General features: G+C 68.0%; 117 protein-coding genes, 5 tRNA genes and 4 pseudogenes (1 of these 126 cut by a window edge). 60 read left to right on the top strand and 66 right to left on the bottom strand.

Annotation, left to right across the window (positions count from 1 at the left end):
• Positions 1–175 precede the first annotated feature (175 nt).
• The 3 genes from A5696_RS25275 to A5696_RS28985 all read right to left on the bottom strand — a co-directional run bounded on the left by A5696_RS25275 (position 176) and on the right by A5696_RS28985 (position 1,632).
• Positions 176–550 (bottom strand): limonene-1,2-epoxide hydrolase family protein, encoded by a 375-nt coding sequence (locus A5696_RS25275; protein WP_067883731.1) that lies wholly within the window; start codon positions 548–550, stop codon positions 176–178.
• A 61-nt stretch (positions 551–611) separates the two neighbouring features.
• Positions 612–1,487 carry a methylmalonyl Co-A mutase-associated GTPase MeaB gene (gene meaB, locus A5696_RS25270; protein ID WP_067883704.1) on the bottom strand — a complete coding sequence of 292 codons (876 nt, stop codon included), beginning with the start codon at positions 1,485–1,487 and terminating at the stop codon, positions 612–614.
• Positions 1,488–1,494: 7 nt separating this feature from the next.
• Positions 1,495–1,632: a hypothetical protein gene (locus A5696_RS28985; RefSeq protein ID WP_304442260.1), complete on the bottom strand. Its 138-nt coding sequence runs from the start codon at positions 1,630–1,632 to the stop codon at positions 1,495–1,497.
• A 141-nt stretch (positions 1,633–1,773) separates the two neighbouring features.
• Here A5696_RS28985 and A5696_RS25265 point away from each other — a divergent pair, with 141 nt between their 5' ends.
• Positions 1,774–2,643 carry a proline iminopeptidase-family hydrolase gene (locus tag A5696_RS25265; protein WP_369803393.1) on the top strand — a complete coding sequence of 290 codons (870 nt, stop codon included), beginning with the start codon at positions 1,774–1,776 and terminating at the stop codon, positions 2,641–2,643.
• 16 nt (positions 2,644–2,659) lie between these two features.
• Here A5696_RS25265 and A5696_RS25260 read toward each other — a convergent pair whose 3' ends face one another.
• From A5696_RS25260 to A5696_RS25245, 4 genes are read right to left on the bottom strand one after another with little or no spacing between them, the layout of a single operon-like run.
• On the bottom strand, positions 2,660–3,427 hold the full coding sequence (locus A5696_RS25260) for an enoyl-CoA hydratase/isomerase family protein (RefSeq protein ID WP_067883703.1): 768 nt from the start codon (positions 3,425–3,427) through the stop codon (positions 2,660–2,662).
• On the bottom strand, positions 3,428–4,525 hold the full coding sequence (locus A5696_RS25255; protein WP_067883702.1) for an acyl-CoA dehydrogenase family protein: 1,098 nt from the start codon (positions 4,523–4,525) through the stop codon (positions 3,428–3,430). It abuts the gene before it with no gap.
• On the bottom strand, positions 4,512–5,417 hold the full coding sequence (locus A5696_RS25250; RefSeq protein ID WP_067883701.1) for an acyl-CoA dehydrogenase family protein: 906 nt from the start codon (positions 5,415–5,417) through the stop codon (positions 4,512–4,514). Before A5696_RS25250 ends, A5696_RS25255 begins: the two co-directional genes overlap by 14 nt.
• Positions 5,395–6,798 (bottom strand): class I adenylate-forming enzyme family protein, encoded by a 1,404-nt coding sequence (locus A5696_RS25245; RefSeq protein ID WP_067883700.1) that lies wholly within the window; start codon positions 6,796–6,798, stop codon positions 5,395–5,397. Before A5696_RS25245 ends, A5696_RS25250 begins: the two co-directional genes overlap by 23 nt.
• 104 nt (positions 6,799–6,902) lie before the next feature.
• Here A5696_RS25245 and A5696_RS25240 point away from each other — a divergent pair, with 104 nt between their 5' ends.
• Complete coding sequence (locus A5696_RS25240) at positions 6,903–7,244, top strand: 2Fe-2S iron-sulfur cluster-binding protein (RefSeq protein WP_067883729.1); 342 nt, start codon at positions 6,903–6,905, stop codon at positions 7,242–7,244.
• Between the two features lie 19 nt (positions 7,245–7,263).
• On the top strand, positions 7,264–7,578 hold the full coding sequence (locus tag A5696_RS25235) for a DUF4286 family protein (protein ID WP_067883728.1): 315 nt from the start codon (positions 7,264–7,266) through the stop codon (positions 7,576–7,578).
• Here the strand turns inward: A5696_RS25235 and A5696_RS25230 are convergent.
• A complete protein-coding gene (locus tag A5696_RS25230; RefSeq protein ID WP_369803392.1) occupies positions 7,575–8,345 on the bottom strand; it encodes an LLM class flavin-dependent oxidoreductase in 771 nt (256 codons plus the stop codon). The two genes, A5696_RS25235 and A5696_RS25230, sit on opposite strands and share 4 nt — an antisense overlap.
• Before the next feature lie 8 nt (positions 8,346–8,353).
• Complete coding sequence (locus tag A5696_RS25225; RefSeq protein WP_067883699.1) at positions 8,354–9,247, bottom strand: SDR family oxidoreductase; 894 nt, start codon at positions 9,245–9,247, stop codon at positions 8,354–8,356.
• Between the two features lie 166 nt (positions 9,248–9,413).
• Between A5696_RS25225 and A5696_RS25220 the strand changes: the two genes are divergently transcribed.
• Positions 9,414–10,328, top strand: coding sequence for a LysR family transcriptional regulator (locus A5696_RS25220; protein ID WP_156738581.1), 915 nt, complete (start codon positions 9,414–9,416; stop codon positions 10,326–10,328).
• On the opposite strand, the gene A5696_RS25215 is transcribed toward A5696_RS25220, so the two are convergent.
• The 6 genes from A5696_RS25215 to A5696_RS25190 form a co-directional block, all read right to left on the bottom strand.
• A complete protein-coding gene (locus A5696_RS25215; RefSeq protein WP_082969134.1) occupies positions 10,314–11,351 on the bottom strand; it encodes a CaiB/BaiF CoA-transferase family protein in 1,038 nt (345 codons plus the stop codon). The genes A5696_RS25220 and A5696_RS25215 overlap by 15 nt on opposite strands.
• Positions 11,348–12,304 (bottom strand): LLM class F420-dependent oxidoreductase, encoded by a 957-nt coding sequence (locus A5696_RS25210; RefSeq protein WP_067883697.1) that lies wholly within the window; start codon positions 12,302–12,304, stop codon positions 11,348–11,350. The genes A5696_RS25215 and A5696_RS25210 overlap by 4 nt, the downstream gene beginning before the upstream one ends.
• Positions 12,289–12,720, bottom strand: coding sequence for a cobalamin-dependent protein (locus tag A5696_RS25205; RefSeq protein WP_067883696.1), 432 nt, complete (start codon positions 12,718–12,720; stop codon positions 12,289–12,291). The genes A5696_RS25210 and A5696_RS25205 overlap by 16 nt, the downstream gene beginning before the upstream one ends.
• A complete protein-coding gene (locus A5696_RS25200) occupies positions 12,721–14,298 on the bottom strand; it encodes a methylmalonyl-CoA mutase family protein (RefSeq protein WP_067883695.1) in 1,578 nt (525 codons plus the stop codon). It lies immediately after the preceding gene.
• Between the two features lie 74 nt (positions 14,299–14,372).
• Positions 14,373–15,182 (bottom strand): methyltransferase domain-containing protein, encoded by an 810-nt coding sequence (locus A5696_RS25195; protein ID WP_067883694.1) that lies wholly within the window; start codon positions 15,180–15,182, stop codon positions 14,373–14,375.
• Positions 15,183–15,243: 61 nt separating this feature from the next.
• Positions 15,244–15,936, bottom strand: coding sequence for a M15 family metallopeptidase (locus A5696_RS25190; protein WP_067883693.1), 693 nt, complete (start codon positions 15,934–15,936; stop codon positions 15,244–15,246).
• A 317-nt stretch (positions 15,937–16,253) separates the two neighbouring features.
• Between A5696_RS25190 and A5696_RS25185 the strand changes: the two genes are divergently transcribed.
• Positions 16,254–16,706 carry a tautomerase family protein gene (locus tag A5696_RS25185; RefSeq protein WP_067883725.1) on the top strand — a complete coding sequence of 151 codons (453 nt, stop codon included), beginning with the start codon at positions 16,254–16,256 and terminating at the stop codon, positions 16,704–16,706.
• Positions 16,707–16,800: 94 nt separating this feature from the next.
• Complete coding sequence (locus A5696_RS25180; RefSeq protein ID WP_067883692.1) at positions 16,801–18,495, top strand: PE-PPE domain-containing protein; 1,695 nt, start codon at positions 16,801–16,803, stop codon at positions 18,493–18,495.
• A 12-nt stretch (positions 18,496–18,507) separates the two neighbouring features.
• On the opposite strand, the gene A5696_RS25175 is transcribed toward A5696_RS25180, so the two are convergent.
• The 3 genes from A5696_RS25175 to A5696_RS25165 form a co-directional block, all read right to left on the bottom strand.
• A tRNA-Phe gene (locus A5696_RS25175) sits at positions 18,508–18,581 on the bottom strand.
• A 25-nt stretch (positions 18,582–18,606) separates the two neighbouring features.
• Positions 18,607–18,683 (bottom strand) — tRNA-Asp (locus A5696_RS25170).
• 31 nt (positions 18,684–18,714) lie between these two features.
• Positions 18,715–18,787 (bottom strand) — tRNA-Glu (locus A5696_RS25165).
• A 135-nt stretch (positions 18,788–18,922) separates the two neighbouring features.
• Between A5696_RS25165 and A5696_RS25160 the strand changes: the two genes are divergently transcribed.
• Positions 18,923–18,995: transfer RNA gene (locus tag A5696_RS25160), tRNA-Lys, on the top strand.
• A 151-nt stretch (positions 18,996–19,146) separates the two neighbouring features.
• A complete protein-coding gene (locus tag A5696_RS25155) occupies positions 19,147–19,956 on the top strand; it encodes a TIGR04255 family protein (RefSeq protein WP_067883691.1) in 810 nt (269 codons plus the stop codon).
• Here the strand turns inward: A5696_RS25155 and A5696_RS25150 are convergent.
• Positions 19,946–20,854 (bottom strand): class I SAM-dependent methyltransferase, encoded by a 909-nt coding sequence (locus A5696_RS25150; protein ID WP_067883690.1) that lies wholly within the window; start codon positions 20,852–20,854, stop codon positions 19,946–19,948. The genes A5696_RS25155 and A5696_RS25150 overlap by 11 nt on opposite strands.
• A gap of 88 nt (positions 20,855–20,942) precedes the next feature.
• Here A5696_RS25150 and A5696_RS25145 point away from each other — a divergent pair, with 88 nt between their 5' ends.
• From A5696_RS25145 to A5696_RS27430, 3 genes are read left to right on the top strand one after another with little or no spacing between them, the layout of a single operon-like run.
• On the top strand, positions 20,943–21,443 hold the full coding sequence (locus A5696_RS25145) for a nucleoside deaminase (RefSeq protein ID WP_067883689.1): 501 nt from the start codon (positions 20,943–20,945) through the stop codon (positions 21,441–21,443).
• 36 nt (positions 21,444–21,479) lie between these two features.
• Positions 21,480–21,890 (top strand): metalloregulator ArsR/SmtB family transcription factor, encoded by a 411-nt coding sequence (locus A5696_RS25140; RefSeq protein WP_067883688.1) that lies wholly within the window; start codon positions 21,480–21,482, stop codon positions 21,888–21,890.
• Positions 21,891–21,932: 42 nt separating this feature from the next.
• Positions 21,933–22,136 (top strand): zinc transporter Slc39a7, encoded by a 204-nt coding sequence (locus A5696_RS27430; protein WP_082969133.1) that lies wholly within the window; start codon positions 21,933–21,935, stop codon positions 22,134–22,136.
• 16 nt (positions 22,137–22,152) lie between these two features.
• Here A5696_RS27430 and A5696_RS25135 read toward each other — a convergent pair whose 3' ends face one another.
• On the bottom strand, positions 22,153–23,163 hold the full coding sequence (locus tag A5696_RS25135; protein WP_082969132.1) for an oxygenase MpaB family protein: 1,011 nt from the start codon (positions 23,161–23,163) through the stop codon (positions 22,153–22,155).
• 67 nt (positions 23,164–23,230) lie between these two features.
• On the opposite strand from A5696_RS25135, the gene A5696_RS25130 reads away from it, so the two are divergent.
• The 5 genes from A5696_RS25130 to phoU all read left to right on the top strand — a co-directional run bounded on the left by A5696_RS25130 (position 23,231) and on the right by phoU (position 29,089).
• Positions 23,231–23,845: a TetR/AcrR family transcriptional regulator gene (locus A5696_RS25130; RefSeq protein ID WP_067883687.1), complete on the top strand. Its 615-nt coding sequence runs from the start codon at positions 23,231–23,233 to the stop codon at positions 23,843–23,845.
• Positions 23,846–24,010: 165 nt separating this feature from the next.
• On the top strand, positions 24,011–25,027 hold the full coding sequence (locus tag A5696_RS25125) for an acyl-ACP desaturase (protein ID WP_067883686.1): 1,017 nt from the start codon (positions 24,011–24,013) through the stop codon (positions 25,025–25,027).
• An 18-nt stretch (positions 25,028–25,045) separates the two neighbouring features.
• Complete coding sequence (gene dusB / locus A5696_RS25120; protein WP_067883685.1) at positions 25,046–26,179, top strand: tRNA dihydrouridine synthase DusB; 1,134 nt, start codon at positions 25,046–25,048, stop codon at positions 26,177–26,179.
• Positions 26,180–26,337: 158 nt separating this feature from the next.
• Complete coding sequence (locus tag A5696_RS25115; protein WP_067883684.1) at positions 26,338–28,374, top strand: LCP family protein; 2,037 nt, start codon at positions 26,338–26,340, stop codon at positions 28,372–28,374.
• Between the two features lie 58 nt (positions 28,375–28,432).
• A complete protein-coding gene (gene phoU, locus A5696_RS25110) occupies positions 28,433–29,089 on the top strand; it encodes a phosphate signaling complex protein PhoU (protein WP_067883683.1) in 657 nt (218 codons plus the stop codon).
• Between the two features lie 30 nt (positions 29,090–29,119).
• Here the strand turns inward: phoU and pstB are convergent, their stop codons facing one another.
• From pstB to A5696_RS25080, 6 genes are all read right to left on the bottom strand, one after another.
• Entirely contained in the window at positions 29,120–29,896 is a 777-nt protein-coding gene (gene pstB, locus A5696_RS25105) for a phosphate ABC transporter ATP-binding protein PstB (RefSeq protein ID WP_067883682.1), read from the bottom strand.
• A gap of 11 nt (positions 29,897–29,907) precedes the next feature.
• Entirely contained in the window at positions 29,908–30,834 is a 927-nt protein-coding gene (gene pstA / locus A5696_RS25100) for a phosphate ABC transporter permease PstA (RefSeq protein WP_067883681.1), read from the bottom strand.
• Positions 30,831–31,883 carry a phosphate ABC transporter permease subunit PstC gene (gene pstC / locus A5696_RS25095; RefSeq protein WP_067883680.1) on the bottom strand — a complete coding sequence of 351 codons (1,053 nt, stop codon included), beginning with the start codon at positions 31,881–31,883 and terminating at the stop codon, positions 30,831–30,833. The genes pstA and pstC overlap by 4 nt, the downstream gene beginning before the upstream one ends.
• A 44-nt stretch (positions 31,884–31,927) precedes the next feature.
• Positions 31,928–33,052 (bottom strand): phosphate ABC transporter substrate-binding protein PstS, encoded by a 1,125-nt coding sequence (gene pstS, locus A5696_RS25090; protein ID WP_067883679.1) that lies wholly within the window; start codon positions 33,050–33,052, stop codon positions 31,928–31,930.
• A 152-nt stretch (positions 33,053–33,204) separates the two neighbouring features.
• On the bottom strand, positions 33,205–34,128 hold the full coding sequence (mshD, locus tag A5696_RS25085; protein WP_067883678.1) for a mycothiol synthase: 924 nt from the start codon (positions 34,126–34,128) through the stop codon (positions 33,205–33,207).
• Positions 34,125–34,901 carry a response regulator transcription factor gene (locus A5696_RS25080; protein WP_067883677.1) on the bottom strand — a complete coding sequence of 259 codons (777 nt, stop codon included), beginning with the start codon at positions 34,899–34,901 and terminating at the stop codon, positions 34,125–34,127. The genes mshD and A5696_RS25080 overlap by 4 nt, the downstream gene beginning before the upstream one ends.
• 176 nt (positions 34,902–35,077) lie before the next feature.
• Between A5696_RS25080 and lmeA the strand changes: the two genes are divergently transcribed.
• From lmeA to A5696_RS25050, 7 genes are all read left to right on the top strand, one after another.
• Positions 35,078–35,890: a mannan chain length control protein LmeA gene (gene lmeA, locus A5696_RS25075; protein WP_067883676.1), complete on the top strand. Its 813-nt coding sequence runs from the start codon at positions 35,078–35,080 to the stop codon at positions 35,888–35,890.
• Positions 35,887–36,315, top strand: a complete 429-nt coding sequence (locus A5696_RS25070; RefSeq protein ID WP_067883675.1) for a thioredoxin family protein — start codon at positions 35,887–35,889, stop codon at positions 36,313–36,315. Before lmeA ends, A5696_RS25070 begins: the two co-directional genes overlap by 4 nt.
• A gap of 28 nt (positions 36,316–36,343) precedes the next feature.
• Positions 36,344–36,433, top strand: coding sequence for an Ms5788A family Cys-rich leader peptide (locus tag A5696_RS29280; RefSeq protein WP_369803391.1), 90 nt, complete (start codon positions 36,344–36,346; stop codon positions 36,431–36,433).
• A gap of 104 nt (positions 36,434–36,537) precedes the next feature.
• Positions 36,538–37,002, top strand: a complete 465-nt coding sequence (locus tag A5696_RS25065; protein WP_067883674.1) for a DUF4395 domain-containing protein — start codon at positions 36,538–36,540, stop codon at positions 37,000–37,002.
• A gap of 34 nt (positions 37,003–37,036) precedes the next feature.
• Entirely contained in the window at positions 37,037–37,870 is an 834-nt protein-coding gene (locus tag A5696_RS25060; RefSeq protein WP_067883673.1) for a sulfurtransferase, read from the top strand.
• A gap of 1 nt (position 37,871) precedes the next feature.
• Positions 37,872–38,174, top strand: a complete 303-nt coding sequence (locus A5696_RS25055; protein WP_067883672.1) for a DUF1416 domain-containing protein — start codon at positions 37,872–37,874, stop codon at positions 38,172–38,174.
• Between the two features lie 143 nt (positions 38,175–38,317).
• Positions 38,318–38,980 carry an FABP family protein gene (locus A5696_RS25050; protein ID WP_067883671.1) on the top strand — a complete coding sequence of 221 codons (663 nt, stop codon included), beginning with the start codon at positions 38,318–38,320 and terminating at the stop codon, positions 38,978–38,980.
• Between the two features lie 249 nt (positions 38,981–39,229).
• On the opposite strand, the gene A5696_RS25045 is transcribed toward A5696_RS25050, so the two are convergent.
• Positions 39,230–40,096 carry an aminodeoxychorismate lyase gene (locus tag A5696_RS25045; RefSeq protein ID WP_067883723.1) on the bottom strand — a complete coding sequence of 289 codons (867 nt, stop codon included), beginning with the start codon at positions 40,094–40,096 and terminating at the stop codon, positions 39,230–39,232.
• A gap of 56 nt (positions 40,097–40,152) precedes the next feature.
• Here A5696_RS25045 and A5696_RS25040 point away from each other — a divergent pair, with 56 nt between their 5' ends.
• Positions 40,153–41,250: a folate-binding protein YgfZ gene (locus A5696_RS25040; protein ID WP_067883670.1), complete on the top strand. Its 1,098-nt coding sequence runs from the start codon at positions 40,153–40,155 to the stop codon at positions 41,248–41,250.
• Positions 41,251–41,397: 147 nt separating this feature from the next.
• Positions 41,398–41,592, top strand: a complete 195-nt coding sequence (locus tag A5696_RS25035; RefSeq protein ID WP_067883669.1) for a DUF3073 domain-containing protein — start codon at positions 41,398–41,400, stop codon at positions 41,590–41,592.
• Between the two features lie 143 nt (positions 41,593–41,735).
• Here the strand turns inward: A5696_RS25035 and purM are convergent, their stop codons facing one another.
• The 3 genes from purM to A5696_RS25020 form a co-directional block, all read right to left on the bottom strand.
• Positions 41,736–42,830 (bottom strand): phosphoribosylformylglycinamidine cyclo-ligase, encoded by a 1,095-nt coding sequence (gene purM / locus A5696_RS25030; protein ID WP_067883668.1) that lies wholly within the window; start codon positions 42,828–42,830, stop codon positions 41,736–41,738.
• Between the two features lie 95 nt (positions 42,831–42,925).
• Positions 42,926–44,461: an amidophosphoribosyltransferase gene (purF, locus tag A5696_RS25025; protein ID WP_067883667.1), complete on the bottom strand. Its 1,536-nt coding sequence runs from the start codon at positions 44,459–44,461 to the stop codon at positions 42,926–42,928.
• A 126-nt stretch (positions 44,462–44,587) separates the two neighbouring features.
• Positions 44,588–44,989: a sterol carrier family protein gene (locus A5696_RS25020; RefSeq protein ID WP_067883722.1), complete on the bottom strand. Its 402-nt coding sequence runs from the start codon at positions 44,987–44,989 to the stop codon at positions 44,588–44,590.
• 269 nt (positions 44,990–45,258) lie between these two features.
• Between A5696_RS25020 and A5696_RS25015 the strand changes: the two genes are divergently transcribed.
• Entirely contained in the window at positions 45,259–46,857 is a 1,599-nt protein-coding gene (locus A5696_RS25015; protein ID WP_067883721.1) for a stealth family protein, read from the top strand.
• Here A5696_RS25015 and A5696_RS25010 read toward each other — a convergent pair.
• From A5696_RS25010 to A5696_RS24995, 4 genes are all read right to left on the bottom strand, one after another.
• Positions 46,802–47,755 (bottom strand): phosphodiesterase, encoded by a 954-nt coding sequence (locus tag A5696_RS25010; RefSeq protein ID WP_067883666.1) that lies wholly within the window; start codon positions 47,753–47,755, stop codon positions 46,802–46,804. The two genes, A5696_RS25015 and A5696_RS25010, sit on opposite strands and share 56 nt — an antisense overlap.
• 82 nt (positions 47,756–47,837) lie before the next feature.
• Positions 47,838–48,449, bottom strand: a complete 612-nt coding sequence (locus A5696_RS25005; RefSeq protein WP_067883665.1) for a CPBP family intramembrane glutamic endopeptidase — start codon at positions 48,447–48,449, stop codon at positions 47,838–47,840.
• Complete coding sequence (gene purL, locus A5696_RS25000) at positions 48,446–50,740, bottom strand: phosphoribosylformylglycinamidine synthase subunit PurL (protein ID WP_067883664.1); 2,295 nt, start codon at positions 50,738–50,740, stop codon at positions 48,446–48,448. The genes A5696_RS25005 and purL overlap by 4 nt, the downstream gene beginning before the upstream one ends.
• An 18-nt stretch (positions 50,741–50,758) precedes the next feature.
• Positions 50,759–51,550, bottom strand: a complete 792-nt coding sequence (locus A5696_RS24995; RefSeq protein WP_067883720.1) for a helix-turn-helix domain-containing protein — start codon at positions 51,548–51,550, stop codon at positions 50,759–50,761.
• A gap of 124 nt (positions 51,551–51,674) precedes the next feature.
• Between A5696_RS24995 and A5696_RS24990 the strand changes: the two genes are divergently transcribed.
• Complete coding sequence (locus A5696_RS24990) at positions 51,675–52,070, top strand: nuclear transport factor 2 family protein (protein ID WP_067883663.1); 396 nt, start codon at positions 51,675–51,677, stop codon at positions 52,068–52,070.
• 8 nt (positions 52,071–52,078) lie between these two features.
• Here A5696_RS24990 and A5696_RS24985 read toward each other — a convergent pair whose 3' ends face one another.
• Both A5696_RS24985 and A5696_RS24980 read right to left on the bottom strand, forming a co-directional pair.
• On the bottom strand, positions 52,079–52,426 hold the full coding sequence (locus A5696_RS24985) for a VOC family protein (RefSeq protein ID WP_067883662.1): 348 nt from the start codon (positions 52,424–52,426) through the stop codon (positions 52,079–52,081).
• Positions 52,427–52,440: 14 nt separating this feature from the next.
• Entirely contained in the window at positions 52,441–53,697 is a 1,257-nt protein-coding gene (locus tag A5696_RS24980; RefSeq protein WP_067883719.1) for a M18 family aminopeptidase, read from the bottom strand.
• 10 nt (positions 53,698–53,707) lie between these two features.
• Between A5696_RS24980 and A5696_RS24975 the strand changes: the two genes are divergently transcribed.
• Complete coding sequence (locus A5696_RS24975; protein WP_197517078.1) at positions 53,708–54,763, top strand: Dyp-type peroxidase; 1,056 nt, start codon at positions 53,708–53,710, stop codon at positions 54,761–54,763.
• Complete coding sequence (locus tag A5696_RS24970; RefSeq protein WP_067883660.1) at positions 54,760–55,557, top strand: family 1 encapsulin nanocompartment shell protein; 798 nt, start codon at positions 54,760–54,762, stop codon at positions 55,555–55,557. The genes A5696_RS24975 and A5696_RS24970 overlap by 4 nt, the downstream gene beginning before the upstream one ends.
• Before the next feature lie 12 nt (positions 55,558–55,569).
• Here A5696_RS24970 and A5696_RS24965 read toward each other — a convergent pair whose 3' ends face one another.
• Positions 55,570–56,469, bottom strand: a complete 900-nt coding sequence (locus A5696_RS24965) for a LysR family transcriptional regulator (RefSeq protein WP_067883659.1) — start codon at positions 56,467–56,469, stop codon at positions 55,570–55,572.
• 159 nt (positions 56,470–56,628) lie between these two features.
• Between A5696_RS24965 and A5696_RS24960 the strand changes: the two genes are divergently transcribed.
• Entirely contained in the window at positions 56,629–57,369 is a 741-nt protein-coding gene (locus A5696_RS24960) for an SDR family NAD(P)-dependent oxidoreductase (protein ID WP_067883658.1), read from the top strand.
• Positions 57,370–57,378: 9 nt separating this feature from the next.
• On the opposite strand, the gene A5696_RS24955 is transcribed toward A5696_RS24960, so the two are convergent.
• Positions 57,379–59,082, bottom strand: coding sequence for an MOSC and FAD-binding oxidoreductase domain-containing protein (locus A5696_RS24955; protein ID WP_067883657.1), 1,704 nt, complete (start codon positions 59,080–59,082; stop codon positions 57,379–57,381).
• A gap of 30 nt (positions 59,083–59,112) precedes the next feature.
• A complete protein-coding gene (locus tag A5696_RS24950; RefSeq protein WP_231964584.1) occupies positions 59,113–60,063 on the bottom strand; it encodes an SDR family oxidoreductase in 951 nt (316 codons plus the stop codon).
• Between A5696_RS24950 and A5696_RS24945 the strand changes: the two genes are divergently transcribed.
• The 8 genes from A5696_RS24945 (at position 60,022) to A5696_RS24910 (ending at position 67,105) form a co-directional block, all read left to right on the top strand.
• A complete protein-coding gene (locus A5696_RS24945; RefSeq protein ID WP_067883655.1) occupies positions 60,022–60,894 on the top strand; it encodes an alpha/beta fold hydrolase in 873 nt (290 codons plus the stop codon). The genes A5696_RS24950 and A5696_RS24945 overlap by 42 nt on opposite strands.
• 74 nt (positions 60,895–60,968) lie before the next feature.
• A complete protein-coding gene (locus tag A5696_RS24940) occupies positions 60,969–61,661 on the top strand; it encodes a TetR/AcrR family transcriptional regulator (protein WP_067883654.1) in 693 nt (230 codons plus the stop codon).
• Positions 61,654–62,310 carry a TetR/AcrR family transcriptional regulator gene (locus A5696_RS24935; RefSeq protein WP_067883718.1) on the top strand — a complete coding sequence of 219 codons (657 nt, stop codon included), beginning with the start codon at positions 61,654–61,656 and terminating at the stop codon, positions 62,308–62,310. Before A5696_RS24940 ends, A5696_RS24935 begins: the two co-directional genes overlap by 8 nt.
• A gap of 164 nt (positions 62,311–62,474) precedes the next feature.
• Positions 62,475–63,521 (top strand): zinc-binding dehydrogenase, encoded by a 1,047-nt coding sequence (locus A5696_RS24930; protein WP_067883653.1) that lies wholly within the window; start codon positions 62,475–62,477, stop codon positions 63,519–63,521.
• A 55-nt stretch (positions 63,522–63,576) separates the two neighbouring features.
• Positions 63,577–64,464 carry a DUF427 domain-containing protein gene (locus A5696_RS24925; protein ID WP_067883652.1) on the top strand — a complete coding sequence of 296 codons (888 nt, stop codon included), beginning with the start codon at positions 63,577–63,579 and terminating at the stop codon, positions 64,462–64,464.
• Between the two features lie 2 nt (positions 64,465–64,466).
• On the top strand, positions 64,467–65,153 hold the full coding sequence (locus A5696_RS24920; RefSeq protein WP_067883651.1) for a haloacid dehalogenase type II: 687 nt from the start codon (positions 64,467–64,469) through the stop codon (positions 65,151–65,153).
• Positions 65,154–65,179: 26 nt separating this feature from the next.
• Complete coding sequence (locus A5696_RS24915; protein ID WP_067883650.1) at positions 65,180–66,634, top strand: NAD(P)/FAD-dependent oxidoreductase; 1,455 nt, start codon at positions 65,180–65,182, stop codon at positions 66,632–66,634.
• 3 nt (positions 66,635–66,637) lie between these two features.
• Complete coding sequence (locus A5696_RS24910; RefSeq protein ID WP_067883649.1) at positions 66,638–67,105, top strand: cupin domain-containing protein; 468 nt, start codon at positions 66,638–66,640, stop codon at positions 67,103–67,105.
• Here the strand turns inward: A5696_RS24910 and A5696_RS24905 are convergent.
• Complete coding sequence (locus tag A5696_RS24905) at positions 67,099–67,497, bottom strand: VOC family protein (protein ID WP_067883648.1); 399 nt, start codon at positions 67,495–67,497, stop codon at positions 67,099–67,101. The two genes, A5696_RS24910 and A5696_RS24905, sit on opposite strands and share 7 nt — an antisense overlap.
• A gap of 104 nt (positions 67,498–67,601) precedes the next feature.
• The gene (locus A5696_RS24900) at positions 67,602–67,847 is read right to left on the bottom strand and encodes a hypothetical protein (protein ID WP_067883647.1); all 246 of its coding nucleotides are present in this window, start codon (positions 67,845–67,847) and stop codon (positions 67,602–67,604) included.
• Between the two features lie 299 nt (positions 67,848–68,146).
• On the opposite strand from A5696_RS24900, the gene A5696_RS24895 reads away from it, so the two are divergent.
• Entirely contained in the window at positions 68,147–68,617 is a 471-nt protein-coding gene (locus A5696_RS24895) for a hypothetical protein (protein ID WP_067883646.1), read from the top strand.
• A 157-nt stretch (positions 68,618–68,774) separates the two neighbouring features.
• A pseudogene (locus A5696_RS24890) lies at positions 68,775–69,210 on the top strand (hypothetical protein); the annotation flags it as partial.
• Positions 69,211–69,248: 38 nt separating this feature from the next.
• Here the strand turns inward: A5696_RS24890 and purQ are convergent.
• The 3 genes and pseudogenes from purQ to A5696_RS24875 all read right to left on the bottom strand — a co-directional run bounded on the left by purQ (position 69,249) and on the right by A5696_RS24875 (position 70,940).
• Complete coding sequence (gene purQ, locus A5696_RS24885) at positions 69,249–69,923, bottom strand: phosphoribosylformylglycinamidine synthase subunit PurQ (protein WP_067883645.1); 675 nt, start codon at positions 69,921–69,923, stop codon at positions 69,249–69,251.
• Positions 69,920–70,159: a phosphoribosylformylglycinamidine synthase subunit PurS gene (purS, locus tag A5696_RS24880; protein WP_067883644.1), complete on the bottom strand. Its 240-nt coding sequence runs from the start codon at positions 70,157–70,159 to the stop codon at positions 69,920–69,922. The genes purQ and purS overlap by 4 nt, the downstream gene beginning before the upstream one ends.
• Positions 70,160–70,207: 48 nt before the next feature.
• Positions 70,208–70,940 (bottom strand): annotated as a pseudogene (locus A5696_RS24875) (ATPase).
• On the opposite strand from A5696_RS24875, the gene A5696_RS24870 reads away from it, so the two are divergent.
• Complete coding sequence (locus tag A5696_RS24870; RefSeq protein WP_067883642.1) at positions 70,917–71,555, top strand: MBL fold metallo-hydrolase; 639 nt, start codon at positions 70,917–70,919, stop codon at positions 71,553–71,555. The pseudogene A5696_RS24875 and the gene A5696_RS24870 sit on opposite strands and share 24 nt — an antisense overlap.
• Positions 71,556–71,619: 64 nt before the next feature.
• Here A5696_RS24870 and A5696_RS24865 read toward each other — a convergent pair whose 3' ends face one another.
• Positions 71,620–73,296 carry an FAD-binding dehydrogenase gene (locus A5696_RS24865; RefSeq protein ID WP_067883641.1) on the bottom strand — a complete coding sequence of 559 codons (1,677 nt, stop codon included), beginning with the start codon at positions 73,294–73,296 and terminating at the stop codon, positions 71,620–71,622.
• 48 nt (positions 73,297–73,344) lie between these two features.
• Positions 73,345–74,049, bottom strand: coding sequence for a DUF2334 domain-containing protein (locus tag A5696_RS24860; RefSeq protein ID WP_067883640.1), 705 nt, complete (start codon positions 74,047–74,049; stop codon positions 73,345–73,347).
• 196 nt (positions 74,050–74,245) lie between these two features.
• On the opposite strand from A5696_RS24860, the gene A5696_RS24855 reads away from it, so the two are divergent.
• Entirely contained in the window at positions 74,246–75,862 is a 1,617-nt protein-coding gene (locus tag A5696_RS24855; RefSeq protein WP_067883639.1) for a DHA2 family efflux MFS transporter permease subunit, read from the top strand.
• Positions 75,863–75,868: 6 nt separating this feature from the next.
• Here the strand turns inward: A5696_RS24855 and A5696_RS24850 are convergent, their stop codons facing one another.
• Positions 75,869–76,432 carry a TetR/AcrR family transcriptional regulator gene (locus A5696_RS24850; RefSeq protein WP_067883638.1) on the bottom strand — a complete coding sequence of 188 codons (564 nt, stop codon included), beginning with the start codon at positions 76,430–76,432 and terminating at the stop codon, positions 75,869–75,871.
• Between the two features lie 91 nt (positions 76,433–76,523).
• On the opposite strand from A5696_RS24850, the gene A5696_RS24845 reads away from it, so the two are divergent.
• Positions 76,524–76,979 (top strand): DoxX family protein, encoded by a 456-nt coding sequence (locus tag A5696_RS24845; protein WP_067883637.1) that lies wholly within the window; start codon positions 76,524–76,526, stop codon positions 76,977–76,979.
• On the opposite strand, the gene A5696_RS24840 is transcribed toward A5696_RS24845, so the two are convergent.
• Both A5696_RS24840 and A5696_RS24835 read right to left on the bottom strand, forming a co-directional pair.
• Positions 76,908–79,070 carry a S9 family peptidase gene (locus A5696_RS24840; protein ID WP_067883636.1) on the bottom strand — a complete coding sequence of 721 codons (2,163 nt, stop codon included), beginning with the start codon at positions 79,068–79,070 and terminating at the stop codon, positions 76,908–76,910. The genes A5696_RS24845 and A5696_RS24840 overlap by 72 nt on opposite strands.
• Entirely contained in the window at positions 79,067–79,960 is an 894-nt protein-coding gene (locus A5696_RS24835) for a phosphoribosylaminoimidazolesuccinocarboxamide synthase (RefSeq protein WP_067883635.1), read from the bottom strand. The genes A5696_RS24840 and A5696_RS24835 overlap by 4 nt, the downstream gene beginning before the upstream one ends.
• A 50-nt stretch (positions 79,961–80,010) precedes the next feature.
• On the opposite strand from A5696_RS24835, the gene A5696_RS24830 reads away from it, so the two are divergent.
• Positions 80,011–80,631, top strand: coding sequence for a hypothetical protein (locus A5696_RS24830; protein WP_067883717.1), 621 nt, complete (start codon positions 80,011–80,013; stop codon positions 80,629–80,631).
• A 26-nt stretch (positions 80,632–80,657) separates the two neighbouring features.
• Here the strand turns inward: A5696_RS24830 and A5696_RS24825 are convergent, their stop codons facing one another.
• The 3 genes from A5696_RS24825 to purB are packed head-to-tail and all read right to left on the bottom strand — an operon-like array spanning position 80,658 to position 84,306.
• Positions 80,658–81,647 carry a tellurite resistance/C4-dicarboxylate transporter family protein gene (locus A5696_RS24825; RefSeq protein WP_067883634.1) on the bottom strand — a complete coding sequence of 330 codons (990 nt, stop codon included), beginning with the start codon at positions 81,645–81,647 and terminating at the stop codon, positions 80,658–80,660.
• Positions 81,644–82,891, bottom strand: a complete 1,248-nt coding sequence (locus A5696_RS24820; RefSeq protein ID WP_067883633.1) for a cytochrome P450 — start codon at positions 82,889–82,891, stop codon at positions 81,644–81,646. The genes A5696_RS24825 and A5696_RS24820 overlap by 4 nt, the downstream gene beginning before the upstream one ends.
• On the bottom strand, positions 82,888–84,306 hold the full coding sequence (gene purB, locus A5696_RS24815) for an adenylosuccinate lyase (protein WP_067883632.1): 1,419 nt from the start codon (positions 84,304–84,306) through the stop codon (positions 82,888–82,890). Before purB ends, A5696_RS24820 begins: the two co-directional genes overlap by 4 nt.
• A 104-nt stretch (positions 84,307–84,410) precedes the next feature.
• On the opposite strand from purB, the pseudogene A5696_RS24810 reads away from it, so the two are divergent.
• Positions 84,411–85,194: pseudogene (locus tag A5696_RS24810) on the top strand (DUF429 domain-containing protein).
• On the opposite strand, the gene A5696_RS24805 reads toward A5696_RS24810, so the two are convergent.
• The gene (locus A5696_RS24805) at positions 85,142–85,765 is read right to left on the bottom strand and encodes a TetR/AcrR family transcriptional regulator (protein ID WP_067883631.1); all 624 of its coding nucleotides are present in this window, start codon (positions 85,763–85,765) and stop codon (positions 85,142–85,144) included. The pseudogene A5696_RS24810 and the gene A5696_RS24805 sit on opposite strands and share 53 nt — an antisense overlap.
• A 61-nt stretch (positions 85,766–85,826) precedes the next feature.
• On the opposite strand from A5696_RS24805, the gene A5696_RS24800 reads away from it, so the two are divergent.
• Both A5696_RS24800 and A5696_RS24795 read left to right on the top strand, forming a co-directional pair.
• The gene (locus A5696_RS24800) at positions 85,827–86,744 is read left to right on the top strand and encodes an alpha/beta hydrolase-fold protein (protein WP_067883630.1); all 918 of its coding nucleotides are present in this window, start codon (positions 85,827–85,829) and stop codon (positions 86,742–86,744) included.
• Between the two features lie 70 nt (positions 86,745–86,814).
• A complete protein-coding gene (locus A5696_RS24795; protein ID WP_067883715.1) occupies positions 86,815–88,401 on the top strand; it encodes a gamma-glutamyltransferase family protein in 1,587 nt (528 codons plus the stop codon).
• Between the two features lie 6 nt (positions 88,402–88,407).
• Here the strand turns inward: A5696_RS24795 and A5696_RS24790 are convergent, their stop codons facing one another.
• From A5696_RS24790 to purD, 3 genes are all read right to left on the bottom strand, one after another.
• On the bottom strand, positions 88,408–89,730 hold the full coding sequence (locus tag A5696_RS24790) for a S9 family peptidase (RefSeq protein ID WP_067883629.1): 1,323 nt from the start codon (positions 89,728–89,730) through the stop codon (positions 88,408–88,410).
• Complete coding sequence (locus A5696_RS24785; RefSeq protein ID WP_197517074.1) at positions 89,727–90,470, bottom strand: TetR/AcrR family transcriptional regulator; 744 nt, start codon at positions 90,468–90,470, stop codon at positions 89,727–89,729. Before A5696_RS24785 ends, A5696_RS24790 begins: the two co-directional genes overlap by 4 nt.
• A 111-nt stretch (positions 90,471–90,581) precedes the next feature.
• On the bottom strand, positions 90,582–91,850 hold the full coding sequence (purD, locus tag A5696_RS24780; protein ID WP_067883627.1) for a phosphoribosylamine--glycine ligase: 1,269 nt from the start codon (positions 91,848–91,850) through the stop codon (positions 90,582–90,584).
• A 99-nt stretch (positions 91,851–91,949) separates the two neighbouring features.
• Here purD and A5696_RS24775 point away from each other — a divergent pair, with 99 nt between their 5' ends.
• The gene (locus tag A5696_RS24775; RefSeq protein WP_067883626.1) at positions 91,950–92,261 is read left to right on the top strand and encodes an aldo/keto reductase; all 312 of its coding nucleotides are present in this window, start codon (positions 91,950–91,952) and stop codon (positions 92,259–92,261) included.
• A 9-nt stretch (positions 92,262–92,270) separates the two neighbouring features.
• Here A5696_RS24775 and A5696_RS24770 read toward each other — a convergent pair whose 3' ends face one another.
• The 4 genes from A5696_RS24770 to A5696_RS24755 are packed head-to-tail and all read right to left on the bottom strand — an operon-like array spanning position 92,271 to position 95,792.
• Complete coding sequence (locus tag A5696_RS24770; RefSeq protein WP_067883625.1) at positions 92,271–92,705, bottom strand: carboxymuconolactone decarboxylase family protein; 435 nt, start codon at positions 92,703–92,705, stop codon at positions 92,271–92,273.
• Positions 92,705–93,562, bottom strand: coding sequence for an NAD(P)-dependent oxidoreductase (locus A5696_RS24765; RefSeq protein ID WP_067883624.1), 858 nt, complete (start codon positions 93,560–93,562; stop codon positions 92,705–92,707). Before A5696_RS24765 ends, A5696_RS24770 begins: the two co-directional genes overlap by 1 nt.
• Complete coding sequence (locus A5696_RS24760) at positions 93,559–94,308, bottom strand: SDR family oxidoreductase (protein WP_067883623.1); 750 nt, start codon at positions 94,306–94,308, stop codon at positions 93,559–93,561. Before A5696_RS24760 ends, A5696_RS24765 begins: the two co-directional genes overlap by 4 nt.
• A gap of 14 nt (positions 94,309–94,322) precedes the next feature.
• On the bottom strand, positions 94,323–95,792 hold the full coding sequence (locus A5696_RS24755; protein ID WP_067883622.1) for an aldehyde dehydrogenase: 1,470 nt from the start codon (positions 95,790–95,792) through the stop codon (positions 94,323–94,325).
• Positions 95,793–96,004: 212 nt separating this feature from the next.
• On the opposite strand from A5696_RS24755, the gene A5696_RS24750 reads away from it, so the two are divergent.
• The 9 genes from A5696_RS24750 to A5696_RS24710 all read left to right on the top strand — a co-directional run bounded on the left by A5696_RS24750 (position 96,005) and on the right by A5696_RS24710 (position 104,533).
• Positions 96,005–96,631, top strand: coding sequence for a TetR/AcrR family transcriptional regulator (locus A5696_RS24750; RefSeq protein WP_067883621.1), 627 nt, complete (start codon positions 96,005–96,007; stop codon positions 96,629–96,631).
• On the top strand, positions 96,632–97,849 hold the full coding sequence (locus A5696_RS24745; RefSeq protein WP_067883620.1) for a cytochrome P450: 1,218 nt from the start codon (positions 96,632–96,634) through the stop codon (positions 97,847–97,849).
• Positions 97,850–98,677: an SDR family oxidoreductase gene (locus A5696_RS24740; protein ID WP_067883619.1), complete on the top strand. Its 828-nt coding sequence runs from the start codon at positions 97,850–97,852 to the stop codon at positions 98,675–98,677.
• On the top strand, positions 98,674–100,029 hold the full coding sequence (locus tag A5696_RS24735; RefSeq protein ID WP_067883618.1) for a cytochrome P450: 1,356 nt from the start codon (positions 98,674–98,676) through the stop codon (positions 100,027–100,029). Before A5696_RS24740 ends, A5696_RS24735 begins: the two co-directional genes overlap by 4 nt.
• A gap of 8 nt (positions 100,030–100,037) precedes the next feature.
• The gene (locus A5696_RS24730; RefSeq protein WP_067883617.1) at positions 100,038–100,244 is read left to right on the top strand and encodes a ferredoxin; all 207 of its coding nucleotides are present in this window, start codon (positions 100,038–100,040) and stop codon (positions 100,242–100,244) included.
• 3 nt (positions 100,245–100,247) lie between these two features.
• Complete coding sequence (locus tag A5696_RS24725) at positions 100,248–100,802, top strand: hypothetical protein (protein WP_067883616.1); 555 nt, start codon at positions 100,248–100,250, stop codon at positions 100,800–100,802.
• 151 nt (positions 100,803–100,953) lie between these two features.
• Positions 100,954–102,081 (top strand): NDMA-dependent alcohol dehydrogenase, encoded by a 1,128-nt coding sequence (locus A5696_RS24720; RefSeq protein ID WP_067883615.1) that lies wholly within the window; start codon positions 100,954–100,956, stop codon positions 102,079–102,081.
• Between the two features lie 12 nt (positions 102,082–102,093).
• Positions 102,094–104,091, top strand: coding sequence for an FAD-dependent oxidoreductase (locus A5696_RS24715; protein ID WP_067883614.1), 1,998 nt, complete (start codon positions 102,094–102,096; stop codon positions 104,089–104,091).
• Between the two features lie 13 nt (positions 104,092–104,104).
• A complete protein-coding gene (locus tag A5696_RS24710; protein ID WP_067883613.1) occupies positions 104,105–104,533 on the top strand; it encodes a ketosteroid isomerase family protein in 429 nt (142 codons plus the stop codon).
• Positions 104,534–104,539: 6 nt separating this feature from the next.
• Here the strand turns inward: A5696_RS24710 and A5696_RS24705 are convergent, their stop codons facing one another.
• Both A5696_RS24705 and A5696_RS24700 read right to left on the bottom strand, forming a co-directional pair.
• On the bottom strand, positions 104,540–105,970 hold the full coding sequence (locus tag A5696_RS24705; RefSeq protein ID WP_067883612.1) for a hypothetical protein: 1,431 nt from the start codon (positions 105,968–105,970) through the stop codon (positions 104,540–104,542).
• Positions 105,971–106,080: 110 nt separating this feature from the next.
• On the bottom strand, positions 106,081–106,728 hold the full coding sequence (locus A5696_RS24700; protein WP_067883611.1) for a dihydrofolate reductase family protein: 648 nt from the start codon (positions 106,726–106,728) through the stop codon (positions 106,081–106,083).
• Between the two features lie 97 nt (positions 106,729–106,825).
• Here A5696_RS24700 and A5696_RS24695 point away from each other — a divergent pair, with 97 nt between their 5' ends.
• Entirely contained in the window at positions 106,826–107,230 is a 405-nt protein-coding gene (locus tag A5696_RS24695) for an HIT family protein (protein WP_067883714.1), read from the top strand.
• Here A5696_RS24695 and A5696_RS24690 read toward each other — a convergent pair.
• Both A5696_RS24690 and phoP read right to left on the bottom strand, forming a co-directional pair.
• Positions 107,202–108,660: pseudogene (locus tag A5696_RS24690) on the bottom strand (sensor histidine kinase). The gene A5696_RS24695 and the pseudogene A5696_RS24690 overlap by 29 nt on opposite strands.
• 23 nt (positions 108,661–108,683) lie before the next feature.
• Entirely contained in the window at positions 108,684–109,403 is a 720-nt protein-coding gene (gene phoP / locus A5696_RS24685) for a two-component system response regulator PhoP (protein WP_067883609.1), read from the bottom strand.
• A 157-nt stretch (positions 109,404–109,560) separates the two neighbouring features.
• On the opposite strand from phoP, the gene A5696_RS24680 reads away from it, so the two are divergent.
• Both A5696_RS24680 and A5696_RS24675 read left to right on the top strand, forming a co-directional pair.
• Positions 109,561–110,289: a hypothetical protein gene (locus tag A5696_RS24680; protein WP_067883608.1), complete on the top strand. Its 729-nt coding sequence runs from the start codon at positions 109,561–109,563 to the stop codon at positions 110,287–110,289.
• Between the two features lie 28 nt (positions 110,290–110,317).
• Positions 110,318–110,389 (top strand) — tRNA-Thr (locus A5696_RS24675).
• 628 nt (positions 110,390–111,017) lie between these two features.
• Here the strand turns inward: A5696_RS24675 and A5696_RS24665 are convergent.
• Together A5696_RS24665 and A5696_RS27425 are read right to left on the bottom strand one after the other, a co-directional pair.
• A complete protein-coding gene (locus A5696_RS24665) occupies positions 111,018–111,671 on the bottom strand; it encodes a site-specific integrase (protein ID WP_255382935.1) in 654 nt (217 codons plus the stop codon).
• Positions 111,672–111,973: 302 nt separating this feature from the next.
• Positions 111,974–112,802 carry the 3' portion of a potassium channel family protein gene (locus tag A5696_RS27425; protein ID WP_082969128.1) on the bottom strand. Its footprint extends 149 nt past the window's final position, so only the last 829 of its 978 coding nucleotides appear in the window; the start codon falls outside the window, past its right edge — the gene reads right to left on this strand; it ends in the stop codon at positions 111,974–111,976.

The following is a 112,802-nucleotide window of genomic DNA, read 5'->3' as shown; positions in this document are numbered from 1 at the left end:
GACAACCGACTCGCCGAACAAGGCTGGACCACCCGCACCAACGCCCGCGGCGAAACCGAATGGATCCCGCCCCCGCACCTGGACCGCGGGCAGCCACGCACCAACAGCTACCACCACCCCGAACGATTCCTCCGCGACGCGGACGACGACGAACCCGATTGAGCCGGGTCCGTTTTCAGCCGAACGCTCTGGTGATGGCTCCCATGTCGAAGTAGTCACGCCACGCGACGATGCGGTCGTTGTGCACCTCGAAAACCCCCATCACGGGCAACGGCACGGCTTCGCCGTCCTTGCGGCGCATCACGTCGGTTCGCTCGTTCATCACCAGCGGCCCGTCGCTGATCTGCCGGTGCACGTTGAAGTCGATCCCGTCGAATGCGGCGAGAAAGCCCGCGATGAAATCCCTTATCGCTTGCCGACCTTGCACGGGCTGCATCGGGATGTTGTGGTAGACGGCATCTTCGGTGAAGTAACCGGCTAGCTCGTCAGGATCGGGTGATGCCCACCGTTTGCAGAATTCGGTTACCAGCTCATCGGCCGAACGTGTCATGTATTCATGCAACACAGCGCTATGCGGCAAATCAAGACCTTAAGGCCGTGGCGGTCTTGAGTTATTCCGGGTCAGGCGTGGGTGACAACAGCTTTGCGGCCGCCGAGTAGGGATCGTCGCGCCCGTCGGCCACCGCCTCGGCGAGCTTGTCGAGCTCCGGCCGGGTCCGCAGCAGCGTTTGCGCCAGCGACAGCATCTGCGCGCGGGCCCGCGCCACCCGGCGCTCCCGGCTGTCGGTGCGATGGTGATCGTCGATCGCGGCCACCAGATCGGCGATGCCCTCGCCGCGGGCGGCGACGAGACTGACTATCGGGGCTCTCGTTTCGGCGCGCAGGTCGCGCACCGTCTGTTCGGCGCCCTCCCGGTCGGCCTTGTTGACGGCCACGATGTCGGCGACTTCGAGCACGCCGGCCTTCGCGGCCTGCACCGCGTCGCCCGCCCCGGGGTTGAGGACGACGATGGTGGGGTCGGCGACGGCGGCGATCTCGATCTCCGACTGGCCCACTCCGACTGTCTCCAGCAGCACCACGTCGTATCCGATGGCGCCCAGTAGCCGGATGGCCGCCGGAACCGCGGCCGCCAGGCCCCCGACGTGACCGCGGGTGGCCACCGACCGGATCAGGACGTCGGAGTCGTTGATGTGGGCCGTCATTCGGATGCGATCGCCCAGCAGCGCGCCGCCGCTGAACGGCGACGACGGGTCCACTGCCAGCACCGCCACCCTGGAGCCGCGCTCGCGGTAGGCGCCGACCAGGGCACCGACCGTCGTCGACTTGCCCGCACCCGGCGGCCCGGTGATGCCGACAACTCGAACCGCCGACGGTCCGATGCTCGCCAGCACCTCGTCGCGGCGTTCGCCTTCCACCAGGCTGAGCAGCCGGCCCGCCGCGCGCGGAGACCCGTTGCGCGCACCCGCGATCAGGTCGGCGATGGTCATGTGCGCATTATGGCGCGGCGACCTCGATGACCGTCGCCGAACCCATTCCACCGCCGGCGCACATCGCCGCGACGCCTAATCCCCCACCGCGGCGGGCGGTGCCGATCGGGGTGCGCAGGGCGGACACGATGACGGCTTCAGGCACGGGTCTTCTCCGGGTTCGGGCAGCGCATACTGATGAGAACACTATTCTCTCATTGCGAGAGTGGGAGTTGCAAGGAGCAGGAGCCGTTCGAACCCGCGCGTCACCGGCGCGGGATGGCCACATATTTGCGATGGTGGGGGGATGACCCACGGCATGGTCTCGGTCCCAGGCGGAAAGGTCTGGTTCAAGCGGGCCGGCGGCGGCCCCGGTCTTCCGCTGCTCGTCGTCCATGGCGGCCCGGGTCTTCCGCACAACTACTTGAGTTCGCTCGAACGGTTGGCCGACGAGCGGGAGGTGGTGTTCTGGGATCAGCTCGGCTGCGGAAAGTCGAGACGGCCGTCCAACACCGCGCTTTGGACGATGGAACGCTCGGTCGCCGAGATGGACGCGGTGGTGAAGGCGCTGGAACTCAACCGCTTTCACATCTTCGGCAACTCATGGGGTGGGATGCTCGCGCAGCAGTACGTGCTCGACGTGGCCTCGGGCGCGGTCAGCCTGACGATCTCGAACAGCATCGCGTCGATACCCGAGTTCTCGAACATGGTGGCGCGCTTGAAGTCCGAGCTGGACCCGGCGACGCAATCGGCCATCGACCGCCACGAAGCGGCGGGCACGACCTATTCGGCCGAATACCAGGCCGCCATCCGGACCTGGAACGAGACCTACCTGTGCCGGGTGCGTCCCTGGCCCAGGGAACTCGAGGAAGCGTTCAGGAACATGGGCACGGATGTCTTCGAGACCATGTTCGGCCCGAGCGACTTTCACATCGTCGGCAACATCCGCGACTGGGACGTGTTCGACCGGTTGGGCGAGATCGCCTTGCCGACGCTGGTTGTCACGGGGCGGTACGACGAGTGCGTGCCCGAGCACGCCTGGGAGATGCACCAACGCATCCCCGGGTCACGGTTCGAGTTGTTCGAGTCGAGCGCTCACATGCCCTTCATCGAGGAGCCGGACAAGTTCGATTCGGTGATGCGCGAGTTCCTACGGCACCACGACTCGCGAGCGTAGCTCGCGGCATCAGCGATCAGTTCTTGCCGGCATTCAGCTTGGCGACGATCGTCCGGAAGTCCTCCGTCGTGAACGACTGGTGCTCGGCGGACAGCGCATAATCCAGGCTTGCGAGAACCGCGCGCTCCAAATGGATGTTGAGCACCCGTTTGGTGCTCTCGACCGCCTGCTGGGGCAGCTCCAAAATCTTTTCGGCGCAGGCGATCGCCTCCGCGACGGGGTCGGCCGCCACGTGATTGGCCAGTCCGAGTTCGACGGCGCGCTGCGCGCTGATGCGGGTGCCGGTCAGCGCGTACTCCTTGGCGAGCAGCAGGCTGATGTGCAGCGGCCAGGTCAGCGGTCCGCCGTCGGCGGCCACCAACCCCACCTGCACGTGCGGGTCGGCGAGGAAGGCGTTCTCGGCGATGTACACGATGTCGCTCAGCGCCACCAGGCTGCAGCCCAGCCCGACGGCCGGCCCGTTGACGGCCGCCACCACGGGAATCCGGCAGCGCGCCATCCCCAGCACGATCTCGCGGCCGTCCCGGATGGTCTTGGCGCGCAGATCGGCGTCCTGGGACAACTCGGCGAGGTAGGCGAAGTCGCCGCCGGCCGAAAACGCCTTGCCTGCCCCGGTGATCACCGCGGCGCGGGCCGCGGGATCGTCGGTCAACCGCTGCCATAACCGCGCGAGGCCGACGTGCAGGCTGTCGTTGACCGCGTTGAGGTCGTCGGGGCGGTTCAGGGTGATGATTCGCAATGGGCCGTCGGCGCGGACGTCGATTTCGGCCGGCATGTCGTACATTCAGACTCCCAATCCCAAGATTCGCGACGCGATGATGTTTTTTTGTATCTGTGAGGTCCCGCCCATCACGCTCTGCGCGCGGCTGTACAGGTAGGCGCTGAGCAGGTCGGGGTCACGGGTCCCGGCCACCGCCAGCGCGGCGTGACCGACGGACTGCTCGACCCACGTCATCAGCAGCTTGTCCAGCGACCCCTCGGGGCCGTGCGAGACCCCGTCCAACTGCTCGGACAGCCGTCGCCGGACATGATGCGTCAGCATCTCCGACTCGACTGCCGCCCACGCGAGCTCCTCGGATATGGGGCCTCCAGAATCGCTGTTACGCGCGAACAGGTTTCGGACCAGCTTGCCGTAGCGGGCCGCGTAGCCCAGCGTGGAGGGTTCGCGTTCGTGGCCGACGACCGTCATGGCCACCGCCCAGCCCTCACCGGGCGCCCCGACCATCCGGTCCGCGGGCACGGTGGCGCCGTCGAAGAACACCTGGCCGAACTCGTTGGTGACCCCGTTAATCATGCGTAACGGCCGCTGTTGCACGCCAGGCTGTTTCATGTTGAGCACGAACGCCGACAGGCCCCGGTGGCGCTTGGCCCCCGGGTCGGTGCGGGCCAGCAGGAGACACCAGTCGGCGACGTCGGAGTAGCTGGTCCAAATCTTGTGCCCGTGCACCACATAGGTGTCGCCCTCGAGGGTGGCCGTGGTGGTAAGCGACGCCAGGTCCGAGCCGGCGCCCGGCTCGCTGAAACCCTGGCACCACCGCTCGGTGCCGTTGATGATGCCGGGCAGGAACCGCTTGCGCAGCTCGTCGCTGCCATGGCGACCAATCCCGTACACCAGGTAGCCCACGCTGGGGCGCGGCGGAGCGCCGGCCCGGACCAGCTCCTCGTCGACGATGACGTCGTACACGGGCGCCAACTCCTGGCCGCCGTAGTCGCGCGGCCACGACAGACCGAAGAAGCCGTTGTCGTACAGGTCCCGATGCCAGTCGGCCATGCGCTGCCAGTATTCGTCTCCGGAGCCGGCATATTGCTTGGCGTGCAACGCAAGCCAGGAACGAAGGCGTTCCCGGAAGGCGGCCTCGTCGGCCGAGTCACGAAAGTCCAAAGTCGATCTCCTTCAGCGTCACGGGCCAGAGTTCGGTTGATGTCAGCGCCCGGCGCAGGTAGACGTGGACCAGGCAGTCCCAGGTGTTGCCGATGCCGCCGTGGACCTGTACGGCGGTCTCGCACACCGTGCGGGCGGCGCGCGCGCAGTACACCTTCGCAATCTGTGCGGCCCGGATGGCTTCGGCGGGCGCGAGTTCGTCGACTCCCCATGCGGCGTGACGCAACACGCTGACCGAACCCTCGATCAGCGCAAGGCTTTCGGCCAGCAAGTGCGCGATCGCCTGATATGAACCGATCGTTTTGCCGTACTGTTCGCGGATCTTCGCGTAGTCGCAGGCGACCGCGTGCGCGCCACGGGCGATGCCCACAAGGTCCGCGGTGGTAGTGACCAGCGCGAGGGCCAGCCATCGCGCTGCGACGTCGGGGTTCACCTCGCCGAGCGTGGCCGGCGCTCCCGCCAGCTCCGCCTCGGCTCGCGTCAGGTCGGCGCCGGTGCGCGCCGCCGCCACGCCCGCCGCCAGAACGCCGGTGCCACAGAGCGACAAGGCCCGTCGCGCGCCGCGCGCGTCGATCGCCCGGTCGTCGACCGCGACGGTCGCTCCCGCGCTGTCGGCGCCGACGTGCCGGGTGAGGTCATCGGCCAGCACCGGCCCGAGGAACGGCGCGTCGACCAGCCGGCGCCCGAATTCTTCGGCGACGACGGCCACCTCGACGCCGGAGGCACCGTCGGAGCGCAGCGCCCGCCAGCCGGTCGTCTGAATCTGCTTGTCCAGCCTGCTGATTCGGCCCTCGTCGTCGAGATCCTGCACCGCCCCGAGCCCGAGGTCGTCCGCCAGCTTGGCGGCGGCGTCACGAAGCTGCCGCTGTTCAGACGTCAGACGTACATCCATAGGTCTCCTTCAACGCTCGGCGCAGCACCTTGCCCGAGGACAGGCGCGGTATATCGTCCACGAACACAACGCGGCTCAGGCGTTTGTACGAAGCTAGCCTCTCGTCCACCAGGCCGGTCAGCTCGGCCGCTCGCACCGGACCGTCGGCTGCCACGGCGGCCACGATCGCCTCACCGTTGACGCCGTCGGGAACGCCGAACACCGCACAGTCTTTGACGGCCGGATGGCTGTGCAGCACGGTCTCGATCTCGGCCGGTGCGACCTGGAAACCGCGCACCTTGATCATCTCTTTGAGCCGGTCGGTGATGTGCAGCCAACCGTCGCTGTCGAGCGCGCCGACGTCACCCGTCCGGTACCACCCGTCGCGCATGGCCTCGGCGGTTGCGGCGGCCGGCAGGTATCCCGCCATCAGCGACAGCGAGCGGGCCTGGATCTCCCCCACCTCCCCCGCGCCGACGGGCCGGCCGGTTTCCGGCGAGACCACCCGCACGTCGACCCCGGGCACGGGGCGCCCGACCGAGTCGAGCCGGGCCCCCTGCACCGGATTGCACGCGATCACAGGCAGTTCCGTGGCTCCGTAGGCCGGCACCCAACCGACGCCGGTCCGGCGGGTCACGGCCTCGGCGACGCTGGGACTCACCGGCGTCGCCCCCCACATGATGAAGCGCAGCGACGACAGGTCGTAGGACTCGAGGGCGGGATGCGACGCGATCGCCAGCGCGATCGGCGCGACCGCCATTTCGACTGTGACGCGGTCTTTTTCGATGCATCGCAGCATCTGGTCGATGTCGAATCGCGGATGCAGCCGCATCCGGGCGCCGGTCCGCAACGCGGTGAGGATGTTGAGCAGCCCGAGTATGTGTGACGGCGGCGTGGCGACTTGAATCCGATCGTGCCGGGTCAGCTGCAGGGCCGCGCGCCAGTGGTCCACGGCCTCGTGCAAAGCGGCGTGGGTGTGCCGCACCGCCTTCGGGAGACCGGTGGTGCCGGAACTGAAGGCGAGCACCGCGTCGGCGCGAGGCGGCAGCGAACCGGAGACCGGCTCCCCGGCCGGGATCGGTTCGTCGAGGCTCAGCATGGGCAGCAGGCCGGCCAGCACCGGATGGTCGCCGACCGCATGCTCCGGATCGGTGAGCCCCAGCGCGTGGTCGACCTCGTCGCGCTTCCACGCGGGGCTGAGCAGGACGGCCGTGGCGCCGAGCCGCCAGATCGCCAGCAGGACGGCCACGAACTCCGGCCGGTTGGACGCCATGACCGCGACCCGGCGACCGGCGGTGACACCGTCCTTGGTCAAGGTTGCGGCCAACCCGTCGGCCATCGCGTCGAGCTGGGACAGGCTGAACCGCCGTTCCTCGAACACGAGCGCCGGCGGCTCGGTCACGTCCGTTCCTTCCAGCAGTCCACCACGTCTGAGAAGACCCTATCGCTCTGTGAGAATAGTATTCTCTATAGTGAAGAATGCAAATGCGAGAGGGGGCGGTCGAGGTGACGGTCACCATGATCATCGAGGAGACTCCACGGGTGGCAGATCCCGCATCCACGGACGGCGCCGAGGTCGGCACGGTGACGATCCACCTCGACCGCAAGAAGGTGACGGTGCCACGGGTTCCCGGCGAGACGCTGTTGGAGAGCGCGCGACGGGCCGGCCTCGAACCGCCCTTCAGTTGCGAGGCCGGCAACTGCGGCACGTGCATGGCCCGGCTCGAGGAAGGCCACGCGACCATGCGGGTCAACGACGCTCTCGACGAGGACGAAGTGGCCGAGGGCTACATTTTGACGTGCCAGGGCGTGCCCGATACGGATTCGGTCACGGTGCGCTACGAGTAGCTACGGAGAGGTGGCCGCGATGGCTAAGGGCATCATGCTTGTGGAGAGTCGGCCCAGTTCGCCCGAGCGCGAGCAGGAGTACAACACCTGGTACGACGAAGTACACATCCCCGAACTGCTGGCGCTCGACGGAATCGTCGCGGCACGCCGGCTGCGGCCGGTAGACGGGCAGGGCCCGTATGTCGCCATCTACGAGCTCGAGGGCGACGACCTGCAGGCCATCCTGGACAACATGATCGCCAACGCCGGCCAGCTGCACATGTCCGATGCTCTGCTGCTGGATCCCGCGCCCGTCCCGCGACTGCTCGAAACGACCATCGAGTGCGGCGGCTAGCGGCCGGGCAGCGCAGCGAGCGCAGGAGCTAACCGCTCGAGTTGCTCTATGCCAGAGCCGAACTCGATTCCGATCGGCGGCAGGAGCGTGACGTGGTCGGCGCCGGCGGTCAGCTGCTCATGCACTTGAGCGGCAATGGCCGCCGAGTCGATCGGGTCGCCGACTACGGACACGCCGACGACCAGGAGCTTGTCCGGCCCCAACGTCCGCCGGGCCTGTGTGGTGAACTGTGCGGGCAGCATGGCCGGCAGCGCCCCGTCGGCGATATCACCCGCCAGCGCAAGCATTTTCGGGCCGTTGGCGGCGATGATCTTCGGGTAGGGTGCGTCGGGCGCCGACGGCCAGGTAGGGCTGTCCATCCGGTTCACGTAGTCGCGCATGGTGGCCAACGGGCTGCCGAAATCCCGGCCGACGCTGGCCGCCTGTTCCGGGTAGCCGACGCCGAGGCCCAGCACGAACCGGCCCGGGTAGGCCTGAGCCAGTTGCGCGGCCGCGGCATGCATGGTCTGCGCCGGGCGGGCCCAGATGTTCGCGATGCAGGTGCCGAACGCCATCCTCTCGGTGGCGGACAGCAGCATGCCCAGTTGCACCAGGGCGTCCTTGCCGATGACCTCATTAGTCCAGACGGCGCGGTATCCGGCGTCTTCCAGCCGGCCGGCGGCCGCACGCTGCAGATCGGCGTGCGGGTTGTCGGTGAAGGAGACCGGGAGGCATACGCCAACCGGTCCCAACGCCGCGCGGGCGGCGTCGACCACGGGGTTAGCCACGGCGCCGCTCACTCGCCGAAGTAATGGCCGGCATCGAGATCCTCCAGCAGACCGGGCCATTCGGGCTTCCAGTCCAGCAGTTCTTGCGTCAACGCGCTCGACGTCGGGTTGTCCAGCGATGCGAAGAGTGCGAGAAAGCCGAAATGGCCGGCTTCTTCGGCGGGGATGCTGACGGCCGGGACATCCAGGTGGCGGGCGATGACGCCGGCGATCTCGCGGAACGGCACTCCCTGGTCGGCAACCCCGTGCAATCGCGTTCCCGCGGGAGCGTTTTCGAGGGCCAGCCGGTACAGGCGGGCGGCGTCGAGCGTGTGCAACCCGGGCCAGCGGTTGGAGCCGTCGCCGATGTACGCCGACTTGCCGCTGTCGCGGGCGGTCTTGATCAGGTGGTGGGCGAAGCCATGGTGGTCCAGGTTGCTGTGCACCAACGGCGAGAGCCGGATGACCGAGGAACGCACCCCGCGCTCGGCCATGGCGATCACCGCGTTCTCCGAGTCGATCCGGGGTCCTGCGGGCAATGTGTCGCGTTCGGTCGCCAGGCGCCCCGGCGCGGTAAAGGAGAGCAAGAGAGTTCCCGAGGTGCTCACGAACGGCTTGTCGGTGCCGACGAGCGCCTCACCCATGGCCTCGACGGCGCAGAGATCGGCCTGGGCGGCGCCCGCGAAGTCATCCCAGGCGTGCTTGAAGGCGAGGTGAATGACGCCGTCTGCCGACGCCGCGGCTTGCCGCAGGCCATCGAGGTCGTCGAGATCGCCCCGGTGCACGCTGACGCCCTTCGCCGCCAACGCGGCGGCGGACTCGTCGGAGCGGGCCAGGCCGGCGACATGATGCCCGGCTTCCAGGAGTTCGTCGACGACGGCCGAACCGATGTGTCCGGTCGCGCCGGTCACGAAGACATGCATGGATGGTCCCTTCGATTGCGTTGACATTCGCGACACCAAGTCAACGACCGGGCCGGGCCGGGCGTCCAAGACCTATTCCGGATGGCGCGATACGGAATAAGCATCACCGCACGTCAATTGGGCAATCGCGGCATTGGACGGGATGCCCGACGGTTACACTGTCGGCATGACCGCGCCGGCATCGCCAATGATCGATCTGGACCTGCGGCTGGTCGGATATTTCGTGGTGGTGGCCGAGCATCGGCACTTCGGCCGCGCCGCGAGCGCGCTGCGCGTCGCGCAGCCGTCGTTGAGTCGCCAGATCCGGCGACTCGAGCAACAGCTGGGTGTTCGGCTGTTGGATCGCACGCCACAAGGCACCCGCCTCACGGAGGCCGGAGAGGTGTTTCTGCCCCGAGCCAGGGCCCTGCTGCGCAGCGCCGCGCAGGCCGCCGCCCAGGCCCGGGCCGCAGGGCAGCCCAGCCGCATCACGATCGGCTACACGACCGGGATGATCGTCACTCCGGCGGTGCGCGAGCTGCGCCGCGAGCACCCGGACGCCGAAGTGCAAGTGTCGCACCTGCATTGGGGCCAGGCCCTCGATGCATTGCTCGGGCATCGGGTGGACGCGGTGGTGACCCGGCTGCCGTTTCCCACCGACGGACTGCACGTGACCATCCTCTACGACGAGCCCCGGATGCTCGCGCTGTCAGTCGACCACCGCCTGGCCGGCCGGGATTTTGTGACTCTCGACGACATCGCCGATGACCCGATGCCGCGGGTCCGCGATTCCGACCCGGCGTGGAGTGCCTTCTGGCGCATCGATCCCCGCCCGGACGGGCGCCGAGCGCCCGATGGGCCGTTCATCGACGCGCTCGAGGACAAGTTCGAAGTCATCGCCTCCGGGCAGGCGGTAGCCATCACGGCCGGCTTCCACGGCAACGCGTTGCGGCCTGACATCACCACGGTCCCGTTGAAGGGCGTCGAGCCCTGCCATGTCGTTCTGGCGACGCGCGCCGGCGACCGTGGCCGTCTCGTTTCGGCTTTTCGCAAACTCGCCGAGGCCCACCTCACCGGGCCGCCCGCTTCAGCCGTCGGCTAGTTCCGGCGGGGGCCGGTAGTCGGGCTCGTAGCCCGACACGCGGATCGGGCTGCCGACCAGGCGGAAATCACCCGCGGTCACAACCACTTCCGGTGTCGCCTTCAGCGCCTCGGGCAGCGTCCTGACGGCCGCGGCCGGAACGCCCAGGGGGCGCAGTCGCCGTTCCCAGCCGGCGGCGGTGTCGGTCGCCAGCATCGCCGTGACGACCGCCAGGACCTCGTCGCGGCGGGCAACCCGTTCGGCCATGGTTTCGAATCCGCCGATGCCCGCCTCGGCGGCGAACGACTTCCAAAAACCGTCGTGCGTGATGAACAGCGCCAGATACCCTTCCGCGGTGGGAAAGAGCTGTGCCGGAACGTAATACGAGTGGGCCCCGTTGGGCCGGCGCTGTGGCTCGACGCCGTTGTTGAGGTAGGCCGACGCGTGGTAGTTGAGCTGCGAGAGCATCACGTCGCGCAGCGACACGTCCACCTGGCCGCCCGTGCCGGAGACTATCTTGGCCAACAGCCCCAGTGCGGCGCACATTCCGGTGGAATTGTCGGCCGATGAATAGCCGGGCAGTGTCGGTGGGCCGTCCGGGTCGCCGGTCAGGGCGGCGGTGCCGACTCCCGCCTGTACCACATAGTCGAAAGCCGGATCGTCGCCGCCGTACAGGCCGAACCCGGTGATCGCGACGCAGACGATGCGCTCGTTGTGCCGTCGTAGCTCGTCGTAGGTGAGGCCGAGCCGCCGGATGGCCGACGGCTTCAGGTTCACCAGCAGCGCGTGCGATTCGGCGACCAGCTCACCCAGCTTTCGCTGTCCCGCTTCGGAATTCAGGTCCAACGTGACGCTGGACTTGTTGCGGTTGAGGCTGGCGAAGTAGCTGGCGCCGACGCCGCGGGAGATCTCCCCGCCGCGCGGCTCGATCTTGGTGACTTCGGCGCCGAGGTCGGCCAGCAGCATGGTCGCGTACGGACCGGCCAGCATGGTGCCGACCTCGAGGATGCGTATTCCCGCCAGTGGGCCGGCGTCGGCCGTCAACGCAACTCCCTTGCGAGCGAGGCGATCATGTCCCGGGTGCGGCGCTTGGAGGCGACGAGTTCGTCCCGGTTGTCGCCGATCGGCAGCAGCCGGACCGACAGGTCGGTCACGCCGGCGTCGGCGAATCGTCGCATCCGGGCCAGGATGGCGTTCTCGTCACCGGCCGCGCACAGATCGCCGACGTCGCGGGCATCGCCGCGTTCGAGCAGACGCTGATAGTTGGGCGACACCTCGGCCTCGCCGAGGATGCGGTTGGCCCGCTGCTTGGCCTCGTCGACTTGTGCAGGCGCACAGAGGCATACGGGGATGCCCGCGACGATCCGCGGCGCGGGACGGCCGGCATCCGCGGCGGCCTTGGTGATCTTCGGCGCGATGTGATCACCGATCGCGCGCTCGTCGGCCATCCACAACACGGTGCCGTCGGCGAGTTCACCGGCAAGCTGCAGCATCACCGGGCCCAGCGCGGCGACCAGCACCGGCATCGGGCTGTCGGCGCCGATCGCCAACGGGTTGTGCACCGTGAACGAATCGTTCTCCACGTCAACCGGTCCCGGCCCGGCGATGGCGGCGCCCAGCACCTGCAGGTAGTCGCGGGTGTAGGCGGCCGGCTTCTCATAGGGCAAACCGAGCATGTCGCGGATGATCCAGTGGTGCGACGGTCCGACGCCCAGCGCCAACCGCCCGCCGGCCACCGCGTGCGTCGAGAGCGCTTGGCGGGCAAGGGCAACAGGATGCTGGGCCTGAAGCGGCACCACCGCGGTGCCGAGCTCGATGCGCGAGCTGTGAGCGGCCATCAGCGAGACCATGGTCAGGCAGTCGAAGTCGTCGGGGACCTGCGGCATCCATGCGGTGTCCAGACCCGCGGCCTCGGCCCATTCGATGTCAGACACCAGCTTGTGCACCTTGCGGGCCATGTCGCCACGCTCGGCGCCGATCATCACTCCGACGCGCACTGTTCCTCTTTTTCCGCAACGGGTTCGGGGGTGCCGGTCAGTGCGCGGATCTCGCGCACGAGTGCGTCGAGCGGTGTGCCGGTGGGGAACACCGCGGCGGCGCCGGCGGACAGCAGCTTGGGCACGTCGGCGTGCGGAATGGTGCCGCCGACGACGACGGCGATGTCGGCGGCGTCGGCAGCGCGCAACGCCTCGATGGTCCGCGCGGTGAGCGTCAGGTGCGCACCGGACAGGATGCTCAGCCCGACGACGGCCACGTCCTCCTGGACGGCGATCGAGGCGATGTCTTCGATGCGCTGCCGGATGCCGGTGTAGATCACCTCGAAGCCGGCGTCGCGCAGGGTGCGCGCGACGATCTTGGCGCCGCGATCATGACCGTCCAGGCCCGGCTTGGCCACCAGGATCCGCACCGCCATCTAGAACACCACCGGTTGCTGGAATTCGCCCCACACCCGTTTGAGCGCGGAAACCATCTCACCGACGGTGCAGTACGCATTGGCACAGTCGATCAGCTTGTGCATCAGGTTGTCAGTTCCTGCGGCGGCCCGCGACAACTCCGCGAGCGTGGATCGCACTGCGCTCGAATCCCTTTCGGCCTTCACCTTGGCGAGCCGCTTGAGCTGCAGGTCGCGGCCCTCGGCGTCGAGTTCGTAGCTGACCACGTCGGGTTCCGGTTCGTCGGTCACGAAGCGGTTGACCCCGACGACGGGGCGGGTGCCCGCCTCGATGTCCTGATGCACCCGGAAGGCCTCGTCGGCGATCAGGCCCTGCAGGTACCCGTCCTCGATCGCGCTGACCATGCCGCCGTGGCGTTCGAGGTCGTCCATGATCTCGACGATGCGGGCCTCGGTGGCGTCGGTGAGCGCCTCGACGAAGTAGGAGCCCCCGAGCGGGTCGGCGACGCTGGCGACACCGGTTTCGTAGGCCAGGATCTGCTGGGTGCGCAGCGCCAGCGTGGTGGACTCCTCGGTGGGCAGCGCGAACGGTTCGTCCCAGGCCGCGGTGAACATCGACTGGACGCCGCCGAGCACCGCCGCCATCGCCTCGTAGGCGACCCGAACCAGGTTGTTCTGCGCCTGGGGGGCATACAGGGAGGCGCCGCCGCACACGCAGCCGAAGCGGAACATCGACGCCTTGTCCGTCACCGCCCCGTAGCGTTCCCGCACGATCGTCGCCCAACGGCGCCGTCCCGCACGGTATTTGGCGACCTCCTCGAAGAAGTCGCCGTGGGTGTAGAAGAAGAACGAGATCTGCGGCGCGAACTGGTCTATGGTCATCCGGCCGCGTTCGACCACGGTGTCGCAATAGGTGACGCCGTCGGCCAGGGTGAACGCCATCTCTTGCACGGCGTTGGCCCCGGCGTCGCGGAAGTGCGCCCCGGCCACCGAGATCGCGTTGAACCTGGGCACCTCGGCCGCGCAGAACTCGATGGTGTCGGCGATGAGCCGCAGCGACGGTTCCGGCGGCCAGATCCAGGTCCCGCGCGAGGCGTATTCCTTGAGGATGTCGTTCTGGATGGTCCCGGTGAGCTTCGCCCGCGGTATCCCTTTCTTCTCGGCGGCGGCGACGTAGAACGCCAGCAGGATCGCCGCCGTCCCGTTGATCGTCATGCTCGTGCTGAGCTTGTCCAGTGGGATGCCGTCGAACAAGATCTCGAAGTCGGCCAGGGTGTCCACCGCGACGCCGACCCGGCCGACCTCCTCGCCGAAGTCCGGATCGTCGGAGTCATATCCGCACTGGGTGGGCAGGTCGAGCGCCACTGACAGCCCCGTCCCGCCCTGGTCCAGCAGGTATCGATACCGGCGGTTGGATTCCTCGGCGGTGCCGAAACCGGAGTACTGCCGGAAGGTCCACAACTTGCCCCGATACCCGGACGCGAAGTTTCCCCGGGTGAAGGGGAACTCCCCGGGCGGCGGTGGTTCCGCGGTTCTGTCCGCCGGCCCGTACACGGGCCGCAGCGGGATGCCCGACGGTGTCTGAGCAGCGTTATCCATCGATGAATAACGTACTTGCAAAAAAAGAGAATGCCAATACCACTTGCCTGAGCTGGGAAAACGGCGTTGTCGCCCTACGCTCGGCAGAGAATTTCGCCGTGGGGCATGGACAGCCAGCCGTCCCGGGCCGCCGCCCACGCCCGCCACGCCGCCGCAACCTCCTCGAGCTGGTCAGGAGTGGCCAGCCCCAGGGTCAGCAGGTCGCGGGCCACATTCGAATGCAGGATCCGGTCGGCCCACATGCCGCCCCACCAGTCGCGGGTTTCGGGCGTCGCGTAGCACCAGACGCTGCCCGTCGGCGTGACGTCGTCGAACCCGGCCGCCAGCGCCCACGACAGCAACCGCCGGCCGGCATCCGGTTCGCCGCCGTTGGCGCGGTGCACCTTGCCGTAGAGATCGAGCCATAGGTCCAGCCCGGGGATCCGCGGAAACCAGATGAAGCCGGCGTAGTCGGCGTCGCGGGCCGCGACGATTCCGCCGGGCCGGCACACGCGGCGCATCTCGCCCAGCGCCCGGACCGGATCGGCCACGTGCTGCAGAACCTGGTGCGCGTGGACGACATCGAAGGTGTCATCGGGAAACTCGAGCCGGTGCACGTCGGCGGTCGCGAACGCGACGTTGGCCAGGTTGCGGCGCTCGATCTCGGCGCGGGCCACCTCGAGGACGTCGGTGGATTGGTCGACGGCCAGCACCGTTCCCGGCGCCACCCGCTCGGCGAGGTCGGCGGTGATCGTGCCGGGGCCGCAGCCGATGTCGAGCACCGACAACCCCGGCTTCAGGTGCGGCAGCAGGTAGGCCGCGGAGTCCTGCGCCGTGCGCCGCTGGTGGCTGCGCAGCACCGACTCGTGGTGCCCGTGCGTGTACTTGGCCGGCGGTGCGTTCATGACCCGAAGCTTAACCGGCTGACTCATGATATGAAACCGCTGTCTCGAAATATGAGAACAGCTAGTCCACCGGGACGTTGAGGATCGGTCGGTCGACGCCCGCACCCGGGCCGTCGAAATGCCACCACTCCCCCGAATACGGCGACAGCCCGCCGTACTTCATGGCGTCCCGCAGCCGTGCGCGGTTCGCCTGCGCGTCGACGCCGACGCCCTGCGTCGCGTATGCCGTTGCGCGCGAGGAGAAATCGTCGAAGTCGGTGCCCATGTCGGCCAGGCACAGCCCGTCGACTTGCCGCTCCGCCGAGCACTGCTCCTGCACGCTGGTGAACGTCACGTCCACCGAGCGCCCGGACTCGTGACTGTGCGCATACGGGCCGGGCCGGGCCACCCAGGCGGGATTCGGAACCGCGTTGAACAACGCGACCTGCACGTCGTGCGGCCGGTAGCAGTCCCAGAAGACCAGCACGTGGCCCTGGGGCCGCAGCGCCGTCGCGGCCGTCGCCAGCCCGGGAGCCATCGACTGATGGACCAGGCATCGGGCGTCGGAGGGATACAGCTGCGTGTGGGTGAAGTTGTTGGTCGTCGCGTAGCGCAGGTTGATGACGGCGTCGGGGACTACGGTGCGGACGTCGACGAATCCTGCCGCGCGCGCCGCGTCGCTGACCGGCGGCACGTCGGGACCGGCCTGCGCGGTGGCGGCGCCGACGAGCGCTCCGGTGAGCAGGAGCGGAGACAACAGCCGGAGGCGACGCATTCGATCATTGTCGCGGTGCGCCGGGTGGGATCACACGAGCCACACCAGCCACGGCAACAGTTTCTATGACTTGTTCCGTAAAGCGGTATCACCGGCGCTACCCCTTTGTGGAGCGGTGACGACGCCATTGATGGACCGCGAGGCGTCATCTATCGTCCGAGTAGCCGATCGACTAGCCACTGGCCGGCGGCCCGAAGGAGCGACCACGATGCCGGTCTCGGAGTGGACGTCGTGCACCACGCGATCAATTCGGTTCCGCCGCGGTCGATGTGGGCGATCCCAATATGTCGCTGCAATTCCGGAACGAGGGTTTTGCCATGCCGATGATTGACTTGACGTTCGTGCGCGGCTCGCTGGCCGAAGAAGTGTTGAGCCGGCTGGCCGACGAGTTGGTGACCGTGCTCCTGCGCGCCGAACGCGCCCCGGACACAACGTTTTTGCGTGACAACACGTGGGTGTACCTGCATCCGATCGAGGCGGGCGAGCTCTCGGTGGGTGGCCGCGGCCCGGGCGCGCCGCGGTTCAGGGTCGACCTGACGGTCTTCCAGGGAGCGCTCGACCGGCACCGCAAAGAACGGCTCGTCGCCGACGTGCAGGACGCGGTGTGCGGCGCGGCGGGAATCGAGCCGCAGGGCTCCCGCGCGTTTCACGTGTGGACGCTGATCCATGAGATCCCCGAGGGCGACTGGGCCGGTGGCGGGAGGATCATCTACTACCAGCAGGTGAAAGGGATTGTGGCCGAGGATATGCCCGACGAACGTCTCGCCTGAAGGAGCGGTCGGCCGAAGGGGCCGCCCACCCACGGTAGATCGCATTATGCTGGCCGGGAGCAGGTGGGCATGCTCGTCGTGAGGGGGAGACCGGATGCAGTACGTGCTAGCGCAGCCCCGGGTGATGGTGACCGCGGCCGCGGATGTGGCCGCGATCGGATCGGCGATCGACGAGGCCGGTGCGGCCGCGGCGGGCAGGACGACCGGTGTGGCGGCGGCCGCCGCCGACGAGATATCCGCCGCGGTCGCCAATCTGTTCAGCGCATACGGCCAACAGTGCCGGGCGCTGATCGGGCGGGCGGCGGCGCTGCACGGCGAATTCGCCCAAGCGCTGGCGGCGGCCGGCAACGCCTACGCCAACACCGAGGCCGCCGGCGTGGCCGCGCTCGCCGCGAACGGCGGTTCCACGACCGCGGCCCTGCAGAGCGCGGCGGACCCGCCCGTCACCTTCGTCCTGGGCGGCAGCGGAATGCCGTTCCCTCCGCCGGACTTCGTGACCAACGTCGTCAGCAAGTATGTCGCCCCCAATTTCCCCGTGGGCCTCGTCCAAGCCCTGTTCATGCCGGCGGGAGAGTATCCGGACAGCGGCATCAAGGACCTGATGCAGAACATTTCGATAGCCCGCGGCGTCACGGCCCTGAACAACGCAATACAACAGCAACTTACGGCCGGAAATACCATCAACGTCCTGGGCTACTCGCAGGGCGCCAACATCGCCGCGCTGGAAATGCAGTTGCTGGACCCCGCCGGCACGCCCAGCAATCTACCGATAAACTTTGTGCTGCTTGGCAATTCGATGAACCCCAACGGCGGCTGGGACGCGCGCTTTCCTGGTCTGAGCCTGCCGACGCTGGGCTTTTCGACCCTCGGCCCGATGCCGACCAACGACTTCCTGACCAAGGTCTACACAATCGAGTACGACGGCTGGGCCGACTTCCCGCAATACCCGATCGACGTCTTCTCCGACTTGAATGCGCTCGCGGGCATGGTGACTGTGCACACGAGCTACGACACCCTCAGTTCCAGCCAGATCAATTCGGCGGTCACATTGCCGACGCAGGGTGCCACCCAGACCACCTTCTACATGATTCCCAACCCGAACCTGCCGCTGTTGGATCCGGTGCGCTTCATCCCGTACGTCGGGAACCCGATCGCGGATTTGGTGCAACCGGTTTTGACGCCCCTGGTCAACTGGGGCTACGGCAACCCGGACTTCGGCTGGTCCACCGGGCCGGCCAACGTGACGACCCCGTTCGGATTCCTGCCGCCGCTCAGCGACACCACCGCCCTGGGGCCCGCGCTGGTCAGCGGGATGCACCAGGGAATCGGCGCCGCGATCGCCGACTTCTCCGCCGAGGGACCCCCGCAGTTGCCGTCGCTGCAGGGCGTAACCGGGGCGCTGACGTCACTGACGTCGAGGCCGGGGACACTGGCGCTGCCCGCGGGGCCTCCAACGGTGACAGACCTCCTCATGGGCTTGGAGGCGGCCAACACCCAGATCGTCGGCACCGGGACGACGGCGTTCTCGACCGCCTACTCGACACTGCTACCGACGGCAGATATCACGACGGCCGCCCTGGTCTCCCTGCCGTCGTACGACGTCAACCTGTTCCTGAACGGGATCACCCAGATGGTCAACGGCCAGCCCCTCGGCGGGCTGATCAACGCGTTCGGCTACCCCGTCGCCGCCGACGTCGGGTTGCTCCCGATGCTGGGCGGTTTGGAAGTCGCGGTCCTCGGGGAGGCGGGTTATTCGATCCTGACGGGCGCGCCGTACGGGAGTTTCTGATCGTTCTGGTAGTGGCCAGGGGCGGGATCGAACCGCCGACCTTCCGCTTTTCAGGCGGACGCTCGTACCGACTGAGCTACCTGGCCGGAAGGCATGACTGCCTCGCCGTGCTGGCGACCCTGACGGGACTCGAACCCGCGACCTCCGCCGTGACAGGGCGGCGCGCTAACCAACTGCGCCACAGGGCCTCGCTATCGCTCCGCGTCATTGCGTCGCGCGTACCCCCAACGGGATTCGAACCCGTGCTACCGCCGTGAAAGGGCGGCGTCCTAGGCCACTAGACGATGGGGGCCAGAACCGAATCACTTCGGGGGCACTCGCAACGCAGTTACCGTTGGGAGCCACGTCAGCTTAGGTCACCGCAGGCCCAATCCTCAAACGAGCGCCGGTCGGGCGGTGTTCCGAACGCAGTATCCTGAACCTTCGCGCCCCTATAGCTCAGTTGGTAGAGCTACGGACTTTTAATCCGCAGGTCCTAGGTTCGAGTCCTAGTGGGGGCACCGAAGATGGCCCTGAAAATGGACGTTACCTCCCGAAACGGCGTCGGCACGGCCGCACCGTCGGCCGGAGTCGCCCTGCCCGACCCGGTGCGTTCCGCGCGCCGGCCATCGCACGGTGTGGCCCTCGTTCGGCCGCGGAACGGCTTGGCTTATGCTTCGGACTGTGAGTGTCGATGCGGCCTACCCCAACGCGCCCGTAGCCCTGGTAACCATGGAAATCCGTCACCCGGCAACGGATTCCCTGACCGATGCCTCGGCCAGCGAGCTCAGACGCCTGCTCGCGGACCTGCTGCCCATCGAACGCCAGGCTCAGGACGTGGCGTGGGCGATGGGCGCCGGCGGCAGTCCGCAACCGACCGCTGAGCGCTTCGTGCGTTACGTCAACCGGGATAACACCGTTGCCGCCTCGATGAAGACACAAGCGGTGGTCGTCGAGACCACCGCGTACACCAACTTCGAGTCGCTGGTCGACTTGGTGATGCGGGTCATCGACGCCCGCTCGCAGTTTTCGCCCATCGTCGGGGTGGAGCGCCTCGGCCTGCGCTACGTCCTCGAGATCCGGGTGCCCCAGGGCGTGGACGGCCGTATCGAATGGGCCAACTGGATCGCCGAGCCGTTGCTCGGCCCGCAACGCATCGCCCCCGCCGGCCTGACCCTGACCGAATGGCAGGGCGCCGCGGTCTACCGCGAGGCGAACCCCGGCAAGTCGATGATCGTGCGCTACGGCCCGGGCGTGGGCCAGGCGCTGGACGCCAGCTACCACCTGCGCCGGACGATGCCGGCCGCACAGGGACCGTTCTTCCTGATGGACATCGACAGCTTCTGGACTCCCCTCGGATCCATCCCCGAATACGACCGGAACGCGGTGCTGGCGACTTTCCAGGACCTCTACGACCCGGCCCGCACCGTGTTTCAGGAGATGCTCACCAACCGCCTGAAGGACGATCTGCTCAGCCGGTAAGCCCGGCGAACACAGCGCTGCTGTAGGTCACGTCGGCGAAGGCTTGGGCGATGTCGTCGTCGGGATAGACGAAGCCGTTGGCCGCGTGCAACTCCTTGACGGTTTGCGACGACGTCCGCCAGCCCCGCTTGTTCAGATAGTCGAGGATGTGGCTGCGCCGGCCGTGATAGACGAGGTCGTTCAAGTCGATCTCGAACCCGAGTTCGCTCATCCGGTCATGGTGTGCGCGCCAGCGCTCGTCGGCGAAAACCGCGGTGTCGGGCACGAATTCGAAGGCCAGGCGGCTGCCCGGGGCGCTCAGCGCGGTGATGTGGTCGAACAGGGCGTCCTGGGCTTCGTCGGGCAGATAGACCAATAGGCCCTCGGCACTCCACGCCGCCGGCGCGTCCGCATCGAAGCCCGCCTCCTGCAGGGCGGCGGCCCAGTCGTCGCGCAGGTCGATGGCGACGGTGCGCCGCTCGGCGGTCGGCTCCGCGCCCAGGTCGCGCAGCGTCTCCGTCTTGAACTCGATCACCTCCGGCATGTCGACCTCGTAGACGACGGTGCCCGCGGGCCATGGCAGGCGGTACGCGCGCGCGTCAAGTCCCGACGCGAGGATGACCGCCTGGCTGACGCCACCGCGTGCCGCGTCGAGAAAGAACCGGTCGTAAAACCTGGTGCGGCAAGCCATCCCGCGCGCCATCCGGCGCGGGTCGAACTCGGATTCGCCGCCGGCCGGAATCTGGCCGTTCACCAACCGGACGTAGACGTCGATGCCCACCGCACGCACCAACGGGGCCGCGTAGGGATCCTCGATCAACTTTTCCTCGCTGGACAGCGCCCGCTGCGCGGCGACCATGGTGGCCGTCGCTCCGACACTGGTCGCCAAATCCCAACGATCACGATCGGTGCGCGCCATGGTGGTCCCTCATCCCGAGCCGAAAATATAGACTGTCTAGTTACTAGCACAGCGCGAGCTGCCGGCCCGCGGCGCTACCCTCCGAGCTGTGACCGACTTCGCCCAGCGCACGATCGAATTGGCCCGCCAAAACGTCGCCGCGGGCGGTCGCCCGTTCGCGACGGTGATCGTCAGGGACGGCGACGTCCTCGTCGAGAGCGCCAACCAGGTGGCCCAGACGAACGATCCGACGGCACACGCGGAAATCCTGGCCATCCGCGAGGCGTGCCGGAAACTGGGCACCGAGCACCTGGTCGACAGCACCATCTATGTGCTGGCCCACCCGTGCCCGATGTGCCTGGGCTCGCTGTACTACTGCTCTCCCAGGGAAGTCGTCTTCCTCACCACCCGGGAGTCCTACGAGCAGTACTACCTCGATGACCGCAAGTACTTTGAGGTTTCCACGTTCTACGACGAATTCGCCAAGCCCTGGGACCGCCGTCGTCTCCCGATGCGCTACGAGCCCCACCAGGCGGCCGTAGAGCTGTACCGGCTGTGGAACGAACGCAACGGCGGCCGGCGCGCATCGACCGTCGTACCCCCGGGTTGACTCAGCGGCATCGCCGCGCAGGGCTACTATTTGCGTATGCATGCAGATAATGGCGAAAGCCGCTTGCCCGACGACCAGGCAGGTCTCGTCGTCGAGGTTTTCCGGATGCTGGCCGACGCCACCCGCGTGCAAGTGCTCTGGTCGCTGAGGCATCGCGAGATGTCGGTCAACGAACTCGCCGAACACGTGGGAAAGCCTGCGCCGTCGGTTTCCCAGCACCTGGCAAAGCTGCGGATGGCACGACTGGTGCGCACGCGCCGGGACGGAACCAGCATCTTCTACAGCCTGGAGAACGACCACGTCCGGCAGCTGGTCATCGACGCGGTCTGCAACGCCGAGCACGCCGGCCCCGGGGTTCCCCGTCATCACCGCGGCGAGAGCGATTTGAGGATGGCCGCCGGGTCGGGGTCGGGCAGGGGCGCGCGATCCCGTCGCGGTCAAGCCTGATCACTTGGAGCACAACACATTTCACGTCGAAAAGGTGACACGATGACCGATCAGCACAGCCATGCGGCACCACACGCGCACGAACACCACCACGGCGACAGGGCCCACTCACACGCGCACACCACCCACGAGCACGACCATCTCAGGCACGAGCACCCGCATGCCCATGACGACGGAACCGAGCACACGCACCAGCACGTGCACCAGTCCGACCTCGAGGGCGCGCACAATCACGCCCACGGTTAGGGTGCTCCGCGCGGCCTCAGCGCACCTGCGGGCAATAGTGTTTCGGATTGTCGCGCTCGTCCAGCGGCGGCAGGTTGCGCGCAGGCGTTTGCACCAGCGGTGCGTCCGACGGGATCCGGCCGGCGACGCGGTCCCAACCGGCGCGTGCTCGGGGATGTTTACGGTATCGCCTTGGCACGCAAGCGAAGACGCCACGGACGAGGTCGCCGAAACGCCGGTGCAGCCACTCGTCGCGACGCGACCACGTGTAACCCATCAGGTCGCGCACCGGCGGATCGTAGAGACCGACGGTGAGCCACACAAAGAAGGGGGCCAGCAGCCTGCGCTGGGCGGCCCACAGCGGGTCCGGAAGCCATTGGGCGAAAGGCGGTTTGGGCAGCTCGGTCAGGTCGAGGACCGCGCGGGCAGCCCAGTTGTCCTCTAAGACGTTGCGGCACATGTGGTCCCAGTACACCTTGAAGTCCTCCCAGGACGCCGGCACCGGTCGCATGCTCATGCCGTACATGCGATACCACTCGACGTGCTCGTCGAAGAGCCGGCGCCGCTGCGCCTCGGTCAGACCCCCGCAAAACCGCTCGGCCACATGGATGGTGCCGACGAAGAAGGTGGCGTGGGCCCAGTAGAAGACGTCGGGATTCAGCGCGTGGTAGCGCCGGCCCTGTTCGTCGACGCCCTTGATGTCGGTGTGGTACTCGCGCACCTCGGCGCCGGTGACCGGGGCGCGCTCGCCGTCGAACACGACGCCGCCGATCGGGTACAGCGAGCGCAGCAGACGGGGCCACCGCTCCCGGAAGAAGGTGGAGTGGTCGATGACCGCCGCACCCAGTTGCGGATGCATGTTCTGCATGGACCCCGCCCACGGACCTTGCAACATGCCGCGCCAGTCCCCGAAGTAGCGCCAAGTCAGGGATTCGGGGCCGAGCGGTATCGGCGGAGCCTCGTAGCCCAGCGGCGACACCGGGCAGCCGTCGGCCAGGCCGTCGGAGCCGCTGGTCAGCGAGCGGGGTGCGGACGTATGTTGGGTCACTATTGGATTCCTGTAAGTTTCGACAAGTTTGACTACACGTGTTGTCAATTTAGAGCTTAGGAGCGATGTGCAGACCGGTCAACGACGGGGCCGTTGGACCGGCGTCCCCCTAGAGAGCCGACACGCCCTCCGTCGCGACAATCTCATCACCGCCGGCGTGCAGTTGCTCGGCAGCGATCGCGGTCCCGCGCTAACCGTGCGTGCGGTGTGCCGCAAGGCCGCGCTCACCGAACGCTACTTCTACGAAAGCTTCTCTGACCGTGACGAATTCGTGCGCGCCGTCTACGACGATGTCTGCACGAAAGCGATGAACACCCTCACCTCGGCGAAGACGCCGCGCGAGGCCGTCGAACAATTCGTCGAGCTGATGGTCGACGACCCCGTGCGCGGTCGGGTGCTGCTGCTGGCGCCCGCGGTGGAGCCGATATTGACCCAGTCCGGCGCAGAGTGGATGCCCAACTTCATCGATCTGCTGCAGCGCAAGCTGTCCCGGATCGGCGATTCGGTGCTGCAGAAAATGATCGCCACCAGCCTGGTCGGCGGCCTGACGAGCCTGTTCACCGCCTACCTCAACGGCCAGCTCGGGGCCAGCCGCAAGCAGTTCATCGACTACTGCGTCAACATGCTGTTCGCGGCGGCGGCGCCGTATGTGACCCCGGCCGAGCAAGCGAAATTCGAGTAGCGGTGCCCGGCCGCACCGCGCCGGCCAGCCCTGAGAAGCGGGGTTTCACACACCGGCGGTTTCACCTGACAAAAGGCGACGGCGCGCGGGCTGGAGAAACTTGATGCTACCGGCGGGCACAGATATATTGACTGCAACCCGTAGACACAGATAACTGGAGGGACTATGTCAGCCCAGCTGACCGACCGACAGCTGCTGCACGAGCTGGAGCCGGTGGTCGAGAAGTACCTCAATCGGCATCTGAGCGTGCACAAGCCCTGGAACCCGCACGACTACATCCCGTGGTCGGACGGCAAGAACTATTACGCTCTCGGCGGGCAGGACTGGCACCCCGAGCAGAGCAAACTTTCCGACGTCGCCCAGGTGGCGATGGTGCAGAACCTCGTCACCGAGGACAACCTGCCGTCGTACCACCGCGAGATCGCGATGAACATGGGCATGGACGGGGCCTGGGGGCAGTGGGTCAACCGCTGGACCGCCGAGGAGAACCGGCACGGCATCGCGCTGCGCGACTACCTGGTGGTGACCCGCGCGGTCGATCCGGTCGAACTGGAAAAGCTGCGCATCGAGGTGGTCAACCGGGGCTTCAGCCCGGGCCAGAACCACCAGGGTGAGTACTTCGCGGACACCCTTTGTCACTCCGTCCTCTACGTCAGCTTCCAGGAACTGGCCACCCGGATTTCGCACCGCAACACCGGCAAGGCCTGTAACGACCCCGTCGCCGAGCAGCTGATGGCGAAGATCTCGGCCGACGAGAACCTGCACATGATCTTCTACCGCGATGTCAGCGAGGCCGCGTTCGATCTCGTCCCCAACCAGGCGATGCAGGCGTTACACCTGATTCTCAGCCACTTCCAGATGCCCGGCTTCCAGGTGCCCGAGTTCAGGCGCAAAGCCGTGGTCATCGCAATGGGCGGCGTCTACGACCCGCGCATCCACCTCGACGAGGTCGTCATGCCGGTGCTGAAGAAATGGCGCATCTTCGAGCGCAACGACTTCACCGGAGAGGCAGCAAAGCTGCGCGATGAGCTCGGCGTGCTGGTCAAGGAGCTCGAGGCGTCCTGCGACAGGTTCGAGGTGTCCAAGCAGCGTCAACTGGACCGGGAAGCACGCACCGGCAAGAGGACCACCGCCTACGAGTTGCACAAGACCGCGGGCAAGCTGGCGATGAGCCGCCGGTAGTCCGGCTCGGGACACCAAGTGCGCATCGGTCCGATCACGCTCGCCAGCCCCGTCGTGCTGGCCCCGATGGCCGGCGTGACCAACGTCGCGTTCCGCACGCTGTGCCGTGAGATCGAGGAGGCCAGGGCGGGAACCGTCAGCGGCCTCTACGTCTGCGAGATGGTGACCGCGCGGGCGCTCGTCGAGCGGCATCCGGTCACCATGCACATGACGACGTTCGCGCCCGACGAGTCGCCGCGCTCGTTGCAGCTCTACACCGTCGACCCGGCGACGACCTACGCGGCCGCCAGGATGATCGCGGACGAGAACCTGGCCGACCACATCGACATGAACTTCGGCTGCCCGGTGCCCAAGGTCACCAAGCGCGGCGGCGGGGCGGCGCTGCCGTTCAAGCGGCGGCTGTTCGGCCAGATCGTCGCCGCGGCCGTGCGGGCCACCGAGGGCACCGGAATACCGGTGACCGTCAAGTTCCGCATCGGCATCGACGACGAACACCACACGCACCTGGACGCCGGCCGCATCGCGGAGGCCGAGGGGGCCGCCGCGGTCGCGCTGCACGCCCGCACGGCGGCGCAGCGTTATTCCGGCACCGCCGACTGGGAACAGATTGCGCGGCTCAAGCAGCGGGTGGGGACGATCCCGGTGCTCGGCAACGGCGACATCTACGACGCCAGCGACGCGCTGGCGATGATGGCCAGCACCGGATGCGACGGCGTGGTCATCGGCCGCGGCTGCCTGGGCCGGCCGTGGCTGTTCGCCGAGCTGTCGGCCGCCTTCACCGGCAGGCCGGCGCCGACCCCGCCCACGCTGGGGCAGGTCGCCGACATCGTGCGCCGGCACGGCCGGCTGCTGGCCGCGCATTTCGGCGAGGACAAGGGCATGCGCGACATCCGCAAGCACATTGCCTGGTATCTGCACGGCTTTCCCGCCGGATCCGAACTGCGCCGCGCGCTGGCGATGGTCAGGACCCTGGATGAACTCGACGCGCTGCTCGACCGGTTGGACCGGGCGGTGCCGTTCCCCGACGCCGCGACCGGCCCCCGCGGCCGGCAGGGCTCGCCGGCCCGCGTGGCCCTTCCCGAAGGCTGGCTGACCGACCCGGACGACTGCACAGTGCCGGCCGGAGCGGACGTCATGCATTCGGGCGGCTGAGCCTTAACACTCTCGAAATCGCATCGACGCGGATAACTCAGTACGATGTGGACCTTGCTGCATTGCGCTTCGGTGGGGGACCGTTCGGTGCCGCTGCAGGAGCGCCTCGAGATTGCGCAAGAGCACCTGTAACGCCGAGCTTCGGAGGCCGATAGGACATGAGTGATGGCGGCACTGACGCCACTCTTGACCATCGGCGCACCCCGCAGGCCATGCCCGGCTCCGCCCCGTGGGAACGGTTCGCCGAGCCGCCGGCCCGTCGCGGCGTTCACCGGTGGCAGGCCGAACCGGCCGTGATCGAGCCCGCCATCGCCGAGGCCGAGCAGGCCGGTTGCCACGCCGACGGCGGCCTCACCGTCGCCGATTTGATCGCCAAGGTGGGGGCCCCGACCGCCGCCCGGCCCAGCCACCATCGCGCCGCAGCAGACGAAGAGCCGCCGGACTCGGTACCGGGCCTGCCGGTCGAGTTGCAGGACACGCAGGTGATCCCGGCCTATTCGCTCGACGCCACCGCGGAGCTGCCCGACCTCGAAGCCGCCAACTATCCGAACGACGACGAATTCGACGCCGCTGAACCCGCGGCGCCGACGCGCGCGCCCAAGACGCGCGAGCCCAGGCCGAGGCCCCGCCGGCGGCCGATACTCCTCGCCGCGCGCTCGGCGGCGGCGTTTTCCGCCGTGCTGGCGCTGGTCCTGACCGGTGGCGCGTGGCAATGGAGCGCGTCGAAGAACAACCGCCTCAACATCGTCAGCGCGCTCGACCCGAACTCGAGCGACATCCGAGATCCCGGCGGGCAGTACGGCGACGAAGACTTCCTGATCGTCGGCATCGACTCGCGCGCCGGGGAAAACGCGGACATGGGCGCCGGCACCACCGACGACGCCGATGGCGCGCGATCGGACACGGTCATGCTGGTCAACATCCCGGCGAACCGTAAGCGCGTCGTCGCGGTGTCGTTCCCCCGCGACCTGGCGATCACCCCGATCCAATGCGAGGCCTACAACCCCGACACCGGCAAGTACGGGCCCATCTACGACGAGAAGAAGGGGACCTGGGGCCCTAAGACGGTCTACACCGAGACCAAGCTGAACTCCGCTTACGCGTTCGGCGGCCCGAAGTGTCTGGTCAAGGAGATCCAGAAGCTGTCCGGCCTGAGCATCAACCGGTTCATCGCGGTCGACTTCGCCGGCTTCGCCAAAATGGTCGACGCCCTCGGCGGCGTCGAAGTCTGCAGCCGCACCCCGCTGCACGACTACGAACTGGGTACGGTCCTCGACCACGCGGGACGCCAGGTCCTCGACGGCGCAACCGCGCTGAACTATGTGCGGGCCCGCCAGGTGACAACCGAGACCAACGGTGACTACGGCCGCATCAAACGCCAGCAGTTGTTCTTGTCGTCGCTGTTGCGATCGCTGATCTCCGAGGACACGTTGCTCGACCTCAACAAGCTCAACAACGTCGTCAACATGTTCATCAGCCTGACCACCGTCGACAACGTCAAGACCAAAGACCTGGTGCAGCTGGGTCAGTCGTTGCAGGGCATGGCGGCCGGGCACATGACGTTCGTCACCGTGCCGACCGGCGTCACCGACCAGAACGGCGATGAGCCGCCGCGGATGGCGGACATGCGGGCGCTCTTCGACGCCATCATCAACGACGATCCGCTGCCCGAGGAAAACGACCAAAACGCCAAACCGTTGGGCGGGACGTCGGCAACCTCGACGCCGACGAAGGCGCCCACCACCAAGAAAACGCCGACGCCGACGCCCGAGGCCCAGCACCAACAGGTGACGACCACGTCGCCGCAAGAGGTCACGGTGCGGGTGTCCAACGCGACGACGCAGAGCGGCCTGGCGGCCACCGCGACCAAACAGCTGAAGAACAACGGCTTCAATGTGATGACGCCCGACGACTACCCGAGTTCGGTGAACACGACGACGGTCTTGTTCTCGCCCGGCAATGAACAGGCCGCCGCCACGGTGGCGTCCTCGTTCGCCAACGCGAAGGTCCAGCGGGTCTCGGGCTACGGGCAGGTCATTCAGGTGGTGCTGGGCCCGGACTTCAACTCCGTCGCCACTCCCGCGCCCACGGGCTCGTCGATCAGCATGCAGATCGAACGCGGTTCGGGCAACGCGCCGACACAGCTGCCCGACGACCTGACGGTGACCAACGCGGCCGACACCACCTGCGAGTAAAGAATTTTGGCGGGACGGCAGCACCCGTTTCCTGCGTCGAGAACGTAGGCTGGGCAGCATGCGGACGGCCTACCATGAGCAGCTCTCGGAGTTGTCCGAGCGCCTCGGCGAAATGTGCGGGCTGGCGGGGATCGCGATGGAGCGGGCAACCCAAGCCCTGCTGCAGGCCGATCTGGTGCTGGCCGAACAAGTGATTTCCGACCACGAAAAGATAGCGGCGCTCAGCGCGCAGGCCGAGGAAAGCGCCTTCGTGCTGCTGGCCCTGCAGGCGCCGGTCGCCGGCGACCTGCGGTCCATCGTCAGCGCCATCCAGATGGTGGCCGACATCGACCGGATGGGTGCGCTTGCGCTGCACGTCGCCAAAATCGCCCGCCGACGGCATCCCCAGCATGCGCTGCCCGAGGAAGTGAACGGGTATTTCGCCGAAATGGGCAGGGTCGCAGTCGAATTGGGCAACAGCGCGCAAGAGGTGGTGCTGTCCCGCGACCCGGAGAAGGCCGCCCAGATCGCCGAAGAAGACGACGCCATGGACGATTTGCACCGGCATTTGTTCTCGGTCCTGATGGACCGCGAATGGAAGAACGGCGTAGCGTGCGCCGTCGACGTGACCCTGCTGGGCCGGTTCTACGAGCGCTTCGCCGACCACGCCGTCGAAGTCGCGCGGCGCGTCATCTTCCAGGCGACCGGCGTCCTGCCCGAGGAAGACAAGCGGTAGGCCGCCCCGGCCTGCCGCCGACCGGCCGGGCTAGCCGAAGCGGCCCGAGATGTAGTCCTCGGTCGCCTTCTCGGTCGGGTTGGAGAAGATCTTCTCGGTGTCGTCGATCTCGATCAGCCGGCCGGGTTTTCCCGTCGCTTCCAGGTTGAAGAACGCCGTATGATCGCTCACCCGGGCGGCCTGCTGCATGTTGTGGGTGACGATGACGATGGTGTACTGCTGCTTCAGCTCGCTGATCAGGTCTTCGATCGCCAGCGTCGAGATCGGATCCAGCGCGGAGCAGGGCTCGTCCATCAGCAACACGTCGGGTTGCACGGCGATCGCCCGCGCGATGCACAACCGCTGCTGCTGCCCCCCGGACAGTCCACCGCCGGGCTTGTCCAGGCGATCCTTGACCTCATTCCAGAGATTCGCGCCGCGCAGTGAGTGCTCCGCCGTCTCGTCGAGCATCTTGCGGTTGCGCACCCCCTGCAGCTTCAGGCCGGCGACCACGTTGTCACGAATCGACATGGTGGGGAACGGGTTCGGCCGCTGGAACACCATGCCGATCGAGCGGCGCACCCCGACCGGGTCGACCCCCGGGGCGTAGATGTCCTGATCGTCGAGCAGCACGCTGCCCTCGACCCGGCCACCCGGGATCACCTCGTGCATCCGGTTGAGCGTGCGCAGCACGGTCGTCTTGCCGCAGCCCGACGAACCGATGAACGCGGTCACGCTGCGGGGCAGGATCGACATCGTCACATCGGCGACCGCTTTGAACGACCCGTAGTAGATGTTGACGGATTTGAGGTCCAACCGCTTGGCCACTGATCTCCTGACTACGCCTTCTTGGGGGCCTTCTTGGGGGCATACCTTCTCGCGATCACCCTGGCCCCGACATTGATGACCGCGATCACCAGGATGAGGGTTAACGCCGCACCCCACAACCGATCCGTGGGCGCCGGGCTGATGCCCGCCCCCGCCGCTGTCTGGTTATACATCATGCCGGGCAGCGACCCCATGAACCCGCGGAAAACGTTGAAGTTCATCGACTGTGCATAACCGACCAGGATCAGCAGCGGCGCCGTCTCGCCCATCACCCTTGCCACCGCCAGCATGATCCCGGTGACGATGCCGGACAGCCCCGTGGGAATGACCACGCTGGCGATCGTCTTCCACTTCGGGATCCCCAGCGCGTAGCTGGCCTCACGGAGGTCGATCGGAACGATTCGCAGCATCTCCTCGGTGGCGCGCACGATCACCGGAACCATCAGGATGACGAGGGCCAACGACACCGCGAACCCCGACCGGGGCAGCCCAAGCGTCGCCACCCACAGCGAGTAGACGAACAACGCCGCCACGACCGAGGGCACCCCCGACAGGATGTCCACCATGAACGACGCGAGCCTGCCCAGGGGGGTGCCGCCGCCGTACTCGACGAGGTAGATCGCCACCAGGATGCCGATCGGGACCGAGATGACGGCGCATACCAGGCCCAACAGCACCGTGCCGACGATCGCGTGGTAGGCGCCGCCGCCCGCCACGAACGTCGTCATGCCCGCCTGGGAATGCGTCCACCACGCGGTGGAGGTGATCACCTTGAACCCCTTGGCAACAACCGAGTAGAGCACCAGCAGCAGCGGTGTCACCGCGATCGCCACCGACAACGTCACCAGCGCGGTCGCCAGGTTGTTCGCCAGCCGACGACGCCGGCCGAGCTCCGAGAAGCCCCGCGTCTTGAGCGGACGGTCCAACATCGAGGTCATCGGCCGGCCCGTCCGCTGCGTGCGCCGACGCCCCTGGTGGCGCCGCGCGCCAGGGCGTCGACGAGGAAGGTGAGCAGGAACAGGACCAGTCCCGCCGCGATATAGGCGCCCGCCTTGTACCGGTCGTCGAGTTCCGAGGCGGTGGCCGCGATCTTGGTCGCGAAGGTCGAGCCACCGTCGAACAGCGACCAACCGAACGCGGCCTGGGTGCCCCGCAGGATGATCAGCAGCGCGACCGTCTCGCCCAACGCACGACCCAGGCCCAGCATCGCGCCGCTGACGTACCCGGACAGACCGAACGGCAGCACGGTCGTCTTGATCACCTCCCAGCGCGTGGCGCCCAGGGCCAGCGCGGCCTCGATCTCTTCGTGCGGGGTTTGGACGAACACCTCGCGGGTGACGGCGGTGATGATCGGCAGGATCATCACCGCCAACACGATCCCGCCGGTGAAGACGGTGCCGCCCCCGGCGATCGACGCGTTGCCCGTGGCGAACAGGAAGCACCAGCCCAGGGTGTGATTCAGCCAGGTGGCGACCGGCCGCAGTTGCGGCGCCAGCACGTGCAGGCCCCACACGCCGTAGACGATCGAGGGAACCGCGGCCAGCAGGTCGACGGCGTAGGCCAGCGGTGCCGCGACCCGCCGTGGCGCGTACTGCGTGACGAACAGGGCGACGCCCAGGGCGATCGGCATGGCCAGCACCAGCGCGAACAGCGACACGAACACGGTGACCTGGAGCAGTTCGAAGATTCCGAAGTGCAGGGCCGAGCTGTCGGTGGTGACCCAGTTGCCGCCATAGCTGAAGAAGTTCTCTTGGTTGCGCTTCAGGGCCGGGATCGCGCGCAGCAGAAGGAAGCCGCCGATCGCGGCGATCAGGACGATGATCAGGACCCCGGAACCCCGCGCCAGCCAGCGGAAAAGCCTGTCGCCCGGGCGTGGCTGGGCGCGCCCCCACGGGCTGATCGGCACGACGGGCGACTCGGGAAAGGGCGCAGCGACGACCGCACCCGACCCCGCAGCGGATGGGTCTGGCCCTGAAGACACCGTCACGTCGGTCCCGCCACAGTTCTGCTGCCGCTCTGTGCGCCGACCGGTTACTGCATGGCGTTGATCGCGGTAACCAGTCGCTCCTTGACTTTATCGGGCAGCGGCACATAACCGGCGGACGCCAGACCGGCCTGCCCGCTGGTGGCGGCCACACCCAGGAACGACTTCACCGCCGCCGCCGTGTCCGTGTCGTAGCCCTTGGAGCACACGATCTCGTAGCTGGCCAGCACCAACGGGTAAGTATCCGGCCGCTGGGCGGCGTACATCGGGTCCAGATCGAGGACCAGATCGTTGCCGTCGGCCACGAAGCTGGCCGCCTGGATGGCCTTGCCGGCCGTGTCGTTGGTCAGCGGAACCACCCCATTTCCCGTGTCGATCAGGGCGTACGGCACACCGGCCTGGTCGGCGAACCCTTTCTCGACATAGCCGATCGCGCCCGCGGTGGTCCGCACGGCCTGAATCACGCCCGCGGACTTCGCGGCCCCCTCGCCGACGCCGCCCTGGAATTCCGTGCCCACCCCCCGGGTCCAGCTCTGGGGCGCCGCGGCCGTCAAGTACTTCTGGACGTTGTCGGTCGTTCCCGACGAATCGGCCCGGTAGATCGGCACGATCTTGGTGTCGGGGAGCGCCACGCCCGGATTGAGCGCAGCCAGGATCGGGTCGTTCCAGGTGACGATCCTGCCGCTGAACACCTTGGCCAGCGCGTCGCTGCTGAGGACCAACCGCGGCACGCCGGGCAGGTTGTAGACCAGCGCGACCGGACCGAAGACCAGTGGCAGGTCCCACGCCGGGTTGCCGTCGCAGCGTTTGGCGGCCGGGCCGATCTGGTCGGCGACGAGCGGCGAGTCGGATCCCGCGAAGTCGACGTGACCCGCGATGAACTGCTCGCGCCCGGCGCCCGACCCGGTCGGGTTGTACGCCACGGTCTTGCCCGGACAGGTTTGCCCCCACACCTGGTTGAACGACGACATCGCGTTTTGCTGGGCGGTCGAGCCCTCCGCCGTCAGCGCGTTCTTGCCGGCGCAGGCCGCCGTGCCGGCCAAACCGGAGATCGTGGCCGTCGGCGCGCCGCGGCGGTTGTCGTCACTGCCGCATGCGGTCGCCGCGGTGCCGCAGACCGCCAGGGCCAGCGCCACGACCGTCAGCGCCCCGGCCTTTCCGTCGAGCCTCACCGATCTCGCTTTCTGACGCACTCCCCCCGACGCATGCGGGCGCTGCCGGCGGTCTTCCCAGGGGAAGGTAGCCAAGCCGCCGCGAAAGTATTCGTCGGTGCAACCCACAGAAGCCGGTGGAAATGAATGCCGGGTGAACAATCGGCCGGCGGTCAGGCGGCGGGCAACCCGTAGGCGGTGTCCACGCTGTAGGTGCTGAAACCCAGGCCCTGGTAGGTCCGCAGCGCGGCGGCATTGTCGGACTCGACGTAAAGCATCACGGTGGGTTCGGCCGAATCGGCCAGCCGGCGTGCCAGCGACTGAATTCCGATGGCGGTCAACGTGTGCCCGAGCCTGCGGCCCTGGGCCGACGGGTCGACCCCCAGGACGTAGACCTCGCCGAGGCCCGGCTGATCGGGGTGCACCTTGGTCCAGTGGAAACCCAGTAGCCTGCCCGCCTGCTCGCTGTCGGGGGCGCCGAACGCCAGGAAAAGTCCCGCCGGGTCGAACCAGGGTTCGCTGCGCCGTTCCGCCAGATCGGCATCGGTCCACCCGCCCTGTTCGGGGTGCTCGGCGAACGCCGCGTTGTTGACGCGCAGCAGCTCCGCGTCATCGGCGGTCCCGCGGTAGGTGCGAACCTGCACCCCGACAAGGGGCGGCACCGGGTCGAGCGCGTCACGCAGCGACCGTCGCATCTGGACGAGTTCGCGCGCCGGGACCAGACCGAGCGCCGAGGCGGTCGCCCGGGCCGGCTCGAGGGTGCCGTGCGCCCAGAATTGGTTGCGGCCCGCGGTTTTGGCCATCGCCGCGCGTGCCATGGCGGCGCCGATCCCGCGCCGGCGGGCCTCGGGGTGCACCACGAATTCCGCCATGCCGGCGCCGCCGTCCCGCGGCGGGCTGAGATTCAGGTAACCCGCTATCGTGCCCGGTTCGGCCCCGGCGACCAGCAGATGTTCGGTGCGGTCGTGACCGAGTTCGCGCAGCACCTGCTCGCCGACGGGTGCCACCGCATCGAATTCGGTTGCGGCCGAGACAAGTTCGCGCACGCCCCGCTGCTCGGCGCCGGTCAGATCAGAACGCCAGGTCGGCGAGGTCACTGACTGCGCAGCGGGTCGCCCAGCGATTCCTCCAGATTCGCGGAATCGGGCTCCGCATCTCCGGCGGCTTCGTCGTCGGCGGGGCCCGCGATCGGAGCGCGGCCGCGGGCCGGCCGGACGGCCTTGTAACCGACGTTGCGCACGGTGCCGATCAACGCCTCGTATTCGGGGCCGAGCTTGGCCCGCAGCCGACGGACGTGCACGTCGACCGTGCGGGTGCCGCCGAAGAAGTCGTAGCCCCACACCTCGTGCAGCAACTGCGCCCGGGTGAACACCCGGCCGGCGTGCTGGGCGAGGTACTTGAGCAGCTCGAACTCCTTGTAGGTGAGGTCGAGCGGGCGACCCCGCAGCCTGGCGGTGTAGGTGCCCTCGTCGATGACCAGCTCACCCAGGCTGACCTTGCCCGCGCTTTCCTGGTCGGCCAGGCCGCCGCGGCGGCCGACCACCAACCGGAGCCGGGCGTCGATCTCGGCGGGCCCGGTGCTGGGCAGCAGGATCTCGTCGAGTCCCCAATCGGCGCTGACCGCCACCAGCCCGCCTTCGCTCACCACGGCCAGGACGGGCACCGACCGGCCCGCCGTGCTCAACAGCCGGCACAAGCCGCGCGCCGACGACAGGTCGGTGCGCGCGTCGACGAGCACCGCATCGGCGGTCCCGGCCTCCAGCAATGAGGATGGTTCTGGCGGCGCCGTCCGGACGGTGTGGGGAAGCAGCGACAACGACGGCAGCACCGGGTCGGGATGCAGCTCCGACGTCAGCAGTAATAGCTCCAACTAGCCCCTCCAGCTCGGGGGGAAGGCGTCTCCCAAATTCGTAACGCAACGACGCGTTAGTTGCCAGGTCATCTAACGATAACGTGCCACCTGCCATTTCGGCGTGGGGTATCGGCCAGTGTGAGCCCCGCCACCGGACGGTCGGCGGCGCGGCGGCCACGGCGTTACGGGACAATGTGCGGATGCGCAAGGTGCTGATCGGTGCGGCGGTGGCGGCGATCGCCGTGGCCGTACCGGTCGTCGGCGCCGTCGGCGTCGACTACGGGGCCAGCATCTACGCCGAATACCGCCTGTCAACCACGGTGCGCAAGGTGGCCAATCTGGGGTCCGACCCGTTCGTCGCCATCGTGGCGTTCCCCTTCATCCCCCAGGCGCTGCGCCACCACTACAACCAGGTGGAGATCAAGGCCAACGCCGTCGATCACGCGATGGTGGGCACGGCCACCCTCGAGGCCACGATGTATTCGGTCGACCTGACCCACGCGTCCTGGCTGATCGGACCCGACGCCAAGCTCCCGGTGGGCAGGCTGGAGAGCCGCATCATCATCGACTCGACGCACCTGGGCCGCTACCTGGGCATCAGCGACCTGATGGTCGAGGCACCGCCCAGGGAAACCAACACGGCCACCGGCGGCGTCACCGCGTCGGGCATCTCCGACAGCCACGGACTGGTGTTCAGCGGCACGCCCCACTCGGCCGGCTTCGAGCACCGGGTCAGCATCTCCATGGACCTTTCCATCGCGCCTGACGACCCGGCGACGCTGGTGATCACGCCCACGGGTGTCCTGACCGGGCCCGACACCGCCGATCAAACCGTCCCGGACGACAAGCGCGATGCGGTGCTGCGCGCGTTCGGGACCAGGCTGCCCAATCAGCGGCTGCCGTTCGGGGTGGCGCCGACCTCCGAGGGCGCGCGCGGCTCCGACGTCATCATCGAAGGCGTCACCCGGGAAGTAACCGTCACCCTGGAAGGGTTCAAGCAGTCATGATGACCGTCCTCATCGCGACCGTCGCCGCCCTGTTGGTGGCGACCGTCGCAGGCTGGTGGCTGACAAGCAGGTCCGGAAGGATCCGCGAAGTTGCTCCCGACCCGGACGCGCGGCCAGCCGGCGCCGACCTGGCGCTCTCTCGCAGCGGGCCGACCATCGTGCATTTCAGCGCCCCATGGTGCGGGCCCTGCGATCGGGTGCGCCGGGTGGTCGGTCAGGTGTGCGCGGACATGGGCACCCCGGGATCTCCCATCGCCCACCTCGAGGTCGACCTGGACGCCGACCCGGGGACGGCACGGCGGTTTTCGGTGCTGTCGCTGCCCACCACGTTGATCTTCGACGTCGAGGGGCGACAGCGGTACCGGGCGTCGGGCGTGCCCAAGGCCGCCGAGCTGCGCTCGGTCCTGCAGCCTCTGTTGGCTTGAGCGCTACGTCATTGGGTAAGCTGACCGCGTGTCAACCCGCCTCGAGCCCACGCTCACCAAGCGCCGCGCAGTCGATCTGTGCCGCATCGCGGGTTGTTGTTGTCGCTGTAGCTGCTGAATAGCCGCGCTCTGCGCGCATTCGGAGCAACTTCGGAGCCTTGCTCGGGCCCCCAAGGCGTGCCTGAATCCCTTCCGCGCAGCCAGATTTCTAGGAGTAGTACCGTGCCGAGCAGCAACACCGCCCTCCTGCCCGACCGCGTCGACGTGCGCGGACCCAGGTTCGCCGCCTGGGTCACGTCCGCGGTCCTGGTGCTCACGCTTGCCGTATCCGCCGCCAGCCCGGCGGCGGCCGCAGTGATCCTCGGCGCGCAAGCCGTGATCTTCGCCGTCGGCGCCATCGGCGGTCCCCGCCGCCACCCCTACGGGCGGGTGTTCGCCCGCGCCGTGGCGCCGCGGCTGGGACCCGTCAAGGAGCGCGAACCGGTGGCGCCGCTGAAGTTCGCCCAGCTCGTCGGACTGATCTTCGCGGTCGCCGGCGTCGCGGGATTCGCTGCCGGGGCCTTTGTGGTCGGCGTCGTCGCCACCGCGGCCGCGCTGGTGGCGGCCTTCCTGAACGCCGCCTTCGGCATCTGCCTGGGTTGCCAGCTCTACCCGTTGGTCGCACGCTTCCGACCGACTCCCGCATAACTTCCCTCAGAAGCAATCGAAAGGAACACCCAACATGGCACGCTCCGACGTCCTGGTCTCCGCGGACTGGGCCGAGAGCAATCTCGATGCCGCGAACGTCGTCTTCGTCGAAGTGGACGAGGACGCCAGCGCTTACGACACCGGCCACATCGCCGGCGCGGTCAAGCTCGACTGGCGCACCGATCTGCAGGACCCCGTCAAGCGCGACTTCGTCGACGCGCAGCAATTCTCCAAGCTGCTGTCCGACCGCGGCATCTCCAACGACGACACCGTGGTCCTCTACGGCGGCAACAACAACTGGTTCGCCGCGTACGCCTACTGGTATTTCAAGCTGTACGGTCACGCCGACGTCAAGCTGCTCGACGGCGGCCGCAAGAAGTGGGAGCTGGACGGGCGCCCGTTGTCCACCGACACCGTCAACCGGCCGGCCACCTCCTACACCGCGGCCCCGCCGGACAACAGCATCCGCGCCTTCCGCGACGAGGTCATCGCCGCGATCAACGTCAAGAACCTGGTCGACGTGCGCTCCCCCGACGAGTTCTCGGGCAAGATCCTCGCGCCGGCGCATCTGCCGCAGGAGCAAAGCCAGCGGCCCGGGCACGTCCCGGGCGCGATCAACGTTCCGTGGAGCAGGGCCGCGAACGAGGACGGCACCTTCAAGTCGGACGAGGAGCTGGCCAAGCTGTACGCCGACGCCGGCTTGGACGGCACGAAGGAGACCATCGCGTACTGCCGGATCGGGGAACGCTCGTCGCACACCTGGTTCGTGCTGCGGGAATTACTCGGCCACCGAAACGTCAAGAACTACGACGGCAGTTGGACGGAATACGGCTCCCTGGTGGGTGCCCCGATCGAGTTGGGAAGCTGATATGTGCTCTGGACCGAAGCAAGGACTGACGTTGCCCGCCAGCGTCGATCTGGAGAAGGAAACGGTGATCACGGGCCGGGTCGTGGACGGCGCCGGCCAGGCGGTGGGTGGCGCGTTCGTCCGCCTGCTGGACTCCTCGGACGAGTTCACGGCCGAGGTGGTCGCGTCGGCCACCGGTGACTTCCGGTTCTTTGCCGCACCCGGGTCCTGGACGCTGCGCGCGCTGTCCCCGATCGGCAACGGCGACGCCGTGGTGGCGCCGTCCGGTGCGGGCATTCACGAGGTCGACGTCAAGATCGCCTGACGCACCGGCCGGTCTCGGGCCGACCGCGGGACGAATAGACTCGTCCCCGTGGTGCTGTTTTTCGAGATCATGCTGGTCGTCGCGGTCGTGGTCATCTCATGGTTCGCGCTGTACACCCTCTACCGGCTCATCACTGACGAGTCGTGACGTCCGACGAGGGCCCGGTCGGTCCCGCCGCTTCCGGTGACCGCGCCGTGGCGGCCGCCGCCGAACGCGCCAAAGTGACCGCCTCCCGCAACATCCCGTCTTTCGACGATTTGCCGGTGCCCGCCGACACCGCGAACCTGCGCGAAGGAGCCAACCTCAACGACGCGCTGCTGGCCCTGCTGCCGCTCGTCGGGGTGTGGCGTGGCGAGGGCGAGGGCCGCGGGCCCGACGGCGACTACCGGTTCGGCCAGCAGATCGTGGTCTCGCACGACGGTGGCGACTATCTGAATTGGGAAGCTCGGTCCTGGCGGCTCGACGAGACCGGAGGGTACCGCGAACCCGGCCTCCGCGAGACAGGCTTCTGGCGCTTCGTCAGCGATCCCGACGACGATCCCACCGAGTCGCAGGCCATCGAATTGTTGCTGGCCCATTCGGCCGGCTACATCGAGCTGTTCTACGGGCGGCCCCGGACGCAGTCGTCGTGGGAGCTGGTGACCGATGCCCTGGCCCGCAGCCGGTCGGGCCTGCTGGTCGGCGGCGCCAAGCGGCTCTACGGGATCGTCGAGGGCGGCGATCTGGCCTACGTCGAGGAGCGGGTCGACGCCGACGGCGGCCTGGTGCCCCATCTTTCGGCGCGGCTGTCACGATTCGCGGGATAGCGGCCCGCCCAGGGGCCCCTGACATGGAGCGGCCCCCGAGCGAATGTCCGGTTGGACAGACCGGAACTCGGGGGCCGGGTGGCTACGTGGGATTCGCCAGCGCGTTGAACGCCGGCTCTTCCGAGCCAGTGCAGCTAGCGCGTAGCCACCTCACATGTCCATGAAGCTATCAATTTCGCGGACCACCTCCTTCCTTGTGTACCGCCGACCGTACCGGCTGATTCGCGAGCCGACAACAGAATTCAGCGCTCAGCGATCGCTGACGATCGCGGCGTCGACCAGTTCGGCGAATTCGGTGGTGATCGGCGATCGGAGCAGTCGGCGGCCGTCGAGCGTGTGCACGCGGGCCGCCAGCGTCATGCTCGAGATCAGCCAAATCCCTTGGGCCGCCTGCAGATCGGCGACCCGTAGCGCACGATAGTCGCAGTCGTAGCCCTTGGCCCGGGCCACCTCGAAGAGGGCCTGCTGCGTGGTGCCGCGCAGGATCGGGTACCACGGCGGCGGTGTCAACAGGCACGGGTTGCCGTCGGCGCCGGTATCGCTGGCGATCACCACCGTCGAGCGCGGGCCTTCCAGGATGTGGCCGTCGGAGCTGACGAAGATGACGTCGCCGGCGCCCTGCCGGGCGGCGTGCCGCAGGGCGGCCATGTTGACCGCGTACGAGAGCGTCTTGGCGCCGGCCAGCAGCCACGGCATGGTGTCGGCGGCGTCGGCCGGCAGCCCGCGATCGAGGGTGATCGCCGACAGCCCGTCGCGGCGAACCGCGGCCACCCGTTCGGGGACGGGGTTGACCATCACGTAGGCGGTCGGCCCCGAACCGCTCTCGCGGCCGCGGCTGCAGATCAGGCGCATCGCGCCCTCGTCGGCGGTGTCCGCGGCCCACCGGCGCGTCGCCTCCCCGATGGCGTGCCGCCAGCTGGGCAGATCGGGCGCGGGTAGGTCCATCAGCTTGGCCGAGTGGGTCAGCCGCTGCAGATGCGACTCCACCAGGCAGGCCCTGCCGTCGCGGACCAGCAGCGTCTCGAAGATGCCGTCGCCGCGGACGGCGGCGAGGTCGTCGGCGTGCAGCAGTGGCGTGTCGGGCTGGTGGGTCGCGCCGTCCAGCGTGACGATCACACCCTTCTCGGCCATGGACGGTAAGCCTAGCCGCGGCCCGTCCGTAGAGTTGAGGCGTGACCCGCGCAGTACCCGCACCCGATCCCGGACCCGACGCCGGGGCGATCTGGCATTACGGCGATCCGCTGGGCGAGCAGCGTGCGGCCGAGACCGAGGCGGTGGTGGTCGACCGCTCGCACCGCGCGGTGCTCACCCTGACCGGTAAGGACCGGCAGACCTGGCTGCACAGCATCTCCACCCAACACGTGAGCGAACTGCCGCAGGGCGCCAGCACGCAAAACCTCAGCCTCGACGGCCAGGGCCGCGTCGAGGACCACTGGATCCAGACCGAGTTGGGCGGCACCACCTACCTCGACACCGAGCGCTGGCGGGGCGAACCGCTGCTGGACTACCTGCGCAAGATGGTCTTCTGGTCCGAGGTCACCCCGGCCGCCGCCGACATGGCGGTGCTGTCGCTGCTGGGTCCGCGGTTGGCCGACCCGGCGGTGCTCGCCGCGCTCGGCCTGGACGCCCTGCCCGCCGAGGCGACCGCGATCCCGGTCCCCGGCGGCGGCTTTGCGCGCCGGATGCCCGCCACCCCCGCGGCCCAGGTCGAACTGGACCTGGTGGTGCCCCGGGGCGAGTCGGCGGCCTGGCGCGACCGCCTGACCCGGGCCGGCCTGCGCCCGGCCGGAGTGTGGGCCTATGAAGCCAACCGGGTGGCGGCGCTGCGCCCGCGACTCGGCGTCGACACCGACGAGCGCACGATCCCGCACGAGGTGGGTTGGATCGGTGGCCCAGGCGAGGGGGCCGTCCACCTGGACAAGGGCTGTTATCGCGGGCAGGAGACCGTCGCGCGGGTGCACAACCTGGGCAAGCCGCCGCGGATGCTGGTGTTGCTGCACCTCGACGGCTCGGTGGAGCGGTCCTCGACCGGTGATGCGGTGCTCGCCGCCGGTCGTGCGGTCGGGCGCCTCGGAACCGTCGTCGAGCATGTGGACCTCGGGCCGGTGGCCCTGGCACTGGTCAAGCGCGGACTCCCGGCGGACACCCCGTTGACGACGGGTCCCGAGGCCGCGGTCGCCGCGGTGATCGACACCGATTTCCTGCCCGCCACCGAACACGTCGGCGCGGGGCGGTTGGCCGTTGAACGGTTGCGGGGCGGTGCGAGATAATCGTCGATGAAGTCCGCCACAGCGGGCAGGGGTCGCCGACACCCGGCCATGCGGCACGGTAAACTGTCGGCAGGACAATAACGACACCAAGAGATCGGAGCCGCCTACTCGTTAGGCCGCTCCGTTATTGCGCGAGGGGGTCCCCCCATGGGCCGCGGCCGGGCGAAGGCAAAGCAGACCAAGGTTGCTCGAGAACTCAAATACAGTTCCCCGCAGACCGACTTCCAGCGGCTTCAGCGCGAGCTGTCAGGAACGGGCGCCGACGAATCCAGCGACCTGGACGACTCGGACGGTCCAGGCCCAGACAATTCTTGGGACGAAAACGACGACTGGCGTCGCTAGGTCTCAAACCACTGTGCCGATGCGCTGAGCATCGGCACAGTGTTCGTTTCGGGCCGATGCGCTGAGCATCGGCACAGTGTTCGTTTCGGGGTTCGTTTCGGACCGATGCGCCCAGCATCGAAGCAGTGGTTCGTTGCGGGCCGTCAGAACCTCGGGTGTTGCCCGACCAGTGTGGCCCGCGGGCCGTCTTTCTCGCCTTTGCCGACGGTACCCAGCACCCAGCAGTCCAGGTGTCGCGCGGTGAGAATGGCCCGGGCGCGGTCGGTGTCCTCGGGCGCGACGACGGCGATCATGCCGACGCCCATGTTGAACGTCTTCTCCATCTCCTCCCGCGTCACCCGGCCGCGCTGGGCGATCATGGCGAAGACCGGCGCGGGCGTCCAGGTGCCGCGGTCGACCTCGGCGACCAGCCCGGGCGGGATCACACGTTGCAGGTTGCCGGCCAGCCCACCACCGGTGACGTGGCAGAACGTCCGGACATCGGTCTCGGCGGCCAGCGCCAGGCAGTCCTTGGCGTAGATGCGGGTGGGTTCCAACAGCTCTTCGCCCAGGGTGCGGCCGAACTCCTCCACGTAACCGGCCAGGTTCATCCGGTCGATCTCGAGCAGCACCGTCCGGGCCAGCGAATATCCGTTGGAATGCAGACCCGACGAGCCCATGGCGATGATGACGTCGCCGGGCTTGACGCGATCGGAGCCCAGCACGTTGTCGGCCTCGACGACGCCGACTCCGGTGGCCGAGATGTCGTAGTGGTCCGGCTCCATCAGACCGGGGTGCTCGGCGGTTTCGCCGCCCAGCAGCGCGCAGCCGGCGCGCACGCACCCCTCGGCGATGCCGCCGACGATCGCGCTCAGCCGTTCGGGCACCGTCCGTCCGACGGCGATGTAGTCCTGCAGGAACAGCGGCTCGGCACCGCACACGACGAGGTCGTCGACCACCATCGCGACCAGGTCGAGGCCGACGGTGTCGTGCTTGTCCATCGCCTGAGCGACCGCCAGCTTGGTACCGACCCCGTCCGTGGACGCCGCCAGCACCGGCTCGCGGTAGCCGCCGCGCAAGGCGAACAGTCCGGCGAATCCGCCCAGACCCCCGCGCACCTCGGGTCTGGTCGCCTTGGTCGCCAGCGGCTTGAACAAGGCCACCGCGCGGTCACCGGCTTCAATGTCCACCCCGGCCGACGCGTAGGTGATGCCCTGGCTGCCCGGGTTGCGTCCGGGGCTTTTTCCGGGATCCGTCATCGCGATAAAGGCTACCGGGCGGCGCACTACGCCGGTATCGAAGCCGGTATCGAAGCCGGTATCAAACGTCTTTGAAGCAACGCGAACCCATCGGGTCAGCGCACGACGGGCACTTCGTCGGGCGTCAGGTCGTCGAGCGCGGCTCCGCGCGCGGCGTTGGCGAGCATGTGCTCGATGACGTTCTTGCCCAGCGCGCTTTCGCCGGGCAGCTCGATCGGGTACTTGCCGTCGAAGCAGGCCGTGCACAGCCGCGACGCGGGCTGCTCGGAGGCCGCGACCAGACCGCGCAGCGACACGTAGCCGAGCGTGTCGGCCCCGATGGCATGCCGCACCGCCTCGAGCATCTCCTCTTTGTCCTCGACGGCGTTGGCGATCAACTCGGCCGGCGACGGGAAGTCGATGCCGTAGAAGCACGGCCACTTCACCGGCGGCGAGGCGATGCGCACGTGCACCTCGAGGGCGCCCGCTTCGCGCAGCATCCGCAACAGGGCCCGCTGCGTGTTTCCGCGCACGATCGAATCGTCCACGACGATCAGCCGCTTGCCGCGGATCACCTCTTTGAGCGGGTTGAGCTTCAGCCGGATGCCGAGCTGGCGGATGGTCTGCGACGGCTGGATGAAGGTGCGCCCCACGTAGGCGTTCTTCATCAGGCCCTGCCCGTAGGGGATGCCGGACTCCTGCGCGTATCCGACGGCGGCCGGGGTACCCGATTCGGGCACGCCGATCACCAGGTCGGCTTCGACGGGGCTTTCGCGCGCCAGCCGCCGACCGATCTCGACCCGGGTGGCGTGCACCGACCGGCCCGCGATCGTGCTGTCCGGCCGCGCCAGATAGACGTATTCGAAGACGCAGCCCTTGGGCTCGGGGTTGGCGAAACGCGTCGAGCGCACGCCGTCGGCATCGATGGCGAGCAGCTCGCCCGGTTCGATGTCGCGCACGAACGAGGCGCCGACGATGTCGAGCGCCGCGGTTTCGGAGGCCACCACCCAGCCACGATCGAGCCGTCCCAGGCAGAGCGGCCGCACCCCGTAGGGGTCGCGGCAGGCATACAGCGTGTTTTCGTCCATGAACGTCAGGCAGAACGCCCCGCGCACGGTCGGCAGCAGTTCCAGCGCCGCCTGCTCCAGCGTGGAATCGGCCGCGCCGTGGGCCAGCAGGGCGCCGAGAATGTCGGAGTCGGTGGTCGCCGGGGCCGGGCATCGGGTGCCGATCAGGCCGGCGTCGCGGGCGCGGGCGGCAAGTTCGGCGGTGTTGACCAGATTCCCGTTGTGCCCCAACGCGACTCCGGTGCCGGCCGCGGTGTTGCGGAACACCGGCTGCGCGTTTTCCCATGTCGTGTCGCCGGTGGTGGAATAGCGGCAATGGCCGATCGCGACGTGGCCCTGCATCGCGGCCAGCGTTTGCTCGTCGAAAACCTGGCTGACCAGGCCGAGGTCCTTGAAGACCAGCACCTGGGATCCGTCGGCGACGGCGATACCCGCGGCTTCCTGCCCACGATGCTGCAACGCGTACAGGCCGTAATAGGTGAGCTTGGCGACTTCCTCGCCGGGGGCCCACACCCCGAATACGCCGCACTCTTCGCGGGGGGAATTCAGGTCCTGCTCGGGTGCTTCGGCTCCAGCGACGGTCACGGTTCGGCGGCTCCCTGGGGAACGATTGGTGACGTAACGGAGTCTACGGGCACAACGGCCGCCGCGACGAATCCGTCGGGCGTGTTGGGCGGCGAAAAATCCAACGAATAACTCTAAACCTGCAGTTCAGACTTCTATTTCGCCCACATCGAACAGGGGCAGCCAGTGGCCGATCTCACCCGCTCGGGAGCCCGACAGGGTCAGCGCGCCGGTGCGCTTCGCCTCGTCGAGCGGCACCAAGCCCGTCGCCAGCAGCAACCAGGTGCGCGGATCGGCCTCCACGACGTTGGGCGGTGTGCCGCGGGTGTGCCGCGGTCCGGCGATGCACTGCACGGCGGCGAAAGGCGGGACCCGGACCTCGACGCTGGATCCGGGCGCCACCGTCGCGAGGGTGCGCGCCGTGAGCCGGACCGCGGCTGCCAGGGCGTCCCGGCCGGGCGCCGGGCGGGATCCGTCGCGCAACCAGTCCAGCACGGCCAGCACCGCCTGGCAGGTCAGGGCGGGGTCGGCGCTTCGGCTTTCAGCCATGCCCCAGGGTCTCAGAAGCACGTCGTCCACGGGACACGGCCACCGCCGAACGCCGGCGACGCCGCGGCTGAACCCGGTGTGACGGGGTTGCAACGATGAGGTTGCCCTCAGATGTCCGAAAAATCGCTAAATGGGCCACCTTGCAACCACTGTCGACGCACCGGCACCATGGACTGATAACCCCGTCGGCCAAGGGCCCTCAGCCATGTCCCCGCTTCGACGTCGAACTCCTACCGTTCCCGTGACGACTGTGAAAGGCGGTGTTTCAGATGGCGAAGATCGTTGCGACCAATGGCAGCCGGTCGGCCGGTCGGTCGCTCGATCCCATCGTCGTCACCCGGCGCGGGAAGATCGCACGCCTGGAAACCAACCTGACCCCGCATGAAGCGCAGATCGAGGACCTGGTCTTCGTTCGAAAGGTGCTCAATCGCGCCGATATTCCGTTTCTGCTCATCCGAAGCCACAAGAACCGGCCGATTCTGGCAATCAACATCGAACTGCGCGAGGCGACCCAACGCGCCCTGGTCGCAGCATGCGCCACCGAACCCATGTATGCCAAAACAACTGACGAGAAGGGGCATTCGCCTGTCCTCCTGGCCAACGGCCGATTGTCGGAGCTGCCGGATCCGCGGATCGTGCGGCTGTACCGGCGGCGGATCGCACCGGGGGGCCTGCGGTACGGCCCGGCCTTCGGCGTGGAGCTCCAGTTCTGGGTTTTCGACGACACCGTGATCCGGTGCCCGGTGGAAAACTCGCTTACCCGAAAACTTCTGCCCTCCAGCGAAATTCAGCCAGCCACCGTCAAACTCTATGGCTACAAGTGGTCGACAATCGCGGGAATGTTCGCTCCGCATGCCAGCGACGTGACGTTCGACATCGACATGGTTTTCTCCTGGGTCGAGGGCAGCGACCCCGACTTCCGGACGCAACGAGCCAAGCAGATGTCGCGGTACGCGGTGGGTGAAGGGGATGACGCCGAAGCGCGCATCCGGCAGATCGACGAGTTGAGGTACGCGCTGCGGTCGGTGAACATGTTCGCGCCGTGGATACGCCGAATCTTCATCGCGACCGATTCCCGACCACCGGCTTGGCTGGCCGAGCACCCGAAGATCACCATCGTGCGGGCCGAGGAGCACTTCTCGGATCCGGCAGCCCTGCCCACCTACAGCTCGCATGCGGTGGAAAGCCAGCTGCACAACATCCCCGAGCTCAGCGAGCATTTCCTGTATTCCAATGACGACATGTTCTTCGGCCGGCCGCTCAAGGCCACGATGTTCTTCTCCCCCGGCGGGATAACCAGGTTCATCGAGGCGAAGACCCGCATCGGGCTGGGTCGCAACGATCCGGCGCGCAGCGGGTTCGAGAACGCCGCCCGGGTGAACCGGCAGCTGATCCTCGAACGGTTCGGGCAGGTCATCACCCGGCATCTCGAGCACACCGCTGTCCCGTTGCGCAAAAGCGTGCTGCAGGAGATGGAACGCGAGTTCCCGGACGACTTTGCACGCACCCAGGCGAGCCAATTCCGTTCCAGCACGGATATCTCGGTGACGAACTCCTTCTACCACTACTACGCGCTGATGACCGGGCGCGCCGTCCAGCAGGAGAAGGCCAAGGTGCTGTACGTCAACACCACCACCCGGGAGGGTCTCGAGCTACTTCCCGTGCTGCGAAAAAGACGGGGTTACGACTTCTTCTGCCTGAACGACAGCAGCTTCCCGGACGTTTCGCCGGCCGAGCGCGCGGCGCGTGTCACCAGCTTCCTCGAGCGCTACTTCCCCATCCCCGCGCCCTGGGAGAAGGTGACGGCGGACCTCAGCCGCCCGGCCTTCGCCGAGCCGATGGTGTCAACACCATTGGAGGGTGGCTGAACAGCGAATCCCGTTGTGAAGGCTCAATGAACAGGCCGATTTCGGCCAGCTTCTGACGCGCCTCCACGGGGGACACGAAGGTGCCGACGGTCTCGCCGCCGCCGAGTGGGATCACCGAGTGCACAACGGTGTCCTGATAAACGTGCACCAGGTTGCACGCCTGAGCTCCGTTCCTGCCTCGCGTTCCCCCGGCGGCCACCATCAGGTCCTGCGTGTAGCACGTGGCGGACGCCACCGACACCGGGATGCCGACGAAGGTCGCGTTGGTCGAGTAGTGCAGGTGCCCGGCGAGGATCGCGCGGACGTCGCTGCCCTTCAGAACCCGCGCGAGCGAGGCCTGGTCGCGCAGTTCGACCGTGACCGCCAGGTCCAGCACGCTCGGGATCGGCGGGTGATGCATGGCCAGGATGGTGCCGTTCGGCGATGGCTCCGCCAATTCTTCTGCCAGCCAACCCAATTGGGATTCGCTGAGTTCACCGTAGTGGTGGCCCGGGACCGAGGTGTCCAACGAGATGATCCGGAGGCCGTCGATGGCGCGCACCCGGTCGAGCGGGGCCATGGACGGCGCTTCGTCCAGAAGCACACTGCGCAGGGCGGCTCGGTTGTCGTGGTTGCCCATCACCCAGACGAGCTCGGCGCCCAGCTGGGCCGCAAACGGCTCGACGACGGCGCGAAGCTTTTGGTAGGCCTGCAGCTCGCCGGCGTCCGCCAGATCGCCGGTAAAGACGATCGCATCGGGACGCACCCCAGAGCCTTTCAGCTGCTCGAGCAACTCGCTTAGCTTGCCGTCGGCGTCGACCGCCCCGTAGAGCGACCCGTCGGAAATGAGATGGGTGTCGCTGATGTGGAGAAGAACGTAATCCGGCCGCGGGTGCTCCGCGGCCCTAAGTCTGTGCACCTGAGGTGCCAACCCTCTCGTAGATCGGTTCAAACAAAACCTCGCCAATTGTAGCCGGGTCACCAGGCGCAACCGGCATTCATTAGGCCGCACGTCGCACGGCCAGCGCGGCGATCGCGCCGGCCTCGTTGATCGCCAGGTGCGCCAGCATCGGCGCCGCGAGGCTGCCCGAGCGGTCGGCCAGCCAGCCGAACACCCAGCCGGCGAGGCCGGTGACCAGCACCGTCGCCGCGACCGGCTGACCCGTCGCCCGCGCGTCCGGGATGTGGGAGAGGCCAAAAGCCGCGGCCTGCAACAGGCTTCCACCGGTTCGGCCGAACGCGCGGGTACCGGCGGTGGCCAGGGCGGCGCGAAAGGTGGCCTCCTCGGCCCAGACTGTGCCGGCGGGGATTCGCACCAGCAACCACTCCGGCACCGACGCCGGCGGCTCACCAACGGCCATCGCCGCCCGGACCATCGGCGCCGCGGTCGTCGCGGCGATCGCACCCGGAATGGCCGCCCCGGCCGCCGACCCCAGCCGTGCGCCCGCCCACAATCGCGGCGGGCGCAGTCCCAGCGGTGCGCGGGTCGCCGCCACCAGCAGCGCGCCCACACCCGCCTGCAGCGTGACGCGCCGCGTGGGCGGCAGCCGCGGACTGACGAAGCTCCAGCCCACCACGGCCGCTGCCAACAGCAGCGCCCGCAGCCGCCTCATCCAAAGAAGCGGGGCAGCACCGATTCTGAGGTCTCGCGCAGCTCCGCCAGGGTCACCGTGAACAGACCCTGCACCTCGACCGTGTCCGAGGCCTGATCGACGACACCGATGCGGACCGCCGGCAGCCCGCGCGCCTCGCACATCGCACGGAACCGGCTCTCCTCGGTACGAGGCACCCCGACCAGCACCCGGCCCGCCGACTCCGAAAACAACATCACAAACGGATCCGAACCCTCGGGAAGCACTATGCGGCAACCGGTTTCGCCCGCCAGCGCGGATTCCACGACGGCCTGGGCCAGGCCGCCCTCGGACAGGTCGTGCGCGGCGGACACCAGCCCGTCGCGCGATGCCGAGGCCAGCACGTCGGCCAGCAGCTTCTCGCGCGCCAGGTCGACCTTCGGCGGCAGCCCCCCCAGGTGGTCGGCGGTCACCTGCGCCCAGACGGAACCGTCGAACTCGTCGCGCGTGTCGCCCAGCAGCATGAGAGTCTCGCCCGGTTCGGTACCCAGGCCGGTCGGGATGCGCCGGGCGACGTTGTCCAACACGCCGAGCACGCCGACCACGGGCGTGGGCAGGATCGCCGCCGAACCGGTCTGGTTGTAGAAGCTCACGTTGCCGCCGGTCACCGGAATGCCAAGGGCCACACAGCCATCGGCCAGGCCGCGCACCGCCTGCGAGAACTGCCACATCACCCCGGGGTCCTCGGGCGAGCCGAAGTTGAGGCAGTTGGTGACCGCGACGGGGCTGGCGCCGGTGACGGCGACGTTGCGGTAGGCCTCGGCCAGCGCGAGCTGAGCCCCGGCGTACGGATCCAGCAGTGTGTAGCGACCCGACGCGTCCGTCGACACGGCGATGCCGCGGCCGGTCGACTCGTCAACGCGCAGCACGCCGCCGTCAGCGTGCTCGGCCAGCACGGTGTTGCCGCGCACATAGCGGTCGTACTGCTCGGTGATGAACGCGCGGCTGCACAGGTGCGGGCTGCCCAGCAGCGCAAGCAAAGTCGCGCGCAGCTCGTCGCCGGTGGACGGACGCGGCAGGCTCGTCGACCGGTCGGCGTTCAGGGCGTCCTGTGATGCGGGGCGCACAACCGGCCGCTGGTACACCGGCCCCTCGTGGGCCACGGTGCGCGGCGGCACGTCGACGACCGTCTCGCCGTGCCAGGTGATCCGCAACCGGTCGCCGTCGGTGACCTCGCCGATGACGGTGGCCAGCACCTCCCATTTGCGGCACACCGCCATGAAGGCGTCGACGTTCTCCGGCGCCACCACCGCGCACATGCGTTCCTGCGACTCGCTGCACAGCACCTCGGCCGGCGTCATCTCCTTGGCCCGCAGCTTCACCGCATCCAGCCGGATCGCCATCCCGCCGTCCCCGGCCGACGCCAATTCCGAAGTGGCGCAAGCTAATCCTGCCCCGCCGAGGTCCTGGATGCCGATCACCAGGCCGCCCGCGTACAGCTCCAGGCAGCACTCGATGAGCACCTTTTCCATGAAGGGGTCGCCCACCTGGACCGAGGGCAGCTTCTTGCGGGATCCGGTGGTGTCGAACGTGTCCGACGCCAGCACCGACACCCCGCCGATGCCGTCGAGCCCCGTCCGCGCGCCGAACAGGATGATCTGGTTGCCGGTGCCCGAGGCGAACGCCAGATGCAGGTCCTCCTGCCGCAGCACGCCGACGCACATCGCGTTGACCAACGGATTGCCGGCGTAGCAAGCGTCGAAGACGGTCTCGCCGCCGATGTTGGGCAGTCCCAGCGAGTTGCCGTAGCCGCCGATGCCGCGCACCACGCCGTCGACCACGCGGCGGGTGTCCGGGGCGTCGGCGGCGCCGAACCGGAGCTGGTCCATGACGGCGACCGGTCGCGCGCCCATGGCCATGATGTCGCGCACGATGCCGCCCACGCCGGTCGCCGCGCCCTGGTACGGCTCGACGTAGGAGGGGTGGTTGTGCGACTCCACCTTGAAGGTGACCGCCCAGCCGTCGCCGATGTCGACGACGCCGGCGTTCTCTCCGATCCCGGCGAGCATCCCGGCGCGCATCTCGTCGGTCGTGGTCTCACCGAAGTAGCGCAGGTGCACCTTCGAGGACTTGTAGGAGCAGTGCTCGCTCCACATCACCGAGTACATCGCCAGCTCGGTGTCGGTGGGCCTGCGGCCCAGGATCTCGCGGATGCGCTGGTACTCGTCGTCCTTCAGGCCCAGCTCGTGAAACGGTTGCGGCTGGTCGGGCGTGGTCGCGGCCTGGTCGACGGTGTCAATCTGGGTCCGCGCCCCTGTTCCGGAGACAGTCACCCGAACAGTGTAAGAGCGCTACCTGCCCTGCAGCAGGGCGGCGCTCGCGGCGTCGGCCGGATAGAACAGCTCGACGGCCAGTTCGGCGAGCGTGACGTCGAGCGGGGTCCCGAACGTCGTCAGTGTGGTGAACATGGACAGCGGTTGCCGACCGCCGACGTCCAGCACGAAGGGGACGAGCAGCGCGTCGGCGTTGTCCGGCGGCGCGCTTCGCGCTTTGGCGGCGCCCGCGACTCCGGGGTACCGGCGCACCTCGTCCTCGAGCGCCTGCAGCCCCGGGTCACCGGTGAGTGCGATCGTGCGCCGGAGTTGGTGCAGCAGGTAGCCCGCCCATTCGGGAAAGTTCAGGGTCCGCCCGGCGAGGCCGTCGGGGTGCAGCGACAGCCGGTAGACGTTGGCCGGCGGGCCGAGCAGCTCCGCGGGCAGCCCGGCGGTGAGCGCGGAGGCCGCCGCGTTGGTGCCCACGATGTTCCAGCAGCGATCGATCACGATGCCGGGGTAGGGGTCGTGGGCGTCGAGGAGGCGCTGCACCGCGTCACGGGCCGGGGAGAGCGCGGCGTCTTCGAGCGGGCGCGCCTGATAGCGGGGCGCGAAGCCGGCCGCGAGCAGCAGCGTGTTGCGCTCGCGCAGTGGAACATCGAGACCCTCGGCCAGGGCCAGCACCATCTCCGGGCTGGGGCGCGAGCGGCCCGTCTCGATGAAGCTCAGGTGGCGCGCCGACACGCCCACCGACAACGACAGGTCGAGTTGGCTCACCCGTCGCCGCTCGCGCCATTCGCGCAACAGGGCGCCCACCGCCGCATGGCTCACCAAGCCACGGTAACCACGCCGCCGTACGCGTGGCGATGACCTCGGAGGTAATTGTGCCGCTGCAACCGCCGCGACACGCTGGGCACGAAGCGCTCGATCGAAGCGCCCGACCCGAGGAGAAACGATGACCGACATCCAATCCGCCCCGAAATTCAGCGCCGAGGTGTTCGCGGCGTACTGGGCCGCGCCCACCATGTCGCGCGGCTTCGACGTCCTGGCCGACGACATCGTCGGCTACTGGCCCGGCGACGCCGAGCCGGTCCGCGGCATCGCGCCCTACACGGCGAAGATCGGCGAATTGCTGGACGCCGCACCGGATTTGACGCTGGAGGTCATCGACAGCGCCACCGTTCCCGGCGCCGCCGCGGGCGAGGAACTGGTGTTCCTGCACTACGTCGGCCGCGGCACCGGGCCCGACGGGCCGTTCCAGATCCGGGGGATCGACCGGGTTCGCACCCGCGACGGGATCGTCGTGGAAAACGTGATCCGCTACGACCCGCCGATCCTCCAGCGGGGCTGACCGGCGAGCTACTGACCCACCACGCAGAAGACGTTGCCCTCGGGGTCGGCCAGCACCACCCAGCGGAAGTTGTCGCCGAACTGGTGCCGGCCGACCTCGCTGGCCCCGGCCGCCGTCAGCCGGGCCACCTCGCCGTCGACGTCGGCGGCGCTGAAGTCGAGGTGCACGCGGTTTTTCCCGGGCGTCGGGTCGGGCACCTTCTGGAATCCGAGCTTGGGTCCCTCCGACAGCGTCACCGCCGTGAACTCGTCGGCGAGCAACTCCTGCGTCGAGCCGCCGAACTGCGCGGCCCACCAGCCCGCCAGCGTCGCCGGGTCGCTGCAGTCGATAGTGACCATTTCGATGTTGAGCGTCATGCCCGGATCGTAGGTCAGGGGGGTGACAGAAACGCTTGCAGCGCCGCCGAATAGGCGCCGACGTCGTGCGCGCCCATCAGCTCGCGCGCGGAGTGCATCGCCAGCTGCGGTGCGCCGACATCGACGGTCGGGATGCCCGTGCGGGCCGACGCCAGCGGCCCGATCGTCGAACCGCACGGCAGGTCGGCGCGGTGCTCGTAGCGTTGCAGCGGCACCCCGGCCTGCCGGCACGCCAGCTCGAACGCGGCGGCGGTGCGCCCGTCGGTGGCGTACCGCAGGTTGGGATGCACCTTGAGCACCGGGCCGGCGTTGACCTCGATCGGATGACCCGGCTCGTGCCGGTCCGGATAGTTGGGGTGGGTGGCGTGGGCCATGTCGGCCGAGGCCAGCAGCGACGCCGGCAGCCGGCGCAGGTAATCCTCCCTCGTGCCGCCGGCGGCCAGCACGATCCGTTCGAGGACGGTGCTCAGCAGGTTGGACTGCGCGCCGCGGTCGGAGGCCGACCCGACCTCCTCGTGGTCGAAGAGCACCAGCACCGGCACGCATCCGCGCGGCTCGGCGCCAAGAAGTGCCTCCAATCCCGCGTAGCAGCTGGCCTGGTTGTCCAGCCGGGGCGCGCTCAACAGGTCGGCGTCGGCCCCGATCACGGCCGACGGGGTCAGATCGTGCGTCATGAGGTCCGCGCCCAGCACGTCGCCGGGCGCCACCCCGGCGCGCTCGGCGACGTAGGCGACGAACGAACCCTGTTGTTCCCCAACGCCCCAGACCGCGTTGAGGTGTCGCTGCGGGTCCAGCGTCACCGACTTGCGGTCCTCGGCCAGGTGGATCGCCAGCTGCGGCACCCGCAGGATCGGGTCGTCGATCCGCACCAGGCGATGGGCGATCCCCTGCCCGTCCCGCACCGACAGCCGCCCGCTGATGCCCAGGTCGCGGTCCAGCCAGGAGTTGAGCCATGCGCCCCCGTACGGCTCGAGCGCCACCACTCGCCAGCCGGCGACGATGCGGTCCGGGTGCTGCTTGACCCGCAGGTTGGGGCTGTCGGTGTGCGCGCCGACGATCCGGAACGGACCGCCGGTCTCCTCGGAATGCCAGGCGACCAGCGAACCGGCGCGCACGACGAAATAGCGGCCGGATTGCTGCGGCCAGCGGTCGGCCTCGCCCAGTTCGGCATACCCGGACGCGGCCAGCCGGGTGGCCACCGTCGCGCAGGCATGAAACGGCGACGGGGACGCATCGATGAAGTCGCAGAGGTTTGCGGCGCTGGCCGGCATGGTGAACATCATGGCTGTCGGCGACCGCCGTCGCCACGATAGGGTCGACAGAGTGCCTCCGGTTCAGCCGCAACCCATCCTCCAGCCGTTGACACCAGCCGCCATCTTCCTCGTCGTCACCATCGACGACGGCGGAGAGGCGACGGTGCACGACGCGCTGGCGGACATTTCCGGGCTGGTGCGCGCGATCGGTTTCCGTGAGCCCCCGAAGCGGTTGTCCGCGATAGTCTCGATCGGCTCCGACGCCTGGGACCGCCTGTTTTCCGGGCCGCGTCCCGCCGAACTGCACCCGTTCGTCGCGTTGAAGGGCCCGCGGCACACGGCCCCGGCCACGCCCGGGGACCTGTTGTTGCACATCCGGGCCGAAAGCCTGGACGTCTGCTTCGAATTGGCCGACCGCATCCTGCGGGCGATGGCGGGCGCCGTCACCGTCGTCGACGAGGTGCACGGTTTCCGCTACTTCGACAACCGCGACCTGCTGGGCTTTGTCGACGGCACCGAAAACCCCGACGGCCCACTGGCCGTCAGCGCCACCACCGTCGGCGATGAGGATCCCGACTTCGCCGGCTCGTGCTATGTGCACGTGCAGAAGTACGTGCACGACATGTCGGCGTGGAACGCGTTGTCGGCCACCGAGCAGGAACTGGTGATCGGCCGGACCAAGCTGGACGACATCGAACTCGGTGACGACGACAAGCCGGCCAACGCCCACATCGCGCTCAACGTCATCACCGACGACGACGGCACCGAGCTGAAGATCGTGCGGCACAACATGCCCTTCGGTGAGCTGGGCAAGGGGGAATACGGGACGTACTTCATCGGGTATTCGCGCACACCGCGGGTCACCGAACAGATGCTGCAGAACATGTTCCTCGGCGACCCGCCCGGCAACACCGACCGTATCCTGGACTTCTCCACCGCGCTCACCGGCGGGTTGTTCTTCTCGCCCACCGTCGACTTCCTCGACGACCCACCGTCGTTGCCCGCGCCGTCGCTGGCGGCGCGGCCAGCGGCAGCTGATGACGGCTCACTCGCGATCGGCAGCCTGAAAGGAACCACTCGATGAACAACCTCTACCGCGACCTGGCACCGGTCACCGAAGCCGCTTGGGCCGAAATCGAATTGGAGGCCACCCGAACCTTCAAGCGCCACATCGCCGGGCGGCGAGTCGTCGACGTCAGCGAACCGGGCGGACCGGTCACCGCGGCGATCAGCACCGGCCGGCTTCGTGACGTCGAGGCGCCCACCGACGGCGTGGTGGCCCACCTCCGGGAGAGCAAACCCCTTGTCCGCCTGCGTGTTCCGTTCAACCTCTCGCGGTACGAGATCGACAACGTCGAACGCGGTGCGCAGGACTCCGACTGGGACCCCGTCAAGGCCGCGGCCAAGAAGCTGGCGTTCGTCGAGGACCGCGCCATCTTCGAGGGCTACGGCGCCGGGTCGATCGACGGCATCCGCGGCTGCAGCTCCAACCCGCCGTTGCAGCTGCCCGAGGATCCCCGCGACATGCCCGACGCCATCTCGCAGGCGTTGACCGGGCTGCGGCTGGCCGGCGTGGACGGCCCGTACTCGGTGCTGCTGGCCGCCGACGTGTACACCAAGGTCAGCGAGACCACCGAACACGGGTATCCCATCCGCGAGCACCTCAACCGATTGGTCGACGGGGACATCATCTGGGCGCCGGCCATCGACGGCGCCTTCGTGCTGACCACCCGGGGCGGCGACTTCGATCTGCAGCTGGGCACCGACGTCGCGATCGGATACCTCAGCCACGACGCCGAGACCGTTCAGCTGTATTTGCAGGAGACCCTGACGTTCTTGTGCTACACGGCCGAGGCGTCGGTCTGCCTGGCCCCCTAGTACCGCACGCCGTCAGCTGTCCTCCGGCAGCTCGAACGAGGCGATGAGACGGCCGATATCGCGGCGCCGCGAGTCGGCCGGCCACACCACCCAGGTACGGCGCACCAAGGGCCGTCCTACCAGCGGGGCCCACGTCACGTTGTCGGGCAACGGTTGCAGCTGGTCCTCCGGTGCAAGCGCGAAGGCATGCCCACCGCTCACGGCGGCGAACTTGACGTCGGCGATCAGCACGTGGCCATCCGGCGCCGGCGGCCCGATTTCGATGCCATGGCCGCGGAGCGCCGCCGTGAGCTCGTCGTACCACGCGGGGCTGCTCGACCGGGGAAAGCCCGTCCAGCGGAGGTCACTCAGATCGTGCAGTGCGATTCCCTCGGGACCGACCCGGTCGGCGGCAACCGCTGAATCAAGCAGGACCCCAAGGCTTTCCCGCGACACCAGTAATGCGTCGAATTCGGACCCGGTGGGACGTTCGCGCACCAGGCCGACGTCGAGTTCGTCGTTGTGCAAAGCGGCAAATTGCGCGGCCGTCGACAGGTGGCGCGGGACGACTCGCGTCTCGGGGACGTCTGCCGCGAACTTGGCGAGGACACCCGGCAACATGCGCGGAGCCAGCTCCAGCGGGATGCCCAGCCGTATGGCCCCGTCGGCTTCGCCGCGATAGCTCGCCATTGCTCGCACCGCCTGTCGGTATCGAGCGAGGACGCCGCGGGCTTCCTCGAGCAGGGCAACGCCGGCGTCGGTGGGTCGTACGCCGGTGCTGACCCGCTCCAGCAGCTGAACCCCCAGTTCGCGCTCGAGCGCGCTCACCGTCTGTGAGATCGCCGACTGGCTCACGTGTAGTCGGCGAGACGCCGCCGACATGCCGCCCTCTTCCACGACGGCCACGAAGGCACCAAGTTCTCGCAACTCCATAGCCGATGGCCGGTCCCCTGCTTCTCCCGATACCTGCTCAGCTTAGTTAATGGCCGCCATCGACAAAGCCGATAGCCACTCGGCGACGCCGGAATTAAATGGGTGCGCGGGGGCGCTATGCGCTTCGGCATGTGCAGCAATTCGTCGAGGAGAACTGGTATGGAAACAACACTTGAGGGCTCGACCGCGCTGGTCACCGGTGCCACGTCGGGCATCGGGCGCGCGGTCGCACTGCAACTCGCCGCGCTCGGCGCCGAGGTGGTGGTGCACGGGCGCAGCGCCGAACGCGGTGCCAAGACGGTCCAGGAGATCGAAAATTCCGGAGGGAAGGCACGTTTCGTTGCGGCCGACCTGGCCGAGGCCGACGACGTTCGGCGCCTGGCGGCCGCGGTGGGCCCGGTCGACATCCTGGTCAACAACGCAGGCGTGTACAAGTTCGGGACGACCGCCGACCTCGACGACGGGGTCTTCGACGAACACATGAACATCAACCTGCGCGCGCCCTATCTGCTGGTCCAGCAACTGGTGCCCGGCATGGCCGCGCGGGGCAGGGGCGTCGTCGTGAACATCAGCACCATCGCCGCCGCCGTCCCGGCGAAGATGGCCGGCGTCTATGGCGCCAGCAAGGCGGGTCTCGAGCTGCTGACGCGGGTCTGGGCGGACGAATTCGGCCCGTCCGGGGTCCGGGTGAACGCCGTGCAGGCCGGGCCGACCGAAACGTTGGGCACCGCCGCGACTCCCGGCCTCGCCGAGGGCTTCGCCACGGTCACCACGCTTGGCCGGGTGGCGCAGGCCGACGAGATCGCCAATGCCGTAACGTTTCTGGCCTCTCCGCAGGCGGGCTACATCAACGGCGCGATCCTGCCGGTGAGCGGCGGACTACTGGCGCTCGCCCCGTAGTGGGGGCCGTCACAGGTCCAACACCAGGTCGCTGCCCGGCGCGGCCGAGCAGATCAGGACCTCGGCATCGCCGGGCTGCTCCAGCGGTGCCTGCACGTAGGTCGCCGTCCCGGAGACGATGCCGGTGACGCACACGTGACACACCCCGCTGCGGCACGAGAAGCGGGTCGGCACATCGCACGCCTCGGCGAGGTCGAGAATGCTGCCGTAGTCCGGCGACCAGTCGACGGTCAGCCCGCTGCGGGCGAAGGTCACCGACGGTCCGGTGCCGGGCGGTCCGGCGGGCGGGTGCGGCACGGGGCGCTCTCCGGTTTCGAGAACGCCCGGGTTGATCGCCGGCAGGGCACCGAAGAGTTCGCTGTGGATGTTCTGGGGGTCTGAGCCGGCGGCCGTCAGGAATTCACGGATATCGGCCATGAATTGGGTCGGGCCGCAAAGGTAGACGCTGGCGTCGGGCGGCAGGCCCAGTGCCGCGATCGACTCCCCGTTGAGGCGGCCCTGGGTCTCGGTGTAGAAGACGCGCTGCCGAGCGTGCGGCAGGGAGTCGATCAGGCTCGTGACTTCGGCTGCGAACGCCTGCGTTTCGGGGTTGCGGGCGGTGTGCAGCCACCAGACGTCGCGGACGCTGTGGCCGGCGGACAGCGCGTGCAACATCGCCAGCACGGGCGTGGCCCCGATGCCCGCCGAGCAGAGGACAACCGGATTGTCGCCGTCGGTGAGATAGAAGTCGCCACGTGGTGCGGCCGCCTCGATCACCGCCCCTGGCTGGATGTGGGCGTGCAGCCACCGGCTCACCAAACCATGGTCTTCGCGCTTGACGCTCAGCCGGTAGGTCCCCGCAGCGGGATCACCCGACAGCGAGTAGCTGCGCAGCGGCGCCGGTTCGCCGGCTCCGCGAAGTCGCACGGGCAGGTATTGCCCCGGCAGCGGCGGTGGCAACGGGTCGCCGTCCTCGGACTCCAGGCGAATCGACAACACCTGGGGGCTTTCGCGGTGTATACGGGCGACCCGCAAGGTGCGAAATCCGTTCCACCGCGGTGATACTCCGGTCACCGGCGCCACGGCGGGCCCGGGTTCGGCCAGCATGTCCCGGAAGGACTGTTGCCAGCCGGGGCTGAGCGCCGGGACGTCGACGACCTTATGGAGTTGCTCGGCGTTGCGATTTGGCAGGTAGAGCAGCGCGTCGACGTCGGCGACGCTGAGCTCGTGACGGCCTCGCCGGGTCCGTACGATGTCGTCGCCGGCGCAAACGGTTCCCTCGCTGATGACCCGGAAGTAAAAGCCCGGCCGATGCTGGGAGACAAACAGATTGGGCATCCTGGGTTCGTTGAGTCGCATGCCGACCCGGAAGCAGGTGACGCGCGGCTGGGTGACCTCGAATTCCGCCTGACCGATGCGGTAGCGGTCACCGATGCAGACCTCGTCGTCGGTCAGGCCGGCGATCGTGAAATTTTCACCGAAGTGGCCCGGCTCCAGGTCATCGCGACCGAGGTAGGTCCTCCAAAAGTCGTACGACTCCACCTGGTAGACCATCACCGCGCGCTGTTCACCGCCGTGGCCCCCGAGGTCGCCCTGGCCGTCACCGTCCAGGTTGAGGCGGCGCACCATGACCGGTCCCTCGACCGGGGTCTTCCAGATCCCGGTGTGGACCGTTTTGCCCCGCCATCGGACGTCCTTGGGCATGCCGACATTGACCGATACCAGCCTGCCCACTGTGTCTCCTTGCGGTCCCCTGGGAGGAGCCTAGGTCAGCGGCTCTCCGCCGTCGACCTTCAGCGTCACACCGGTCATGAAGGTGTTGGTCATGGCGAACAGGACCGCTCCGGCGATATCGTCGGTGGTTCCGATTCGCCCCACGGGGTTGCCGTCGGCGATGCGGTTGAAGTAGTCCCGCTTGCCCTCGTCCCCGAAGGCATCCCAGGCTCCGCTGTCGATGACGCCGGGCGAGATCGCGTTGACCCGCACGGGAGCGAGTTCGACGGCCAGCCAACGAGCGAGGAAGTCAACTGCACCGTTGGTGATACCGACGCCCAGGTAACCCACGTTGTGCTTGAACGCGTGAACACCCGAGAACAGCACGAGCGAACCGCCCGCTTTCATCTGCGGCGCAAAGTGTTTGGCGAGCATGGTCGGCCCGATCACCTTGGTGTCGAAGGAGAGCCGCAGCTGATGGCGGTCCAGGTCGGCCAGCTTTCCGCGGGAGCGTGCCGACGCGGTCGACACCACATGATCCACCGCGCCCACCCGGGCGGCCAGGGCGGCGATCGACTCGTCGTCGGTGAGGTCGACCACCTCTGCGGCGATGTCGCGGCCGGCGTATGCGCTTTCCAGCTTGGGTTTGTCCCGGCCGGCCACGACCACGCGGGCACCTTCCGATCGCGCGAGCAACGCGACGGCCCGAGCAATTCCGCTGCCACGCCCGACCACCACTACTGTCCTGTCCCGCAACGCGTTACCCACCGTGCGATCGCTCCTCGCGTGGGGACAGGAACCGATCCGGCCCCAGAATTGGGATGTCTGGCCCAGAATATGCCGATCCGGGGCGGGCGGCAACATATCGGCCCGGGCTGTTGCCCGCCGCCCGATTGAGGCATAATGGGTTGCACAACCCATAAAGTAGGTGCGTTCGAGCGCGGGCTCAGGAGGAACGTCATGGCGAGCGTCCATCATCGTTACACCACCGTCGACGGTCATCGGCTGTTCTTCCGCGAGGCCGGCGATGCGGGCGCGCCCGCGCTGGTCCTCCTGCACGGGTTCCCCACCAGTTCCTATATGTTCCGGGCCCTGATACCAGCGCTGGCCGACCGCTACCACGTGATCGCACCGGACCACCTGGGCTTCGGACTCTCGGACGCCCCACCGGTCGAAGAGTTCGACTACACCTTCGATGCACTCACCGACCTGACCGCGGGTCTGTTGCGCACGCTCGGCATCGACCGCTACGCCATCTACGTCCAGGACTACGGCGCCCCGATCGGATGGCGGCTCGCGCTGCGGGATCCGTCCGCCATCACCGCGATCATCACCCAGAACGGCAACGGTTACGACGCGGGATTCGTCGAAAGCTTCTGGAAAGTGGTGTGGGCCTACCAAAACGAGCCGACACCCGACACGGAGGCCCCGGTGCGGCAGTTCCTCACGCTGGATGCCACCCGGTGGCAGTACGTCACGGGCGTGCCCGACGAGACACTCGTCGACCCCGAATCCTGGCATCACGACCACGCGCTGATCTCTCGCCCCGGCAACGACGAAGTCCAGCTGAAGCTGCTCCGCGACTACGCCACCAACGCGCCGCTCTATCCGCGTCTGCACGAGTACTTCCGCGCGAGCCGGGTGCCGCTGCTGGCGGTGTGGGGTCGCGGCGACGAGATCTTCGGACCGGCCGGCGCCGAGGCGTTCGCCGACGACCTACCCGACGCCGAGATCCACCTGCTCGACGGCGGGCACTTCCTGCTCGAATCGGCGCTGGACGAGGTCGCCGCGCTGATCCGTGACTTCCTCGCCAAGCTCCCCGTGGCCGCCTGACCGGGCCGCAGCCGCCACCACATCAATGGGTTGAATAGCCCATAAGCGCGGAGTCCCCGGACTAACCTGGGACGATGGCCCATCCCGATGTTCTCGACGAGCAGCGGTTGACCGCCAAGGGGCGCGCCACCCGCGACCGGATCGTGCAGGCCGCAGCCCAGCTCATCGTCACCGAGGGCCTGTCGGCGTCGAACATGGAGAACGTGCGCAGGGCGGCTTCGGTCAGCGGCTCGCAGCTTGCGCATTATTTCACCGACAAGGGCGCGCTCATTCGGGCGGTGATCCGGCGCCAGATCGGAGTGGTGCTGGACTTCCACCGCCAGCCCAGGCTCCACGGCCTGCGTTCATTCGACGACTTCGAGCGGTGGGCCGACCTCAACCTGCGTTACCTGAGGCGCATCGGATATTTCGGCACACCCACCTACCACGCCCTCGCCGCCCAGCTGGTGAAATCCGACGACGCGACGCGCGAAACCCTGGGATGGGGCTACTGGCGGTGGGTCGAGCTGCTCGAGGAATCGATCCGGCGGATGAGAGATGACGGTGTCCTGGTCGCCGATGCCGACCCGCGCCGGCTGGCGCTGGTCATCGTCAGCGCTCACCAGGGGGGCGGGACGCTGGCCTTCACCTATCGGGCGGAGTGGCCGCATGCCGACGCGGTCCGGTTCGCGGTCAACTATTTGCGGCTGTTCGCCACCGATGCGGCCGAACGGGTCCCGCGGGCCGCCCGGCGCCCCCGTGCTCGGCGTGGGCGGCAACGTGACTGACGACGCGCCATCGCGGTTCACCCGCAAGGGTCTGGCGACGCGGGCGCGCATCGTCGAGGTCGCCGCTCGCCTCATGTTCGAGCGCGGCGTCGCCAATACCAGCATCGATCAGGTGCGGCGCGTGGCCGACGTGGGCGGCTCGCAGATGTCGCACTACTTCGCCGACAAGCGCGACCTCACCCGCCATGTCGTCGCCGCTCGCCGCGACGAGGTGCGGGCCTTCCACACTCAACCGTCGCTGGAAGGTCTCGACAGCCTCGATGCGCTGCAGGCGTGGGCCGATGCGTGCATCACCGCCGCGGACTCCGTGTACCGCGTCGGCGGTTGCGTCTACGGCGCTTTGGCCGGTGAGCTCATCGACGCCGACGACGAAGTGCACGACGATCTCTCGGCGGGCTACGACCAGTGGATCGGGCTGTTTCAGGCGGGTCTCACGGCGATGCGGCAGCGCGGCGACCTGCGCCCCGACGCCGACCCGCGGCATCTGGCCGTGTCGCTGGTTGTCGCACACCAGGGCGGCGCCATGGTCACGCACGCCACCGGAGACACCGAACCGCTGCGGGCCGCCGTCACGGCGGCCGTCGACTACGTGCGCTGGTTTGCGCCGCCGCCCCCACCGCGCAACACGCGTCGCCGAGGTAAGTCCTGACCCGGTTGCCGGCCGCCGGTCTGGACAGAATGGGTCCACTGGCCCATAATAGTGGGTCAGATGGCCCATTCAATCTGATGTGGACGGCTCGCAGCCGACGCGCCGATGCACCGGCGCAGATCCACATGCACAGGCCAACAAGCGATCTGGGGAAGAGGCGGCAGTTGTCCATCACCGATGCACCCCAGCTGCCCACCGCTCCGGCCGTTGTTCGCGAGCGGCCCGGCGGCGACACCATGCGAGCGATCATCCTCGCGGGGTTCGGCGGACTCGACAACCTCGTCTACACCGACATCCCCAAGCCGCTGCCCCGGGACGGCGAAGTTGTCATCCAGGTCAAGGGGTTCGGCATCAACCACGCCGAGATCCACATGCGCCGGGGGGAATGGGCGGAAGCCGCCGAAGTCAGCGGCATCGAATGCGTGGGCGTCGTCGACTCCTGCCCGGGAGGCGAATTCCCGACCGGCGCCAAGGTGGCGGCCTTGATGGGCGGCCTGGGGCGAACGATCAATGGCAGCTACGCCGAGTACACGCGCGTCCGCGCGGCGAACGTCGTCCCACTCGAGTCCGACCTGACGTGGTCGCAGCTCGCCGCGCTCCCGGAAACCTATGCGACCGCTTGGACGTGCCTGTTCCGCAACCTCGAATTGACGGCGGGACAGACGCTGGTGATCCGCGGGGCCACCTCGGCGTTGGGCCAGGCGGCGCTCAAGATGGCCGTGGCCACCGGGGCGAACGTCATCGCCACCGCGCGTAGCCGCGAGCGCTTTCGGATGCTCGAGGAGTTGGGAGCTGTCCGCGTCGAATTGGAGCGTCGTGACCTTGCCAGCCACATTGCCGAGGCCAAGCAGATCGATGCGGTCCTCGATTTCGTCGGCAACAGCACGATCCTCGACTCGCTCGACATGTTGCGCCGCGGTGGTTCGGCATGCCTGGCCGGGTGGCTCGGCGGGCTTGCGCCCATCGGCGATTTCAACCCGCTTGCGCGGATGGCCAGCGGGGTGAACTTCACCTTCTTCGCCAGCCCGGTCTTTGGCAATCCCGGCTTCCCGGTGTCGGATGTGCCGCTGGGCGACATCGCACAGCAGGTGGCGGATGGCAAATTCGACGCGAAACCGGCTCGCGTTTTTTCGTTCGACCAGATTCACGAGGCCCACCGGCTGGCGGAGTCGGGCGAAGCCGGCGGTAAGGTCGTCGTTGTCATGGACTGACAGCGGCGTAAAGACCTTCCTCGAGAATAGCTTTCGCCAATGAGGGGACACCACAGTGGGTTTGGCATGGCAACAAGGACCATTGGCATCCGGATCGGCGGGGCATTTCCTCGTCGAGCAGCCGCTGCCGCCGCGGCTGTTGTTCGCCGAGCCGTTGCGCCGGCGCATGCGGGTACGCTTCGCGGACCGCTGGATCGCCGACAGCGAGGACGTCATCCTGCTGCACGAACCTGGGCGGTACCCGGTCGCCTACTTCCCCGCCGGTGATGTCGAGGCGGGAATGGTGGTCGCCGAGGATCGGGTGACTCAGCACCGCGACCTCGGCGACACCCAGTGGTTCACCGTCACGGCCGCGGAGCGAGAGGCCAATCACGCCGCCTGGCAACACACGGCACTGCCGCCGCATGCAGCGGTCCTGGACGGGCGGCTGGCCTTCGCCTGGCGCGCCATGGACGCCTTCTACGAGGAAGACGACCGCATCGTCGGGCATGCCGCCGACGCCTATCACCGCATCGACATCCGCTCCACCTCACGCCATCTCGTCGTCCGGGACGGGGAGCAGGTGGTCGCCGAAACGAAGCGCCCGTTGGCACTATACGAATCGGGCTTTGCGCCGCGCTGGTACGTGCCGCGAGAGGATACCGACCAGGATTCCCTCACTCTCGTTGCGTTGCAGACCTTTTGCCCCTATAAGGGGATCTGCTCCTATTACGACGTCGGCGGCCGCAAGCGGGCCGCCTGGTCGTACGTCGACGCCTGGCCGGAGGTAGGGCCGGTGACAAATCTGGTTTCCTTCGAGCCCGACAAGATCGATGTGTATCTCGACGGCAAGCAGCTACAGCTCGAGCCCGGCCAGACCGTCATTCCGCATGGCGTTGACCGCGGGCTCGACACCGATGAGGTGCTGCTTCCGAAGCCGTCCACGCAGAGCGCCAGGGATTGACCATGCGGCCCGGAACCCCGTCGGTACTCGTATTCGACGTGAACGAGACGCTCCTCGACATCGAGTCGCTGGCACCGCTTTTCGGGGAGAAGTTCGGCGACGAGGGGGTGCTGCGCGAATGGTTCGCCCAGCTCGTCATGTACTCGATGACCGTCACCCTGGCGGACCACTACGTGAACTTCTCGGCGCTCGCCCAGGGCGTGCTGCGGATGCTCGGTGACATCTACCACGTGGACGTCACGGACCACGACCTGCACCGCCTGAAAAGCGGCCTGCTCACGATGCCGGCACACCCGGATGCGGCCGATGCGCTTGCCGCTCTGCGCGACAACGGATTCCGCCTTGTCACCCTGACCAACTCACCGCCCAACCCGACCGGGCCGACCGCACTGCAGCATTCCGGCCTCGGCGACTTTTTCGAGGCGCAGCTGAGCGTCGACGCCCGCCGCGCCTTCAAGCCGGCCCCCGCGGTGTACCGGTACGTGTGCGAAACGCTCGGCGCCGCTCCCGCCGATTGCATGATGGTGGCCGCACACGTGTGGGACACCCTCGGCGCCCAGCATGTGGGTTTCAGCTCGGCACTGATCACCCGACCGGGCAATCCGCCGCTGCCCGTCGACGGGCTGCCCCAACCGACGCTGGTGGTGAGCGACATGCGACAGCTGGCCGCGCGCCTCATCGGCGGATAGCCGAACCACGGAGAGGACCTTCGCATATGACGGCGGACTTCGACTCGCACTACGACGTCGTCATACTGGGCGCCGGGCCGATCGGGCAGAACGTCGCCGACCGCGTCCGCGCCGCGGGTCTCAGCGTTGCGGTGGTCGAGCGCGAGCTCGTCGGGGGCGAGTGCTCGTACTGGGCCTGCGTGCCCAGTAAAGCGTTGCTGCGCCCGGTCATCGCCGTCTCGGACGCGCGCCGGGTCGACGGCGCCCGCGAGGCGGTCAGCGGTTCGATCAGCAGCGCGGGCGTCTTCGGTCGCCGCAATCGCTACGTCACCGACTGGGACGACAGCGGCCAGGCCGACTGGGTGACCGGACTCGGCGCCACCCTGGTGCGCGGGTACGGCCGGTTGGCCGGCCCGCGCCGAGTCGCCGTCAGCACCCCCGGCGGCGAGCAGCCGGTGCTGACGGCGCGGCACGCGGTGGTGGTCTGCACCGGCAGCCGGCCCGCGCTCCCCGACCTGCCCGGCATCGCCGAGGCCAAACCGTGGACGAACCGGGATGCCACCGACAGCAGCTACGTCCCGGAGCGGCTCGCCGTCGTCGGTGCGGGCGGCGTGGGCGTCGAAATGGCCACCGCCTGGCAAGGATTGGGCGCGCAGGTGACCCTGCTGGCTCGCGGCTCCGGCCTGCTGCCCCGCATGGAGCCCTTCGTGGGCGAGCTCATCGGCCGTGGACTCGCCGAGGCGGGTGTGGACGTCCGCACGGGAGCATCGGTCCGCGCGCTGCGCCGGCCCGACGGCGGGCGCGCGATCCTCGAATTGGGCGACGGATCCGAATTAGAGGTCAGTGAGGTGCTTTTCGCCACGGGCCGGGCGCCGCTCACCGACGACATCGGCCTGGAGACGATCGGGCTGCGCCCGGGCAGCTGGCTCGACGCCGACGACACCTGCCGGGTGCGAGCGGTCGAGGACGGCTGGCTCTATGCGGCGGGCGACGTCAATCACCGGGCGCTGCTGACCCATCAGGGCAAGTACCAGGGGCGCATCGCCGGAGCGGCGATCGGGGCGCGCGCGGAGGGACGGCCGTTGGACACCGCCCCGTGGGGCGCCCACGCGACCACCGCCGACCACCACGCCGTGCCGCAGGCCTTCTTCACCGACCCGGAAGCCGCCGCCGTCGGACTGACAGCCCGACAGGCCGAGGACGCCGGGCACCGGGTGCGCACGGTCGATGTCGAGATCGGCGACGTCGTGATGGGAGCCAAGCTCTACGCCGACGGGTACACGGGTCGGGCGCGCATGGTGGTCGATGCCGATCGCGGGCGCCTGCTCGGCGTCACGCTGGTCGGCCCCGGGGTCACCGAGATGCTGCACTCGGCCACGATCGCCGTCGCGGGCCAGGTGCCGCTCGATCGGCTGTGGCATGCGGTCCCCTGCTTCCCGACGGTCAGCGAACTGTGGCTGAGATTGCTCGAGGCCTATCGGGATGCGGCGGACGATAATTGACGCATGGCGACTTCAGACGGATTCCATCCAGACTTCGACGACGCGACTGTTGCGGTCACGCGCAACCGGGTGCACCACATCAGGGCGTCGGACATCAGTTCCGACACCGCACAGTCGGAGGGCCTGCGCCGCTTCGCCGCGCTGTCCGGCAAGTCGGTCGGCGCGGAGAAGCTGTGGATGGGCGAGACGCACGCGTCACCGAAGACCGTCTCGTCGAACCATCACCACGGCGAATCGGAGACCGCAATCTACGTGCGAAGCGGCAACCCGGAGTTCGTCTTCCACGACGGCGTTCACGAGGTCCGCGTCTCGACCGCGCCCGGCGATTACGTCTTCATCCCGCCGTATCTGCCGCACCGGGAAGAGAATCCCGACGCCGACTCGCCCGCGGAAGTCGTGATCGCACGCAGCACCCAGGAGGCCATCGTCGTCAATCTGCCGGAGCTGTATCCGCTGGAAGAGCCTCAGTAGACAGCGATTTCAATGAGGTTGCCGTCGACGTCGCGGCAGTAGTGCGAGGTCATCGGCCCCAGCGCGCCGATCTTGGTGACCGGCCCGGAGACGACGTCGACGCCGCACGCCGCGAGGTGGGCGCGCACCTCCTCGGGGCTCGCCCGGGTGACGAAGCACAAGTCCTCGGAGCCGGCCGCCTCGACGGAGCCGGTGACCCAGTCGGGGTCGTCGGCCAGCGCGCCCACCGGTCGCAGGTTGATCTTCTGATCCCCGAAGCACACGGCGGTTCTGCCGGACGGCCCGAAAGTCTCGCGCCGCATGCCCAGCACCCGCTCGTACCACGACGCGGTGGCATGAACGTCTTGGCAGTTCAGCACGATATGGTCGATCCGTTCCACCGTGAATCCCACGTCCAGCCCTCCCGCGGTGTGGCGTTGTCGTCACCCCACCTTCGACGGTCACCGTGCGAACGGCAAACCCGTCGACGTGTCGGCCGCGCCGTGCGCCTCCTGGGCTAGCCCATTGTCAAAATCGCCATTGCGGCCAGCGCCATTATGGTGCCGAGGGCCACCAGTATCACGGTGATCGCAGCGCGCACAATTTCGTCTTCGCTGGGTCGCCGTCGCGGCATCATGGTTCCGACGCGCCAGACAATAGCTTTGGTTCTTCCGGCCGCAGCGGTCCAGGGGCTTATCTCCGACTCGAAATCGGGATACGTACGGGTGCTGACAAGCTCGTGCGTCGGGCTCGCGGAAGTCATGCCGGGCCTCCTTGGACATGCGGGCCCACGGATCGGTGTTTTGTGGTCAAAGAAGCCACCCCCTTTTTCTCATGACCGATGGTAGAAAAGGCAGGTAACTATTCCAGTGAAGGCGGCTAACGGTATGGCACGTAACCGATTACGCCTCCGTATCGAATTGGGTTCTGATCGCCCTGGGACCGTTGCAAGCGACCAACCCCGGGCCCTTTGTTTCGCTCAGCCAATTCTCAACAATTTCTTGGCTGCCGGCTGGCTCGGCTCCAAGGATCTGCAAAGCCGCAGGCCCCACCATCTATCTCATGACGAGTGAGCCGCTCTGCGCAGACCTGGTCGAACGCTACCTGTGCACGCGCGGCAGCCGGTATTTCCGGGGCCGGCACGACGGCGAGTTCTTCTACGTCGCCAACACCCGTCCGCGGCGGCTGCACGTCCATCTGGAGATCTGCCCGACGCACGGCGACGTGTTGATGATCCGGGTGGCTCCCGCCTGCTACTTCCCGGCCGCCGACCGCCCCTGGCTGACACACTTCGCCGACACGTGGAACGGACAGAACCGCGAGGTCGTCGCGATTGTGCACGGCTCCTCGGATCCGCAGCGCATCGGCGTGGTGGCGCGCCGATCGCAGTGGATCAGAAAGGGCGCTTCGTTCGAGGATTTCGCATCCTTCGTCGACGCCGCGATAGCTGACGCGATCGACCTGTTCGGCCAGTTGGCCCCGGTCGTCGACTTACCGTCGACGGAGGATCCGATGCTGCTCGACGCCGGCTAAGACCTGGCCACCGTAACGCCACGGCGAAATCTCGGGCGGTATTTCGCAGCGGCGCTACGCTCGCCGACGTTTAGGGCCCCGACCACATTGGCAATCGATAGCGAATCGCAGGAACACGGCGACGAGCGGGCAACAAGGGCAGCGTCGCTGAGGCCCACACGCAGGAAACCAGTGGGATCCGGCCTTCACCAGACAGGTCGCCAAGGCGGCCGGTCCCGTCATCAAGCGCTGGTAGCGCGCCGAGGTGCGCAACGTTGACAATGTTCCGTCAACGGGCGGCGACCGCCCCGTCTACCCTCGCCCATTACGGCCTGTTCATCGGCCCGCTGGACGGCTTGCTGCGCCGCCCCGGGGTCATCGAGGCGAGCCGGGAAAACGCGGCGGCCGCGTTGCACTCCGGCGCGGTGGTGTTGGTGTTGCCCGGCGGCGACTACGACTCCTACCGGCCCACCTTCAGCGCGAACACCATCGACGTCACCGGCCGCTTCGGCAACGACCCCGACGTCGACGAGGTCGACGCCCACGTGCGCGCCGTGATGGAGTCCGCGCTCAAGCGGCTGGCCGCCGAGCGCCGGTTCCCCGTCCTGGGCTGACACTCGAACGAATGATGCAGTGCGGCAGGGCTTTCCGCTCAGGCGGCCAGCACGGCGTCCAGCGCCGAGTAGAACAGGCCCAGCCCGTCGTCGGAGGGACCCGTCAGCGCTTCGATGGCGTGCTCGGGATGCGGCATCAGCCCGACGACGCGACCGTTGGCCGAGCTGATGCCCGCGATGTCATGCAAAGAACCGTTCGGGTTGTCGCGGTAGCGGAACACCACGCGTCCCTCGCCCTCCAGCTCGTCGAGCACTTTCGACGGCGCCACGTAGCGGCCCTCGCCGGACTTCAGCGGCACCAGCAGATCGGCGCCCCACTCGAAACGCGAGGTCCATGCCGTCGAGATCGACGCCACCTGCAGCCACACATCACGGCAGACAAAGTGCAAACCCGCATTGCGGGTCAGCGCCCCCGGCAGCAGACCGGCCTCGCAGAGCACCTGAAAGCCGTTGCAGATGCCCAGGACCGGCATGCCGCGCCCCGCGGCGTCGACCACCTCGGCCATCACCGGTGCGAACCGGGCGATCGCGCCCGCCCGCAGGTAGTCACCGTAGGAAAAGCCGCCGGGCACCACCACGGCGTCGACCCCCTTCAGGTCGGCGTCCGCATGCCACAGGCCGACGGCCTCCGCGCCGACGCGACGCGCCGCGCGGGCGGCGTCCACGTCGTCGAGCGTCCCGGGGAAGGTGATGATGCCGATCCGAGCCGTCATTCCGGCTCCCGGCTGATCGTCCAGTCTTCGATCACCGTGTTGGCCAACAGCGATTCTGCGATCTCGGCGAGCTCGGAGTCACCGATTGTGTCGTCCACCTCGAGCTCGAATCGCTTGCCCTGCCTGACATCTGAGATGCCCGGGTGACCGAGCCGGCCCAGCGCACCGACAATCGCCTGACCCTGCGGGTCCAGGATCTCCGCTTTGGGCATCACATGCACGACCACCCGAGCCACCGGCGCTCCTCCTGACGGATGTGTTTCGGCACAACTGTACCGGCCGGGTCACGGGCACGAGGCGATGTAGGCCTCGCACAGGGGCGCGGTCAGTGCGTTCAGCACCGGGTCGTCCGTCATCGACGGCCAGGGCACCTGGGGCGGCCCCGACGACCACAGCGTGAGCTCGCTGACGGTGCTGCTTGCCACGTGGGCGACCAGGTAGGTATGCATGACCACCGGACCGCTGACCACGGCGGCCATCCGGTTCGGTTCGTCGCTGGTGATCGAAGGCGACTCCGCCGGTGTGCGCTGCTGGCAGGCGCGAAGCGCCCCGACCGCGCTGCCGAACACCGAAGCCGCCAGCTGGCCGCCGCGGGCCGTGTCACCCCGCCAGTGCAGGACCTCGGCCCGCAGCTGCCATTGACCGTCCGGATGCGCCACCGTCACGCGGGCCGAGACCGCGGAGCCGCGGGCGTCCTGCGGCAGAGCGGGAGAGTCGCACAGCTCCTCGAACCGGAACCGCGCCGCACCCGACCCGGTCTGCGGGACGGCCGCTCCGGCCAGCGCCGGCCAGTTGTACACCGCGTCCAGCGGCACCGCGTGCTGCGGTATCCATGCGCTGTTCGGGATCTGGTCGCACGTGGTCGGGCAGGTCTCCGGGTCAGCGTGCGCGGGTACCACGACGATCAACGCGACCGTGAAGCCGCCGACGACCAGCATCATCGCCAGGATCACCCGCATCGGCATCACCCTCCGTCGGGGCACAATCGTAGTCATGCAACTGACGCATTTCGGCCATTCCTGCCTCCTTGCCGAGTTCGACAACACGCGTGTGCTTTTTGATCCCGGTACCTTCGCGCACGGTTTCGAGGGAATCAGCGGCCTGACCGCCATCCTCATCACTCATCAGCACCCCGACCACGTCGACGTCGGACGGCTGCCGTCGCTGCTCGAGGGCAACCCCGGCGCGGCGCTCTACGCCGACCCGCAGACCACCGCGCAGCTCGGCGAGCCCTGGCGGGCGGTACACGTCGGCGACGAGCTTGAGATCGGCGAGCTGACCGTGCGGGCCGTCGGCGGCCGGCACGCCGTGATCCATCCGGAAATCCCTGTGATAGAAAACATTTCGTTTCTGATCGGCGATGGGGGGCATGCGGCGAGGCTGATGCATCCCGGCGACGCGCTGTTCGTTCCAGGCGAGCCGGTGGACGTCCTGGCGACCCCGGCGGCGGCCCCGTGGATGAAGATCGCCGAGGCCGTCGACTACCTTCGTGCGGTGGCGCCGGCCCGGGCGGTGCCCATCCACCAGGGGATCATCGCGCCGGACGCCCGGGGCATCTACTACGGCCGGCTCAGCGAGATGACCAGCACCGATTTCCAGGTCTTACCCGAGGAAAGCGCGGTCACCTTCTAGACGCGAGCAGACGCAAAAGCCCCCGACACGCCGAGCGTTCGGGGGCTTTTGCGTCTGGTCGGCGTTAGGAAATGTCGTCGGCGGCGCCGCGGCCCGCGGCGCGGCCGGAGAAGATGCAACCGCCCAGGAACGTGCCCTCCAGCGCCCGGTAGCCGTGCACGCCGCCGCCGCCGAACCCCGCCGCCTCGCCGGCGGCATACAACCCCGTAAGCGGGGTGCCGTCGGCCTTGAGGGCCCGGCCGGCCAAGTCGGTCTCGATGCCGCCCAACGTCTTTCGCGTCAGGATGTGCAGCTTGACCGCGATCATCGGCCCGGCCTTCGGATCGGTCAACCGGTGCGGCGCGACCACCCGGCCCAGCCGGTCCCCGAGGTAGCCGCGCGCGGCGCGGATCGCGGTGATCTGCCCGTCCTTGGTGAACCTGTTGGCCACCTCGCGATCGCGGGCGGTAACCTCGGCCTCGACGGTGGCGTAGTCCAGCGGCTCCACATCGGGCAGCTTGTTCATCGCGGTCACCAGCTCGCGCAACGAGTCGGCGCTGACGAAGTCGATACCCCGGTCGACGAAGGCCTGCACCGGTCCGGGCGCTCCGGAGCTGGCCCGGTTGCGCAGCAGCTCGCGCACGCTCTGCCCGGTCAGATCGGGGTTCTGCTCCTGGCCTGAGAGCGCGAACTCCTTCTCGATGATCTTGGCGTTCAACACAAACCACGTGTAGTCGTGACCGGACTTGGTGATGTACTCCAAGGTGCCGAGGGTGTCGAAGCCCGGATACAACGGGACCGGCAACCGTTTGCCGGTCGCGTCCAGCCACAGCGATGACGGGCCCGGGATGATGCGGATGCCGTGCATCGGCCAGATCGGGTCGTAGTTGGTGATGCCCTCGGTGTAGTGCCACATCCGGTCGGGGTTGATCACCCGCGCGCCGGCCTGCTGGGCGATGGCGATCATCCTGCCGTCGACGTGCGCGGGCACCCCGCTGAGCAATTGCTCGGGGACCCGCCCCATCCGCGTGGGCCAATTCTTTCGCACCAGCTCGTGGTTCCCGCCGATGCCACCGCTGGTCACGAGCACCGCCGAGGCGCGAAACTCAAACTGGCCCACTGCGTTCCGTGACGAGGCCACGCCACGTGCGGTGGCCGACGGCTGGAGGACGGTGCCCCGGACGCCGGTCGCCGCGCCGCCCGCGCTGCCCTCTAGGATCAACTCGTCGACCCGGTGGCGGTGGGCGAAGCGCACCGTCGAGCGGTCCCGCAGCCTGCGCGCGAAGATCTCCACCAGCGCCGGCCCGGTGCCCCACGTGATGTGGAAGCGCGGCACCGAGTTGCCGTGGCCCTGTGCGCCGTAACCGCCGCGCTCGGCCCAACCCACCAGCGGAAAGATCTTGTGGCCCCGCGCACGCAGCCAGCTGCGTTTCTCCCCGGCCGCGAAATCGACGTAGGCGTGCGCCCATTGGCGCGGCCAGTAGTCCTCGGGCCGGTCGAACGCCGCCGTGCCCAGCCAATCCTGCAGGGCGAGTTCGTGGCTGTCGCGGATGCCCAGGCGGCGCTGCTCCGGGCTGTCGACGAAGAACAGGCCGCCGAACGACCAGAAGGCCTGACCGCCGAGGTTGGCACTGTTCTCCTGATCGACGATCAGCACCCGCAGACCGCGCTCCACCAATTCGCACGCGGCCACCAGGCCCGGCAGCCCGGCGCCGACGATGATCGCGTCAGCGGCGAACCCCGCGGCCGAAGAATCGCTCATGTCCGACCAGGGTAATGCCCCGGCCGGCGGGCCGATCAGGCGCTCGGGTCAGGCCGCGTCGAGGATCGCGTTGTGAGACCGCCACTGGTACACCGTGGGCGTGCACCCGTGCATCGAGGCCAGGTCGACGGCGTCCAGCATGGCCTGCAGCGGGCCCGGCTTGCGCAATTGGTGCGCGGCCACCGCGACCCGCACGATGCCGCCCCGGCGCGCGATCCGCTCCGCGGACAGCACCACCATGCGGCACCACCACGGCTCCGTCAGGAAGCCCTCGCCGATCCCGAGCACCCGGGTGCGAACGGTGTTGTGCCGCACCAGGTCGGTAATCCCATGCAGATCGGCAAGCAGTCGAAAACCGTTCTGCGGCAACGCCTTGACGACACCCGGCGAGACAACCCAGCCGGGCGCCGCGAACAGCCGGGTGCGCAGGCCGAGGTGCTCGAGCACCCGGTCCGCGCCCATCAGCCGCAGGTTGGCCTCGTGGGCCCGCAGCACCGCGAACTCGCCGCGACGCTTCTTGGTGGCGGGGTCGTCGTAGCCATGCAGGACGATCGCATCCCCGCCGGCGCGACGGGCCGTGAGCCACTCGACGGTGTGCGGGTCGCGGTCGAGCCGGTAGTCACCCTTGAGCCGCCGAGCAACCAGCAACGAAACCGGAACCTTGCGGGCGTCCATTTGTGCGCAGAACGCCTCGACGTCGTCCAGGGTGCGTTCGCCGATCCCCGAGACCGAGACGATCAATTTTCCAGACACACTCGCAGTTTGACGATTCCAGGTGTCGGGACGGTGAAGGACACGCGGACAGCAGGCGTATATCGCCCCGGGCGAAGGACCCGCCCGCAGGCTGGGAAAACGGGGTAGGCAGGCGCGCGGGAACCCGCGCCGGACCGCCCGCGGCCGCCCCGGTCAGCAAACGCGTCCCGGCGCGGACGGGGACGATCGATTCGATATGCTAAGCAACGCCATGGACAAGGCCCGTTCAGCAGCGGCCGACACCGCGCCGCCCACCGCTCCTGCACAGCCGCCGGGCGCCCACGTCTATCCCGACAAGCTGGACGCCAGGCTGTTACGGGTCTCGGGAGTTTGCCTCCTGGCAACGGTGATGGCGATCCTCGATGTCACAGTCGTCGCCGTCGCGCAACGCACCTTCATCGACCAATTCGGCTCGTCCCAGGCCGTCGTCGCCTGGACGATGACCGGCTACACCCTGGCCTTGGCGACGGTGATCCCGTTGACCGGGTGGGCGGCGGACCGGTTCGGCACCAAGCGGCTGTTCATGGGATCGGTGGTGGCATTCGCGCTGGGATCGCTGCTGTGCGCGATAGCGTCAACAATACTGCAGCTCATCGTGTTTCGGGTGGTACAGGGCATCGGCGGCGGCATGCTCATGCCGCTGGGATTCATGATCATGACCCGGGAAGCGGGGCCCGCGCGCCTCGGCCGCCTGATGTCGATCCTGAGCATTCCCATGCTGCTCGCCCCCATCGGCGGCCCCATCCTGGGCGGCTGGCTCATCGACACCTCGAGCTGGCGCTGGATCTTCCTGATCAACCTGCCGATCGGGCTGTTGACGCTGATTCTGGCGGCGCTCGTGTTCCCCGGTGATCACCCGGCGCGCTCGGAAACTTTCGACGTCGTCGGTGGACTGCTGCTGTCGCCAGGGCTGGCGACGTTCCTCTTCGCGGTGTCGTCCGTCCCGCGCTGCGGGACCGTGGCCGACCGTCGGGTCTTGATCCCTGCGGCCATCGGCCTGGCGCTCATCGCCGCGTTCGTCGTGCACGCGCGACGCCGTGCCGATCACCCACTCATCGACCTGCGGCTGTTCCAGAACAAGGTGATCACCCAGGCGAACGTGACGATGCTGCTGTTCGCCACCGCCTTTTTCGGCGCCGGCCTGCTGCTGCCCAGCTACTTCCAGCAGGTGCTGCACCAGTCCCCCATGCAGGCCGGCGTGCACATGATCCCGCAGGGGCTGGGCGCCATGCTGACCATGCGGCTGACGGGGCCGCTGGTGGACAGGCAGGGACCGGGCAAGATCGTGCTGGTCGGCATCGCCCTGATCATCGCCGGCCTCGGCACCTTCGCCGTCGGGGTCGGAAAGCAGACCCCGTACCTACCCACGCTGCTGGTCGGGTTGGCGATCATGGGCCTGGGCATGGGCTGCACCATGATGCCGCTTTCCGTGGCGTCGGTGCAGGCCCTCGCGCCGCATCAGATCGCCCGCGGTACAACGCTGATGAGCGTCAGCCATCAGGTGGGCGGTTCGATGGGGACCGCGTTGATGTCGATGGTCCTGACAAACCAGTTCAACCACAGCGACGCCATAACCGCGGCGCGCAAACTCGCGACGCTGCAACAAAAAGCGGCCGCCACCGGTGTGCCGGTCGACCCGGCCGCCATCCCCCGGCAGGCGCTGGCTCCCGGCTTCTCCGGGGGCCTGCTGCACGACCTTTCGCACGCGTACACAACCGTATTCGTGATCGCGGTGGTGTTGGTGTGCTTGACCATCATCCCGGCGGCGTTCCTGCCGAAGCAGCCGGCCATTCAAACGGCCGCAGACGACTAGCGCCGCTCACCCGTCGAACAGCATGGTCGCGATCCGCGCGACGGTCTCCATCGGATCGGACCGCTTGAGATCGGTGTTGACCGCGTCATTGAGCCACAGCGTCGAAAACCCGTGCACCATCGACCATGCCGCCAGTTGCGCGGCCGCAGGGTCGGCCCGCGCGTGCGGGTCCCGCAAGGACGCGACGCCGCGGGAAAGCTCGGCACCGGCGGCGGACTCGGCGGCGGCGAGTTGGGGGTCGGCGGAGTCGAGGAGCGATTTGTCGAACATCACCCGATAGTGGCCGGGGTGTTCGAGGGCGAACCGCACGTAAGCCAGGGCCGCATCGGTGAAGCGGCCGCGAGCGTCGGTCAGGGCCTCGGCCAGCAACTGGAAGCCCTGGGCCGCCAGCGCGGTGAACACGCCGCGCCGATCGGTGAAGTGATGCGCCGGCGCGGCGTGCGACACGCCCGCGCTGCGGGCCAACTCGCGCAACGAGACCCCGTCGGCGCCCCGCTCGGCCACCAGGCGGGCGGCCTCGGCGAGGATGGCCGCGCGCAGGTCGCCGTGATGGTAGCTGGGGCGGTTCATCAGGCCAGCATAGCGACCGAACTTGACAGTGACTAGATCCCGGTTTACCTTCGAGTGGTAGAATCTTGTCACTGTCTAGATTGGATGTCGGATGGCCCCGCTGATCACGCTGCTCCTGAGCACCCTCGCCGCCCGCAGCATCGGCTGGCTCGGCTGGTTTGGGCAGGCCTATGTCAACAACTGGACCGCGGCGATCGCCGTCGGGCTGGCGGCGATGTTCGTGCTGACCGGCTGCGCGCACTTCGCGCCGGCAATGCGCCGCGACCTCATCGCGATCGTGCCGGCCCGGCTGCCCGGGCCCGGCTACCTGGTCACGATCACCGGGCTGCTCGAGCTGTTGGGCGCCGTCGGCCTGTTGGTTCCCGAGACCAGGGCGGCGGCGGCGATCTGCCTACTGGTGCTGATGCTGGCCATGTTTCCGGCCAACGTCCACGCGTCCCGGATGCCCGATCCGCCCAAGTCGATGACGACGCGGCTACCGCTGCGCACGGCCATTCAGGCCGTCTTCCTGGCCGCCGCCGTAGCGGTCGCGGTCGGCAGCGGCTAACAGCCACGCGTACTGGAACGCGGTTTCCTGCCAGGCCTTGTAGCGGCCACTCACGCCGCCGTGCCCCGCGTTCATCTGCGTCTTCAACAAGATCGGATTGCCGTCGGCGTTGGCGTGGCGCAGGGCCGCAACCCACTTGGCCGGCTCGACGTAGTAGACCCGCGTGTCGTTCAGCGATGTCATCGCCAGGATGGCCGGGTACCTCTTGGCCTCGACGTTCTCGTACGGCGAATACGACTTCATGTATGAGTAGACGTCGCTGTCGCTCAACGGGTTTCCCCATTCGTCCCATTCGGTCACGGTCAGCGGCAACGAGGGGTCGAGGATCGTGGTCAGCGGGTCGACGAAAGGGACCTGCGCGAGGATGCCGGCGAAGAGCTCGGGCGCCAAGTTGGCCACCGCGCCGACCAGCAGGCCGCCGGCGCTGCCGCCCAGCGCCACCAGCTGCTGCGGCCGGGTCAGGCCGGCTTTCACCAAATGCCTTGCCACCGCCACGAAGTCCGTGAACGTGTTCTTCTTTTCCAGCAGCTTGCCGTGCTCGTACCACAGCCGGCCCATCTCACCGCCGCCGCGGACGTGGGCGATCACGAACACCATGCCGCGGTCCAGCAGCGAAAGCCTGGCGATCGAAAAACTCGGGTCGGTGCACAGCTCGTAGGCGCCGTAGCCGTAAAGCAGTGTCGGCGCTGGCAACTCGACGCCGGCGCGATACACGATCGACACCGGTATCTTGGTGCCGTCGTCCGCCGGCGCCCAGTCGCGCCGTTCGACGTAGTCGTCGGCCCGGTAGCCGCCGAGGACGGGTTGCTCGCGCAGCAAGGTCCGCTCACCCGTGGCGAGGTCGATGTCGTAGATCTGCGCAGGAGTGACCAGAGAACCCGCCCTGATTCGCAGCTTGGGCGAATCCCAGGTCGGATTGCCGCCCAATCCGCACGACATCAGCTCGGAGTCGAACGTGATCTCTTCGGGTTCGCCGTAGTCACCGCCGGATTCTATGGGCCACAGTTGGACTCGCGGCAGCGCCGCACGCCGGTAGCTCACCGCCAGGTGGGCGGCGAAGGCGTCGACGGCGTCGAGCCGGACGTCGTCGCGATGGGGGATCAGGGTGCGCTGCCGCGCCGGATCGCTGACCGGGGCCTCGGTGAGCGTGAAGTTCACCGCCCCGTCGTTGTGCAGGATCAGGAATCGGTCTTCGCCGCCGACCACGGCGTGCTCGGCCGAATATTCGATGCCCTCGCGCCTCGGCAACACCACGGTGAACGTTGCGTTCGGGTCGGCGGCGTCCGCGTAACGCATTTCGGAGGTGATCGACGACCCCGACGCGATGAACACGTACTTCTCGCTTCGAGAGAGCCCAACTCCCAGCCAAAATCGTTCGTCCGCTTCGTGATACACCAGCGCCGAGGGCTGTTCGGAGCCGAGCCGGTACCGCCAGACCTTGTCGGGACGGTGCGCGGCGTCCAGCGTCAGGTAATAGACGGTGCGGTTGTCGGCCGCCCAGGTGGCCCCCGCCGCGATGTCCGCGATCTCGTCGGAGTACGGCTCGCCGGTGCGTAAGTCCTTGAACCGCAACGTGTAGCGTTCATCGCCGACGGTGTCGACCGAGTATGCCAGCAGGTTCCCGTCCAGGCTGACCATCGCCGCACCGAGCGCGAAGAACTCGTGACCCTCTGCTTCGGCGTTCGAGTCGAGCAGGACCTGTTCGCCGGGGACTTCGGTGTTCTCGTCGAGGACCGGCGGGTTCCAGTCGTCGGGATCGGCGACCGGGCAACGACATTGAACCCGGTACTGCTTGCCTTCGAAGGTGCGGGCGTAGTACCACCAGTCGCCCTGCCGGGTCGGCACCGACAGGTCGGTCTCCTTCGTGCGCGACTTGATCTCGTCGAAGATCTGCTGCCGCAACGGCTCCAGGTGGGCCGTCATCCGGTCGACGTAGGAGTTTTCGGCCTCCAGGTAGCCGATGACCTCGGGGTCGGCCTTGTCTCGCAGCCATTCGTAGGGGTCGATGAAGACGTCACCGTGGTGTTCGCGGCGAGTGTCCACCCGCTTGGCTGTGGGCGGCACCGGCGCGCCCGACGAGGCGTCCGTCACGCGCCCGGCCCGATCCAGTCGCCGAAGCTCAACCCCGAAATGCGTTCGTAAGCCTCGATATAACGGCTGCGGGTGGCGTCGATGATGTCGTCGGGAAGCGGTGGCGGCGGTTGCGACCCGTGCCGATCCCAGCCGGATTCGGGGCTGGTCAGCCAGTTGCGCACGAACTGCTTGTCGAAACTGGTCTGCACCACTCCGGCCCGGTAGTCCTGCGCCGGCCAGTAGCGCGAGGAATCCGGCGTGAAGATCTCGTCGGCCAGCAGCAGGTTGCCGTCCGGGTCGGTGCCGAATTCGAACTTGGTGTCGGCGATGATGATTCCCCTCCTGAGCGCATGGTCGGCGGCCTGGACATAGATCTGCAGGGTGCGGTCGCGCAGCTGGTTGGCGCGCACCGCCCCCACCATCTCGATCACCCGCGCGAACGAGATGTTCTCGTCGTGGTCGCCCAGCGCCGCTTTCGTCGCCGGCGTGAACAGCGGGTTGGCGAACCTGCTGGCCTCGACCAGACCCGGCGGCAGCGCGATGCCGCAGACCTTGCCGGTCGCCTGGTAGTCCAGCAGCCCCGAGCCGGTCAGGTAACCCCGGGCCACGCATTCCACCGGGACCATCTCCAGGCGCCGCACCACCAGCGCGCGGCCGAGCACCTCGTCGGGAATGCGCGGATCGTCGGGCGGACCGGCCAGGTGGTTGGGCGCCTCGACGAGGCCGAAGAAGAACACGCTCATCGCGGTCAGGATGCGGCCCTTGTCCGGGATCGTGCTGTCCAGGACGTAGTCGTACGCGGAGATCCGGTCGGTCGCCACCAGCAGCAGGTGCTCGTCCCCGACGCGGTAGATCTCACGGACCTTGCCGCTGGCCAGATGCTCGTAGTCGGACAGTGCGGGACGCATCGGGTCAGCCTATCGGGCGGCCCTGTGCTGGGATCGAGGCTATGACGTCGCTGCCATCGCGGATTCTGCCCTACGCCACCACGCCCGGCCGGCTGGCCGCCCAACTCTTCAGCGATTTCGCCATCTTCCTGTGGACGGTGCTGTGGCTGCTCGTCGGGACGGCCGTCTACGACGCCATCTCGACCATCGCCGAGGCCGGCCGTCAGGTGGAGATCGGCGCCAACGGGGTCGCGGGCAACCTGGCGTCGGCGGGCGAAGGCGCGCAGCACATTCCGGTGGTCGGTGATGCGGTCAGCAAGCCGCTCGCGTCTGCCAGCGCGGCCGCCCTCGACATCGCGGGGGCCGGACGCAGCCTCGACACCACGGCGGGCTGGCTGGCGGTGCTGCTGTCGCTGGCCGTCGTCGCGGTGCCGCTGCTCATCGTGGTCATCCCGTGGCTTTTCCTGCGGCTTCGCTTCTTCCGGCGCAAATGGACGGTCACCGGCCTGGCCGCGACCCCGGCCGGCGAGCAGTTGCTGGCGCTGCGGGCGTTGACCAACCGGCCGGCGCGCAAGCTCACCGCGATCAGCGCCGATCCGGTCGGCGGGTGGCGCCGCGAGGATCCCGGCACCATCCGGGCGCTGGCCGCGCTGGAACTGCGGGCGGCCGGCATCGCGCTGCGCACGGGCTGACGAGAGTGCGCGCGGGCCACTCGGCGTCAGGCGCGGTCGCCCACCAGCCGCCGCCACGAAAGCAGCAGGCCCGCGATGACGACTATCAGCCAACCGGCCAGCGCGTCCCAGAAGAAGACCAGCGAAACGCTCAGCAGCGCAGCCTGATCGAGCTCGGCGGCCATGGCGTAGCTGGCCGCGGAGTACATGCCCAGCGGGAACACCAGCGCCCACCACACGCCGGCGAAGCGCAGCATGTCGGGCCCTCGGTTGATGCGGCGCAGGCCGAGGTGGATCAGCGGCGGTATCCACAGCGTGGCCGCCACCCACGTCAGGACGGTAACCGCCAGCAACGGTCCCGCCAGCCAGGCGGGTGCCACCGCGTGGATGCCGTCACCGGCCAGCGTGGCGATGGCCAGGCCGCCCATCAGGATCCAGCTGTCGGGCTCGAAGCCTGCGCGGTCCTGCCTCTGGTCGACGGCGCGCCACAGGATCAGCCAGGTCATCAGGCCGTAGATGCAGATCGCGGCCGCCCAGACGGGCAGGGCGATCGTCAGCCACCAGCGATGGCCGGTGTGCCGAGCCAGCTGAGACATCACGATCACCAATCCGGATGTGCCCACGCTCGCCAGCTCCCAAGCGCCGCGGGCGTGGTCACGCAACGCGGTCCAGCGCCGCCCCACCATGTTCCGGGCGCTCAGCGCGATCAGCACGACCCAGCAGGCCAGCGCGACCGCACCGAGCCCGCGCAGCACCCACACGTGGGACGACAGGCGCGAGCCGACCACGGCGCAGGCGGCCACGAAGGTGAACAGCCGCAGGGTGACATCGGGATCCCGCAAATCCCAGCACGCGGGCGTTCTGTTGACGATAACCAGGAAGACCAGCGCCAGCAGCGCGACGGTGGCGAGGACACCCAGCCCGTCGCTGATGACGCGGTAGTGGTGATCGCGCGCGACGATCGACAGGATTCCGGTCGCCATCACCGCGGCGAACGCATCGGGTGACGGCTCGACATCGGCGAGCCGGATCGTCACGGCTCCTCGAGCAGCTCAACGACGAGGTGCCGGATGCCGGTATGCCGGTTGCTGCGGGTCCATTCGACGGGTTGCGCAACCCGCACGGCGGCAAAACGCGTCAGCAGCTCCTCGAACAGCACCCGCAGTTCCAGCCGGGCTAGGTTGGCCCCCAGGCAGTAGTGCACGCCCTGGCCAAAACCCAAGTGCGGGTTGGGCTTCCGGCCGATATCGAACTCGTCGGGGCGGTCGAACACGTCGGCGTCCCGGTTGGCCGACCCTTCCCAGATCTGGACCTTCTGGCCCGCCTTGATCGACCGCCCGCCGAGGGTGACGTCGCGGGTGGCGGTGCGCCGCTTCGACGGCGACGGCGACGTCCACCGCACGATCTCCTCGACCGCCGTCGGCAGCATGCCCAAATCCGAACGCAGCGCGCGCAATTGGTCCGGATGCTCGGCCAGCGCCAGCAGACCCCCGGCGACGGCGTTGCGCGTCGTCTCCGCCCCGGCGCTGAACAGCAGGCTGAAGAACAGGTACAACTCGAGGTCGGACAGGGCCGGCGCATGCGCGTCATCGACCGTCGCGTTGGCGACGACCGACAACATGTCGTCGGTCGGGTTGGCGCGCTTGGAGGCGATCAACTCCTGGCCGTAGGCGTACATCCGCGACCCGGCCTCCTCCACCGACAGTTGCGAAAGGGAAGCCTTGCGCGAGCCCCCGAAGTCGAACTGGGGCTCGATGGCCTCAAACAGCCAATGCCGTTCGGATTCCGGCACTCCCAGCAGGATGCAGATCATCTGCATCGGCAGTTCGGCGGCGATGTCGAGCAGAAAGTCGAACGGCTGGCCGGGCACCGCCGCGTCCAGCAGCCGGCGCGCCCGGGCCCGCAGGTCGTCCTCGACGAGGCCGATCATCCGCGGCGTCAGCCCCGAGCTGACGAGCCGCCGGATCTGCGAGTGCCGCGGGTCGTCCATCATGTTGAGCACCTGGCCCGCGATCGCCAGGTCCTGCAACAGCGTGCCGCCGAACGGGCGCCCGCCGCCGGTGACCGAGGAGAAGGTCACCGGATCCTTCAGCACCGCAAGCGTTTCCGTGTAGGAGGCGACGGACCAGAAGCCCTCGCCGTCGGGCGTGTTGTCGGTCGGCTCGTGCCAGTACACCGGCGCCTCGCGCCGATGGACGGCGAACAAGTCATGCGGAAATCCGTTGGCGAAGTTGTCCAGATCGGTGAAGTCGATCCCCGCAAGCGCGCCGGCGAGCGTCACAGGATCGCACCCGGGGTGTATTTCGCCGCGTCCGGGTAGCGGCTCACCAACTCCTGCACCATCGCGACCACCTCGTCGATCTGGTCGCCCGCCGCCCCGGTGAACGACTTCTTGTCTGCCAGCGCGGCGTCCAGCGCCGCCCGGTCCAGCGGCAGCCGCTCATCGGCGGCCAGGCGGTCCAGCAGGTCGGGCTCGGCGCCCCGTTCCCGCATGGCCAGCGCCGTGGCCACCGCGTGCTCACGGATCACGTGATGCGCGGCCTCGCGGCCCATGCCCGCGCGCACCGCGGCGATCAGCACCTTGGTGGTGGCCAGGAACGGCAGGTAGCGATCGAGCTCTCGGGTGATCACCGCCGGGTAGGCGCCGAACTCCTCGAGCACCGTCAAGAATGTCTCGATCTGCCCGTCGATGGCAAAGAAGCCGTCCGGCAACGCGACTCGGCGCACCACGGAGCAGAACACGTCGCCCTCGTTCCACTGCGCGCCGGCCAGCTCGGCGGCCATGGACGCATAACCGCGCAGCACCACCTGCAGCCCGTTGACCCGTTCGCAACTGCGCGTGTTCATCTTGTGCGGCATCGCCGACGAGCCCACCTGCCCCGGCGCGAAACCCTCGGTGACGAGTTCGTGCCCGGCCATCAGCCGGATGGTGTGCGCCATCGACGACGGCCCGGCGCCCAGCTGCACCAGCGCCGAAAGCACGTCGTGGTCCAGCGAGCGTGGGTACACCTGGCCGACGCTGGTCAAAACGGTTGCGAAGCCCAGGAAATCGGCAACGCGCCCTTCCAGTTCGGTCAGCTTGTCGGCCCCGCCGTCCAGCAGGTCGAGCATGTCCTGCGCGGTGCCCATCGGTCCCTTGATGCCCCGCAGGGGGTAGCGGTCGATCAGCTCCCCAAGCCTGGTCAACGCGATCAGCGTCTCCTGGGCCGCCGAGGCGAACCGCTTGCCCAACGTGGTGGCCTGCGCGGCGACGTTGTGGCTGCGCCCGGCCATCACCAGATCGCGATAGGCCACCGCCCGTTCGGCGAGTCGCGCGACGACCGCTACGCCGTGGGAGAAAACCAGTTCCAGCGACCGGCGGATCTGCAGCTGCTCGACGTTTTCCGTGAGGTCGCGGCTGGTCATCCCTTTGTGCACCTGCTCGTGACCGGCGAGCGCGTTGAATTCCTCGATGCGGGCCTTCACGTCGTGGCGCAGCGCCCGTTCACGGTTCGCGATCGAGGCGAGGTCGACGTCGTCGAGCACCCGTTCGTAGTCGGCGATCGCCCCGGGGGGAACGTCCACGCCTAGTTCGGCCTGCGCCCGCAGCACTGCCAGCCACAGCCGCCGCTCCGCGACGACCTTGGCCTCGGGAGACCAGATCGCGACCATTTCCGCGCTGGCGTACCGGGTGGCCAGGACGTTCGGAATGCTCACAAACACACAGCTTACGGTTTGTCCGCGTGCGCGAAAGCGCGACCGGCGAGGCACCCGCCGAGTAGCGGCGCCGGTGGTCGCACTCTCGCGGCACAATGTGGCGGGTGTACTTCGCCGGCGTCGACCTGGCCTGGGCCGGTCGCAACCCCACCGGCGTCGCGGTCCTCGACGCCGACGGCCGGCTGGTGCATCTGAGCGCCGTGCGGGACGACGCGGCGGTGCTGGCCGCGCTGTCGCCCTACGTCCGGGGTGATTGCCTGGTCGCCTTCGACGCGCCGCTGGTGGTGACCAACCCGACGGGGCAGCGACCCGCCGAGGCCGCCCTCAACCGCGACTTTCGCCGGTTCGAAGCCGGGGCCCACCCGGCCAACACGGCCAAACCGGAGTTCGCCGACATACCGCGCGCCGCGCGGCTGGCCCGAGCGCTGCGCCTCGACATGGACCCGCGATCACCGGCCGCGCGGCGCGCCATCGAGGTCTACCCGCATCCGGCGACCGTCGTGCTCTTCCGGCTGGCCAGAACGCTGAAGTACAAGGCCAAGCCCGGGCGCGACCTCGCGCGGCTCCGCTCGGAGCTGCTCCTGCTGATGGACGGCGTCGAAAAGCTCGCGCGGGCCGGGGTGCCGATGCGCGTGGCGGGTCATGACGGCTGGGCGGAACTGCGACGGGCGGTGGTGACGGCGCGACGCAAGAGCGACCTGCGCCGCGCCGAAGATCCGGTCGACGCGGTCGTGTGCGCGTACGTGGCGCTGTATTTCCAGCGCTGCCCGGAAGCCGTGACGATCTATGGCGACTTTGCCACGGGATACATCGTGACGCCGTCGCCCCCCGGCCCCTAATGGCTCAGATCGACCGGCCGCGGGTCGATGGGCGCGAGCACGTCGATGATGTCGACCACCGTCCCCATCGCGGCCGCGCGCGGATCGCCGCCTTCCACCAGGGCGGAGACCACCGAACCATCGACCGCGCAGACAAGCGTGCGCACCAGCTCGATGTGTGCGGAGCGGCCGGATCGCTCGATCGCCTCCGCCACCGCCTCGGCGCGCTGCCGCAGGCTGCGGCGCATCGTCTCACGCAACGCGGGCAGGCGCGTGCAGGCGATGTGCCGCTCGTACCGGGAGATCAGCTGCTCCACGAGCGCCGGATCGGACAGGTCCCCCACGAGCAGGTCGACCAGCACCTCGGCGGTGGTCTCGGGACCGCGCCGCCGCCGGGACAGCTCGTTGACCCGGGCCCGGAGCTGCGCGATCTCGATCATGCCGATGTGCTCGACGGCGCGCGCGATCAGGTCGTCCAGAGACGAGAAGTAGTAGGTGGTGGACGCCAGCGGCAGCCCGGCCCGCCGGGCGACCGCCCGATGCCGCACCGCTTCGAACCCGCCCTCGGCAAGCAGCTCGGCGGCGGCGCTCACAAGGGCATACCGCCGACGCTCTCCCTTTGGAGTAACCGCTGCCGTCACGAGTAGCCATCGTGCCAGCAAAAGTGGTACTGCATTGCCATTTTGGCCAAACGGCCATGGCATGATGGCGCCCATGCCCGACTTGAGCCGCCGCGCCCTGTTCGGCCTCGGCGCCAGCGCGGCCGTCGGCGCCGCCGGTGCATATGCCCTCGACATCCTGCTCGAACCCCGGACATCGCACGCCGCGCCGGTGTCGGCGGCCACCCCGCGAGCGCCGTCCGCACCCGTGCCCGCCGCGCCCGTCGAACCGGCGGCCCCGGCCCCGGCCGCCCCGACCATGGTTACGGGCTCCTTCGTGTCGGCGGCGCGCGGCGGCATCAACACCAACTGGGCGATCGCCCGTCCACCCGGGCAGACCAAGGCGCTGCGACCGGTGATCGCGCTGCACGGCAAGGGCAGCGACGCGTCGACCGTGATGGCCGGCGGCGTCGAGCAGGGGCTGGCGCAGGCCGTCAACGCCGGGCTGCCGCCGTTCGCCGTCGTCGCCGTCGACGGTGGCGGCGGTTACTGGCACAAGAGGGCATCGGGCGAGGACGCCGGGGCCATGGTGCTCGACGAGCTGATCCCGATGCTGGGCGGCCAGGATTTGGACACCTCGCGGGTGGCGTTCCTGGGCTGGTCGATGGGCGGCTACGGCGCGCTGCTGCTCGGCGGCCGACTCGGACCCGCCCGCACCGCCGCGATTTGCGCGGTGAGCCCGGCCTTGTGGCTGTCGTCCGGGGCGGCCGCGCCCGGGGCGTTCGACGGGCCCGACGACTTCGCGGCGAACTCGGTGTTCGGTATGCCGGCGCTGGCGTCGATCCCGATCCGGGTGGATTGCGGCGACAGCGACCCGTTCTACGGCGCGACGAAGCAGTTCATCGCGCAACTGCCCAACCCGCCCGCGGGCGGGTTCTCGCCCGGCGGGCACAACGCGGAGTTCTGGAGCTCGCAACTGCCGGCCGAGCTGACGTGGCTGGCGCCGCTGCTGACGGCGTAGCGACCCCTTCGAACGTCACTCCAGCGCGGCGGTGCGCGCCGACCGTCGCGCCGGCATTACGCTCGCGGAGGTGACGACGCCGCCGTTCGACTGGACCTTCCCCTACGCCTGGCCCCGAAAGCCCGTCTTGGCGGCCAACGCCGTGTGCACGTCGCAACCCCTGGCCGCCCAGGCGGGTTTGCGCATGCTGGCCGCGGGCGGCAACGCGGTGGACGCCGCGATCGCCACCGCCATCGCCCTGACCGTCGTGGAGCCGGTGTCGAACGGCATCGGCTCGGACGCCTTCGCGATCGTCTGGGACGGGCGGCGGTTGCACGGTCTCAACGCATCCGGCCGCTCCCCCGCGGCCTGGACGCCGGAGTACTTCGGCGGCAACGCGGTTCCCGCGCTCGGCTGGAACTCGGTGACCGTTCCCGGGGCCGTGTCTGCATGGGCCGAGTTGCACGCCAGGTTCGGCGGTCTGCCGTTCGAGAGGCTGTTCGAGCCGGCGATCTCGTACGGGCGCAACGGCTTTCTGGTGTCGCCGACCGTCGCGGAGCAATGGGCGGCCCAGGTGCCGCAGTTCAAGGACCAGCCCGGGTTCGCCGAGGCGTTCCTGCCCGGCGGGCGCGCCCCGAAAGCCGGTGAACTGTTTCGGTTTCCGGACCACGCCGCCACGCTCGAGCGGATCGCCGCCACCCACGGCGAGGCGTTCTACCGCGGGGACGTTGCGGCCCGACTCGAGGCGCACGCGCTGGACCACGGCGGGGCCATGCGTGCCGCCGACCTCGCCGCGCACCGCGCCGACTGGGTGGGCACGATCGACGCCCCCTACCGCGGGTACACGGTGCACGAGATACCGCCCAATGGCCAGGGGATCGTGGCGCTCATCGCGCTGGGCATCCTGGAGCACTTCGAGATGTCTTCGTGGCCGGCCGATTCCGCCGACAGCGTGCACCTGCAGATCGAAGCGGTGAAACTGGCGTTCGCCGACGCGCAGGCCCATGTCGCCGACATCGACCACATGGCGGTCGCGCCGGAACACCTGCTGGACGACGAATACCTGCGGGGGCGCGCGGCACTGATCGATCGCGAGCGGGCCCAGCCGGCGGCGGCAGGCACGCCGCGCGGCGGCACGGTGTATCTGACCGCCGCGGACGCCAACGGGGTCATGGTGTCGATGATCCAGTCCAACTACATGGGGTTCGGCTCGGGTGTGGTGGTGCCGGGCACCGGGGTGTCGCTGCAGAACAGGGGATCGAATTTCGCTGTGGCCGAGGGGCATCCGAACCGGGTCGGGCCCGGCAAGCGTCCCTACCACACGATCATCCCGGGGTTCGTCACCAGGGACGGCGCACCGGTGCTGAGCTTCGGGGTGATGGGCGGCATGATGCAGCCGCAGGGCCACGTGCAGGTGATGGTGCGCATCGCCGACCACGGCCAGAATCCGCAGGCGGCGTGCGACGGGCCCCGGTTCCGCTGGGTGCAGGGCACGCAGGTGAGTTGCGAGAGGGGGTTCCCGGCGTCGACGCTGGACGAACTCCGGCGCCGCGGCCACCATCTGGTCACCGTGGACGACTACAACGAATTCGGTAGCTGCCAGGCGATCTGGCGCCTGGATGGCGGCTACTTGGCGGTCAGCGATCCGCGCCGTGACGGTCAGGCCGCGGGTTTCTGAAGCTACTCAAATGAGCTCGGCGACCTCAACCAGTTGCCTGGCTTTGGTTTCGCCTTCTGCCTTCCCATGCTTGGCAAACTGGCCGACGAACAGATCGGCGACGGCCGGACTTGCCGGCTCGGGCATCGGACCATCGAGAAAAACGTGGTTAAGCCAGTCGAAGATCACGGCCTGGGCGTAGCTCAATCCGCCCATCTGGCAGTGGCTTGATGCGCCTTCGGCTCGGGTGAACAGGCGGATGTAGCGGTCGCAGTTGAGTTCGAGCATGAAGTCGAGCATGTCGTTGACGATGTCCGCCGAAGGCGCGGCGGCGTCGCGAATGTCGTCCTCGCTGAACAGGAACAACATGGGATGGCGGTAACGGTCCGTGAGGTCTTTGATGCTGTAGGGCCGGTAGGCCTGCACCCATTCGTGGGCGTTGCGGATACCCAGCGTCCATGCGGAGTGTTGAAAGCCCCAGCGGGCCGGGGTATTGACTTTCATAATCAGGTTGAACGCCAGATCCATGAATCTGGTGCTCTTGAGCAGCCCCTTCATTCCGGCCCGGGCGGCTGCACCGCAATCGACGATCAGCGAGTTTGGGATGCAGGCGCCGATCCGCTGGTCGAGCGCACCTCGGGTAGCCAGGTAACCACCCATCGAGTACCCGATGATGGCCAGCTTGCCCGTATCGACATCGGAGCGTGTGTGAAGATAGTCCACCGCGGCGCCTACTGGCTTTTCGTAATCGGGCCGAAAGGTCAAGCCCGGGTTGGTCTTCAGTGCTCCCCACTGTCCGGGACCCTCGAACATCAGGCAGTTCCAACCATGGGCCCGAGCAGCGGCACCAACCCACCAATAAAGCTCCTCGATCGTCGAGTCAAAGCCACCCAGCGCGATCAGCGTGGGACGCTGACCGTCGCCGGCCGAGGCGAAATAGGCCGGCAGCCGAGCTCCTTCAAACTCGATGTTCAAAATCTCGAAGGGACCGTCCATGAGGGCGATCGTCTGATGAAAGCAATCCTTGCTGCGCTGCCATAGCTGGGTGTGGCGGGCCTCGGTGTGCGCGGCATAGAACACGGCCATGCGGTAATAGTTGGCCGCGCGCTGAAAAGCGTCGTGGGCACTCGCGCGGTTGCCCAGCCGCTCTTCGGCGTGCGCGAATGCGGCGACCCGGTCTGCGGTGGCGGCCCATTCGGTGATCCAGCTGTTGAAGTTGTTGCTCGTGATTCGGCTCATGGTGTCCATGCACTCGCCGTATTCGGCCGCGCCGGCCGCCTGCAACGACAATCCGCGGACGAACTCGAAATTGAAACCACCTACGGTCTTGTTGGCGAAATCAACCTTCATCCCGTCGCTCCCGCCAGCGTCGTATCGGCTTGTCGTATAGAGGCGATCCAGCTATTCACGGCCCGAGAGTCGGCACGATATAGGGCACCTGCTGGTAGGCCCAGATAGCGCTCAATAGCTTCGATGTGCGCCCCATAAGTTGCAACGATGTCCCGCGTCCGCGACGCTTGCGGTGACCGATACGCAATCGCCATCAACTGGTGGGCAATCGCGTCCTGCAACGCCTGAACGAGGGTGACAATGATCGCGCCGGCCTGCTCGGGAAAGGCGGTGGCGAACCGCCGCTCTTTCACACCCTGATGCACGATCGAAGTCACCAACGGCGCAAGTCGTCTGGCCACAGCCACCTGGACTCGCAGGCGGAACACGACGTTCTCAGGCGCATACCAGACTGGCAGCATCGCCACAAACAAACTCTGGCGCTCAGACTTCCAGCGAACGATCTCGTCAAAGAAGCGCTTCAGCTTTTCATCCGCCCCCAACTCATGGCTATCGACGGTCGGGGCAAGCGCCTGTGCGGAGTCGCTGACGAGTCGCTCGGTGAGAGACTCGATCACCGCCGGCTTGGAATCGAAGTAGTGGTAGAAGGCGCCCTTGGAGATCTGCAGTTCATCGAGGAGATCCTGCACCGTCAGCCGCTCGTAGCCCTTCGATAGGACCAGCCGCTGGGCGGCATCCAGAATGGCGTCACGGCGCGCCGCGTGCTCTGCAACGTTGACCTTTCGCGCCAATGCACTCACCAATTCTTAGACCGACGGTTGGTTTATTAATTCATTCTGACCGTTCCCCTCGCTGTGGTCAAGGGGGTGGGAGCCGACTTCACCCAGTGACGCCGCCGCAGTGGCCGAAAACTAAACGCTGACCTTGCCCTCCGCCGCCGCCAGCGCGATGTCGCTGCGAAAGTGGCTGCCGGGCAACCGAATCGAGCGCAGAATCTCGTAAGCGTTGGCGCGTGCGGCGGACAGGTCCGCTCCGGTGCCCACCACCGACAGCACCCGACCGCCCGAGGAGACGATCGCCCCGTCGTCGCGCCGCGCGGTTCCGGCGTGCAGCACCCCGTCGGCTTCAGCGCCGACGACGACGTCTCCGACCCGGGGGCGGCCCGGATAGTTCTCGGCCGCCAGCACCACCGTCACCGCGGCGCCTTCGCGCCAGTGCAATTCGCCGAAGTCTGCCAGCTTGCCGGTGCCCGCGGCATAGAGCAGCTGTCCAAGCGGTGACTCCAGCAGCGCCAGCACTACCTGGGTCTCGGGATCGCCGAAGCGGCAATTGAATTCGACCACCGCGGGGCCGTTCGCCGTGATCGCCAGGCCGACGTAGAGCAATCCGCTGAACGGGCATCCCCGCTCGACGAGTTCGGCCGCGACGGGTTCGACAATCTGGCCGACGATTTCCCGGAAAAGCTCCTCGGGCAGCCACGACAGCGGCGCGTAGGCGCCCATGCCCCCGGTGTTGGGTCCGGTATCACCGTCGCCGACCCGCTTGAAGTCCTGCGCCGGCAGCAGCGGCACCACGGTGCGGCCGTCGACGACGCAGAACAGCGAGACCTCGGGGCCGTCCAGGAAGGACTCGAGCAGCACCGGGTGTCCCGCCTCGAGCAGTCCGGCGGCGTGGGCTCGCGCCACCTCGCGATCGGGGGTCACCACCACGCCCTTGCCGGCCGCCAGGGCGTCGTCTTTCACCACCCAGGCCGGGTCGCCCGCGGGGGGCCCGAACCGGTCCAGGGCAGCGTCCAGTGTGGCTGGGCTGTCCACGATTTCGCTGGATGCGGTCCGGACGCCGGCGGCGGCCATAACGTCTTTGGCGAACGCCTTGGAGCCCTCGATGCGCGCGGCGTCCTTGCCGGGCCCGAAGCAGACGATGCCGGCGGCCCGCACCGCGTCGGCCACGCCGAGGACCAGCGGCACCTCGGGGCCGATGACCACCAGGTCGGCCCGGACCTCGCGAGCCAGCGCGACCACCGCTTCACCCGAGGTGATGTCGACATCGTGCTGCTCGGCCAGGCGAGCGGTCCCGGCGTTGCCCGGAGCGACGGCCAGTCCCGTGACCTGCGGGTCGTTGCGAAGCGCCAGCAGCAGCGCATGCTCACGGGCACCAGATCCGATCACCAGGACGCGCACGACACGTCACTCTAGCGGGCCGTCGCGCCACGCCACATGCGCGGACGACGAAGGGGCTCAGGCCACGGATTCGTCGAACGACTCGATGGGTAACCGCTCGTGCTCACCACGGCGCACGAGACGACGGTCGCCGGCGTGGCGCTCGCGTGGGTCCAGGCGCAGCCCGCCGTCTCGTCTGTCATCATCGGGGCGCGCAGGCTCTCGCAGCTCGAGGACAATGTTCAAGCCGTCGACGTGCACCTCACCGCCGATGAACTGGACCGGCTGGACGCGCTGACCAAACCGACTTTCGGATTCCCTCACAACATGCTGGAGATGGCCCCGGGCATCATCCAGGGCGGGACCACCGTCAACGGCGTGTACGGGCCAACCTCCGAATACGTGATGCCGCAAGGCGTCCGGCCGTACTGAGTCGGCCGGTCACTCCTTGTCACCGGAATGCATCTTCAACGCGGCATCCACGTTGGCCTTCTTGTCCTCGCCGGCGCCCTTCGCCGCGGCCTTCCTGCGCTTCGCGACGACCGCGTCGACGGCGCCGTTGAGCGCCGAGCCCAGCGGGAACCCGAGATAGTGGGTGAGGAAGACCGCCATCTCCTTCAGCTCGGTCTCGTCGAGCTCCCCGTTGAGCAGCGCGGCGTTGACCTGGATCTCGGCCAGGTCGCGGTTCCCGATCGCGGTCACGGCCGTCAGGGTCATGATCCGCTTGTCGCGCATCGATAATCCGGGCCGCGTCCAGATGCTGCCGAACAGGTGGTCGACGGTCAGGTCGAAGTACGCATCGCCCTCGATGTTGGGCATCTCCCAGCCGTAGACCTCGTTCATCTTCTCGAGGCCCTTGCGCCGTCGCTCGTCCATCACGCCTCTTTCTCGTTGTGCGGCACCCCGAGTCCTGCCGCCAGTCCTTCGTAGGCCAACCGGGCCAACGGCAGGTCCACCGACACCGCCTCGCCCAGCGCCAGCGCCAGGCTCAGGTCCTTTTCTCCGAGGCCCCGGGTATGCATGAACGGTTGGTACAGGAAGTGTTCCGGCTGAAGGTCTTTCATGTCGTCGCGCACCATGATCGCCCCGGGACCGCCGGTCAGGGCGTCGGTGTGGCGCACCACCCGGCCCAGGGCCTGCAGGTCCAGCCCGGCGGCCTCGGCCAGCTTCATCGCCTCGCACGCCGCCACGTAGGAGGTGAACGTCAACATGTTGCGGGCCAGCTTCATTCGCGTCCCCGCGCCGGGCTCACCGGCGTGGATGACCACCGCGGCCCAGTGCTTGAACGCCGGCTTGATCTTCTCGTATACCTCACGATCGGCCCCCACCATGGTGGCGAGCTCGCCCTTCGCGGCGGCCGCCGCGCCACCGCTGACGGGTGCGTCGACGACATGAATGTCACGCGGTTTCAGTTCGCGGGCCAGTTCGACCGCGGTGGTGTCGCTGATGGTCGAGTGGATCGCGATCACCGTTCCCGGCTTGGCGTGCGCGGCCAGTTCGCCGACGACCTCGCGCACCTGCTCGTCGTTGAGGACGGTGATGTGGACGATGTCGGCGGCGGCGACGTCGGCGATGCTGTCGGCCAGGCCGGCACCCTTCTCGGCGAGCGGTGTCATGGCCTCGGCCCGGATGTCGTAAACCGTCACCCCGCCGGGCCATTCGGTCATCTTGGTGGCCATCGGCGCGCCCATATTGCCCAAGCCGATGAAGCCGAGCTTCAAATCCTGACTCATGACCGGATTATCTGCCCGCCGTCAACGTTGAATATCTGCCCGGTGATCCACGACGCCTCGTCGGACAGCAGGAACAGGCACATCCCGACGACGTCTTCGGGAGTTCCCATGCGGGACAACGGCAGACCCTTGACGATGTCGGCGACAATCTCCTGCGGCGTGGTGGTCCGGTTGGCCTCGGTGTCGATGGGTCCGGGGGCGATCGCGTTGATCCGGATGTTCTGGCCACCCAGTTCGCGGGACAGCTGTTGCGTCAGGCCGTTGATCCCGGCCTTGGCGAGGCCGTAGAAGTTCGAGTACAGCCAGGCGGCCGTGGACGACTGGTTGACGATCGCCCCGCCGCCGCGCTTGGCCATCTTCTTGTACACCGCGCGGGTGCACCACAGCGCGCCGTCGAGGTTGACGCTCATGAACTTCCGGTAGTAGTCCGCATCGACGGTGAGCAGGAAGTCCAGCTTCATGCCCCCGAATATCGCGGCGTTGTTGACCAGGTAGTCGATGCCGCCGAACTCGGCCAGCGTCCGGTCGGCCATCGCCTTGGCCGACGCCGGGTCGGACACGTCGACGGGGACGGCCAGCGCCGTTCCGCCGTCGGCGACGATCTGCTTGGCCACCCCCTCGGCCGCCTCGGCCTTGATGTCGGCCACCACGACCGCCGCGCCCTCGCGGGCCAGCGCCTCGGCGTACGCCCGGCCGATGCCGCCGCCCGACCCGGTGACGATGGCGACCTTGTTCTCGAATCGCATTCTTTCAAGCTCCTTCAGCTAACCGCTGTCGCGATGGTCTTGATCTCCAGGTACTCCTCGAAACCGGCTAGGCCCATCTCGCGGCCGTTCCCGGACTGCTTGTAGCCACCGAATGGCGCATCGGCCGAATACCACACGCCGCCATTGACATTGATGGTGCCGGCGCGGACGCGCGCGGCGACGCTCGCCGCCCTACCGGGGTCGGCGCCGAACACGGTGCCCGACAGTCCGTATGGCGAGTCGTTGGCGATGCGCACGGCGTCGTCGTCGCCGTCGTGCGGGATCACCGTCAGCACGGGTCCGAAGATCTCCTCCCGCGCGCAGCGGGCGTCGTTGCCCAGGCCCGCGATCAGCGTGGGCTCGATGAAGAAGCCGACGTCACGGTCGGCCGGCCGCCCACCCCCGCACGCGAACGTTCCGCCCTCGGCGATCGCCGAGTCGAGGTAGCCCTGTATCCGGTCGCGCTGGCGCGCGGAAATGACCGGCCCGCAGATGGTTCCGGGATCGGTGGGATCGCCGGCCTTGATGCCGCCCATCGTCGCGGCCGCGATGGAGACCGCTTCGTCGTACCGCGCGCGCGGCACCACCAGCCGGGTGGTGATCGCGCAGCCCTGCCCGGCGTGCATGCAGACCGAGAAGCCCGCCACTCCGACCGCACCGCCCAGGTCGGCGTCGTCGAGGACGATGAACGCCGACTTGCCGCCCAGTTCGAGGAACACCTTCTTGATGGTGGCCGCGCCGTCGGCCATCACACTGCGGCCGGTGGCGGTCGAGCCGGTGAACGAAACCATGTCCACCCGAGGGTCTTTGGCCAGCAGCGCGCCGACGCCGTGGTCGCTGGACGTGACGATGTTGATCACACCGGGCGGAAAGTCGGTGTGCTCGGCGATGAGTTCGCCCAGCACGGCGGCGCACCACGGGGTGTCGGGGGCGGGCTTCAAGACGACGGTGTTGCCGGCGGCCAGCGCGGGCCCGATCTTGGCGAGGTTGATCTGGTGGGGGAAGTTCCACGGGGTGATCGCGCCGACGACGCCGACGGCCTCACGGGCGATGGTGCGCCGGGTGGGGATGCCCATCGGCGACGCCTCGCCGAGATCCTGGTTGTATTCGTACGATTCGGCCGTATCCGCCGCGAACGCCAGGTCGTTGACCGGGCTTTCCAACTGGGCGATGCTGGTGAGCATTCGCGGTGCGCCGACCTCGGCGATGGTCAGCTCCCGCAGCTCCTCGAGGTGCTGCTGCATCGCCTCGCGCAACTGCCGCACGCACCGCACCCGCAGTTCGGTGTCGCGGGACCAGTCCGTGCCGTCGAACGCCCGCCGCGCTGCGTCGATGGCGCGGCCCATGTCGCCGGCGTCGGCGTCGGCGGCGACCCCGAGCACTTCCTCGGTTGCCGGGTTGATCGTGGGAAACGTGCCGGCACTGCCCGGCGAAGACTTCCCGTCGATGAACAGTGCGCTCGCGCCGTCGGCCAACAAGGCCATCTCCCGCTCCCGTCTGTGCGCGGCCCAACCATGCACGCCAGTTGAGTGGACACTTGTCCGATATTGTCGTACCGAACCATAGTCGCCCGGTCCTCGGCGGTGCAAGGGCCGATCTCCTCGGGCACCAACGGGGGCGCCGAAAGTTCCCAATTAAGCTGGGTATTTGCCGATCGGGCTTGCTTCCCGTCGCCGGCATCCGATAGCTTGGACATGTGTCCAGCGATGCACTGGCTGCGCTCGCATCCCACGCCGACCGCCAGACCGGAGCGACTTTGCGCAACCGCCGCCAGGAGGAGACCTTCCGCAAGGTCCTCGCGGCGGGCATCGAGACGCTGCGCGAGAAGTCCTATGCCGACCTGACGGTGCGCGCGGTGGCGGCCCGCGCCAAGGTGGCCCCCGCGACCGCCTACACCTACTTTTCGTCGAAGAACCATCTGATCGCCGAGGTCTACCTCGACCTGGTGCGCCAGGTCCCCTTCTTCACCGACGTGAACGACCCCATGCCCGCCCGGGTGGACAAGGTGCTCCGCCACCTGGCCCTGGTGGTCGCCGACGAACCCGAGGTCGGCGCGGCCTGCACGGCGGCGCTGCTGAGTGGCGGCGCCGATCCTGCCGTGTGCGCGGCGCGCGACCGGATCGGCGCGGAAATTCATCGCCGCATCGCATCGGCGATAGGTCCGGGCGCCGATCCCGCCACCGTATCCGCGCTCGAGATGGCGTTTTTCGGGGCGTTGGTGCAGGCCGCCAGCGGGCAACTCACCTACCGCGAGATCGCCGACCGCCTCGCCGACGTCGCGGGGCTCATCTTGACCGCCGCCAGCGAAGAGACAGGTAGCTAGATGACCGTGCATGTCGGCGACCACGAGCTGGTCCTTGATCCCTACGACTACCGCTTTCACGAGGATCCGTACCCGTTTTACAAGCGGCTGCGCGACGAGGCGCCGCTGTACCGCAACGACGAGCTGAAGTTCTGGGCCTTGTCGCGGCATCAGGACGTGCTGCAAGGGTTCCGCAACAGCACCACGCTGTCCAACAAGTACGGCGTCTCGCTGGATCCGGCCTCTCGCGGCCCGCACGCGTCCAAGACGATGTCGTTTCTGGCCATGGACGACCCCGCCCATCTGCGGCTGCGGACCCTGGTCTCAAAGGGGTTCACGCCCAGGCGGATTCGGGAGCTGGAGCCCCGCGTCACCGAGATCGCGATGCAGCACCTGGACACCATGCTGGACAAGGCGAACGACGGTGCCGTCGACTACGTCGACGAGTTCGCCGGCAAGCTGCCGATGGACGTCATCTCCGAGTTGATGGGCGTCCCCGAGCCGGATCGCGTCCAGGTTCGGGCCTGGGCCGACGGCGTGATGCACCGCGAGGAGGGCGTCACCGACGTCCCGCCGGAGGCAATCGAGGCGTCCCTCAACCTCATCGTCTACTACCAGGGCATGGTTGCCGAGCGGCGCAAGAGGCCCACCGACGACCTGACCACCGCACTGCTGGAGGCCGAGATCGACGGCGACCGGCTCACCGACGACGAAGTGCTCGGCTTCATGTTCCTGATGGTGATCGCCGGAAACGAGACGACCACCAAGCTGCTTGCCAATGCGGCATTTTGGGGACATAAGAACCCGGATCAGCTGACCCCGGTCTACGCCGACCTGTCCCAGGTGCCGTTGTGGGTCGAGGAGACCCTGCGCTACGACACCTCGAGCCAGATCCTGGCCCGAACGGTCTCCGGTGAGCTCACCCTGTACGACACCACCATTCCCGAAGGCGACGTGCTGCTGCTGTTGCCGGGTTCGGGCCATCGCGACGAGCGGGTCTTCGACAACCCCGACGACTACCTGATCGGGCGCGAAATCGGGCCCAAGTTATTGAGTTTCGGCAGCGGCGCGCACTTCTGCCTGGGCGCGCATCTGGCGCGGATGGAGGCCCGGGTCGCGCTGACCGAGTTGTTCAAGCGAATCCGCGGATATCAGGTGGACGAGGCCAACGCCGTCCGCGTCCACTCCAGCAATGTCCGCGGATTCGCTCACCTACCCATGAGTGTGGAGGTCCGCTGAATGCCCCGCTTTGATCCCCTGCCCGAGCGCCGGCCGGCGATCGTGGCCGGCGCCTCGTCCGGCATCGGAGAGGCCACCGCGATCGAACTCGCGGCACACGGCTTTCCGGTCGCCCTGGGCGCCCGCCGGGTCGAGAAGCTCAACGACATCGTCGGCAAGATCAACGCCGACGGCGGCGAGGCGGTCGGCTTCCACCTGGACGTCACCGACCCGAACTCGGTCAAATCCTTTGTCGCCCAGGCGGTTGAGGCGCTCGGCGACATCGAGGTGCTGGTGGCCGGCGCGGGCGACACCTACTTCGGCAAGCTCGCCGAGATCGCAGGCGAGGAGTTCGAGTCGCAGCTGCAGATCCACCTGGTCGGCGCCTTCCGGTTGGCCTCAGCCGTGCTGCCCGGCATGCTCGAGCGGCAGCGCGGCGACCTGATCTTCGTCGGCTCCGACGTGGCCCTGCGCCAGCGGCCGCACATGGGCGCCTACGGCGCGGCCAAGGCCGCGCTCGTCGCGATGGTCACCAACTTCCAGATGGAACTCGAGGGCACCGGCGTGCGGGCCTCGATCGTGCACCCCGGGCCGACGAAGACGGCGATGGGCTGGAGCCTGCCGGCCGAGAAGATCGGCCCCGCGCTGGAGGACTGGGCCAAGTGGGGCCAGGCCCGCCACGACTACTTCCTGCGCGCGGCCGATTTGGCGCGGGCCATCACGTTCGTCGCCGAAACCCCGCGCGGTGGCTTCATCGCGAACATGGAACTTCAGCCGGAAGCCCCGTTGGCCGACAAGACGGATCGCCAGAAGCTCGCGCTCGGCGAAGAGGGGATGCCAGGACAATGACCACGACCACCCAGGTGCCGCGGGTCTCCGGCGGCGAGGAGGAGCACGGCCACCTCGAGGAGTTCCGAACGGACCCAATCGGTTTGATGAAGCGTGTCCGGGAGGAGTGCGGCGACGTCGGCTGGTTTCAGCTGGTCGACAAGCACGTGATCCTGTTGTCCGGCGCGGGCGCCAACGAATTCTTCTTCCGCTCCGCCGACGAGGAGCTGGACCAGGCCGAGGCGTACCCGTTCATGACGCCGATCTTCGGCAAGGGTGTGGTGTTCGACGCCAGCCCGGAGCGGCGCAAGGAGATGCTGCACAACTCGGCGCTGCGCGGCGAGCAGATGAAGGGCCATGCCGCCACCATCGAGGGCGAGGTCAAGAAGATGATCGCCAACTGGGGACCCCAGGGCGAGATCGAGCTCCTCGACTTTTTCGCCGAGCTGACGATCTACACCTCGACCGCCTGCCTGATCGGGCTGAAGTTCCGCGAGCAGCTCGACCACCGATTCGCCGAGTACTACCACATGCTGGAGCGCGGCACCGACCCGCTGTGCTACGTCGACCCCTACCTGCCGATCGAGAGTTTCAGGCTGCGTGACGAGGCCCGCGTGAAACTGGTTGCCCTGGTGCAGGAGATCATGGACCAGCGGTTGGCCAATCCGCCGAAGGACAAGACCGACCGGGACATGCTCGACGTGCTGGTCTCGATCAAGGACGAGGACGGCAACCCCCGCTTCTCCGCCGACGAGGTCACCGGGATGTTCATCTCGCTGATGTTCGCGGGGCACCACACCAGCTCGGGCACCTCGGCGTGGACGCTGATCGAGTTGATCCGTCACCCCGATGTCTACGCCGAGGTGCTGGCCGAGCTCGAGGAGCTGTACGCCGACGGCCAGGCGGTGAGTTTCCACGCGCTGCGCTCGATTCCGAAGCTGGACAACGTCGTCAAGGAGACGCTGCGCTTGCACCCGCCGCTGATCATCCTGATGCGCGTCGCCAAGGGCGAGTTCGAGGTCGAAGGCTTCCCGATCCACGCCGGCGACTACGTCGCGGCCTCCCCGGCGATCTCGAACCGGATTGCCGAGGACTTTCCCGACCCGGACGCCTTCAGGCCCGATCGCTACAACAAGCCCGAGCAGGCCGACATCGTCAACCGGTGGACCTGGATTCCGTTCGGCGCGGGGCGACACCGCTGCGTCGGGGCCGCTTTCGCCCAGATGCAGATCAAGGCCATCTTCTCGGTCCTGTTGCGCGAGTACGAGTTCGAGATGGCCCAGCCGGCGGACAGCTACCACAATGACCACTCCAAGATGGTCGTCCAGCTCGCCCGGCCGGCGAAGGTTCGCTACCGCAAGCGCCAGAAGTAGGTCATGCCATGGGATTTCGGGTCGAAGCCGATCTGGATTTGTGTCAGGGCCACGCCATGTGCGAACTGGAGGCCCCGGACTACTTCCGGGTGCCCAAGCGGGGCAAGGTCGAGATCCTCGACCCCGAGCCGCCCGAAGACGCCCGCGATGAGGTCGAGCGCGCGGTCGCGATGTGCCCCACGCAAGCACTGTTCATCAAAGAGAAGGAAGGCTGACCCATGACAGCAAAGGCGTCACATTCACGTGCGGATCTCGAGGCATGGGTGGATCGCTGGCTGCAGGCCAACAAGGACTGCGAGAAGGCCGGCGACTGGACGCCGCTCGCCGATTTCTACGCCAAGGACGCCACCTACGGCTGGAACATCGGGCCCAAGGAGGACGTGATGTGCGTCGGCGTCGACGAGATCCGCGACATCGCCCTCGGCCTGGAGATGGAGGGCCTGGAGAACTGGGTGTACGAATACCAGAAGGTCCTCATCGACGAGAAGCAGGGCGAGATCGTCGGCTTCTGGAAGCAGATCGTCAACAAGACCGACGGCACCCAGGACGAGATCTACGGCATCGGCGGCAGCTGGTTCCGGCTGGGCGCCGACCAGCTCATCGAGTGGCAGCGTGACTTCTTCGACTTCGGTCACGTGGCGAAGATGTTCGCAAAGCTCATCGAGTCCGGCGACCTGAGCACGGGCATGCAGAACCGGATCCAGCGCAGCATCGCCGGCGAGAAGCTGCCCGGCTACTACCCGATCGGCGAGGCGCCGGTCCCCATCTGGTGATCTCCCGACCGGTTGGTGGTCCCCCCTGTTTACAGCCCGGTGACGCGCGTCATAATGGTCTGCGAATGAGAACACGTTCTAAATTGCCGTCCGGCACCGGCCGGTCCCTTTCACCGACAACCGGGTCAGGGCATGCTGATGGAGGTCCTTCATGAAAACAAAAGGCGCGCTGATCTGGGAATTCAATCAGCCGTGGTCTATCGAGGAAATCGAGATCGGCGACCCGCAGGCGCACGAGGTCAAGATCCAGATGGAAGCGGCCGGGATGTGCCATTCGGATCACCATCTAGTTACCGGCGGCATCCCGATGGCGGGTTTCCCCGTGCTGGGCGGGCACGAGGGCGCGGGCATCGTCACCGAGGTCGGTCCCGGCGTGGAGGACATCGCCCCGGGCGACCACGTGGTGCTGTCGTTCATCCCGTCCTGCGGGACGTGTCCGACCTGTCAGGCCGGCCTGCGCAACCTCTGTGACCTGGGCGCCGGGCTGCTCGGCGGGGCCGCGGTGTCCGACGGCACCTTCCGCATCCAGGCCCGCGGCCACAACGTGTTCCCCATGACGCTGCTGGGCACCTTCTCGCCGTACATGGTCGTGCACCGCAGCTCCGTGGTGAAGATCGACCCGTCGGTGCCGTTCGAGGTGGCCGCGCTGGTCGGCTGCGGCGTCACCACCGGCTACGGGTCGGCCGTCCGCACCGCCGACATCCGGCCGGGTCAAGACGTCGCCATCGTCGGCGTCGGCGGCGTCGGCATGGCCGCGCTGCAGGGCGCCGTCAACGCGGGTGCCCGCTACATCTTCGCGATCGACCCGGTGGAATGGAAACGCGACCAGGCCCTGAAGTTCGGCGCCACCCACGTCTACCCCGACATCAACGCCGCGCTGATGGGCATGGCCGAGGTCACCTACGGCCTGATGGCCCACAAGGTGGTCGTGACGGTCGGCGAACTGCAAGGGGCCGACGTCGACGCCTACCTCAACATCACCCAGAAGGGCGGCACCTGCGTGCTGACGGCAATCGGCAGCCTGCTGGACACCAACGTGACGCTGAACCTGGCGATGCTGACCCTGATGCAGAAGAACCTGCAGGGCACCATCTTCGGCGGCGGCAACCCGCAGTACGACATTCCGCAGCTGCTGTCGATGTACAAGGCCGGCAAGCTCAACCTGGACGACATGATCACCCGCCAGTACAAGCTCGAGCAGATCAACGACGGCTACCAGGACATGCTGGACGGCAAGAACATTCGGGGCGTCATCCGCTACACCGACGCCGATCGGTAAGAGCCGCGTCGTTTGACCGGCTTCCCGCATCTGCTGGCGCCGGGACGAATCGGCGCCATGACGGTGCGCAACCGGGTGGTGATGTCTCCGATGGAGACGATGTACGGCACCCCCGACGGGCTGCCGTCACAGCGCACCCGCGACTACTTCGCGGCGCGCGCCGAGGGCGGGGTCGGCCTGATCACGGTGGGCGCCACCGGGATAGACCACCACCACCCCGAGACGCCCGGCGGTTTGCATCTGGCCACCGACGAGGCGGTCGACGCGCACCGGGCGCTGGTCGAGGCGGTGCACGAGCACGGCGCCAAGATCCAGCCGCAGATCGTGCACGCCGGACCCGACGGCCTGGGACCGGAGATCTTCGGTGTGACCTCGCTGGGGCCGTCGGTCATTCCGTCCTACCTCACCGGGCGGCCGTCGGCCGAGATCAGCAAACGGCAGCTGTGCGAGGTCTTCGACCTGTTCAAGGCCGCCGCGCGCCGCGCCGCCGAGGCGGGATACGACGGCATCGAGCTGCACGCCGCGCACGGCTACATGCTCCTGGGCTCTTTCCTTGCCCCGCAACGTAACCGGCGCACCGACGACTACCGGGGCGACTCGGCGCGCGGCCGGGTGCGGGTGGTGCTGGAGGCGCTGGCAGCGATTCGCTCCGAGGTCGGCGACGCGCTGCCCATCACGCTGCGCATCTCCGGTTACGAGCGGGTGGCGGGCGGGCGGCCCATCTACGAAACGGCGCGCCTGGCACCCGAACTCGTCGCCGCCGGGGTGAGCGCATTCCACGTCAGCGGCGGGGTGATCGACCGGCTCGTCACCGGCATGGTCAACGGCGCCGACGACGGTGACGAAGTCAACGTCGGCGCGGCGGCGGCCGTCAAGCAGGTGGTCGACGTGCCGGTGATCGCCGTCGGCCGCATCCACGACCCGGTTGCGGCCGAACGGATCCTGGCCGACGGCCGCGCCGATTTCGTCGCGATGGGGCGGCCGCTGCTGGCCGACCCCGACCTGCCGCGCAAGCTCGCCTCCGGCTTGGCGCGCCGGGTGCGCAAATGCATCTCCTGCGAAAACTGCATTGACGCAATGGAACAACGCTTTTCCGTCGATTGTGCCGTCAACCCCCGCACCGGCAAGGAGCGCGAGCTGGCCGCGCCCCGCGCCGGCCGGGCCAAGCGGGTGGTGGTGGTTGGCGGCGGACCGGCCGGGCTGGAGGCCGCCCGGGTGGCCGCCGAACGCGGCCACCGCGTGACGCTTTTCGAGCGTGGCGGCCAACTCGGCGGGGCGCTGCGCTGGGCGGCGGTGCTACACCCGGAGAACCAGCCGTTCCTGGATTACCTGCGCGACGAGATCAGGCTCAGCACGGCGAAAGTCGAGCTGAATCATGAGGTTTCGGCCGGCGACATCGTCCGGTCCGCGCCGGACGCGGTGGTGGTGGCCACCGGCGGCCACGTCGCGGTGCCCGCCATCGCCGGTGCCGACCTGCCGCACGTGTACACCGGTCCCGGCCTGCGTGAGCTGTTCGCCGGCTGGCGAGAGCGACTGGTCCGGCCCACCGCGTTTCGGCTCGCCACCCGGGCCTGGATGCCGGTGGGCCGGCGGGTCGCCATCATCGGCGGCGATCTGGTGGCCCTCGAACTCGCCGAATTCCTGGCAAACCGGCGCCGGCGGGTGTCAATCCTGGAATCCGGCAAGGACATTGCCCCCGAAGTGGGTAACAAACGCAAGACCGAGCACATGGATCGCCTCGACCGGCTCGGGGTCACGGTGCACGTGCGTGCGGCGGTCGAGCGGATCACGGAGCGCGACGTCGTCTTCACGCCCGCCGGCGGCACCCCCCGAACGCTGGCCGCCGACAGCGTCGTGATCGCCGGGACGGTCCAACCCGACACCGGTCTGTTCGACGATCTGGTCGCGGCCCTGCCCGGCGCCCGGGTGCACGCCGCCGGCGACTGCAGCGGGCTGGGCCTCATCCGCAAGGCCACCGAGGAGGGCGCGCGCGCCGCGTGCGCAATCTAGAGATAGGAGAAAAATGACCGGCACCACACAATCTCAGGCCTCCCCGGCCCTGACCGCGTCGCAATCCTCGTGGCGGTGCGTGCAGGCGCACGACCGGGCGGGCTGGCTGGCGCTGATGGCCGACGACGTGGTCGTCGAGGACCCGATCGGCAAGTCCGTCACCAATCCTGATGGCACCGGGGTGCACGGCAAGGACGGTGTTGCGGCGTTCTACGACAACAACATCGCCGCCAACCAGCTGACCATCACCTGCGAGGAGACCTTTCCGTCGAGCTCGCCCGACGAGGTCGCGCATATTCTGGTGCTGCACAGCAGGTTTGAGGGCGGCATCACCAGCAAGGTGCGCGGAGTGTTCACCTACAAGGTCAACGACGCGGGCCTGATCACCAACATGCGCGGCTTCTGGAACCTCGACATGATGGAGTTCGGCAAGGAGGAGTGAGCCCGCTCAGCCGATCAGCCCGAGGCCGGTGAGGTTGCCCTGCATGGCCCTGCGGTCTGTCAGCACCATGGTCGGGGTCTGCAGCGGGTCGCTGAGTATGGTCGCCGACTTCGGCTGCTGCCACAACAGGGCCCCGTTGCCGGCATCCACCACGCCGTAGGCGAAGATGTCCAGCGGTGTGGTGTTGTCGCATCCGATCCGGGTGATCGTGTACAGCAGGCCGTCCGCGGCGGACAGGTGCGGTAGCGCCGCGCTGCGAACCTTGTTCTCCCACACGGTATGACAGCCAGGATTGTCGACGTCCACCCTGGTCATGCCGCCGACGAACGGTGCCGTCGGGGGAACCGCGGGCGGCGCGCCCGCCGGGACCGCGGGGTAGGGGTAGCCGTAGGTGCTGGACACGAACACCGAGTTGCCCAATCCGATCGGTGCGTTTTCGCTGCCCGGGCCGCCCTGCGTCAAAACCGTTTGCTGACAGATCAATTGACCCGTGCCGGACCGGTAGACCAGGGCGTGGACCTGCGGGCTGGCGTTGTCGACGATGGTCAGGTAGTCGGCGCCCGACGCGGGACCGAAGTAGACCGGCGTGGAGCCCGTGCCCCAACTCAATTGCCCGGGCTTGCGCGCCGGGCCGCGGTCATAGGTTGCCCGCCAGAGTATTTGGGGGTTGCCGGCAATATCGAGGTTCAGCTCGTAGAGGGCGAAGGTGGTGGCCACCGCGACGCGCCCGCTCGGTGCGGACGAGATGCTGTTCGCCACCTGTTCGCCCGGGGGCAGCTGCACGGTGGCGATGCCGCCGCCCGTCTTGGCCACGCCCACGACGCCGTTCCCGGTGGCGAACCAGACGTTGCCCGCGTAGTCGGGCACCAGGCCCACCGAGCTGTCGCCGGCCGGAATCGCGCCGGACAGGTCGGTGGACTCGGTGACGATCAGCTTCCAGCACCCCAGCGGCCCCGCCCTGGCGTGCGCGATGCGCAGCAGGTGGTTGGTCCCGTCGATCATCACGACCTGGTTGTTGTTGTCGAGGTAGGCGTAGACGCCGCCGAGCAGGCTGCCCTTGGCCACTTGCAGTTTGGCCAGCGGGACGAAGATTGGGACGCGGACGCCGGGATCGATCAGAAAGATCGTCGGGGTCTGGCCGATGTCGCTGGTGCACAGCGCCAAGACCAGGCCGTCGGTGCCCTGCATGATCGTCGGGCAGGCCGCCAGCAGCGGGTACCCGAAGATCGCGTTGAGGTGGGCGCCGGGCCCGGGAAGCGGTCCGGCATCGGACGATTCGGCGTCGTTGTGCAGTGAAGCGAGCCCCAGCGGCGCCATGAACGGGTTGGGCGGTGCGAACGGCCCCCACGCGTCGGCCGCCCGCGCGTCCGCGCCCGGTCCGAGGGCGGGGGCGAGCGACACTGCGCACGCGGTCAGCAATGCCACGGGAAACCGCACAGAGGTCTCCTCCCGTGAATTGCGTACAGCGATTTTCCCGACCTCGCAGAACGAATCCGCAACACTGCGCTAACGATTGCGCGTCGGGGCGGCGTGGCAGGCGCGGTTGCCTAGCGGCGCGTAAAGCTCAGATGTATGACGCCGCTTGGGCCGGTCACCGACTCCACCGCGAACCGCTGCTCGAGACCCTCCAGTCCCTGCCACAACGGCTCCCCGCGCCCCAAGATGATGGGCACCACCGCGACGTGCAGGTGGTCGACGAGGTCGGCGGCGAGGAAGTGCCGGATGGTCGACGGTCCCCCGCCGAGGCGAATGTCGAGGCCTCCGGCGGCTTTTCGGGCGATATCGAGGGACTCGGCGGGGCTGGCGTCGATGAAATGGAAAGTGGTGCCACCGTCCATCTCGATCGGGGGCCGGGGGTGGTGGGTCAGTACGAAGAGCGGGGTATGAAACGGCGGGTTGTCGCCCCACCAGCCTTTCCAGTCGTCACCCCCATCCCATGGGCCGCGCTGCGGCCCGAACTTATGGCGTCCCATGATTTCGGCGCCGATGCCCGGCAGCCACGCCCGGGCCAGGCCATCGTCGATGCCGGTCGTCCCACCCGACTCGCCATGCATCACGCGGAAGGTCCGCGTCGCGAAGAACCACTCATGCAACCGGCCGCCGGCATGCCCGAACGGCGCATCGACGCTTTGTCCGATCCCGGTGCCGAACCCGTCGAGGGAAACCGAAAAATTGTGCACGCGCACCTGTGACATGGCGGGAGCTCCTCTGCGTCGTATGTCGTCGTCGCAGGATTGACCGTCCACACCCGCCAAACTCATCGGCAATCTGGCCGCACCTATGCTGGGCCCCATGGCTTCGATCTTCACCAAGATCATCAACCGCGAACTGCCCGGCCGTTTCGTCTACGAGGACGACGACATCGTCGCGTTCCTGACGATCGAGCCGATGACCCAAGGCCACACGCTGGTGGTGCCCCGCGCCGAGATCGATCAGTGGCAAGACGTCGACGGGGCGGTGTTCGGCCGCGTCATGGCCGTCAGCCAGCTGATCGGCAGGGCTGTGTGCAAGGCGTTCAAGACCGAACGCTCCGGGCTGATCATCGCCGGGCTCGAGGTGCCGCACCTGCACGTCCACGTCTTCCCCACCCGCAGCCTGAGCGACTTCGGTTTCGCCAACGTGGACCGCAATCCCTCACCAAAATCCCTCGACGACGCCCAGGCCAAGATCAAGGCGGCGCTGGCTCAACTGGCGTGAACCGGTTCGGCGGCGGGGACGTCGCTGACACGGGGCAGCGTGACCCGGAAACAGCATCCCTCGCCGGGTGAGGTCGTGACGGTGACGTCTCCGCCGTGCGCGCGCACCAACGAGTCGACGATAGACAGCCCCAAACCGGTGCCGCCGCTGGCGCGCGCCCGGGACGAGTCGGTGCGGTAGAACCGCTCGAACACCCGCGACGCGTCCTGCTGGCTCATGCCGGGGCCCTTGTCGGCCACCTCGATTACCGCGTCGTCGCCCTCGGTGCCGACCCGGACGGTGACGTCGGCGGTTGCCGGCGTGTGCTGCAGGGCATTGGCGACGAGATTGCTGAGCACCTGGCGAATCCGCGGTTCGTCACCGAGCACCTCCGGGGTGCCAGGGCCGTCGAGGACCTCCATCGTGATCGTGCGCTGGGGGTCGATGGCCTGACCGTCGTGGACGGCGTCGCTCGCCAGCGCCAGCAGGTCCACCCGGTGGTGTTCCAGCGGCCGCTGCACGTCCAGCCGGGCCAGCAACAGCAGGTCGTCCACGAGCAGGCCCATCCGGCTGGCTTCGCTTTCGATCCGTGACAACAACATGGACACGTCGCGCGCGGCGCCCTGCCGGTAGAGCTCCGCGAACCCGCGGATGGTGGTCAGCGGCGTGCGTAGTTCGTGGCTGGCGTCGGTGATGAACCGCCGCATCCGTTCCTCGGAACGGCGGGCCTTTTCCGCCGACGACTCCGAGGAGGCCAGCGCCTGCTGTATCTGCGTCAGCATTCCGTTGAGCGCCAACGAAAGTCGACCCACCTCTGTTCGCGGATCGCGTTCGGGAACACGGCGATCGCGCTGGCCGGCGGCGATCGCCGCGGCGGTGTGCTCGACCTCGACCAACGGCCGCAGGCTGCGGTGCACCACCACGAAACTGGCGATGCCCACCACTACCAGCACCGCCACCCCGATGCCGACCTGCAGCCACACCAGGGAGCTGACGGTGTGCTGCACGTCGGACAGGTCGATCGCGACGGTGGTGACGCCGTTGGGCCCCCGCACCGACACCGCACGCCACAGGATGTCCGAGCCGTTGATCGACGGCAGCGTCGTCGGGTTGGGGCCCACGTCGTTGTTGGCCGGCAGCGCCGGCTCGGCGTTGCGGTCGTTGATGGCCGTGAACGGGGTGCCGTCGGCGCCGATGCCCCGCACGTAGAACTTCGACGGCGGCCGGCCGGGGTCGGGGCCCTCGTAGGGGGGTGCCGACTGCCGCCGCGGGGCCTGCGCCCAACTGCGGGAGGCCTCGAGCAGCGTCTGGTCGATGCGGCCCACCAGCACGTGACGCAGGATCGAGGTCACCGCGAGCCCCGAGATGGCCAGCCCGCAGGCCACCAGAAGCAGGGTGGCGGCCACCAGACCCACCCGCAGCGGCAGTCCCCGTCGAACCTTGTCGGCCATCCTCTTATTCTTCGCTTCCGCTCTCAGCGGGGCTCTCGCAGCACGTAACCCACCCCGCGCAGCGTGTGCAGCAACCGCTTCTCCCCCGTGTCGATCTTGCGGCGCAGATACGACACGTAGGACTCGACGACGTTGACGTCGCCGCCGAAGTCGTAGCGCCACACGTGGTCGAGGATCTTCGGCTTGCTCAGCACGGTGCCCGCGTTGATCACGAAGTAGCGCAGCAGGGTGAACTCGGTCGGCGACAGTGACACCGGTTCGCCGGCCTTCCACACCTCGTGGGTCTCCTCGTCGAGTTCGATGTCGGCGAACGTCAGCCGGGCGTTGCGGGGTTCGGCCCCGCCCTTGCCAGCGCGCCGCAGGATGACCCGCAGGCGGGCCACGACCTCCTCGAGGCTGAACGGCTTCGTCACATAGTCGTCGCCGCCGAGGGTGAGTCCGGCGATCTTGTCCTGCAGGGAGTCGCGGGCGGTCAGGAACAGCGCCGGGGCGTCGATGCCGTCCGCGCGCAGCCGGCGCAGCACCCCGAAGCCGTCCATGCCGGGCATCATCACGTCGAGGATCACCGCGTCGGGTCGCGCGTCACGGGCGCGATCCAAGGCCTGGGCCCCATTGGTCGCGGTGTAGACCTCGAAACCCTGGAACTTGAGGCTGACGGAGAGCAGTTCGACGATGTTGGCCTCGTCGTCGACCACGAGTACGCGAGCCTCCGGTTTGGCTTCGCTCGGGGTTGCCGCTGTCATGAGGTAATTCCGTCCTTTGTTTGAACGTTGCCTTCCCGATTATTGTGCGATTCCTGAAAGCTAGGTGCCAGACGTCTGCTAACAGTCTGCCAGGGATCATCGCATAAGCTTGGAACGATGCGGATTCACCTGCGGTGTCGCGAATAGACTCTGGTGCATGAACTTCGCCAAAGACATCGTGTCGCTTGCGACCGCTCCCGCGCGGGCCGGGCTTGCCGCCGCCGACGCGAGCTTGAGCGTCGCCGCCGCGGCGGTGGGAGTGGCGAAGCGCGCGCTGGGCGAGCCGAGCGGCGAGGCGCGAACCAACGCGATGGCGTCCATGTTCGGCATCGACGACGCGCTCAACCGCGCCAACCGGTTGGCCCGACTGCTGGATGACGACGCGCCGCTGGGGCGCGCCGTAGCGGCCGACGGGCCACTGGACCGGCTGCTGCGCCCGGGCGGGGTGGTCGACATGCTGACGGCAGAGGGCGGCATGCTCGACCGGCTGACCGCGGAGGGCGGCGCGCTGCAGCGCGCGCTGCAGCCCGGCGGGCTGGCCGATCAGCTGCTCGACGAAAACGGGTTGGTCGAGCGGGTGCTCTCCGAGGATGGTCTGGCGGACCGGCTGCTCGCCGAGGGCGGGCTGATCGACAAGCTGACCGCCAAGAACGGTCCGCTGGACCAGCTCGCGGGCGTCGCCGATACCCTGGCTCGGCTGACGCCCGGGATGGAAGCGCTGGAGCCGGCGATCGCCACCCTGCAGGACGCCGTCATCGGCCTCACCATGGTGGTCAACCCGCTGAGCAACATCGCCGACCGCATTCCGCTGCCCGGCCGCCGTCCCGGCCGGCGCCCGTCGTCGCGCACGGTGCGCTCAACGCGCATCATCGAAAACGACGAGTGACCGGTTAGGCTGGCACCCTATTTACCCGGCCTCCTTAGCTCAGTGGTAGAGCACTCGCCTTGTAAGCGAGCGGTCGTCAGTTCAATCCTGACAGGGGGCTCTCACTCACCACCGATATATCCGCTGGTAAAGCTAATTTGGCACCGAATATCGCTACGGCTGGGCGCGCCCTGGGCACATTTTGGGCACACAGTGAGAGTGCAACAGGGCACCCCCGGCAGCGGCCATTTAAGGCCGGTCCCGGCCGACCCCAAGGGGTAGCGTGTAGTCACGTGGCACTCAGACTCCGGTCACCGACAGAGGCGTTCTTCACCGTCGTGCACAAGGGCGGCAATCTGAAGACATGGGCCGGTACCCCGATTTTTTAAAGGTGAGTCACTCCCTATCGATCCTGACTGGGAAAACGTCAGGGTCTGCGCCCGTGGTATGCCTCGACCTGGTGGTGGACCTGTACATGTCGAGAACCAAGGCCCACATTCGGCGGGACGAGCGCAAGCGGTAGATCCGGTGAGCACCGGCATGTACTGCGTGGTGGAGTTCCCCGGAGACGACGCGGATGAGGTGCATCGAGGCACGCCGTTGTGGAAAGGCGATCAACTGGAGATAAACGGAAACGTCTATGAGCCCAACCATTGGGCCAGGGTCAGCGTGTTTCGTACGGGCTGGGCCGCTCTTCAACAAACCCCATCCGAGGATGATGGCTCAAACGGATTAATCCGGCGCGTACTTTATCGTGTGGGTCCCGCCTCCCGGGTGGCACCCTGCCAACCCGAGTCCAGCCGCTCGGCCACCGCGTCTAGGTCGGTGTCGAACAAATCGGCGTACACGTCCAAGGTCATTGCCGCGGACGAGAGCCCGAGCATCCGCTGCACGACCTTGACATTGGCGCCGGCGCTAATCGCCAGGGAAGCAGCGGTGTGCCGCAGCGCGTGCGCGGTGACCCGCGGGAACGTCGCATCGGCATTCTGACAGCGAGCTACCGCGCCCGACAGCCACGACTCCCACGCTGAGGACGGGGCGAGGTAGCCACCGGTCGCTGACGGCCACAGCAGCTCATCGTGGCGCTTCCCCTCGGCGGTCTGCGCCAGGGCGTCCACAACGAACCGGGGCAACGCCACTGTGCGGTTCTTGTTGGATCTCAGCGAGCCGACGAACGTCTGACGGCCCACCGTGACCGCGTTGCGGTGCAGGTGGATACGCCGCCGCAGGAAATCGACATCGGCCACGCGAAGCGCGGCGGCCTCGCCCCAGCGCAGTCCGACCGCGCCGAGCAGCAGCACCAGTGAGCGGTACCGGCCTCGCGGGTACTCGGCGTCAGACCCGAAATCTGCTGCACCTAAACGAATTCCAACGCCAATAACACGAAATACGTTTTCCCACAACTGATTTGACCAATGACAGGTAATACGTTCCGACCACCCCGGAGCGCCCCCAAGGATCTGGTTCCGCCCTCTACGTAAAATCGGGCTGTTTGCTGGTTAATCCGTTATGTTTCAGTGGTTTCCGTTGGTCTCGGCCGCCGTTAAAGCGGTGTCGCGCAAGATTTAACGTTTGCCGTGACTGCCCACCCTCGCGCACGAGTGCCGCTTAGTCGACCGAAGATATTGACGTGGCCCCGGCCTCCACCCTTCTCGGAATAACGGCCTCACTGTATTCCCGGCAAGCTGGAAGAGTCCGCAACACCTCAGGCGGGGTCCCCATCCATCCGTGGTGCGCTATTACATTTTTCCGACTTTCGGCTCAGGCGGTTTCTCAGTCGAGCGCTGATGCTGGGCCGTTCCCGATTTTTTGGTCTAATTGCGATCGCGTTTAAGAACAATCCAACCGTCACTGCTCCAAGCACGGCTTCGGCGGTCACCATAATTCGAGTACTTGTCTCGATAGGCGCAATGTCACCATAACCGAGGGTCGTGATAGTCACCGCACTGAAGTAAACCATGCGTACCATGTTATCCCGACTCCATTGACCGCCAAGACTGCCCACGCTGCCCGTTGCAGTATCTTTAAATGCCTCGACGTCGTGAATGTCGCTCTCAGGGGTGATACTTAACTGAGCTTTATGAGGCGGCGACGAGTTCTCCATAAACCGCTGCTGTGCCCGTGCCGCTGGTGTCGGCGCAGCACCGGGGGGACTGCTGGCGGCTCTGTAACTGTTCACTCTGTATGGCAATGTTAATGGGTCGTTGTTATGGCCCGCTGACGGTATGTCCGATTCGCGAATCTCTATCGCCGATTCGAAATCGCCGGTAGTCGGCGCTGGCGCAGGCTGGTCGGTGAAGGTGATAGTGCCGCTAATCCTTCGGGCATTTGCATCCTGCACAACCACGGTCGCGCATCCGATGTCGCTATGATCCGGTATTTTGCAATCTACGTCTTTTCCGATTGCGGTTCTTACTGCCGCTGTAAGTGCAGCGGCTACCTTGTCACGTTGCTTAAAAAAGTCTGGCTCCTGGGTGCCAGTTGTTTGAGCCAAGCCATCCCGGTCATATATATAGAACAGTGGAAACACGACA

Source organism: Mycobacterium sp. E2699 (genome assembly GCF_001666745.1).
Classification (GTDB): domain Bacteria; phylum Actinomycetota; class Actinomycetes; order Mycobacteriales; family Mycobacteriaceae; genus Mycobacterium.
This window is presented reverse-complemented; position numbering and strand designations above follow the sequence as displayed.

Bases quoted from the DNA above. Each gene is read 5' to 3' on its own strand.
- A5696_RS25275 (WP_067883731.1), bottom strand. From the start codon at position 550: ATGACACGTTCGGCCGATGAGCTGGTAACCGAATTCTGCAAACGGTGG.
- meaB (WP_067883704.1), bottom strand. From the start codon at position 1,487: ATGACCATCGCCGACCTGATCGCGGGTGCGCGCAACGGGTCTCCGCGC.
- A5696_RS25265 (WP_369803393.1), top strand. From the start codon at position 1,774: ATGACCCACGGCATGGTCTCGGTCCCAGGCGGAAAGGTCTGGTTCAAG.
- A5696_RS25260 (WP_067883703.1), bottom strand. From the start codon at position 3,427: ATGTACGACATGCCGGCCGAAATCGACGTCCGCGCCGACGGCCCATTG.
- A5696_RS25250 (WP_067883701.1), bottom strand. From the start codon at position 5,417: ATGGATGTACGTCTGACGTCTGAACAGCGGCAGCTTCGTGACGCCGCC.
- A5696_RS25235 (WP_067883728.1), top strand. From the start codon at position 7,264: ATGGCTAAGGGCATCATGCTTGTGGAGAGTCGGCCCAGTTCGCCCGAG.
- A5696_RS25225 (WP_067883699.1), bottom strand. From the start codon at position 9,247: ATGCATGTCTTCGTGACCGGCGCGACCGGACACATCGGTTCGGCCGTC.
- A5696_RS25220 (WP_156738581.1), top strand. From the start codon at position 9,414: ATGACCGCGCCGGCATCGCCAATGATCGATCTGGACCTGCGGCTGGTC.
- A5696_RS25205 (WP_067883696.1), bottom strand. From the start codon at position 12,720: ATGGCGGTGCGGATCCTGGTGGCCAAGCCGGGCCTGGACGGTCATGAT.
- A5696_RS25200 (WP_067883695.1), bottom strand. From the start codon at position 14,298: ATGGATAACGCTGCTCAGACACCGTCGGGCATCCCGCTGCGGCCCGTG.
- A5696_RS25195 (WP_067883694.1), bottom strand. From the start codon at position 15,182: ATGAACGCACCGCCGGCCAAGTACACGCACGGGCACCACGAGTCGGTG.
- A5696_RS25190 (WP_067883693.1), bottom strand. From the start codon at position 15,936: ATGCGTCGCCTCCGGCTGTTGTCTCCGCTCCTGCTCACCGGAGCGCTC.
- A5696_RS25185 (WP_067883725.1), top strand. From the start codon at position 16,254: ATGCCGATGATTGACTTGACGTTCGTGCGCGGCTCGCTGGCCGAAGAA.
- A5696_RS25180 (WP_067883692.1), top strand. From the start codon at position 16,801: ATGCAGTACGTGCTAGCGCAGCCCCGGGTGATGGTGACCGCGGCCGCG.
- A5696_RS25155 (WP_067883691.1), top strand. From the start codon at position 19,147: ATGCTTCGGACTGTGAGTGTCGATGCGGCCTACCCCAACGCGCCCGTA.
- A5696_RS25150 (WP_067883690.1), bottom strand. From the start codon at position 20,854: ATGGCGCGCACCGATCGTGATCGTTGGGATTTGGCGACCAGTGTCGGA.
- A5696_RS25140 (WP_067883688.1), top strand. From the start codon at position 21,480: ATGCATGCAGATAATGGCGAAAGCCGCTTGCCCGACGACCAGGCAGGT.
- A5696_RS27430 (WP_082969133.1), top strand. From the start codon at position 21,933: ATGACCGATCAGCACAGCCATGCGGCACCACACGCGCACGAACACCAC.
- A5696_RS25125 (WP_067883686.1), top strand. From the start codon at position 24,011: ATGTCAGCCCAGCTGACCGACCGACAGCTGCTGCACGAGCTGGAGCCG.
- A5696_RS25115 (WP_067883684.1), top strand. From the start codon at position 26,338: ATGAGTGATGGCGGCACTGACGCCACTCTTGACCATCGGCGCACCCCG.
- phoU (WP_067883683.1), top strand. From the start codon at position 28,433: ATGCGGACGGCCTACCATGAGCAGCTCTCGGAGTTGTCCGAGCGCCTC.
- pstA (WP_067883681.1), bottom strand. From the start codon at position 30,834: ATGACCTCGATGTTGGACCGTCCGCTCAAGACGCGGGGCTTCTCGGAG.
- A5696_RS25070 (WP_067883675.1), top strand. From the start codon at position 35,887: ATGATGACCGTCCTCATCGCGACCGTCGCCGCCCTGTTGGTGGCGACC.
- A5696_RS25060 (WP_067883673.1), top strand. From the start codon at position 37,037: ATGGCACGCTCCGACGTCCTGGTCTCCGCGGACTGGGCCGAGAGCAAT.
- A5696_RS25055 (WP_067883672.1), top strand. From the start codon at position 37,872: ATGTGCTCTGGACCGAAGCAAGGACTGACGTTGCCCGCCAGCGTCGAT.
- A5696_RS25035 (WP_067883669.1), top strand. From the start codon at position 41,398: ATGGGCCGCGGCCGGGCGAAGGCAAAGCAGACCAAGGTTGCTCGAGAA.
- purM (WP_067883668.1), bottom strand. From the start codon at position 42,830: ATGACGGATCCCGGAAAAAGCCCCGGACGCAACCCGGGCAGCCAGGGC.
- A5696_RS25020 (WP_067883722.1), bottom strand. From the start codon at position 44,989: ATGGCTGAAAGCCGAAGCGCCGACCCCGCCCTGACCTGCCAGGCGGTG.
- A5696_RS25015 (WP_067883721.1), top strand. From the start codon at position 45,259: ATGGCGAAGATCGTTGCGACCAATGGCAGCCGGTCGGCCGGTCGGTCG.
- A5696_RS25005 (WP_067883665.1), bottom strand. From the start codon at position 48,449: ATGAGGCGGCTGCGGGCGCTGCTGTTGGCAGCGGCCGTGGTGGGCTGG.
- A5696_RS24990 (WP_067883663.1), top strand. From the start codon at position 51,675: ATGACCGACATCCAATCCGCCCCGAAATTCAGCGCCGAGGTGTTCGCG.
- A5696_RS24985 (WP_067883662.1), bottom strand. From the start codon at position 52,426: ATGACGCTCAACATCGAAATGGTCACTATCGACTGCAGCGACCCGGCG.
- A5696_RS24980 (WP_067883719.1), bottom strand. From the start codon at position 53,697: ATGCCGGCCAGCGCCGCAAACCTCTGCGACTTCATCGATGCGTCCCCG.
- A5696_RS24975 (WP_197517078.1), top strand. From the start codon at position 53,708: ATGGCTGTCGGCGACCGCCGTCGCCACGATAGGGTCGACAGAGTGCCT.
- A5696_RS24970 (WP_067883660.1), top strand. From the start codon at position 54,760: ATGAACAACCTCTACCGCGACCTGGCACCGGTCACCGAAGCCGCTTGG.
- A5696_RS24965 (WP_067883659.1), bottom strand. From the start codon at position 56,469: ATGGAGTTGCGAGAACTTGGTGCCTTCGTGGCCGTCGTGGAAGAGGGC.
- A5696_RS24960 (WP_067883658.1), top strand. From the start codon at position 56,629: ATGGAAACAACACTTGAGGGCTCGACCGCGCTGGTCACCGGTGCCACG.
- A5696_RS24945 (WP_067883655.1), top strand. From the start codon at position 60,022: ATGGCGAGCGTCCATCATCGTTACACCACCGTCGACGGTCATCGGCTG.
- A5696_RS24950 (WP_231964584.1), bottom strand. From the start codon at position 60,063: ATGACCGTCGACGGTGGTGTAACGATGATGGACGCTCGCCATGACGTT.
- A5696_RS24940 (WP_067883654.1), top strand. From the start codon at position 60,969: ATGGCCCATCCCGATGTTCTCGACGAGCAGCGGTTGACCGCCAAGGGG.
- A5696_RS24920 (WP_067883651.1), top strand. From the start codon at position 64,467: ATGCGGCCCGGAACCCCGTCGGTACTCGTATTCGACGTGAACGAGACG.
- A5696_RS24915 (WP_067883650.1), top strand. From the start codon at position 65,180: ATGACGGCGGACTTCGACTCGCACTACGACGTCGTCATACTGGGCGCC.
- A5696_RS24910 (WP_067883649.1), top strand. From the start codon at position 66,638: ATGGCGACTTCAGACGGATTCCATCCAGACTTCGACGACGCGACTGTT.
- A5696_RS24900 (WP_067883647.1), bottom strand. From the start codon at position 67,847: ATGACTTCCGCGAGCCCGACGCACGAGCTTGTCAGCACCCGTACGTAT.
- A5696_RS24895 (WP_067883646.1), top strand. From the start codon at position 68,147: ATGACGAGTGAGCCGCTCTGCGCAGACCTGGTCGAACGCTACCTGTGC.
- purQ (WP_067883645.1), bottom strand. From the start codon at position 69,923: ATGACGGCTCGGATCGGCATCATCACCTTCCCCGGGACGCTCGACGAC.
- A5696_RS24870 (WP_067883642.1), top strand. From the start codon at position 70,917: ATGCAACTGACGCATTTCGGCCATTCCTGCCTCCTTGCCGAGTTCGAC.
- A5696_RS24865 (WP_067883641.1), bottom strand. From the start codon at position 73,296: ATGAGCGATTCTTCGGCCGCGGGGTTCGCCGCTGACGCGATCATCGTC.
- A5696_RS24855 (WP_067883639.1), top strand. From the start codon at position 74,246: ATGCTAAGCAACGCCATGGACAAGGCCCGTTCAGCAGCGGCCGACACC.
- A5696_RS24850 (WP_067883638.1), bottom strand. From the start codon at position 76,432: ATGAACCGCCCCAGCTACCATCACGGCGACCTGCGCGCGGCCATCCTC.
- A5696_RS24845 (WP_067883637.1), top strand. From the start codon at position 76,524: ATGGCCCCGCTGATCACGCTGCTCCTGAGCACCCTCGCCGCCCGCAGC.
- A5696_RS24835 (WP_067883635.1), bottom strand. From the start codon at position 79,960: ATGCGTCCCGCACTGTCCGACTACGAGCATCTGGCCAGCGGCAAGGTC.
- A5696_RS24800 (WP_067883630.1), top strand. From the start codon at position 85,827: ATGATGGCGCCCATGCCCGACTTGAGCCGCCGCGCCCTGTTCGGCCTC.
- A5696_RS24790 (WP_067883629.1), bottom strand. From the start codon at position 89,730: ATGAAGGTTGATTTCGCCAACAAGACCGTAGGTGGTTTCAATTTCGAG.
- A5696_RS24770 (WP_067883625.1), bottom strand. From the start codon at position 92,705: ATGGACGAGCGACGGCGCAAGGGCCTCGAGAAGATGAACGAGGTCTAC.
- A5696_RS24765 (WP_067883624.1), bottom strand. From the start codon at position 93,562: ATGAGTCAGGATTTGAAGCTCGGCTTCATCGGCTTGGGCAATATGGGC.
- A5696_RS24760 (WP_067883623.1), bottom strand. From the start codon at position 94,308: ATGCGATTCGAGAACAAGGTCGCCATCGTCACCGGGTCGGGCGGCGGC.
- A5696_RS24755 (WP_067883622.1), bottom strand. From the start codon at position 95,792: ATGGCCTTGTTGGCCGACGGCGCGAGCGCACTGTTCATCGACGGGAAG.
- A5696_RS24745 (WP_067883620.1), top strand. From the start codon at position 96,632: ATGACCGTGCATGTCGGCGACCACGAGCTGGTCCTTGATCCCTACGAC.
- A5696_RS24740 (WP_067883619.1), top strand. From the start codon at position 97,850: ATGCCCCGCTTTGATCCCCTGCCCGAGCGCCGGCCGGCGATCGTGGCC.
- A5696_RS24735 (WP_067883618.1), top strand. From the start codon at position 98,674: ATGACCACGACCACCCAGGTGCCGCGGGTCTCCGGCGGCGAGGAGGAG.
- A5696_RS24730 (WP_067883617.1), top strand. From the start codon at position 100,038: ATGGGATTTCGGGTCGAAGCCGATCTGGATTTGTGTCAGGGCCACGCC.
- A5696_RS24725 (WP_067883616.1), top strand. From the start codon at position 100,248: ATGACAGCAAAGGCGTCACATTCACGTGCGGATCTCGAGGCATGGGTG.
- A5696_RS24720 (WP_067883615.1), top strand. From the start codon at position 100,954: ATGAAAACAAAAGGCGCGCTGATCTGGGAATTCAATCAGCCGTGGTCT.
- A5696_RS24710 (WP_067883613.1), top strand. From the start codon at position 104,105: ATGACCGGCACCACACAATCTCAGGCCTCCCCGGCCCTGACCGCGTCG.
- A5696_RS24700 (WP_067883611.1), bottom strand. From the start codon at position 106,728: ATGTCACAGGTGCGCGTGCACAATTTTTCGGTTTCCCTCGACGGGTTC.
- A5696_RS24695 (WP_067883714.1), top strand. From the start codon at position 106,826: ATGGCTTCGATCTTCACCAAGATCATCAACCGCGAACTGCCCGGCCGT.
- phoP (WP_067883609.1), bottom strand. From the start codon at position 109,403: ATGACAGCGGCAACCCCGAGCGAAGCCAAACCGGAGGCTCGCGTACTC.
- A5696_RS24680 (WP_067883608.1), top strand. From the start codon at position 109,561: ATGAACTTCGCCAAAGACATCGTGTCGCTTGCGACCGCTCCCGCGCGG.